The 115,343-nt window shown below is 59.6% G+C and carries 106 protein-coding genes, 3 tRNA genes and 1 pseudogene (2 of these 110 running past the window's edge); 43 read left to right on the plus strand and 67 right to left on the minus strand.

The features are described from left to right. On the minus strand, positions 1–23 hold the start of the coding sequence (locus JOE65_RS10795) for a 2-hydroxyacid dehydrogenase (protein ID WP_205163199.1). 937 nt of this gene lie to the left of the window's left edge; 23 of the gene's 960 nt are visible here — the first part of the coding sequence; its start codon is at positions 21–23; its stop codon lies beyond the left edge, outside the window. Positions 24–117: 94 nt separating this feature from the next. On the opposite strand from JOE65_RS10795, the gene JOE65_RS10800 reads away from it, so the two are divergent. After that, positions 118–621, plus strand: coding sequence for a hypothetical protein (locus JOE65_RS10800; protein WP_205163201.1), 504 nt, complete (start codon positions 118–120; stop codon positions 619–621). 120 nt (positions 622–741) lie between these two features. After that, positions 742–817, plus strand: a tRNA-Lys gene (locus JOE65_RS10805). Between the two features lie 124 nt (positions 818–941). On the opposite strand, the gene JOE65_RS10810 is transcribed toward JOE65_RS10805, so the two are convergent. Continuing rightward, positions 942–1,460: a MarR family winged helix-turn-helix transcriptional regulator gene (locus tag JOE65_RS10810; protein ID WP_239537166.1), complete on the minus strand. Its 519-nt coding sequence runs from the start codon at positions 1,458–1,460 to the stop codon at positions 942–944. A gap of 161 nt (positions 1,461–1,621) precedes the next feature. On the opposite strand from JOE65_RS10810, the gene bcp reads away from it, so the two are divergent. The 9 genes from bcp to JOE65_RS10855 all read left to right on the plus strand — a co-directional run bounded on the left by bcp (position 1,622) and on the right by JOE65_RS10855 (position 12,357). Then, positions 1,622–2,101 carry a thioredoxin-dependent thiol peroxidase gene (gene bcp, locus JOE65_RS10815; RefSeq protein WP_420827502.1) on the plus strand — a complete coding sequence of 160 codons (480 nt, stop codon included), beginning with the start codon at positions 1,622–1,624 and terminating at the stop codon, positions 2,099–2,101. 35 nt (positions 2,102–2,136) lie between these two features. After that, positions 2,137–2,218: transfer RNA gene (locus tag JOE65_RS10820), tRNA-Leu, on the plus strand. 215 nt (positions 2,219–2,433) lie between these two features. Next, positions 2,434–3,114, plus strand: coding sequence for a fasciclin domain-containing protein (locus JOE65_RS10825; protein ID WP_205163207.1), 681 nt, complete (start codon positions 2,434–2,436; stop codon positions 3,112–3,114). 296 nt (positions 3,115–3,410) lie between these two features. Continuing rightward, complete coding sequence (locus JOE65_RS10830; RefSeq protein WP_205163209.1) at positions 3,411–5,021, plus strand: ABC transporter substrate-binding protein; 1,611 nt, start codon at positions 3,411–3,413, stop codon at positions 5,019–5,021. Between the two features lie 123 nt (positions 5,022–5,144). Continuing rightward, positions 5,145–6,641, plus strand: a complete 1,497-nt coding sequence (locus JOE65_RS10835) for a malate:quinone oxidoreductase (protein ID WP_275587555.1) — start codon at positions 5,145–5,147, stop codon at positions 6,639–6,641. A 56-nt stretch (positions 6,642–6,697) separates the two neighbouring features. Continuing rightward, complete coding sequence (locus JOE65_RS10840; protein ID WP_205163211.1) at positions 6,698–9,775, plus strand: efflux RND transporter permease subunit; 3,078 nt, start codon at positions 6,698–6,700, stop codon at positions 9,773–9,775. Positions 9,776–9,865: 90 nt separating this feature from the next. Further along, complete coding sequence (locus tag JOE65_RS10845) at positions 9,866–10,972, plus strand: LLM class flavin-dependent oxidoreductase (protein WP_205164163.1); 1,107 nt, start codon at positions 9,866–9,868, stop codon at positions 10,970–10,972. Continuing rightward, positions 10,956–11,414, plus strand: coding sequence for a MarR family winged helix-turn-helix transcriptional regulator (locus JOE65_RS10850; protein ID WP_205163212.1), 459 nt, complete (start codon positions 10,956–10,958; stop codon positions 11,412–11,414). The genes JOE65_RS10845 and JOE65_RS10850 overlap by 17 nt, the downstream gene beginning before the upstream one ends. A 4-nt stretch (positions 11,415–11,418) precedes the next feature. Continuing rightward, the gene (locus JOE65_RS10855) at positions 11,419–12,357 is read left to right on the plus strand and encodes an oxidoreductase (RefSeq protein ID WP_205163213.1); all 939 of its coding nucleotides are present in this window, start codon (positions 11,419–11,421) and stop codon (positions 12,355–12,357) included. Here JOE65_RS10855 and JOE65_RS10860 read toward each other — a convergent pair. From JOE65_RS10860 to JOE65_RS10885, 6 genes are all read right to left on the minus strand, one after another. Further along, positions 12,348–13,499 (minus strand): cysteine desulfurase family protein, encoded by a 1,152-nt coding sequence (locus JOE65_RS10860; RefSeq protein WP_205163214.1) that lies wholly within the window; start codon positions 13,497–13,499, stop codon positions 12,348–12,350. The genes JOE65_RS10855 and JOE65_RS10860 overlap by 10 nt on opposite strands. Beyond that, a complete protein-coding gene (gene nadC, locus JOE65_RS10865; protein WP_205163215.1) occupies positions 13,496–14,377 on the minus strand; it encodes a carboxylating nicotinate-nucleotide diphosphorylase in 882 nt (293 codons plus the stop codon). Before nadC ends, JOE65_RS10860 begins: the two co-directional genes overlap by 4 nt. Further along, on the minus strand, positions 14,374–15,990 hold the full coding sequence (gene nadB / locus JOE65_RS10870; protein ID WP_205163216.1) for an L-aspartate oxidase: 1,617 nt from the start codon (positions 15,988–15,990) through the stop codon (positions 14,374–14,376). Before nadB ends, nadC begins: the two co-directional genes overlap by 4 nt. Continuing rightward, the gene (gene nadA, locus JOE65_RS10875) at positions 15,987–17,282 is read right to left on the minus strand and encodes a quinolinate synthase NadA (protein WP_205163217.1); all 1,296 of its coding nucleotides are present in this window, start codon (positions 17,280–17,282) and stop codon (positions 15,987–15,989) included. The genes nadB and nadA overlap by 4 nt, the downstream gene beginning before the upstream one ends. Beyond that, entirely contained in the window at positions 17,279–18,025 is a 747-nt protein-coding gene (locus tag JOE65_RS10880) for an NUDIX hydrolase (protein ID WP_205163218.1), read from the minus strand. Before JOE65_RS10880 ends, nadA begins: the two co-directional genes overlap by 4 nt. Before the next feature lie 124 nt (positions 18,026–18,149). Continuing rightward, the gene (locus tag JOE65_RS10885) at positions 18,150–18,629 is read right to left on the minus strand and encodes an Lrp/AsnC family transcriptional regulator (protein WP_205163219.1); all 480 of its coding nucleotides are present in this window, start codon (positions 18,627–18,629) and stop codon (positions 18,150–18,152) included. A 199-nt stretch (positions 18,630–18,828) separates the two neighbouring features. On the opposite strand from JOE65_RS10885, the gene JOE65_RS10890 reads away from it, so the two are divergent. Then, complete coding sequence (locus JOE65_RS10890) at positions 18,829–20,247, plus strand: amino acid permease (RefSeq protein ID WP_420827503.1); 1,419 nt, start codon at positions 18,829–18,831, stop codon at positions 20,245–20,247. A gap of 2 nt (positions 20,248–20,249) precedes the next feature. Here JOE65_RS10890 and JOE65_RS10895 read toward each other — a convergent pair whose 3' ends face one another. Genes JOE65_RS10895 through JOE65_RS10905 form a run of 3 tightly spaced genes read right to left on the minus strand, consistent with a single transcriptional unit; the run spans position 20,250 to position 22,785 of the window. Then, positions 20,250–21,143 (minus strand): LamG domain-containing protein, encoded by an 894-nt coding sequence (locus JOE65_RS10895; protein ID WP_205163220.1) that lies wholly within the window; start codon positions 21,141–21,143, stop codon positions 20,250–20,252. Beyond that, positions 21,140–22,105: a S26 family signal peptidase gene (locus tag JOE65_RS10900; protein ID WP_205163221.1), complete on the minus strand. Its 966-nt coding sequence runs from the start codon at positions 22,103–22,105 to the stop codon at positions 21,140–21,142. The genes JOE65_RS10895 and JOE65_RS10900 overlap by 4 nt, the downstream gene beginning before the upstream one ends. A gap of 35 nt (positions 22,106–22,140) precedes the next feature. Further along, complete coding sequence (locus tag JOE65_RS10905) at positions 22,141–22,785, minus strand: hypothetical protein (protein WP_205163222.1); 645 nt, start codon at positions 22,783–22,785, stop codon at positions 22,141–22,143. 322 nt (positions 22,786–23,107) lie between these two features. Here JOE65_RS10905 and JOE65_RS10910 point away from each other — a divergent pair, with 322 nt between their 5' ends. Genes JOE65_RS10910 through JOE65_RS10925 form a run of 4 tightly spaced genes read left to right on the plus strand, consistent with a single transcriptional unit; the run spans position 23,108 to position 26,351 of the window. Then, positions 23,108–24,145: a thiamine pyrophosphate-dependent enzyme gene (locus JOE65_RS10910; protein ID WP_205163223.1), complete on the plus strand. Its 1,038-nt coding sequence runs from the start codon at positions 23,108–23,110 to the stop codon at positions 24,143–24,145. Continuing rightward, the gene (locus JOE65_RS10915) at positions 24,138–25,229 is read left to right on the plus strand and encodes an alpha-ketoacid dehydrogenase subunit beta (RefSeq protein WP_205163224.1); all 1,092 of its coding nucleotides are present in this window, start codon (positions 24,138–24,140) and stop codon (positions 25,227–25,229) included. Before JOE65_RS10910 ends, JOE65_RS10915 begins: the two co-directional genes overlap by 8 nt. Next, on the plus strand, positions 25,222–25,554 hold the full coding sequence (locus JOE65_RS10920; protein WP_205163225.1) for a biotin/lipoyl-containing protein: 333 nt from the start codon (positions 25,222–25,224) through the stop codon (positions 25,552–25,554). The genes JOE65_RS10915 and JOE65_RS10920 overlap by 8 nt, the downstream gene beginning before the upstream one ends. A 5-nt stretch (positions 25,555–25,559) precedes the next feature. Then, the gene (locus JOE65_RS10925) at positions 25,560–26,351 is read left to right on the plus strand and encodes an alpha/beta fold hydrolase (RefSeq protein ID WP_205163226.1); all 792 of its coding nucleotides are present in this window, start codon (positions 25,560–25,562) and stop codon (positions 26,349–26,351) included. A gap of 65 nt (positions 26,352–26,416) precedes the next feature. Here the strand turns inward: JOE65_RS10925 and JOE65_RS10930 are convergent, their stop codons facing one another. Then, positions 26,417–26,881: a helix-turn-helix domain-containing protein gene (locus JOE65_RS10930; protein ID WP_205163227.1), complete on the minus strand. Its 465-nt coding sequence runs from the start codon at positions 26,879–26,881 to the stop codon at positions 26,417–26,419. 364 nt (positions 26,882–27,245) lie between these two features. Between JOE65_RS10930 and JOE65_RS10935 the strand changes: the two genes are divergently transcribed. The 6 genes from JOE65_RS10935 to hpaD all read left to right on the plus strand — a co-directional run bounded on the left by JOE65_RS10935 (position 27,246) and on the right by hpaD (position 33,991). Continuing rightward, complete coding sequence (locus JOE65_RS10935) at positions 27,246–28,196, plus strand: serine/threonine-protein kinase (protein ID WP_205164165.1); 951 nt, start codon at positions 27,246–27,248, stop codon at positions 28,194–28,196. A 106-nt stretch (positions 28,197–28,302) separates the two neighbouring features. Then, a complete protein-coding gene (locus JOE65_RS10940) occupies positions 28,303–29,760 on the plus strand; it encodes a fumarylacetoacetate hydrolase family protein (protein ID WP_420827504.1) in 1,458 nt (485 codons plus the stop codon). Continuing rightward, on the plus strand, positions 29,742–30,443 hold the full coding sequence (locus JOE65_RS10945; RefSeq protein ID WP_338021618.1) for a GntR family transcriptional regulator: 702 nt from the start codon (positions 29,742–29,744) through the stop codon (positions 30,441–30,443). Before JOE65_RS10940 ends, JOE65_RS10945 begins: the two co-directional genes overlap by 19 nt. After that, positions 30,440–31,387 carry a 4-hydroxy-tetrahydrodipicolinate synthase gene (gene dapA, locus JOE65_RS10950; protein WP_205163228.1) on the plus strand — a complete coding sequence of 316 codons (948 nt, stop codon included), beginning with the start codon at positions 30,440–30,442 and terminating at the stop codon, positions 31,385–31,387. Before JOE65_RS10945 ends, dapA begins: the two co-directional genes overlap by 4 nt. Beyond that, positions 31,384–32,892 carry a 5-carboxymethyl-2-hydroxymuconate semialdehyde dehydrogenase gene (hpaE, locus tag JOE65_RS10955; protein WP_205163229.1) on the plus strand — a complete coding sequence of 503 codons (1,509 nt, stop codon included), beginning with the start codon at positions 31,384–31,386 and terminating at the stop codon, positions 32,890–32,892. Before dapA ends, hpaE begins: the two co-directional genes overlap by 4 nt. A gap of 28 nt (positions 32,893–32,920) precedes the next feature. Then, a complete protein-coding gene (gene hpaD, locus JOE65_RS10960) occupies positions 32,921–33,991 on the plus strand; it encodes a 3,4-dihydroxyphenylacetate 2,3-dioxygenase (RefSeq protein ID WP_205163230.1) in 1,071 nt (356 codons plus the stop codon). Positions 33,992–34,455: 464 nt separating this feature from the next. Here the strand turns inward: hpaD and JOE65_RS10965 are convergent, their stop codons facing one another. Beyond that, entirely contained in the window at positions 34,456–35,829 is a 1,374-nt protein-coding gene (locus JOE65_RS10965; RefSeq protein WP_205163231.1) for an MFS transporter, read from the minus strand. 239 nt (positions 35,830–36,068) lie between these two features. On the opposite strand from JOE65_RS10965, the gene JOE65_RS10970 reads away from it, so the two are divergent. Next, positions 36,069–36,788 carry an IclR family transcriptional regulator gene (locus tag JOE65_RS10970; RefSeq protein WP_205163232.1) on the plus strand — a complete coding sequence of 240 codons (720 nt, stop codon included), beginning with the start codon at positions 36,069–36,071 and terminating at the stop codon, positions 36,786–36,788. Position 36,789: 1 nt separating this feature from the next. On the opposite strand, the gene JOE65_RS10975 is transcribed toward JOE65_RS10970, so the two are convergent. The 5 genes and pseudogenes from JOE65_RS10975 to arsB all read right to left on the minus strand — a co-directional run bounded on the left by JOE65_RS10975 (position 36,790) and on the right by arsB (position 40,721). Continuing rightward, the gene (locus tag JOE65_RS10975; protein WP_205163233.1) at positions 36,790–38,022 is read right to left on the minus strand and encodes an MFS transporter; all 1,233 of its coding nucleotides are present in this window, start codon (positions 38,020–38,022) and stop codon (positions 36,790–36,792) included. Positions 38,023–38,100: 78 nt separating this feature from the next. Further along, positions 38,101–38,799 (minus strand): annotated as a pseudogene (locus JOE65_RS10980) (hypothetical protein); the annotation flags it as partial. 185 nt (positions 38,800–38,984) lie between these two features. Then, entirely contained in the window at positions 38,985–39,185 is a 201-nt protein-coding gene (locus tag JOE65_RS15515; RefSeq protein ID WP_338021620.1) for a hypothetical protein, read from the minus strand. A 31-nt stretch (positions 39,186–39,216) separates the two neighbouring features. Then, positions 39,217–39,633: an arsenate reductase ArsC gene (locus JOE65_RS10985; protein ID WP_205163234.1), complete on the minus strand. Its 417-nt coding sequence runs from the start codon at positions 39,631–39,633 to the stop codon at positions 39,217–39,219. Further along, a complete protein-coding gene (arsB, locus tag JOE65_RS10990) occupies positions 39,630–40,721 on the minus strand; it encodes an ACR3 family arsenite efflux transporter (protein ID WP_338021621.1) in 1,092 nt (363 codons plus the stop codon). The genes JOE65_RS10985 and arsB overlap by 4 nt, the downstream gene beginning before the upstream one ends. A 116-nt stretch (positions 40,722–40,837) precedes the next feature. On the opposite strand from arsB, the gene JOE65_RS10995 reads away from it, so the two are divergent. Further along, positions 40,838–41,227 (plus strand): ArsR/SmtB family transcription factor, encoded by a 390-nt coding sequence (locus JOE65_RS10995; protein WP_205163236.1) that lies wholly within the window; start codon positions 40,838–40,840, stop codon positions 41,225–41,227. A 33-nt stretch (positions 41,228–41,260) separates the two neighbouring features. Here JOE65_RS10995 and JOE65_RS11000 read toward each other — a convergent pair whose 3' ends face one another. The 3 genes from JOE65_RS11000 to JOE65_RS11010 form a co-directional block, all read right to left on the minus strand. Next, entirely contained in the window at positions 41,261–44,326 is a 3,066-nt protein-coding gene (locus JOE65_RS11000) for an AAA family ATPase (RefSeq protein WP_205163237.1), read from the minus strand. Then, positions 44,323–45,489: an exonuclease SbcCD subunit D gene (locus tag JOE65_RS11005; protein WP_205163238.1), complete on the minus strand. Its 1,167-nt coding sequence runs from the start codon at positions 45,487–45,489 to the stop codon at positions 44,323–44,325. Before JOE65_RS11005 ends, JOE65_RS11000 begins: the two co-directional genes overlap by 4 nt. Before the next feature lie 62 nt (positions 45,490–45,551). Then, on the minus strand, positions 45,552–46,499 hold the full coding sequence (locus JOE65_RS11010; RefSeq protein ID WP_205163239.1) for an MIP/aquaporin family protein: 948 nt from the start codon (positions 46,497–46,499) through the stop codon (positions 45,552–45,554). A gap of 126 nt (positions 46,500–46,625) precedes the next feature. Between JOE65_RS11010 and JOE65_RS11015 the strand changes: the two genes are divergently transcribed. Beyond that, positions 46,626–47,687 carry an ADP-ribosylglycohydrolase family protein gene (locus JOE65_RS11015; RefSeq protein ID WP_239536695.1) on the plus strand — a complete coding sequence of 354 codons (1,062 nt, stop codon included), beginning with the start codon at positions 46,626–46,628 and terminating at the stop codon, positions 47,685–47,687. A 3-nt stretch (positions 47,688–47,690) separates the two neighbouring features. Here the strand turns inward: JOE65_RS11015 and JOE65_RS11020 are convergent, their stop codons facing one another. The 8 genes from JOE65_RS11020 to clpS form a co-directional block, all read right to left on the minus strand. Then, positions 47,691–48,683, minus strand: coding sequence for a 3'-5' exonuclease (locus JOE65_RS11020; protein WP_205163240.1), 993 nt, complete (start codon positions 48,681–48,683; stop codon positions 47,691–47,693). A 12-nt stretch (positions 48,684–48,695) separates the two neighbouring features. Next, complete coding sequence (locus JOE65_RS11025) at positions 48,696–49,367, minus strand: DedA family protein (RefSeq protein WP_205163241.1); 672 nt, start codon at positions 49,365–49,367, stop codon at positions 48,696–48,698. Positions 49,368–49,423: 56 nt separating this feature from the next. Next, a complete protein-coding gene (rdgB, locus tag JOE65_RS11030) occupies positions 49,424–50,047 on the minus strand; it encodes an RdgB/HAM1 family non-canonical purine NTP pyrophosphatase (protein ID WP_205163242.1) in 624 nt (207 codons plus the stop codon). A gap of 3 nt (positions 50,048–50,050) precedes the next feature. Next, positions 50,051–50,860, minus strand: coding sequence for a ribonuclease PH (gene rph, locus JOE65_RS11035; RefSeq protein ID WP_205163243.1), 810 nt, complete (start codon positions 50,858–50,860; stop codon positions 50,051–50,053). A gap of 41 nt (positions 50,861–50,901) precedes the next feature. After that, positions 50,902–51,699: an MBL fold metallo-hydrolase gene (locus tag JOE65_RS11040; protein WP_205163244.1), complete on the minus strand. Its 798-nt coding sequence runs from the start codon at positions 51,697–51,699 to the stop codon at positions 50,902–50,904. Then, entirely contained in the window at positions 51,696–52,673 is a 978-nt protein-coding gene (murI, locus tag JOE65_RS11045) for a glutamate racemase (RefSeq protein ID WP_205163245.1), read from the minus strand. Before murI ends, JOE65_RS11040 begins: the two co-directional genes overlap by 4 nt. Before the next feature lie 83 nt (positions 52,674–52,756). Further along, a complete protein-coding gene (locus JOE65_RS11050; protein WP_205163246.1) occupies positions 52,757–53,323 on the minus strand; it encodes a DUF2017 domain-containing protein in 567 nt (188 codons plus the stop codon). A 36-nt stretch (positions 53,324–53,359) separates the two neighbouring features. Beyond that, positions 53,360–53,665: an ATP-dependent Clp protease adapter ClpS gene (clpS, locus tag JOE65_RS11055; RefSeq protein ID WP_205163247.1), complete on the minus strand. Its 306-nt coding sequence runs from the start codon at positions 53,663–53,665 to the stop codon at positions 53,360–53,362. Positions 53,666–53,753: 88 nt separating this feature from the next. On the opposite strand from clpS, the gene JOE65_RS11060 reads away from it, so the two are divergent. Continuing rightward, entirely contained in the window at positions 53,754–55,106 is a 1,353-nt protein-coding gene (locus tag JOE65_RS11060) for a nicotinate phosphoribosyltransferase (protein WP_205163248.1), read from the plus strand. Beyond that, complete coding sequence (locus JOE65_RS11065) at positions 55,103–55,711, plus strand: nicotinamidase (RefSeq protein ID WP_205163249.1); 609 nt, start codon at positions 55,103–55,105, stop codon at positions 55,709–55,711. Before JOE65_RS11060 ends, JOE65_RS11065 begins: the two co-directional genes overlap by 4 nt. Before the next feature lie 7 nt (positions 55,712–55,718). Here JOE65_RS11065 and JOE65_RS11070 read toward each other — a convergent pair whose 3' ends face one another. The 6 genes from JOE65_RS11070 to JOE65_RS11095 form a co-directional block, all read right to left on the minus strand. After that, on the minus strand, positions 55,719–57,506 hold the full coding sequence (locus tag JOE65_RS11070) for a DEAD/DEAH box helicase (protein ID WP_205163250.1): 1,788 nt from the start codon (positions 57,504–57,506) through the stop codon (positions 55,719–55,721). 90 nt (positions 57,507–57,596) lie between these two features. Then, entirely contained in the window at positions 57,597–57,905 is a 309-nt protein-coding gene (locus tag JOE65_RS11075; protein WP_205163251.1) for a DUF3039 domain-containing protein, read from the minus strand. Positions 57,906–57,937: 32 nt separating this feature from the next. Beyond that, complete coding sequence (locus JOE65_RS11080) at positions 57,938–59,509, minus strand: transporter (protein WP_205163252.1); 1,572 nt, start codon at positions 59,507–59,509, stop codon at positions 57,938–57,940. After that, positions 59,491–60,285 carry an ABC transporter ATP-binding protein gene (locus tag JOE65_RS11085; RefSeq protein WP_205163253.1) on the minus strand — a complete coding sequence of 265 codons (795 nt, stop codon included), beginning with the start codon at positions 60,283–60,285 and terminating at the stop codon, positions 59,491–59,493. The genes JOE65_RS11080 and JOE65_RS11085 overlap by 19 nt, the downstream gene beginning before the upstream one ends. 96 nt (positions 60,286–60,381) lie before the next feature. Next, positions 60,382–61,323 carry a tetratricopeptide repeat protein gene (locus JOE65_RS11090; RefSeq protein ID WP_205163254.1) on the minus strand — a complete coding sequence of 314 codons (942 nt, stop codon included), beginning with the start codon at positions 61,321–61,323 and terminating at the stop codon, positions 60,382–60,384. A 30-nt stretch (positions 61,324–61,353) separates the two neighbouring features. After that, entirely contained in the window at positions 61,354–63,048 is a 1,695-nt protein-coding gene (locus tag JOE65_RS11095) for a DUF8094 domain-containing protein (protein ID WP_205163255.1), read from the minus strand. Positions 63,049–63,337: 289 nt separating this feature from the next. Here JOE65_RS11095 and JOE65_RS11100 point away from each other — a divergent pair, with 289 nt between their 5' ends. Then, positions 63,338–64,414, plus strand: a complete 1,077-nt coding sequence (locus tag JOE65_RS11100; RefSeq protein WP_205164169.1) for an AI-2E family transporter — start codon at positions 63,338–63,340, stop codon at positions 64,412–64,414. Here JOE65_RS11100 and JOE65_RS11105 read toward each other — a convergent pair. After that, entirely contained in the window at positions 64,411–65,220 is an 810-nt protein-coding gene (locus JOE65_RS11105; protein ID WP_205163256.1) for an alpha/beta hydrolase, read from the minus strand. The two genes, JOE65_RS11100 and JOE65_RS11105, sit on opposite strands and share 4 nt — an antisense overlap. Positions 65,221–65,596: 376 nt before the next feature. Between JOE65_RS11105 and nucS the strand changes: the two genes are divergently transcribed. Together nucS and JOE65_RS11115 are read left to right on the plus strand one after the other, a co-directional pair. Continuing rightward, on the plus strand, positions 65,597–66,292 hold the full coding sequence (nucS, locus tag JOE65_RS11110) for an endonuclease NucS (RefSeq protein WP_205163257.1): 696 nt from the start codon (positions 65,597–65,599) through the stop codon (positions 66,290–66,292). 54 nt (positions 66,293–66,346) lie between these two features. Continuing rightward, positions 66,347–67,594 (plus strand): N-acetylglucosamine-6-phosphate deacetylase, encoded by a 1,248-nt coding sequence (locus JOE65_RS11115; protein WP_205163258.1) that lies wholly within the window; start codon positions 66,347–66,349, stop codon positions 67,592–67,594. A gap of 47 nt (positions 67,595–67,641) precedes the next feature. Here the strand turns inward: JOE65_RS11115 and JOE65_RS11120 are convergent, their stop codons facing one another. The 13 genes from JOE65_RS11120 to JOE65_RS11180 form a co-directional block, all read right to left on the minus strand. Further along, positions 67,642–68,073, minus strand: a complete 432-nt coding sequence (locus tag JOE65_RS11120) for a DUF2550 domain-containing protein (protein WP_205163259.1) — start codon at positions 68,071–68,073, stop codon at positions 67,642–67,644. Positions 68,074–68,080: 7 nt separating this feature from the next. After that, positions 68,081–68,377: a F0F1 ATP synthase subunit epsilon gene (locus JOE65_RS11125; protein ID WP_205163260.1), complete on the minus strand. Its 297-nt coding sequence runs from the start codon at positions 68,375–68,377 to the stop codon at positions 68,081–68,083. Between the two features lie 3 nt (positions 68,378–68,380). After that, the gene (atpD, locus tag JOE65_RS11130; RefSeq protein WP_205163261.1) at positions 68,381–69,853 is read right to left on the minus strand and encodes a F0F1 ATP synthase subunit beta; all 1,473 of its coding nucleotides are present in this window, start codon (positions 69,851–69,853) and stop codon (positions 68,381–68,383) included. A gap of 69 nt (positions 69,854–69,922) precedes the next feature. Beyond that, the gene (locus JOE65_RS11135; RefSeq protein WP_205163262.1) at positions 69,923–70,816 is read right to left on the minus strand and encodes a F0F1 ATP synthase subunit gamma; all 894 of its coding nucleotides are present in this window, start codon (positions 70,814–70,816) and stop codon (positions 69,923–69,925) included. Positions 70,817–70,885: 69 nt separating this feature from the next. Next, positions 70,886–72,523 (minus strand): F0F1 ATP synthase subunit alpha, encoded by a 1,638-nt coding sequence (gene atpA, locus JOE65_RS11140; protein WP_205163263.1) that lies wholly within the window; start codon positions 72,521–72,523, stop codon positions 70,886–70,888. Positions 72,524–72,621: 98 nt separating this feature from the next. Further along, a complete protein-coding gene (locus JOE65_RS11145; protein WP_205163264.1) occupies positions 72,622–73,437 on the minus strand; it encodes a F0F1 ATP synthase subunit delta in 816 nt (271 codons plus the stop codon). Further along, entirely contained in the window at positions 73,437–73,982 is a 546-nt protein-coding gene (locus JOE65_RS11150; RefSeq protein WP_205163265.1) for a F0F1 ATP synthase subunit B, read from the minus strand. The genes JOE65_RS11145 and JOE65_RS11150 overlap by 1 nt, the downstream gene beginning before the upstream one ends. A 47-nt stretch (positions 73,983–74,029) precedes the next feature. Beyond that, positions 74,030–74,245, minus strand: coding sequence for an ATP synthase F0 subunit C (atpE, locus tag JOE65_RS11155; RefSeq protein WP_205163266.1), 216 nt, complete (start codon positions 74,243–74,245; stop codon positions 74,030–74,032). Positions 74,246–74,316: 71 nt separating this feature from the next. Then, positions 74,317–75,111 (minus strand): F0F1 ATP synthase subunit A, encoded by a 795-nt coding sequence (atpB, locus tag JOE65_RS11160; RefSeq protein WP_205163267.1) that lies wholly within the window; start codon positions 75,109–75,111, stop codon positions 74,317–74,319. 92 nt (positions 75,112–75,203) lie between these two features. Further along, a complete protein-coding gene (locus JOE65_RS11165; RefSeq protein ID WP_239536696.1) occupies positions 75,204–75,500 on the minus strand; it encodes an AtpZ/AtpI family protein in 297 nt (98 codons plus the stop codon). Then, positions 75,497–75,985 (minus strand): Cg1360 family ATP-synthase-associated protein, encoded by a 489-nt coding sequence (locus JOE65_RS11170; RefSeq protein WP_205163268.1) that lies wholly within the window; start codon positions 75,983–75,985, stop codon positions 75,497–75,499. The genes JOE65_RS11165 and JOE65_RS11170 overlap by 4 nt, the downstream gene beginning before the upstream one ends. Positions 75,986–76,093: 108 nt before the next feature. Continuing rightward, a complete protein-coding gene (locus JOE65_RS11175; protein WP_205163269.1) occupies positions 76,094–77,116 on the minus strand; it encodes an MraY family glycosyltransferase in 1,023 nt (340 codons plus the stop codon). Continuing rightward, a complete protein-coding gene (locus JOE65_RS11180; RefSeq protein ID WP_205163270.1) occupies positions 77,116–78,957 on the minus strand; it encodes a polysaccharide biosynthesis protein in 1,842 nt (613 codons plus the stop codon). The genes JOE65_RS11175 and JOE65_RS11180 overlap by 1 nt, the downstream gene beginning before the upstream one ends. A 139-nt stretch (positions 78,958–79,096) precedes the next feature. Here JOE65_RS11180 and JOE65_RS11185 point away from each other — a divergent pair, with 139 nt between their 5' ends. The 3 genes from JOE65_RS11185 to JOE65_RS11195 are packed head-to-tail and all read left to right on the plus strand — an operon-like array spanning position 79,097 to position 81,879. Continuing rightward, positions 79,097–79,996: a glycosyltransferase gene (locus JOE65_RS11185; protein WP_205163271.1), complete on the plus strand. Its 900-nt coding sequence runs from the start codon at positions 79,097–79,099 to the stop codon at positions 79,994–79,996. After that, positions 79,997–80,956, plus strand: a complete 960-nt coding sequence (locus tag JOE65_RS11190) for a glycosyltransferase (protein WP_205163272.1) — start codon at positions 79,997–79,999, stop codon at positions 80,954–80,956. Continuing rightward, complete coding sequence (locus tag JOE65_RS11195) at positions 80,953–81,879, plus strand: NAD-dependent epimerase/dehydratase family protein (protein WP_205163273.1); 927 nt, start codon at positions 80,953–80,955, stop codon at positions 81,877–81,879. Before JOE65_RS11190 ends, JOE65_RS11195 begins: the two co-directional genes overlap by 4 nt. Here the strand turns inward: JOE65_RS11195 and JOE65_RS11200 are convergent. The 9 genes from JOE65_RS11200 to argS form a co-directional block, all read right to left on the minus strand. Continuing rightward, a complete protein-coding gene (locus JOE65_RS11200) occupies positions 81,848–82,579 on the minus strand; it encodes an L-threonylcarbamoyladenylate synthase (protein WP_205163274.1) in 732 nt (243 codons plus the stop codon). The two genes, JOE65_RS11195 and JOE65_RS11200, sit on opposite strands and share 32 nt — an antisense overlap. A 4-nt stretch (positions 82,580–82,583) precedes the next feature. After that, positions 82,584–83,444, minus strand: a complete 861-nt coding sequence (prmC, locus tag JOE65_RS11205; protein ID WP_205164171.1) for a peptide chain release factor N(5)-glutamine methyltransferase — start codon at positions 83,442–83,444, stop codon at positions 82,584–82,586. A 53-nt stretch (positions 83,445–83,497) separates the two neighbouring features. Next, on the minus strand, positions 83,498–84,580 hold the full coding sequence (prfA, locus tag JOE65_RS11210) for a peptide chain release factor 1 (RefSeq protein WP_205163275.1): 1,083 nt from the start codon (positions 84,578–84,580) through the stop codon (positions 83,498–83,500). A 142-nt stretch (positions 84,581–84,722) separates the two neighbouring features. Next, positions 84,723–86,981 carry a transcription termination factor Rho gene (rho, locus tag JOE65_RS11215; RefSeq protein WP_205163276.1) on the minus strand — a complete coding sequence of 753 codons (2,259 nt, stop codon included), beginning with the start codon at positions 86,979–86,981 and terminating at the stop codon, positions 84,723–84,725. Positions 86,982–87,294: 313 nt separating this feature from the next. Further along, entirely contained in the window at positions 87,295–88,248 is a 954-nt protein-coding gene (gene thrB / locus JOE65_RS11220) for a homoserine kinase (protein ID WP_205163277.1), read from the minus strand. After that, on the minus strand, positions 88,249–89,355 hold the full coding sequence (gene thrC / locus JOE65_RS11225; RefSeq protein WP_205163278.1) for a threonine synthase: 1,107 nt from the start codon (positions 89,353–89,355) through the stop codon (positions 88,249–88,251). Further along, positions 89,356–90,699: a homoserine dehydrogenase gene (locus JOE65_RS11230; protein WP_338021623.1), complete on the minus strand. Its 1,344-nt coding sequence runs from the start codon at positions 90,697–90,699 to the stop codon at positions 89,356–89,358. It abuts the gene before it with no gap. After that, on the minus strand, positions 90,696–92,138 hold the full coding sequence (lysA, locus tag JOE65_RS11235; protein WP_205163279.1) for a diaminopimelate decarboxylase: 1,443 nt from the start codon (positions 92,136–92,138) through the stop codon (positions 90,696–90,698). The genes JOE65_RS11230 and lysA overlap by 4 nt, the downstream gene beginning before the upstream one ends. Then, complete coding sequence (argS, locus tag JOE65_RS11240; protein WP_205163280.1) at positions 92,138–93,787, minus strand: arginine--tRNA ligase; 1,650 nt, start codon at positions 93,785–93,787, stop codon at positions 92,138–92,140. The genes lysA and argS overlap by 1 nt, the downstream gene beginning before the upstream one ends. 168 nt (positions 93,788–93,955) lie before the next feature. Here argS and JOE65_RS11245 point away from each other — a divergent pair. From JOE65_RS11245 to hrpA, 7 genes are all read left to right on the plus strand, one after another. Then, positions 93,956–94,028, plus strand: a tRNA-Arg gene (locus JOE65_RS11245). 85 nt (positions 94,029–94,113) lie between these two features. Next, entirely contained in the window at positions 94,114–94,857 is a 744-nt protein-coding gene (locus JOE65_RS15520; protein ID WP_205163281.1) for a DUF4129 domain-containing protein, read from the plus strand. After that, positions 94,844–95,341 (plus strand): hypothetical protein, encoded by a 498-nt coding sequence (locus tag JOE65_RS11255; RefSeq protein WP_205163282.1) that lies wholly within the window; start codon positions 94,844–94,846, stop codon positions 95,339–95,341. Before JOE65_RS15520 ends, JOE65_RS11255 begins: the two co-directional genes overlap by 14 nt. Then, a complete protein-coding gene (locus JOE65_RS11260) occupies positions 95,338–96,321 on the plus strand; it encodes an AAA family ATPase (RefSeq protein ID WP_205163283.1) in 984 nt (327 codons plus the stop codon). Before JOE65_RS11255 ends, JOE65_RS11260 begins: the two co-directional genes overlap by 4 nt. Next, on the plus strand, positions 96,311–97,669 hold the full coding sequence (locus tag JOE65_RS11265) for a DUF58 domain-containing protein (RefSeq protein WP_205163284.1): 1,359 nt from the start codon (positions 96,311–96,313) through the stop codon (positions 97,667–97,669). The genes JOE65_RS11260 and JOE65_RS11265 overlap by 11 nt, the downstream gene beginning before the upstream one ends. Beyond that, entirely contained in the window at positions 97,666–98,193 is a 528-nt protein-coding gene (locus JOE65_RS11270) for a hypothetical protein (RefSeq protein WP_205163285.1), read from the plus strand. The genes JOE65_RS11265 and JOE65_RS11270 overlap by 4 nt, the downstream gene beginning before the upstream one ends. A 45-nt stretch (positions 98,194–98,238) precedes the next feature. After that, positions 98,239–102,123, plus strand: a complete 3,885-nt coding sequence (hrpA, locus tag JOE65_RS11275) for an ATP-dependent RNA helicase HrpA (RefSeq protein WP_205163286.1) — start codon at positions 98,239–98,241, stop codon at positions 102,121–102,123. A gap of 7 nt (positions 102,124–102,130) precedes the next feature. Here hrpA and JOE65_RS11280 read toward each other — a convergent pair whose 3' ends face one another. Continuing rightward, entirely contained in the window at positions 102,131–102,556 is a 426-nt protein-coding gene (locus tag JOE65_RS11280; protein WP_205163287.1) for an HIT domain-containing protein, read from the minus strand. Between the two features lie 9 nt (positions 102,557–102,565). After that, positions 102,566–103,423, minus strand: a complete 858-nt coding sequence (locus JOE65_RS11285; RefSeq protein ID WP_205163288.1) for a rhodanese-like domain-containing protein — start codon at positions 103,421–103,423, stop codon at positions 102,566–102,568. Between the two features lie 146 nt (positions 103,424–103,569). On the opposite strand from JOE65_RS11285, the gene cds1 reads away from it, so the two are divergent. After that, complete coding sequence (gene cds1 / locus JOE65_RS11290; RefSeq protein ID WP_205163289.1) at positions 103,570–104,664, plus strand: L-cysteine desulfhydrase Cds1; 1,095 nt, start codon at positions 103,570–103,572, stop codon at positions 104,662–104,664. A 3-nt stretch (positions 104,665–104,667) separates the two neighbouring features. Here cds1 and JOE65_RS11295 read toward each other — a convergent pair whose 3' ends face one another. Further along, positions 104,668–105,324 carry an MBL fold metallo-hydrolase gene (locus tag JOE65_RS11295; RefSeq protein ID WP_205163290.1) on the minus strand — a complete coding sequence of 219 codons (657 nt, stop codon included), beginning with the start codon at positions 105,322–105,324 and terminating at the stop codon, positions 104,668–104,670. A 145-nt stretch (positions 105,325–105,469) separates the two neighbouring features. On the opposite strand from JOE65_RS11295, the gene JOE65_RS11300 reads away from it, so the two are divergent. Continuing rightward, complete coding sequence (locus JOE65_RS11300) at positions 105,470–105,850, plus strand: Fur family transcriptional regulator (protein ID WP_205163291.1); 381 nt, start codon at positions 105,470–105,472, stop codon at positions 105,848–105,850. Here JOE65_RS11300 and JOE65_RS11305 read toward each other — a convergent pair. The 6 genes from JOE65_RS11305 to guaB1 all read right to left on the minus strand — a co-directional run bounded on the left by JOE65_RS11305 (position 105,786) and on the right by guaB1 (position 112,630). After that, complete coding sequence (locus tag JOE65_RS11305; protein ID WP_205164173.1) at positions 105,786–106,670, minus strand: metal ABC transporter permease; 885 nt, start codon at positions 106,668–106,670, stop codon at positions 105,786–105,788. The genes JOE65_RS11300 and JOE65_RS11305 overlap by 65 nt on opposite strands. 8 nt (positions 106,671–106,678) lie before the next feature. Further along, positions 106,679–107,500, minus strand: coding sequence for a metal ABC transporter ATP-binding protein (locus tag JOE65_RS11310; RefSeq protein ID WP_205163292.1), 822 nt, complete (start codon positions 107,498–107,500; stop codon positions 106,679–106,681). Continuing rightward, a complete protein-coding gene (locus JOE65_RS11315) occupies positions 107,484–108,458 on the minus strand; it encodes a metal ABC transporter solute-binding protein, Zn/Mn family (RefSeq protein ID WP_205163293.1) in 975 nt (324 codons plus the stop codon). The genes JOE65_RS11310 and JOE65_RS11315 overlap by 17 nt, the downstream gene beginning before the upstream one ends. Before the next feature lie 88 nt (positions 108,459–108,546). Then, complete coding sequence (locus JOE65_RS11320) at positions 108,547–109,605, minus strand: hemolysin family protein (RefSeq protein WP_205163294.1); 1,059 nt, start codon at positions 109,603–109,605, stop codon at positions 108,547–108,549. Beyond that, on the minus strand, positions 109,598–110,956 hold the full coding sequence (locus tag JOE65_RS11325; protein ID WP_205163295.1) for a hemolysin family protein: 1,359 nt from the start codon (positions 110,954–110,956) through the stop codon (positions 109,598–109,600). Before JOE65_RS11325 ends, JOE65_RS11320 begins: the two co-directional genes overlap by 8 nt. 219 nt (positions 110,957–111,175) lie before the next feature. After that, a complete protein-coding gene (guaB1, locus tag JOE65_RS11330; protein WP_205163296.1) occupies positions 111,176–112,630 on the minus strand; it encodes a GMP reductase in 1,455 nt (484 codons plus the stop codon). 254 nt (positions 112,631–112,884) lie between these two features. Here guaB1 and JOE65_RS11335 point away from each other — a divergent pair, with 254 nt between their 5' ends. Then, positions 112,885–115,343, plus strand: partial view of a multifunctional oxoglutarate decarboxylase/oxoglutarate dehydrogenase thiamine pyrophosphate-binding subunit/dihydrolipoyllysine-residue succinyltransferase subunit gene (locus tag JOE65_RS11335; protein ID WP_205163297.1) — the 5' portion only. The gene runs 1,405 nt beyond the window's last position; the window shows 2,459 of its 3,864 coding nt (coding positions 1–2,459); its start codon is at positions 112,885–112,887; the stop codon falls past the right edge of the window.

Consider the following 115,343-nt stretch of genomic DNA (forward strand, 5'->3'; position numbering starts at 1 on the left):
TGCACAATGCGCTCACGGGCCATACCCCACAGGCTACAGTCTATGGACACTGCACGTGCCACGTCGTAACGTCAGAAGCAACGCGGGAACCAGACCGCGCGAATGAAGGAGATTGTCATGGAATGGGTCATCGGATTCATCGTTATCGTTGCCATAGTCGCCGTCGTGTGGTGGCTCTTGAACCGGGACTCCAACCGTGCCGACAGCCCGGATTCACTGGACCATGCCCCTGGGACACTCCAGCACGGATTTTCCGACGTCGGCCAGCAGGTCCCCGTAACGTTCAGTAACCACGACGCGTCAACGCCCAGCGCAGGGCCAGGCCTTGGTGGCAAGGCGGCCATGGCACGCGACGAGGCTGCTGCCAGGCGCAGGACCGATGACACGGAACGGCCACATGCGTCAGGATCCAGCCGTGTGGACCATGAACCGGTCAACCCCAATGAGCCGTTCATCGAGGAAAACCCGACCGCAGACACCCCGGCGGGCCATCAGGACTCCGGCGTCGAGCCCGTGGCCGACAATGGGTCCGGAGACTGGGACATTGACGAATCCGAAACCGTCGTATCAAGACCCGGCGACGAGCACACAGCCGGATCTACCCACCGGCAGGACACCTAATCAGAATGTCACAGGACTCGTAGCTCGATTTTTCGTTTCACGAATCTTGCTGGTAATGTTTCATGTCGTTGCCAGTGACTGATTCGGCCGGAAACGACAGCTTCTAGCGCAACGCGGAACGCACCCCTAGCTCAACTGGCAGAGCAATTGACTCTTAATCAATGGGTTTCGGGTTCGAGTCCCGAGGGGTGCACCAAAGAAAAGCTCCGGTTGACCAACGGTCAATCGGAGCTTTTTCTGTCTCTGCTATTGCTACCTCGGTTTTCGTTTCCTGCGTGCAGCATGTGCCTGCACGCAGGAGGCCACTTCAAGGGTGCAAATTACTCCCCAACGGCAACCGGAAGCAAATCTGGTTCTGTCTCGCTGGGCCTCACCGCAATGATGTCTGCGACTGCCGGTTCCCCCGTAGTCTCCACGACATCCTTGACGCTCTGCTGAACGGCGAGTCCGCGGATGACGCTGAAGAGATGAGCTCGCAGCTCCTCCGATAATAGTTCATCACCCTCGACGATCGTTGTCTCGACGTCGTGTGCGCAGGTCAACGCCTCAGTGCCTGCAGCGGTGATCGACACCATGTGGCTTCGGCGATCCAGGTCATTCCGAACGCGCGATACGTGACCGTGATTTTCCAACCGTGCCAGAGTCTTGCCCATCGTTTGAGCCTGAACATGCACGTTCTGTGCGAGGCGTGCCTGGGTCATGGGGCCCTCGTCGGCAAGAACTCCAAGGCCAATGACACCCGCATGTGTGACGCCAATGGAGGACAAGCGTTCATTCCACGCATGTTCTACCAGACGCGCCGCTGTGGACAGTAGACGCCCTGTGGGCCATTGATCCATATTAGGCACTAAAAATCCCCTTACACATAACTGCCAGTCCGGCTCATCCGGGCCGACTCCCGAACCCTGCCATATATCATAACGCTGATAGCGTTGGAGGACTTCCGATTCATCGAAAAAGTTACATTCTTTGCCGAATAGCAACAGAAATGAGGACCACCGTGGACGCAGTCGACCATCGATTGTCCGTTGGAGATCCAGCGCCAAACTTCACTCTCAAAGATGCCAACGGCAAGGACGTGAGCCTCTCCGACTACAGGGGACGCCGCGTCGTCGTGTACTTCTACCCGGCCGCCGGCACACCCGGCTGCACCAAACAGGCCTGCGATTTCCAGGACAATCTCGAATCCTTATCAAGCCACGGATATCAGGTCTTGGGCATCTCCCCCGATGCACAGACCAAGCTGGCCCGCTTCGCTAAAAAGGAAGGTCTCGGCTTTCCGCTTCTGGCTGACCCGGAGCATACGGTCGCAGAATCTTTTGGCGCTTGGGGTGAGAAAAAGAACTACGGACGCGTTTACGAAGGACTGATCCGGTCGACGATTGTCATTGACAAAGATGGCGCAGTTGTCCTTGCGCAGTACAATGTCAAGGCCACCGGACATGTGGCGAAGCTGCGTCGGGACCTGAGTCTGGACTGACGTCCGGTACTCTTATATAGGTCCTTCTGGACTGCGCGCGAGTGGCGGAATTGGCAGACGCGCTGGATTTAGGTTCCAGTGTCTTCGGACGTGTGGGTTCAAGTCCCATCTCGCGTACAACATGTGCGTCAAGCAACACCCTGAGCCGCCCTGGTTTTGAACCGGGGCGGCTTTTTGCTGCCCGCCCCTTTCCGGCCTCGGCAGAAAGTTTTTAGATCCCACCCATCCATCTGATCACCCCGTCCGAATAGTCCATGAAACCTCGACACGGAAGGTTGAAATATCAAGGCAGGCACCGCCCGGTGCTGCAGACTAATCACCAGGAGAACCTCATGAATACCAAGCGCAAAAGTCTCAGCATCCTCGGCGTCGCAGCAGTCGCCATGCTCGGTCTCTCCGCATGCAGCAGTGGCACGGAATCAGAAGACACGTCATCTGAATCACCCGTGAGCAGCGAGATGGCCAGCGAGTCACCGAGCTCGGAGTCATCGGAGATGGCTGATCCCGCAGCTAACCTGGTTGGACCGGGCTGCGCGGATTACGCAGCACAGGTTCCCGAGGGCGACGGATCCGTATCCGGTATGGCCATGGATCCCGTAGCCACAGCAGCTTCGAACAACCCGATCCTGACCACCCTGACGGCGGCCGTTTCCGGTGAGGTCAACCCGGATGTGGATCTGGTTGACACCCTCAACAGTGGCGAGTTCACCGTCTTCGCTCCCACCGACGACGCCTTCAAGAAGATCGACGCCGCCACGATGGAGAAGCTCGGCACAGACGCTGACCTGCTCTCCGGCATCCTGACCTACCACGTCATCGAAGGTCAGCTCTCCCCCGATGAGATCGCCGGAACCCACACCACGGTCAACGGCGAAGAAGTAACTGTCAAGGGTGAAGGCGACATGATCACCGTCGGTTCCTCCGACGCCGCCCTCGTTTGTGGTGGCGTTCAGACTGCCAACGCAACGGTCTACATGATCGATTCGGTCCTGATGCCGCCGGCAGCAAAGTAAACCACCTGACTCCTCCCTCTACTGGGGATCAGGCACGGCAGGAGCGGGTACCCGGATGACGGGTACCCGCTCTTTGCCTGTCCGGATCGTTTCCACGCACAGATCGTTTCCACGCACAGGGAACGCGAATGTTTCTCCATTAGACTGGCCTCTTCCATCAACCAGTTCTGCTGCGGCCATGCCCGAGGAGTCACGTGCGAGCTCACCCAACAGGTCCCGGCCGGATACCTTCTGAACACAGACCCCATGCATGGTCTCTGGGCCTGAGGATCGCAGCCGCGGCCTCCGCACTTCTCATGACCGCATGCACCGGAACCGCCCCTCCTGAGCAACCGACTACAGATCCTGGCACGACGACGTCGTCCGCTGCCTCCGCTGAAGGCACCTTCATCTTCGGTACTGGCGCCGCCCCTGCTGGGCTTGATCCCGCTCTTGTGGCGGACGCCGAAACCTACCGCGTAACGCTGCAGGTCATGGAGGGCCTGGTGGGCGTCGACCCCATGACGTCCGCGCCCGCTCCGCTACTTGCCAAGAGCTGGACCGAGCTCAACGAAGGACGCTCGTACTCTTTCAAATTACGGGAAGACGTCACTTTTCATGACGGCACAGCGTTCAACGCCGCAGCGGTCTGCGCGAACTTTGACCGCTGGTACACCCTTCCACCAGAGGCTCGCAAAGCATCCTCGGCAACGCCGTTCAAGACGGTCTTCGGCGGCTTTGCGGACACCCCTGAAATCAGCAACTACGAGAAGTGCACCGCCAGTTCTGAATTCACGGTGCGGATAGACCTCAGTCACCGGTTCACAGGGTTCATTCCGGCAATGTCAATGCCCGGATTCGCCATTGCCTCACCCAAGGCGCTCAAGGAACTCTCAGCCGACAAGCCCGTATTTAAGCTTCAAGGCAGCAAGATCTCCCGGTACGCGCAGCAGCCCGTGGGCACGGGTCCGTACACCTTCACTAGCTGGAAGGATGACAAAGTCGTCCTCGATGCATACCCGGACTATTGGGGTCAGCAAGGTGATGTGCAGCACGTAGTCTTCCGCGCCATCCGCGATTCGAATGCCAGACTTCGGGCCCTGCAGGAAGGTGCGATCGACGGCTATGACATGATCAGCGTTTCGACCGTCGCCGAGCTCGCCCGCAGCGGCAAACAAATCCTGCAACGCGATCCCTACTCAGTGCTGTATCTGGGGATGAACCAGAAATTTCCGGGCCTGGAAGACAAAAAGATGCGTCAGGCCATCGCCCACGCCATTGACAAGGACGCTGTCCGCAATGGAGCTTTTCTGAACGGAACGAAGACCGCTGCCACCTTCATTCCACCAAAGCTCGCCATAGATGATGAGGGCCTCCCAACGTACAATCACGATCCGGAAAAAGCGCGAAGGCTCCTTGAAGAAGCCGGCTACAAGGGTGAGCCGCTGCCGTTCTACTACCCACGCAACGTGGCCAGACCGTACCTTCCCGCCCCGGAAAAGATTTACGCTGAGCTGAGCCGCCAGCTAACCGCCGTCGGGCTCAATATCCAGCCCGTCCCCATTGACTGGTCCGACGGCTATCTGGCCAGGGTGCAAGAGTCAGGTGACCGCGCTATTCATCTACTGGGGTGGAACGGCAGCTACCAGGATCCGGACAATTTTGTGGGCCCACTCTTCGGTTCCTACAGCGAGGAGTTCGGATTCAGCGACAGCCAGTTATTCAGCAAGATCGACCGGGCCCGGACGCTCCAGGACGGAGACGAACGGCAAACTGCCTACCAGGACATCAATGATCAGATTGCCAATGTCATCCCGGCAGTTCCGCTTGTCTTCCCCATTTCAGCCCTAGCGGTGTCGGAGCAGGTGCAGTCCTATCCGGTCAGCCCTGTCCTCCATGAAGTCTTCAACAAAATCGAACTTCGGTGACGTGGCCCACACGCCCCTTGCTTCCGCAGCGAAAACCCAGCTGAACCCGATACTGAGATTACCCATGCGATCGAGGGCGCGATAAGCTTTCGAAGCCAGCACCCTTGCGAGTGGAGATAGAAGTTGACTGCGAATATTGCGACGGACCACGCCGCTGAGAACGTTGATGTAGTACTAATTGGCGGCGGCATCATGAGTGCCACGCTGGGGACCTTCCTGAAGCAGTTGCAGCCCGATTGGAGCATCTCGCTTTTTGAGCGCCTGGATCAGGCTGGTCTGGAAAGCTCGGATCCGTGGAATAACGCAGGCACCGGCCATTCGGCTCTGTGTGAACTCAATTACACGCCCGCGGCCAAGGACGGTAGCGTCGATCCGGCCAAAGCGGTCAAGATCAACGAGCAGTTCCATGTATCCCGCCAGTTCTGGTCCCATCTCATCTCCAAAGGCCATATTGGGCCAGCACGTAACTTCATCAATCCTTTGCCACACATGAGTTTTGTCTGGGGCGATTGGCAAGCTGAGTACCTGCAACGCAGGTTTGAGGCGCTTCGCTCTCAGCCCCTGTTCAAGACCATTGAGCACTCGGAAGACCATGCGACCCTGGCCGACTGGACACCGTTGGTCATGAAGGACCGCGACCCATCCCAGCGCGTGGCCGGCTCACGAGTCGTCGGAGGAACCGACGTCGATTTTGGCGCACTGTCGCGGGAGCTCACCTCCTATCTCGGTACATCAGGCGTAGATCTGAACTTCGGTCATGACGTTGATGATCTGGAGCGCTCCTCCTCGGGCGGGTGGAACGTAAAAGTCAAGAATCGGGCCAGCGGTGAAAAGCGCACTGTCCATGCCAAGTTCGTCTTTGTCGGCGCTGGTGGTGGAGCGCTGCATCTGCTCCAGCGTTCGGGAATTCCCGAGGGCCGCGGCTTCGGCGGCTTCCCTGTCTCCGGCCAGTTTCTTCGGTGCACCAACCCGGACGTGGTTGACCAGCACAACGCCAAGGTCTATGGGCTGGCCGGCGTCGGTGCGCCGCCCATGTCAGTGCCTCACCTGGACACCCGTTTCGTCAATGGCGAGCGTTCTCTGCTGTTCGGTCCCTATGGCGGGTTCTCCACGAAGTTCCTCCGGAACGGATCCTTCCTCGACCTGCCGACGTCGGTTCGGCCATCGAACCTCGTTCCCATGCTGGCGGTAGCCAAGGATAATCTTGGCCTGGTCAAATATCTGGTGACGGAAGTCCTGAAGACCCGCAACGCAAAGAACGATGCGCTTCGGGCGTTCTTCCCGTCAGCCAACGCCGATCGCTGGGATCTGATCACTGCCGGTCAGCGTGTCCAGGTCATCAAGAAGGATGCCAAGAAGGGCGGAATTCTTCAGTTCGGCACGGAAGTCATCACCTCCGCTGATGGTTCCATAGGCGCACTGCTCGGTGCCTCTCCCGGAGCTTCAACGGCAGCACCAATCATGGTGGACCTCCTGAAGCGGTGTTTCCCGAAGCACATGGATGCTTGGGAGCCCAAGCTCCGGGAAATGATCCCTGGCTACGACGTCAAGCTCAATGAAAATGAGTCGCTGGCGGACGAGATTATTGCTCACACGGGTAAAGTGCTCAACCTTTCGTAGTTTTCCTGCGGGCCACACCAGTGTCCGGAGTCAGTCTTTTCCTGTGAGGCGGTCCGATGTTCAGACTGGCAAAGCTTTCGCTGGCCAACAGGGCACTTATTGCCTTGATCACCGTGTTTGCTGCTGTCTTTGGTGTGATCACCATGGGTTCGCTCAAACAGGAGCTCATCCCGTCTCTTGAGTTCCCGCAGATCACGGTCATTTCGGCTATGCCGGGGGCATCGCCTGAGGTGGTTGACAAGCAAGTCAGTGAGCCGCTCGAAAGTGCCCTCAACGCCGTCGAGGGACTCGAATCCTCGTCCAGTACGTCGCGGACAGGAATTTCCACTGTCAGCCTGACTTTTGCCTACGGTACTGATTTGGACCGCGCACGCGGCCAGGTGGATCGCGCCATTTCGACTGCTGAGCAGGCACTACCGGAAGATGTAGCCCCCAATGCTCTGGCTGGCAGCATCAGTGACCTTCCGATTGTCTTCATGGCGGTGTCCTCGGATCAGTCGCTGAGTGAGCTCAAAAGTGACCTCGAGCGGCTGACGATCCCCCGTCTTCAGAAGATCGACGGCGTCCGCAGCGCAGAGGTCACCGGTGGCACAACCCGTCATATCGCGGTGCTCCCAGATCAGGCTAAATTGACGGCTGCGGGCTTGACGACCCCGGACGTCCTTGATGCCCTGGAGAAGAATGGGTCCCTGATTCCGGTCGGCGTCCTGGACACTGGCGAGAAGGCGTTGACAATCCAGATCGGCAGCCCGATTGAGTCCCTCGATGATGTGCGTGCCCTTCCGCTGCCCGGTGAGAATGGACCGGTGCCGCTGGGCGAGCTGGCATCAGTCTCTCTTGAAAATGATGACCCAGCCTCCATCACCCGGACAAACGGCGAGGAGACCCTCGCGCTTTCGGTCACCAAAACCCCGGACGGCGACACCGTCACGATTTCGCATGAAGTGACGGACTTGCTGAACCAGCTCGAAGAAGAGTTGGGCAGCGGGGCCAACATCACTGTGGTCTTCGATCAGGCTCCCTTCATCGAGAAGTCCATCGAAGACCTGACCACGGAGGGTCTCTTGGGACTCGGGTTCGCCGTGTTGGTGATTTTGGTCTTCTTGATGTCAGTGCGCTCCACGATCGTGACTGCGATCTCCATTCCCCTGTCATTGCTCATAACGTTCATAGGCCTCTACACCGTTGGGTTCTCACTGAACATTCTCACGCTGGGCGCTCTGACGATTGCTATCGGCCGAGTGGTGGATGACTCCATTGTGGTGATCGAGAACATCAAGCGGCATTTGTCCTATGGAGAAGAAAAGGGCGCCGCTATTCTGACTGCTGTCAGAGAAGTCTCTGGCGCCATCACAGCCTCCACCCTGACTACTGTGGCCGTGTTCGCCCCCATTGCTTTCGTTGGGGACCTGGCCGGAGAACTTTTCCGCCCGTTCGCCCTCACAGTGACCATCGCGCTGCTGGCTTCACTCGCGGTTGCGTTGACCATCGTGCCCGTTCTTGCGTATTGGTTCCTACGCAGTAAGGGGCATGCCCATGCGGCTCCCTTATCGCGCGATGAGGCCGAGGAGCGGGAACAGCGTTCGCTGCTGCAGCGTGGGTATCTGCCCATTCTCCGCCGCACGCAGAAGCATCCGGTCTGGACACTGGTGGCTGGTGCTCTGGTGCTGATCGCTACAGTCGCGATGACCCCGCTCATGCAGACCAACCTGTTGGGCAATACCGGCCAGAACAGCATGAGTATCACTCAGACACTGGAGCCTGGTTCCAGCCTTGAGTACACCCTCGACGAGGCAAAAGCGACGGAGAAACTTCTCGGCTCAATAGAGGGCATCGAGGACGTGCAGCTGACTATCGGCAACTCCACGGACCTCATTGGCTCCTCGCTGGCGGCAGGTGCTTCAACGGCGTCGTTCACCGTCATCACCAATGCCGACTCTGATCAAGAGGCGCTGCAGAACAGAGTCCGGGAAAAGATTAAGGACAGCGGCGCCGCCGGAGACGTGCTCGTTTCAGCCAGTGGCGGCGGTTTTGGCATGAGCAGCACCATCGATGTCAACGTCAGCGCTCCCTCTTCGGACATTCTGCGCAAGGCTTCGGATCAGATGCTGAACCAGATGGAAGGTCTCCCTGGTGCCAGTGAAGTCTCGAGCAACCTTGCTGAGGGTCAACCGCTGGTCCAAATCCGGGTGGACCGCAAGAAGGCCGTTGCGGCCGGGCTCAATGAAGAGCAGATCTCGTCCTTGACTGCTAGTACTCTCAGCCCCATTCCCGCAGGTACGCTGCGACTCGAGGTCACCGACTACCCCGTGCTCGTGGGCAAGGGCGTGGAGCCGGACAGCCTGGAGCAGTTGAAGGCATTGACCCTACCGACCCCGGCCGGACCGGTGCCGCTGACGGACGTTGCTGAAGTGGAGCAGGTCTCTGTTCCGTTGTCGATCACCAGTGCCAACGGAGAGCGCACGGCTAGAATTTCGATCACCCCGGCAGAAGATGATCTAGGCAGTCTCAGTTCCGCGGTTGCGGAGCGGGTCGAGACGTTGGATCTTCCGCCTGGAGCAACAGCTGAGGTTGGCGGTGCAGCGGAGCAGCAGGCTGATTCGTTCGGGCAGCTTTACCTAGCGTTACTGGCCGCCGTCGCCATTGTCTACGTCATCATGGTCGCAACATTCAAGTCCCTGCTGCAACCGTTGATTCTGTTGGTTTCTGTTCCATTTGCGGCGACTGGGGCTATCGCGCTGTTGGTCATCACGCAGGTTCCGCTGGGACTGCCATCGCTGATTGGCATGCTGATGCTGGTGGGCATTGTGGTGACGAATGCAATTGTTCTGATCGACTTGATCAACCAGTACAGACAGCCTCACGATGGCGTGGGGGCCATGACCGTCGCGGAAGCCGTGGAACGAGGTGCACGTCAAAGATTGCGTCCCATCCTCATGACGGCGCTGGCCACCGTTTTCGCCCTGGTCCCGATGGCTCTGGGCTTGACCGGTGAGGGCGGCTTTATTTCCCAGCCACTGGCCATTGTGGTCATTGGCGGCTTGGTCTCCTCGACTGCTCTTACCCTGGTTCTGGTTCCCGTGTTGTACCGGTTACTGGAGGGTCGTCGTGAGCGCAGGCAGAACGCTGCCTGAGTCGATGCCCGGTTCAGGGAACAATCCCGGCGATCCTACTGTTTCTCCAGAGGTATAGATGCAAATGCATGTAAATCAGGAGGCATGGCCATGCAGATAGGTATTTTCAGCGTAGGAGATGTCACAACAGATCCCACGACGAACCAGACACCGACAGAACATGAGCGCATCAAGGCAATGGTCACCATTGCACGGCACGCCGAAGCGGTTGGTCTCGATGTCTTTGCAACCGGCGAACATCACAATCCCCCGTTCGTTCCCAGCTCCCCGACCACCATGCTCGGGTACATAGCGGCGCAGACAGAGCGGATCATTCTGTCCACATCGACGACGCTGATCACCACCAACGACCCCGTGAAGATCGCCGAAGACTTCGCGATGCTCCAGCACCTCTCGGATGGACGCACCGACATCATTCTTGGACGGGGCAATACCGCTCCCGTCTACCCATGGTTCGGCCGCAAAATGCAGGACAGCGTTGACCTGACGATTGAAAACTACAACCTGCTCCGACGCCTCTGGGATGAGGACACCGTGGACTGGCAGGGACAATTCAGAACACCGTTGCAGAACTTTACCTCCACTCCCCGCCCCCTGGACGGGATTGCACCGTTTGTCTGGCACGGCTCCATCCGGACGCCGCAGGTTGCAGAAATCGCTGCCTACTACGGCGATGGATTCTTCGCCAACAACATTTTTTGGCCAAAAGAGCATTACCAACAGCTCATTGAGCTATACCGCAGCCGCTACGCCCACTACGGACACGGAACTGCCGAACAGGCCATCGTTGGTCTGGGAGGGCAATTCTTCATGCGACGCAACTCTCAGGACGCCGTCCGCGAGTTCCGTCCGTACTTCGACAACGCGCCGGTGTACGGACACGGTCCGTCCATGGAAGAATTCACTTCGCAGACGCCGTTGACCGTTGGCAGCCCTCAGGAAATCATTGAAAAGACGCTGACCTTCCGCGAGTACTTCGGCGACTACCAGCGGCAACTCTTCCTGGTGGACCATGCGGGCTTGCCGCTGAAGACCGTCCTTGAGCAATTGGACCTATTCGGCGAAGAAGTCCTCCCCGTCCTGCGCAAGGAGTTCGCCAACAGAACGCCTGCTCATGTGCCGGCAAGCCCCACCCATGACAACCGCAAGGCCGCGCGGGCAGCGGCAGAAAGCAGCAACGATGCCAGCACACACTGAACACGATGCCCACTTGAGCACCGACACGTGGGAGTCGCTGTTCCGGACTCAGGTGTCCGTCATGCGTCAACTACAAAGTGACCCAGACTTCAAGCAACTCACCATGCGCGAGTACGACGTGATGTTCAACCTGACCCGATGCCCTACCGGCTGGACGCGGCTGAAAGACCTGAACGAGCACCTACTCCTGAGTCAACCCAGTCTCAGCCGGATGCTGGACCGGCTCGAAGCTCGTGGGCTTGTTATGCGTCGGGCGGCGGCCTCTGACCATCGCGGCGTTGAGCTCTCCCTGACGGATGCGGGCCGGGCGCTTCAGCGCTCCATGGGCCGAGTGCACGTCAAGCGGATCCGAAGCCTACTCGAACCCGCGCTGACATCGGAAGAGCTCCGGGAGCTGCAGCGACTCACGGACAAGTTGCGACGCAGCGTCGATGGAGCCTGAGCATATGCGTCCCAGCCAGACGAATAGACCCCACCTTGATCTTCCCCCGATCACATGGACTCCGATCCCCAGTATTTCCGGCCGTCGTGTCATCGTCACCGGTGCAAATAGTGGAATCGGTCTCCAGACCTCCTTGGCGTTGGCTGGTTCTGGTGCAGTGGTCACGATGGCCTGCAGGAACCCGGATAAGGCAGAGACCGCACTGCGCATGGTTCAGGAACGAACCGGAAACCAGACCTGCAACACGGTCGCGTTGGACCTCTCCAGCCTGGAGAGTATCCGTAACTTCGCCGGGCGTGTGAAACAACCGGTGGACGTCTTGATCAACAACGCTGGAGTGATGGCGCCGCCACTTAGCCGAACACACGACGGCTTCGAGATGCAGTTTGGGGTGAACCATCTGGGCCACTTCGCGCTGACCGGGCTTTTGATGGACCAGCTCCGTGCCGGTTCGGTGCCGCGAGTGGTCACCCTGTCCAGCATTGCGCACCGCCGCGGGAAGATCCGCTTCGAGGACCTCAACTCTGAGAAAGGCTATCGTCGGTGGCGGGCGTATTCCCAGAGCAAGCTGGCAAACCTGTATTTCGCTACAGAGCTTGAGCGCTGGCTGCGCACAAAGGGTACGGACGTCATCTCGATCGCGGCTCACCCGGGAGTCTCGGGAACGAACCTCACCAAACGTGGCGGTCACCGAGGAGCCTTGGACCTGCTCGGAGGAGTATTCGCGGCCATGGGTCAGCCCGCCGCAGCAGCGTGCTTGCCCACGCTCTACGCCGCTACAGGCGCAGATGTTCAGGGAGGCGACTACTACGGCCCCAGCGGACCCGGCGAACTTCGCGGCACAGCAACTCTGGTTGCACCCTCACCGGCTGTGCTGGATGAAGAAATTGCTCACCGGTTGTGGAAGCGGAGCGAAGAGCTGACCGGCGTCAACTACTGCTGAGGCAACCCCAACCGTTTGACGGCGGCCACTGCCTGTCCCACGGCCCGTGCGGCCCGCGACATCTCCTTTTCCCGCATCCCAGAGTCGAACGTCAGTCTGACCGCAGTCTGGGCAACGTCACGGCTGAACCCCATGGCCGTGAGTACTGTGGATGGCTCATCAGAGCCAGCCGCGCAGGCGGATCCACTGGAGCAGACGACGCCGGCTCGGTCCAGCTCGAGCAGGACCGATTCCCCGCTGGTACCGGGGAAACAGAACGATGCGTGCGCGGGCAGGCGCAACGAACGATGCCCCGTGAGGATCGCCTCGGGTACATCACGCTGCACGGTTTCGATGAGATGGTCGCGAAGTACCACCGCGGTCTCCACTGCGGATGCACGGTCAGCCTCCGCCAGTTTCAGAACAGTGCCGACGGCAACGGCACCCGCCACATTCTCCGTTCCTGAACGTTTCCCCCGCTGCTGTCCGCCGCCGTGGATCTGCGGTTGCAACCGACGTCGGCCCTTGACATACAGCAAACCGCAGCCTTTCGGGGCCCCGAGTTTGTGCCCGGAAATCGAGAGCGAATCGATTCCGAGGGCAGCGACATCAAGTGGCAGCCAGCCAGCAGCCTGGACAGCGTCCGTGTGAAACGGCACATCGTACTCGGCACAGATCCGCGCGAGCTCGGCGACTGGTTGGATGGTGCCTACCTCATTATTGGCGTACATGATGCTGCACAGTGTTGTCTGTGGGGTCAGCGCTGCCTCAAGGTCCGCAGGAGCCACCAGTCCATCCTCATCAACGGGCAGGACCGAGATGTGGAACCCGTGGTGCTCCCGCAGGTAATCGATGCTCTCCAGCACCGACGGATGCTCAACAGCCGACGTCACCAAGTGCTTTCCGGCGGGTCGGGCCAGCGCCATTCCCTTAATGGCCAGATTGTTTGCCTCGGTACCGCCGGAGGTGAACACCAGCTCTCCCGGACGGCACCCCAGGACCTGGGCCGCCGTCGTCCGCGCGTACTCAGCTGCACGTGCTGCGGATTCCCCCAGCGAATGTGAACTCGCGGGATTGCCGAAGTCGCCCGTCATCAGCGGCCAAATGGCCTCAAGGACTGCCTTGCGGGGCGGGGATGTTGCCGCGGCATCGAGATAGATCATGGGATGGCCGGGGTGCGGATTTCGATATCGAGGCCAAGGTCCAGCGCTGGAGCACTATGCGTCAGCGCGCCCGAGGAGATGACGTCGACGCCGGTTCGCGCAATCGCGCCAACGGTCTCCAGGCGGACGTTGCCACTGGCTTCGACGATCGCGCGGCCATCGATGAGGTCCACGCCCTTGACCAGGTCATCGAGGGAGAAGTTATCCAACATGATCGTGTCTACGCCTGCTGCCAGGACAGGTTCCACCTGATCGAGCCGGTCCACCTCTACCTCAAAGTGGACGGTGTGTGGCAGGCGCCCTCTGGCCGCTATAAGCTCCTGCGTCAGATCCCCTCCACCGGCGGTCAGGATCGCCAAGTGGTTGTCCTTGGCCATCACGGCATCGGAAAGACTGAACCTGTGATTGTGACCGCCACCGCAGCGCACAGCGAAACGTTCCAGGACGCGCAAACCGGGGGTCGTCTTGCGCGTATCAACAATCCTGGCTGCGGTGCCTTCTATAGCAGCGACGAACTCAGCGGTGAGCGTGGCGATACCGCTGAGCCGCTGGGCCAGATTGAGCGCAATGCGCTCGGCCCGCAGGATGGCGCGTGCGTCTCCGCTGATCACCGCCAGCTCGGCGCCCGAGGCGAACCTGTCGCCGTCGTTCACCAGAAACTCCACCTGTACCTCTGGGTGAACCAACGCCAGGGAGGTGCGGATCACGGCTTCACCACAGAAGATGCCCGCCTCCCGCGCCCTCAATCTGGCCGTAGCCTGTGCGCCGATCGGGATGAGCGTCTCGGAGGTGATGTCACCCCATGGTGAGTCCTCCGCGAGCGCCGATTCGACGATGCGCCGGACGGTCACGGAGTCGGGTTGCTGGAGGTGGTTCATGCAGAGGTCCTCGCGTAGAGTCGGCTGGTTTCGGTTTCGGTGGTGTCCGTAGTCGGTGCTAGGGGGAAGTCGGTTCGGTAGTGGGCTCCGAGGGATTCTCTACGGTTTGCGGCCGCGGCAACCAGGAGGCGGGCAGTTATCAGCAGGTTTTCGTCCTCGTAGTCGGTGACGTGTCTGGTGCCGTGGTGGAGGCTGGACCAGGTGGCAAGCTGTTTGGATGCTGTTCTGAGGCCGGCGCTGTCCCGGATCACGCCTGCCTTCTCCCACATCAGACGCTGTAGTTCTGCACGGGTGAACGGCTCGGTTGCGGCCGTGGGGAGTTCGCGGAGGCCGACGTCGGCTAGCGGCCAGACGCCTGTCATGGGGGCGCCAGCAGCACTGCCAAGACCACCCGAAGTGCCCGCGGCCATGGCCGTGATGGCGCGCTCGGCGAAGACTAGGCCCTCCAGTAGCGAGTTTGAGGCAAGACGATTCGCGCCGTGAACTCCGGTGCAGGCAGTCTCCCCCACGGCGTAGAGCCCTTCCAGCGAGGTGCGCCCAAACAGGTCGGTGCGTACGCCGCCCATCCAGTAGTGCGCGGCAGGCACTACTGGAATTGGCTCCGACGTCCAGTCAAAGCCATGATCCGAGGTGAGCCTGGCCAGCGTGGGGAATCTTTCCGCGAGGTACTCGGGGCGGCCTCGGTCAAGTGCGCGTGCGTCGAGGAAGACGTTGCGTTCTCCGGTCCGTTGGAGGTGACGCATGATGGATCGTGAGACGACGTCGCGTGGTGCAAGCTCCGCGTCAGGGTGGTAGCCGGTCATGAACCGTTCGCCGGCCGCGTCAAGGAGAACAGCTCCCTCCCCGCGCAGTGCTTCAGAGATCAGGGGGTTGCCGGGCACATCGAGCGACGTCGGGTGGAACTGGAAGAATTCCAGGTCCGTCAGGGCGGCGCCCGCCCGCCAGGCGATAGCAACGCCGTCGGCTGTGGCTACGTCCGGATTCGTGTTGTGTTCATACAGTTGGCCGGCCCCGCCCGTCGCGAGCACAACGGCGTCGGCCGCGAGATGCTGTTCCGATCCCCCCATCAGAACGGTTGCACCAGTAACTTTTCCTTGCCTCACGACGACGTCGATAAGGAACGCATCATCGAGAACGGTGATGCGGGGTTCAGCGAGGACGGCGTCAATCAATGCAGAAGCTATGCCTTTTCCGGTGGCGTCGCCACCGCAATGCAGGATCCGCGGCGCTGAATGGGCTGCTTCCCTGGTGAGGCAGAGGCGGCCGTCGGCTTCCCGGTCCAGCCGAACACCTTCAGTGAGCAGCGACTGGATACGCGCCGCGGCGTCGCTGCAGAGTGCATCTACTGCCTCGGTGTTCGCCGTTGATGCCCCGGCCCGAACGGTGTCATCGCTGTGCGCCTGCCAGCTATCCCCCGTGGCGCATTGCCCCTGGGGAAGGACTGCTGCTATTCCGCCCTGGGCGTGCCAGGTGTTGCTCTGCTGCAACGACGATTTGGTGACCAGCGTGATCGCCGTGCTCGGAAGCATGCGGACAGCACACAGGGCAGCGTGGAGACCCGCAATCCCGGTACCGGCGATCAGAAGGTCCTCCGGGTGACCCGCTGGGTTCATGGCTTCGCCGCCAACATCCGTTCCAGTGCCGTTCGTGCAGGACCGGCTACGGCATCCGGGACCTTGATCTGGTTGAGGACTTCTCCACGAACCAGTCCTTCCAGAACCCACGCGAGGTAGCCAGGGTGGATGCGGTACATAGTGGAGCACGGGCAGATGACTGGATCTAGACAGAAGATGGTGTGTTCGGGATGTTCGGCAGCAAGACGGTTGACCATGTTGATTTCGGTGCCCACCGCAAAGGTGGTTCCGGGCGCTGCTGCTGCAATAGCTTTGCGGATGTAGTCGGTACTACCGGATTCATCGGCGGCATCCACCACGGGCATGGGGCACTCGGGGTGCACAATGACACGGACATCCGGGAAGTCCTTGCGCGCCTTCTCGATCTGGGCCACTGTGAAGCGCTTGTGAACGGAGCAGAAGCCATGCCAGAGAATGACGCGGGAATCCTGCAGGCCCTCTTCTGAGTTGCCACCCAGCGCCTTCCGCGGATTCCACATGGGCATCTGTTCCAGCGGCACGCCCATGGCCTTGGCTGTGTTGCGGCCCAGATGCTGATCAGGGAAGAACAGGACGCGCTGTCCGCGCTCGAAGGCCCATTCAAGGACCGTTGAGGCGTTGGACGAGGTACATACTATTCCGCCGTGTTCGCCGCAGAAACCCTTGAGCGCGGCGGAGGAGTTCATGTATGTCACGGGTATGACCGGCACACGGCCATCCGCATCGGGCTCAGTGCCAAAGACGTCTTCGAGTTGCTCCCAGCATTCGGTTACAGAATCTATGTCCGCCATGTCCGCCATGGAGCAACCCGCAGCCAGATTGGGCAGGATGACCGCCTGGTCTTCCTGTGATAGCAGGTCCGCGGTCTCAGCCATGAAGTGCACCCCGCAGAAGACGATTGCCTCGGCCTCGGTGCGCTCGGTCGCGGCACGGGCGAGCTGGAAGGAGTCCCCCACGAAATCTGCGTAACGGACCACTTCATCACGCTGGTAGAAGTGGCCGAGCATGACCACCCTGTCCCCGAGCGCTTCCTTCGCCGCCATGATGCGGTGGTGGAGTTCGTCGTCGTGCGCGTCCCGGTACTCCTGAGGGAGGCTCCCCTGTCTGGGGGTGGTCGAGGGAATGGCATCCGCCACCGACGCCCCCGGACCATAGGACGGCGCACCGTCGTCGAAGTTCCAGGGAGCCGAGGCTAGCTCGGGGCTACAGGTTCCGGCTGATGCCCGGCTCTCAAGGTTTTGTTCTGCTTCTTGACGTGTGATCAGCTGCACGGCGGTGTTGACGCTGCTCATGAGTTGCTCCGATGTTCGCTTTCGGTGGTGGATGGAACGGAATTCGTGTCAGAGGGTGTTTCTGCGGGGTCACTGCCGGTATAGCGGTACAGGCGCGGCGGTCGGTGTCGACCGCCTTGAAGGAACTCGTCCGTGGGTTCGATATCTACTGTGGCGCGGAGCTGCCGGCGAAAGTTTGCCGGATCCAGCGGCCGGTTCAGGACTGCCTCATACACTTCCCGCACCTGTGCCAGCGTGAACGTGGGGCCAAGGAAGTTATACGCTATTGAGCCGTACTCCATTTTGTTGCGTAGCCGCCACAATGCATAGCGGACAATCTCGTTGTGATCGAACGCCAGCTCGTCCAGATCATCTGCTCTAAACCACCGCACGTTCTCGGATTCTTGCGCCAGAGCGGCGATGTCCTGCTGAAGCAGCGCCCAGTAGACGATGGAGACCAGCCGCTGCCCCGGTGAGCGGTCAAGACCCCCAAAGGCGTAGAGCTGTTCGAGATACCGTGGAGAGAGACCTGTGGTGTCCGCGAGATTCCGCGCCGCTGCATCTGAGAGCGACTCGTCGTGGCCCAGGGGCCCGCCCGGCAACGCCCACATCTTCAGGTGCGGCTGGCGTACACGGCGGACCAGCGGGAGCCACAAAGTGGGCCTTCCTGAACCGGTGCTGGGACGCAGCGCGAAGATCACCGTGGAGATCGCCAGGCCAGGAGTAGCCTGGCGGCGCTCCGAGACGTTGGCGCTGGTGAACACGGGAACCCTGTCGAAGGAGGGACGGCGCTTTCACGCCGCTAGTAACGGTCAGTATGACCATAACTCACTTTTGGGACTATTCGTTAATCTAAAAACATAGCGGCTTGTTCACCGCACCCCGTCTCTACCGAGGGTCCAGACCCGCCGCCGCCTGAGTCAGTGGAAGAGTGCGTCCATCAAAATGGGTATTGAGAACAATGACAGTAGAGGACCGCACAATGGTGTCGGTGGCAATAATGGAGTCAATGACCCGCTGAAGGTCTGAATTGGACCGCGCTGCCACCCGCGCCATCAGGTCACTTTCTCCGGACACCGTATGGATTTCTTGAATCTCAGGGATCTTCTCCAGCGCCTCGGCGACGGCGTCGTGCCCCTTGTCTTGGCGGATGGCCAGAGCGCAGTAGGCCACCACGTTGTATCCAAGCGCCACCGGATCCACGCGAGGCCCCCACCCGGAAATGACGCCAGACCTCTGCATGCGGTCAAGGCGCGACTGCACCGTGGCCCGGGCAACTTTCAATAAGCGTGAGGCTTCAAGAACGCTCATCCGGGGGTCATCGGTGAAAAGCGTGATGATGCGTGCATCGAGCTGGTCGATCTCCATGGTCCTCCTCGAGGGAACAGACACCTAGCCGGTTCCACGTAAGTCAAAGTGTACAGAGTGACCTCACATGGACTACTTCTTTTGTACAGAGTGGTTATGACCTCCGTCACGATTTGCACGAAGACCGGAGCAGTGTTTAGGGTCACTGGGGCCGCCCACTATGGATGACCAACACAATCCTTTGTCGAAAGTGCGGCACATGACCACGAGCTCCCTGAACAATCCGGAAACGACCGGCGTCGTGGAGTCGTCGCCGCAATCCACCAACAGTGGATCCATGAAGCCCCGACAGCTCATCATGATGGGGCTCGGCAGCGCCATTGGCGCAGGCCTGTTTCTGGGAGCAGGTGTCGGCGTTCAGGCAGCAGGGCCAGCCGTCCTGATCGCGTACCTCATCGCTGGAACGCTGATCATCATTGTGATGCAGGCGCTCGGTGAAATGGCTGCTGCCAATCCCAACAGCGGTGCGTTCTCCGTTTACTGCGCCAAAGCCATGGGCACTACCGCCGGAGCTACCATCGGCTGGCTCTGGTGGGTCCAGCTGGTCATTGTCATCGCTGCGGAAGCCGTCGGGGCCGCCGGTCTGCTGGCGGGGATCTGGCCGGTGATGCCCGCAGGCATCATGGCGTTGATCTTCATGATTCTCTTCACCGCCGTCAACCTTTTGGGGGTGAAGAACTTCGGCGAATTTGAGTTCTGGTTCGCCATCCTGAAAGTGGCCGCCATTGTCATTTTCCTGGGCATCGGCGCGGCGCTTATCCTCGGACTGTTGCCGGACGTTCCCTCTCCGGGATTCTCCAACCTGTTCGGCGGCGACGGCTTTGCCCCCGCAGGAATAGGCGGTATCGCCGCAGGCCTGCTCGTGGTGGTCTTCGCGTTCGGCGGCACAGAAATCGTCAGTGTGGCGGCTGCAGAAACTGAAGACCCCTCACGCAGCGTCCGCAGTGCCGTCCGCACAGTCGTCTGGCGGATCATGGTGTTCTACATCGGTTCCGTATTCGTCATTGTCATGGTGGTGCCCTGGACCTCAGATGCGCTCAGTTCACCGTTCGCGGCTGTACTGTCTATCGCATCGATTCCAGGCGCAGACACAGCGATCACCCTCGTGGCCGTCGTCGCGCTCCTCTCAGCGCTGAACGCCAATCTCTATGGCGCATCCCGGATGATCTTCTCGCTGTCAGAACGCACCGAAGCGCCTGTCTTCCTCAGCCGACGCAACCGTCTGAACGTGCCCGTCGCAGCGGTCCTTGCATCAGTGGTCTTTGGGTTCATGGCCACCGGGCTTGAGCTTCTCTTCCCTGAAATGGTGCTTCCACTTCTGCTCAACATCGTGGGCTCCACCTGCCTGGTGGTCTGGGGGTCGGCACTGATCTCTCAGATCATCCTCCGTCGGCGCGCTGACCGCGACGGAACCGAGCTCCCCATGCGAATGGCAGCATTCCCCGCATTGTCCTATCTCGGCGTCGCCCTGCTGGTGGGGATCCTAACCATCGGTTTCCTTGCGGAAACCACTCGAATCCAGCTGTTGTCCACGTTTGTCCTCGTGGCGGTCATTGCCGTCTTGAGCAGGGCTAATGCACGACGCCGGGCCGGAGTATCCGGTAGGGTCACGCAGTAGACTCAGCGGCCGGCGATATAGTGTGCTTGGATCTGCGCCGCGGTCAGCGCCGATAAGTAGACGGCAGCTTCATCAACGTTGCCGCCGAATGCGTCGCTGGAGGGAAATCCAGGCCAGTCCCTTACCGAATCGCTACCTACGCGCCAGTATCCGGTGCTAAAAGTATTATCTGCCTGCGTGACGTTTGGAATGCAGGTCATCCGCACTGCATCAACGTATAAGCACATGCCTGCGCTGGAGAGCGTGCCCGTGGCCATATGCCATGTGTTGTCATTGAAGCTGGCGAAACTGTAGATAGTTTTGTAGGAACCGGGATAGACGCCAAAGTACACGCGCCCCTGGTTATCCAGATAGATGTGGCGGTCTACATAGGAGACGCCGGTGAGTGAACGGCTCAGGCCGAAAATCCTGCCGCCCCTGGTTGTGGTGGTCTTGAACCAGATCTCGATGGTGAACGTATTGGGCGGGGTGACTGCCCCCGAGGAAATCAGACCGTAGTTCTGATCGTTCTGCGTTTTGGAACCGTAATCATAGAGCTGAATCCACTTCCCCAGACCATCACGCGAGCATGCGTCGTCGCTGGTGGTGGTGCCCGCAGTGATGCTACCGGATCCGCCCCTGTAGTACTGTCCGTTACGGCCAGTTCCCGAACTGTCGAGACCGATATTTTGGGTGTTATCGAACTTGTAATAGAGGTACGGACTCTTTGCCAGGACCGCCGCATTGCACGTGAAGTACGGATTACTGGCCGCAGTGTTTGCGCTATTCGTGACCTTGGCGGTGAACCCCGCCGAGCTCGACGGCATCAGCTGGGCAGTCAGGCACAGCACCAGAGCGAGCGCGAGAGTGACCATTCCCAGAGCACGGCTTCTTTTCTCGACTCCGATAAGAATCATGCCGCAGTCCCTTCGGTAGCTCCGTGGGTGTCGGCATCTTCTTCAGCGACCGGTGGAAGACCAACAACGAGACACCACAAGAGGGGAACCACGCAGACCACGGCAAGCACCGCCCAACCAGCAGGGCCCAAATCCAAGGACGACGCCAGATGGTACTCACCGCTCTCCGTCAATGAGGGTACTAAGACGGTGCCCACTTCCCCGCTGACCAGCTGTGTACTGGTTCCGCCGTTCGCCTCCACAGAGATGGGCAACATGCCAGTGGAAACGGCGGTCACCTCTACACCGCCCTCTTGCGCCCTCGTGGTCAGGACGTCCAGTCCAACAAACGGCCGGAGCACCACTGCCGGGATCGACACAACCAAGGACAGTCCGAGAATGCGCCACGCTGTCCGTTGACCGGCATCAGAAACCAGCCGCGTCAGAAACCACAGGAGACAGGAACCAACGAGCACCATAGGCAGAGCACGGATCAGCCAACCGACCCCCGGAAGCACGCTCTGAGCTTCGCCCACAATATCGTTTTCATGGAGTATCCACGGATCGGCGGCGCCGTTGATGTCGCCTCGCGTGTGCAGGCCGCCGCCCTCCGCCGCGGCCTCAACCCGGTGCGTGTACACCTGGCTCGGTGCGGGCGGCGGGCGGAACGTGACAATGTCCCCCACCTCGAGGTCAGCCAGATCCACAGGCGCTGTAACAATGAGAGTCCCCACCGGTGCTGCCTCCCCCATGGATGGAGTACTAATGATGAACCACCTCATCCCGCCGAGGTAGCCGAGCGCAGCCACCAACACCAAGAGCCCGACGACGAGGGCCAGAAATATGGGGAGGAGCACCTTTGCACTGGGCCGTGAGGGTTTACCGGTGCGTCGCCGGGCGCTCGTCCCGCGCTCAAGCATGGCAACAGTGTTGGAGCCCGTCATTTCCGGCTCCAACAACATCTGACGCTCGAGGATCCCCACAATTGCTCTCTAGTGGTTATGGAATTCAGGACTTCCTACGTGCTGAAGGTCCAGACCAACGGCATCGATGCTTGAAGCCCCTGGTACGTGTCACCCGCGGCCGCATCCAGGGTGACATCGAAAGTGAACGGAACACTGACTCCGGCTGCGGGGGCAGGAGGCATGGTGATTGCGGGCGTGGACGCGGCAAGTCCAGCCAGCGTCCCGGTGAACACCGTGGCCGCTCCTGACTTGATGACAATATTCATCTTTGCGCACAGATCAGTAGCAGTCCCGCTATAGGTGCCTACCTTCGCTTGAGTGCAGGCCGCCGGGGTCAGCGTGAACGTGCTCGCTGGTGCGGTTCCTACGTTCTGAATGTTGATCTGTGTGGTGACCTTCGTTCCGGGCAGCATGGCGTTACTCCCACCGAACTTATTGATGGTGGAGCAAGTGGCCGCGTTATTCGTGACAGTGGTCCCGATCCCGGTGCTCAGACACTCTTTGACTCCATCCGAGCTGGTCTCCTTCATGATGAGGGATCCGGACGCGGCGGTGTTGGTGTTATTGGTAATCTGTGCTGTGAAGGCAGACAGTGTTCCCGTCATGGACAGGGACAGCAAAAGAGTGCCGAGAACGCCGGCAGCCAGAACTGCGGGAGTAAAACGGCGGCGTTTTAGGCGCGAGTGTGAAGCCGACATGGTGAAAGACCCTTCAAAAAAGTGAAAAACGGTGGACGCATGTTCCGCTGCTGTCAGCGGTACCGTTTAGAGATGTTCCCCAACTCTGCTGAAAGAGTAACAGGAGAGTAGCCGGATTGGTCGAAGAGTTTCATAACAATTGTCCTGTTGGCCAACTAAATGTGCTAAACGTCCATATTTATAACAGTTTGTACAAGCCTGACCGGTTTCGGGTGACTAGATTGTGCAGCCTGTTGATATATCGTTAGTACTATTGCGTACCCCGCGAACTACGAGATACTGTCCTGGGAAGTATAAATACAACGCCTACAGAAAGCTGGACATGGTTTTCAACGCGCCAACTCAGCACCCATCGCTGACGGAGGATGAGCTGAGGGAGCTTTACCGCCTTCTCGTCACCGTTCGCCATCTGGACACGTCCGCCATCGCCTGGCAGCGCCAGGGGCTGATCCCCGGTTACGCACCCGAGTTCGGACAAGAAGCGGCCCAGGTAGGCAGCGGTTACGCCGTCGACCCCACCCTTGACTTCGTTTTCCCCACCTACCGGGAAATGGGCGTCGCGCGAGCCATGGGCGTCGACATGGTTGAATACATGTCCACTCATAAAGCCACCTGGCACGGTGGGCTCTACAATCCAGCTGAAACTCACCTGGCACCAATCCAGGCAGTAGTGGCGGGTTCAGTACTGCACGCTGTTGGCTGGGCACACGGACAAACACTCTCGGGGCTGCCACTGGAACAGCGCGGGGTTGCCCTCACGTACTTTGGCGACGGAGCGAGCTCACAGGGCGATGTCCACGAGGCCATGAATTTTGCCGCCGTCATGAAGGCCCCCGTGGTCTTTTTCTCCCAGAACAACGGCTGGGCCATTTCCGTACCCACCGAGTCCCAGGTGGCCGGTGGCTCCGTAGCAGCCCGCGCTGCAGGCTATGGGATGGAGTCGGTCCGGATCGACGGCAACGACGTCGAAGCCGTTGTCCGTGCCACCCGGCAGGCCATTGACCATGCACGTGCAGGCCACGGACCGGTGGTTATCGAAGCCATGACGTACCGTCGCGGCCCGCACTCCACCTCGGATGATCCTGGCCGCTACCGAACCCTCGAAGATGAGCGGTCCGATGGCGGCGAAGACCCAGTGACCAGGCTCCGTACGCGCCTGCTCGACGCCGGCATCATCGACGAAGCGTTCATCGCCGAATCCCTCGAAGCTGCCAAGGCGGAAGAGGAGAGCATCCGAAACGGCGTGGTGGCACTGGAGCCCCGCCCGGGAAACGAAATGTTCGACTTCGTTTTCCAAGAACCCACTCAAGCACTCAAGGCACAGGCCGCAGCCTGGCGGGAGGAATCAGAACATGTCTGAGCACACGACGGCCAGCGACCTCGACGCAGCCCAGGACAACACCGTGGAAACCGATACCCAACAGCAATCTCGCGAGAACGTTTTCCCTTCGGAAACCGCCAAGACCACCACCATGTCCATGCAGGCTGCGCTCAACCTTGCGCTCTCAGAAACACTGGAAGATAACCCCAAAACGGTGATCTTCGGTGAAGATGTCGGCAAACTGGGCGGCGTCTTTCGGATCACTGATGGCCTGCAGACGAAGTTCGGCGCAGACCGGGTATTTGATACTCCCCTGGCGGAGTCCGGCATTCTCGGGATGTCCGTGGGCCTGGCCATGGCGGGCTTTCACCCCATCCCCGAAGTTCAGTTTGACGGCTTCGCCTACCCGGCCATCAATCAGATCGTCTGCCAGATCGGCCGCATGAACTACCGCAGCCGCGGAACAATGCCCATGCCGATCACCCTCCGTGTTCCCAGCTTCGGTGGAATCCGGGCGCCGGAACACCACGGGGAATCCCTGGAAGCACTCTTTGCCCATGTACCGGGGCTGAAAGTTGTGTCGCCGTCGAGTCCGCATGAGGCGTATCACCTCCTCAAGCATTCAGCCACGCGTCCGGACCCCGTGATTTTCATGGAGCCGAAGTCCCGTTACTGGCAAAAGGGTGAAGTGGACCTCAAGAATGCTGGCAGCGTCGAGGGCTCAAAGGTCGTCAGGCCCGGCAAGCACCTCACGCTCGTCGCCTGGGGTGCCATGGTGGCCCGCTGCCTCCAGGTTGCCGAGCTCGCTGCCGAGGATGGCATTGAGATCGAAGTGCTGGACCTGCGTTGGTTGAAGCCGATTGACGCCGGGGGTCTGGCAGCTTCCGTCGCGAAGACGCGCCGCGCCGTCGTCGTTCATGAAGCGCCGCGCACCTCGGGTCTGGGCGCCGAGGTAGCAGCCCTGATCAGCGAACAGTGTTTTGGTACCCTCAAGGCACCCGTTGAACGAATTACCGGTTTCGATGTTCCCTATCCTTCCGGTGATCTCGAGGACGAGTACATTCCCAATATCGACCGCATCCTGTTCGGGATCCAAAGAGTACTGGAGTATCGTCGTGGCTGAAATTTCCTTTCCGCTTCCGGATCTTGGCGAAGGCCTGATCGAAGCAACCATCCTCGAATGGATCGTCGCTGTCGGAGACCAGGTAGAGCGCAACCAGCCGCTGGTCGAGGTAGAAACAACCAAATCCGCCGTCGAATTGCCCTCGCCGCAATCCGGCAAGGTACTGCGCATCCATGGTGAAGCCGGAGAAAAGATCAACGTTGGCGAACCGCTGATCGTTTTCGAGGTCCCCGATGACACCGCCGGTATCGTCGGAACGGTGCCCGAGGAAAAGGCCCCCAAGCGTCGGGTGCGCCTCAGCGCGGCACTGGACGACGAGGACTAGACCGCGTGGCAACGACCATCTCCTCTTTACCCGACGTCGGCCTCTCGACGGAAGTCTATGAACCAGAGGAGGACGCCGGGCTACGGCCGCTACTGCTCCTTCACGGTTTTGCGTCTTCCTCGAAGCTGAACTGGGTGGACTCAGGCTGGGTCGGGGCGCTGACAGCCGCTGGTCGATGTGTCATCACCGTGGATCTGCCAGGTCACGGGGAGTCCCCCGCGCCGGCAGCCACAGCGGATTATGCGCCGTCTGCCATCCTCGAACGTCTTCAGCAGTTGCTACAGTCCGCGGGCATCACAGCTATGTATTCGGCAGACCGTGCGTCCGGCGTGGACATCATTGGTTATTCACTGGGTTCACGGCTGGCATGGGAACTGGGCGCCGCGCGCCCAGACCTCGTGAATCGGATGGTCCTCGGTGGGCCTGGTAGCGGCGACCCACTCTCAGTATTTGATCTACCAGCGGCGCGCGCCTGGCTGGACAATGAGACTCCCATTGGGGATCCGCTAACGGCCGAGTTGCTGCGGATGGCCCAGCTGGTGCCCTCCAATAATGTCGATGCGCTAATGCTCCTCATTGGGGAAATCAAACGTCAGCCGTTCGTCCCTGCGAAAAGCATTCCCACCATGCCGCTACTGCTGGTTGCCGGGGACCGCGACGATCTGGCCACAACAATGCCCGAGCTCGCAAAGCTCAGCGGCACTGCCGAGACCCTTTGGCTCCCTGCGCGCACGCACGCCAATGCGGTGTCATCACGGGCCTTCAAAAAAGCGGCGGTAGAGTTCCTGGCTGGTTGAGCTGCCCTTCGCGGTAGTTCAACCAGCGCAGGAAACCCTCCCGACCTGTGACTTTGTCGTGAAACTCAGGACGCCTTGAGCGCGTCCAGAGGCGACGTTGAGTCTTTGAGTTCCAGGTACTCTTCCGCGCCGCGGGCAAGTTTCTTGAGCAGTGAGACAGTTAAAAAGTATTCGTCCGCAGATAGTCCGGCGCAGAGGTCGTGCCGCATCAGGTCAATGCCTTCCAGCTCCTGCTGATTGATGCTGCGTCCGAGTTCTGTCAACGCAAGTTTCCCGTCGTGGAAATCGACGAGTCCGCGGACCATCATCTCCCCGACGGCCGTCTCCCACTGAACGACGTCGAGGCGCCAGAATTGGCTGAGCTTGCCTTCAACCTGGGAGTGCTCAAGCGGACCCTCCTGATCTAGGACCGAGAGCACCAGCGCCTGATCATCCGAAATTCCGAGGCTGTCCTGGTTCTCTTTGCAGGCCTTCTGGAAGCTGGCCATGACGCGTGAAGCCCAGTAACCGACTCTATCTTTCTCTATCATTACTCTCCCCGGCTGTGTTGGTTGTGTGGCCGCTCGGGCCTCCTGCGCGGAAAACCTGTCCGCTACCGTCCCGATGCCGTGGTTCCCGCTACTCGCGGGTAACTGTAATCAATGTTACCGGCTGCTCCGACATTTACAGCCGGTGGGGCATGATAAATTACTCAAGATTCGCTGAACTTTCTTGATTTCGGCTTGACGCTCAGTGTTGCCACTCCACCGCAATTGTTACTTAACGGTCACGATCATCGTTATTCGCGTCCTTCTGGGCTAGAGAACAGACACTCATCACGTAGTCTTCTAGGAGCAGCCAGTAATCAGCAGGCTTTGTTATCTGGCACCAGTAGCAGGAGGACCGCACGTGGGGATGCTTTTGGGCACTCGCTACAGAACCGCCGAACTCGTCGGCACAGGCGGCGCGTCGTCCGTCTACCGGGCCCTGGATGAAAACCTCGGACGCGATGTAGCTATAAAACTCTTTCGCCCCGCCACAAGCGACGACGATGGCTACCGTCGCCAACACACGGAGATGTCCATTCTCTCCGCCCTCAACCATCCGTGCTTGGTTACACTGCACGACGCCGGCCTGGAAGAAAGTTCCGACGGCGAGATCTCCAATTATCTGGTCATGGAACTTGTCGAGGGCAAAGACCTCCGTCGCTCTCTGCAGGAACGATCGCTGACGTCGGCGCAGGTGGCCCAGCTGGGCGCTGACCTCGCGGACGCGCTGGCGTACATTCATGAGAACGGCGTTATTCACCGGGACGTCAAGCCAGCTAACATCCTGCTTTCGCACAGTACAGACCAAGACACCAAGATCTATCCAAAGCTCACCGACTTTGGCATTGCCCGCATGGTGGACGCCGCCACGGCCACGGCTCACGGCGCCGCGATCGGTACCGCCAATTATTTGAGCCCGGAGCAGGCACAGGGTACAGGTGTCGAACCTCGAACCGATGTCTACTCCCTTGGACTGGTACTACTTGAGTGCCTGACCGGTGAAAAAGCCTTTCCTGGACCGGTCGTTGAATCCGCTGTCGCCAGGCTGCTGCGGGATCCCGAGGTCCCCGAGACCCTGGGTTCTCTCTGGCGGGACATTCTGACCCGCATGACTGCCCGAACCCCCGAGGCCCGTCCCCTTGCGCACGAAGTGGCCGTCGTCTTGCGCAACATGACGGGCAGCTACGTGCAATCCCTGCCTATCCCCCAGACCGATTCCGAGGATGCGATCAACGGTGGTCTGATCACCGGCGGAATCACCACCGGAAACGTGCGTATTCCCGCCCCGCCGTCGCACGCACCAACGATCGGCAGCTGAGACGCGCAGGCTGCGCTAGACAATGTCACTACCCCTTGACGGGAACGCTGACACGGATCACACTGGATCGTATACGATTTTGTACTCGATAAGGTGAGGAGCCCCCGTGGGCGAGGCAGTGACAGAGATAACGCAGGATCAATTGGGACAGGCCGGCAAGGTGATAGCCGTCCACCTCAACTATCCGAGCAGGGCGGCCCAGCGCGGCCGTACTCCTTCGCTCCCCTCCTACTTCCTCAAGGCGGGCACTTCCCTTAGCCTCAGTGGGAGGACCGTGGAAAGACCACACGGCTGCGAACTGCTGGGGTATGAGGGCGAAGTGGCGATCATCATGGGCAAGAGCGCGCGCCGAGTGAGCCCAGATGAAGCTTGGCAGCATGTCGAGTTCGTCACCGCTAGCAACGACCTCGGCGTCTACGACCTCCGCTACGCGGACAAAGGATCGAATCTGCGCTCCAAAGGCGGCGACGGCTACACCCCCGTTGGGCCGGGCCTTATGCCAGCAGCCGACGTCGACCCCCGGGGTCTGCGCGTACGCACCTGGGTTAACGGAGAACTCAAGCAGGACGACACAACGGAGACTCTTCTGTTTCCATTTGGACAACTCATCGCTGACCTTTCGCAGTTACTGACTCTTGAGCCCGGAGACATTATCCTCACTGGAACTCCGGCTGGGGCGTCCGTGGCAGTTCCCGGCGACGTCATCGAAGTAGAGGTCGATTCCCCCTCCAACGGTCTGACCAGCGGACGGCTCACCACAACCGCCACCGAGGGAACAACTCCGCTGGCGGCCTATGGCGCCCAGCCCCGGCGGGACGAAACACAGCGGGCCGAGGCATGGGGGACCCCTACACCGAAGGCCGATCCCGTCCTGACACCCGAGATAAAAGCCAAGCTGATGTCCGTGGGCAACGCAACGCTGAGCTCGCAGCTGCGTAAACGCGGTCTGAACAACGTCAGCATGGACGGACTCATGTCCACACGCCCTGAGGCTCGAGTGGTGGGCACCGCACGAACTCTGCGCTACGTCCCCAACCGTGAGGATCTTTTCAAGACCCACGGTGGAGGGTTCAACGCCCAGAAACAGGTCATCGATTCACTCACTAGCGGCGAGATCTTGGTCATGGAAGCTCGCGGCGACAAAACCTGTGGCACCGTTGGGGACATCCTGGCTCTCCGGGCTCAGGTCAACGGGGCCGCGGCGATCATTACTGACGGTGGCATCCGCGACGTGAGAGCCGTGTCTGAACTCGACATGCCCACCTACTTCGCCAACGCACATCCTGCCGTACTCGGCCGCAAGCACATCCCGTGGGACATCGACGCGACCATCGGTTGTGGAGGCACAACCGTCCAGCCCGGCGACATCATCGTCGCCGATGCCGACGGTGTGCTGGTCATCCCACCCGCCCTTGTTGCCGAACTCGCAGACGACGCCGTCCAGCAGGAACTCGAGGAAACGTTCATCGCAGAAATGGTGGCCCAGGGACACGGCGTGGACGGTCTTTACCCGATGAACGCCGACTGGAAGTCACAGTTCACCCAGTGGGCAACCGCACAGTGAGCGCGGCCGCGCCGGTGGCCAGCAAATCCGAGCTCGCCTACACCAGTATTCTGGAGCGGATCCTGGACGGTACCTACGGCGCCGGCTATCGGCTAGTGCTCGGAAGGATCGCTGCCGATCTCAGCATCAGCGTGGTTCCCGTCAGGGAGGCGATCCGACGTCTAGAAGCCGAGAAACTGGTGACGTTCGAACGAAACGTTGGAGCGACCGTCGCTGGCATTGACCCCACAGAGTACCTGCACACCATGCAGACACTGAGCATCGTGGAAGGCGCCGCGACCGCTCTTTCCGCGCCGCTATTGACCGCAGCAGAGCTGAATACGGCGGAACTGATCAACGAGGACATGCGCCGCTGCCTGGAGGATTTCGATCCAGTCCGATTCACCACGCTGAACCGCCAGTTCCACACCATCTTGTACTCGCAATGCCCCAACCCGCACATTCTGGACCTTGTACATCGCGGCTGGGGAAGGCTGCATGCGCTGCGGTCCTCGACCTTCGCCTATGTTCCAGGACGCGCCAAAGAATCAGTCGCTGAGCACGCCCACCTACTGGTGCTCATTCGGCAGAGTGCTGACTCCAGCATTGTGGAACACGCTGCCCGAGAACACCGAGAAGCAACTCTTACCGCCTACCTGAACCACACCCTGACCAGCTCACCCCCCGAGAAAGGACAACCATGAAGTTTCGTTCCGACCCCCGTTCCCTGAGCGGTGCCCTTGCCGCTCTCTTCACGCCATTCACTGCAGAAGGTGACGTGGACAACGTGAGCCTGCGCAACATGATCAACTGGCAGATTGCCAACGGTTCCACAGGAATCACGCTGGGCGGCTCAACCGGTGAACCCAGTTCACTCAGCGTCGCCGAGCGTATCGATTCCATCAAGGTAGCTGCCGTCGAGATCAACGACCGAGTCCCCTTCATGCCCGGTACCGGCACGGCGAAAATGTCCGAAACACTCGAGCTAACTCAGGCAGCCATCGACGCTGGCGCAGACGCCTCGATGATTATCACGCCCTACTACTCACGGCCCACCCAGGAAGCTCTGTACCGCTGGTACGCCGAAGTGGCCCAGACGTTCCCGGACATGCCGTTCGTCATCTACAACGTTCCGTCCAGGACCGCCGTCGACATGGCACCAGAGACAGTTGCCAGGTTGTTCCGCGACTTTGAGAACATTGTCGGAATCAAGGAGACCACGAAAGACTTTGAGCATTTCTCCCGCGTCATGCACGCCTGCGGACGTGACCTGCTGGTGTGGTCCGGCATCGAGCTCCTCTGCCTGCCGCTGATGGCACTTGGCGGCGTCGGCTTCATCTCCGCGCTGGCGAACCTCGCTCCCCGCGCCATCTCAGACATGTACCACGCATGGGAAGAAGGCGACCTTGAGAAGGCCCGCGATATTCACTACGGCCTGCACCCTCTTGCAGACCTCCTGTTTGTTGAGACCAACCCAGCACCGTCGAAGTGGGTCATGGCACGCCGCGGACTGATTTCCTCAGACCACGTACGCTCACCCCTGATCACGCCGACGGACGCAGGTATCACCAAGATTGAAGAGCTGCTGGCACAGGGCGAAGACTTCCTCACCCCCATTACCGGATTCGAGATCGGAGCACAGTCATGAGCACTCCCCAGAACCTCCCCACCCACCTGCAGCACTACATCGGCGGCGAATTCGTGGAGTCCGTCGGCGGCGAGACGTTCGACGTCCTGGAACCTACCAACAACCGGAACTACTGCACCGCGGCCGCAGGCCAGTCAGCCGACATCGACGCAGCCGTCGCTGCTGCAACGGAGGCTTTTCGCACCGGACCGTGGCCGCGGATGAAGCCCCGCGAACGCGCCACAGTACTGAACCGGGTTGCCGACGCCGTGGTCGCGCAGAAAGACCGACTCGCTGAGATGGAAACCTTCGACACAGGCCTTCCCATCACACAGGCAAAAGGCCAAGCCGAACGCGCAGCGGAAAACTTCCGCTTCTTCGCGGACCTCATCGTTGCCCAAAGCGACGACACTTACAAGGTCCCAGGCTCGCAACTGAACTACGTCAACCGCAAGCCGATCGGCGTCGCCGGTCTCATCACCCCGTGGAACACGCCGTTCATGCTGGAGTCTTGGAAGCTCGCACCGGCGTTGGCCTCAGGTTGTACCGTCGTGCTGAAACCTGCGGAGTTCACACCGCTGTCCGCCAGTCTCTGGGCACAGATCTTCGAAGATGCGGGTCTACCCAAGGGTGTCTTCAACCTGGTCAACGGCATAGGCGAACAAGCCGGCGACGCGCTGGTCAAGCACCCGGGCGTCCCGCTGATCTCCTTCACCGGTGAATCAAGCACCGGCCAGACCATCTTCCGCAACTGCGCCGAAGGCCTCAAGGGCATGTCGATGGAGCTCGGCGGCAAGTCTCCGGCCATCATCTTTGAGGACGCGGATCTGGACGCAGCCATCGACTCCACGCTATTCGGAGTCTTCTCACTCAACGGCGAGCGCTGCACCGCTGGATCCAGAATTCTGGTCCAGCGCGGTATCTATGAAGAATTCTGCACCCGTTACGCCGCCCGTGCGAAGACGATCGTGGTGGGAGATCCTCAGGACCCGGAGACCCAGGTGGGTGCGCTGGTGCACCCCGAGCACTTCGACAAGGTGGCCTCTTATGTGGAGATCGGCAAGCAGGAAGGACGGCTGTTGGCCGGTGGCGGACGCCCCGAGGAACTTCCGGAGGGCAACTATATTGCGCCCACGGTCTTCGCCGATGTCGCTCCGGACGCCAGGATCTTCCAGGAAGAGATCTTCGGTCCCGTTGTTGCCATCACCCCCTTTGACACCTGGGATGAAGCCCTTGAGCTTGCCAACAACACCCGGTACGGACTGGCCGCCTACCTCTGGACGAACAATCTGGCCGGTGCACATAATTTCGCGCAGAACATCGACGCCGGAATGGTCTGGCTCAATAGTCATAACGTCCGCGACCTCCGCACTCCGTTCGGCGGGGTCAAGGCCTCGGGGCTTGGCCATGAAGGCGGCTATCGGTCCATCGATTTCTACACGGACCAGCAGGCAGTACACATCAGCCTGGGCCCGGTACACACTCCCAAATTCGGTTCCGATGACGCCGCCCTGGTTGACGGCTAGCCTTCCCTGAGCAAAGGACATACCTGAGATGAATACTTCATTGCCCACTCCCCCGGATGTTCTGCGGTGCGCCTACGCGGAGCTGATCGTCACAGACCTCGTGAAATCTCGCGAGTTCTACGTGGATGTTCTGGGATTGGTCGTCACCCATGAGGACGACGACGCCATCTACCTCCGCGCCTTCGAGGAGTACCTGCACCACTCGCTGATATTGCGTAAGGGGCCCGAGGCCGCCATGTCGGTCATGGCCTATCGTGTTCGTTCTGAGGCCGAGCTGGACGTTGCCGAGGAGTACTACCGTGCTCTCGGCGTGCGGGTAGAGCGCATGGCCGCCGGTCACACCCGCGGTATCGGCCAAGCGGTCCGGATCGAGGATCCGCTGGGCTTCCCCGTCGAGTTCTTCTACGAAGCTGAGCATGTGGAGCGGTTCACCCGGCGCTACGATGTTCATGGCGCAGGCGCAATCTCCCGGCTAGATCACTTCAACGTGGTCACCCCTGATGTCGGCGCGGCGCGCGAATATTACGAAGGGCTGGCGTTCAAGGTCTCCGAGGATATCCGCGGCGGCGACGACGATAACAACACTGTCTACGCCGCGTGGATGTACCGTAAGCCAACGGTCCATGACGTAGCGCTCACCGGCGGAGACGGACCCCGCATGCATCATATTGCGTTCGCTACCCATGAACGGACGCAGATTCTGCACCTGTGCGATCATCTGGGGGCGCTACGGCAGTCCGACAAGATTGAGCGCGGTCCCGGACGCCACGGGGTATCCAACGCGTTCTACCTCTATCTGCTGGATCCGGATGGCCACAGGATCGAAATCTACACGCACGACTACTACACGGGGGATCCGGATAATCCAACCCTGACGTGGGACGTGCATGACAATCAGCGACGCGACTGGTGGGGCAGCCCCGTGGTGCCAAGCTGGTACTCCGAGGCATCTAACGTGCTGGACCTCGACGGCAACGTGCGCGAACTGGTCCACCGTGAGGAGTCTCGCGAAGCTGACGTGACCATAGGCGCTGACGGATTCTCTTACACCCGCGAACCCGGTGAAGAAAAGGGTTTCAAGGTGGGCTCGCAGGTTTAACAGGGCTAACAGTGCACGAACACGAAAAAGCCGAAACACCGGAGGCTGGGGAAGCTCGGGTGTTTCGGCTTTTCGTTTGCCGTGGGCCGTAGCCCAGGCTGTGTGGTGAGCTTGTCTCGGTAAGCTCTACAAAAAGAACAATACGGGTGTTATGGATGCCACGCTATGGGTACTTCTACCCATCCACGCATTTGCTTTGTAAGCATAACGAGTGCTATGCACCATGCTGATTCGGCGTGAGATTAGTGTTAAAAGAGATAGCCGGAACATCAGAGGCTGGGGAAACTCTGGCGTTCCGGCTATCTATCGTCCCTGACAAAGTCTGGGATGGTGGTTGGGGCTTGTCGGTAGCCCCTTCCTCACTGACAACTATAAATAACTAGGCTCCAGTCCGCGATGGGGAGAACTACCCATGTGGCTAGTTTGCACCCACCCCGGATCAGGAGTATGTCTCACAATCGGACTTAGTCAGCAGCTTTTTCAGCGGTTGCTTTCCTGTTCCTGGCTTCAAGTGAGCCGATCCGCAGATCCGCCCCCCTGGTTTCCTTGGCGAGAATGACTCCCACTGAAGAGATCACACACAGGACCATGATGTAGATCCCTACCGAGCCAGACCAACCCGTGGTGATGAGCAGCCACTGGGCAATCGTAGCTGCGAAGGCTCCACCGAAGATGGCACCGAGCGCATACCCAATGGAGATGCCGGAGTAGCGGATGTTTGCCGGGAACATTTCGGCATACATCGCAGACATGGGGCCGTAGGAGAAGCCAAGCCCAATCGTCAGGACAAAGAGGCCCACACCATAAAGGACAATGTTTCCGGTGTCGACCAGCATGAACATCGGAATCATCCACACGAACATGATGGCGTACCCGAACAGGAAGGTCTTGACACGACCAATGTGATCGGAAATCCAACCTCCCAGCAGTGTGAAGATCAGCCACCCGAAGGACGCCAGAGTTGTGGCAAGCAATACCTCCGGCAACGGAAGCTCTAGCGTCTTGGTTGCGTAGGAGATGAAGAAGGCGATCACCAGATAGCCCGCGGCGTTGTTACCGATGAAAATCATGCAGGAATAGAGCACCTCGCGCCAGTGATGGCGGAATAGGCTTCGCAGCGGGGTGTTACTTTCGGCCTTGCGTTCAGAGAGCTCTTTGAACACCGGGCTCTCCTCAACCGTGCGGCGGATCAGGTACCCCACCAGAATCAGCACAATGGAGAGCAGGAACGGCAGGCGCCAGCCCCATTCTTTGAAGTCCTCCTCGGACATCCCTACCCGCAGGAAGAACAGCAACCCGGTGGCCAGTATCATTCCTATCGGCACACCGATCTGCGGAAAGGCGCCAAAGAGCCCACGCTTCTTCAGTGGTGCATGCTCAACGGCCATCAGGGCGGCGCCACCCCACTCGCCACCGGCGGAGAAGCCCTGAATAACCCGCAGGAGAACAAGCAGGATAGGAGCCCAGATGCCGATGCTGGCGTACGTTGGCAGTAAGCCGATCAGGGCGGTCGCGGCCCCCATGGTGACGAGGGTAAAGACCAGCATGGGCTTGCGTCCGATCCGGTCCCCCAAACGGCCAGCAACAATGGCCCCGAGTGGACGGAAGAAGAAGCTGATGCCGATCAGGGCGAAAGACAGAATCTGTGCCAGGCCCGGACTTTCCTCGTTGAGTGGCGTGAGGAATAGCGGCGCGAGCAGTGTAGCCGTGAGCTGCGCAAATATGAAGAAGTCATACCACTCGATGGTGGTGCCAACCAAGGTACCTGCGAGTACTTTGCGCTCCTCCTTCCGCTGGCGTGCTGCCGGCAGTGGAACCGCGTGCGACGGTGCAGTCATTCGAACTCCAGAATTGTGTGAACGGTTACTGACCGACAGTTCGGTCAGTATTTAATAACGTGATTGAGATCATACCGCCGAAAGCCCCCGAATATGCTCCCGACGGCGTAGTAAGTGCATTTTCTCCGCAATAATTCGCGCGATGCACCTTTCGCGTGAGTGTTCGATATTTGAACACCAAGTTCTCATATCGAGTACTGTGATGATCAGGACCACAGTCCCCGCGACCAGGAGAGCAGATGAATCCCTCAGCCACAGTCCAAGAAAAACCCCTGCACAGCCAGACTCTGTCAAGGGGAATCCGAGCCCTTGAAATTCTCACCGAAGCGGACGCTCCCATGACAATCGCAGGGCTGTCGGAAGCCCTCGGAGTTCACCGGTCCATTGCGTACCGCATACTCCGCACGTTGGAGGACCATTCGCTCGTGGTGAGGGACGACGCCGGCCGGGTCCAGGCCGGCGTCGGCTTGGCAGCTCTGGCACGGGGTGTGTCCCGTGACCTTCAAAGTGCTGCGCTGCCTGAACTCACCCGCTTGGCAGAGTCTGTGGGAACGACGGCGTTCATTGCAGTATGGGATCAACACGGCTGCGTAACGCTCCTGACAGTGGAGCCAAGGCACCCCGCTGCCACACTGGTGCAACGCCCCGGAACACGGCATCCCTTCAGCTCCGGAGCTCCTGGAATTGCCATTCAGTCAGGCCTGTCTGATGAAGAGTGGCAGCGTCTCGCACCAGGAGAGCCGTACCGCCAAGAAGCTATCGAGGCACGTGAACGCGGCTACGCCCTCAGTCATGACGAGGTAATTCCCGGTGTTTCCTCGATCGCAGCCCCGATTCGTATTCCCGGGCAGTTGCCGGCGTCCATCGCCGTTGTCTACCTGAACCAACGCGACGACGTCAACGAACTGGGAGCAGCCCTGTCCAAGGCTGCATCGGCGATCGAGACGCAGCTGCGATAGCTCAGGCTTTACGCCGACGCAGGACCACAAACATGATGCTGCTCAGCACCAGCAGTGCGAGTGCCGCACCAACGGACACCGTGAAGCCCGCGGTATAACCCGACTTCTCAGAGATGCTTCCGGATAGAGAAGCCCCCAGTGCCGTACCTGCAACGATGCCGCTTGCCAGCATGGTCATAACGGTGCCCATGAGTTTTCTTGGCGCGACCACTGAACCAATACTGAAAATGGTCACCATCGTGGGGCCTACCGGGATACCCAGAATAAAGAGAACAACTAGCATCGGGACAAGATCGTTCGCCAACAGCAGCATCGCGGACAAAGCAGCCATGGTTGCAGATGCCGCGATCCACCGGAGCTGATAGGAAATGCTCCGACGCCAGAACGCTACCGAGAGGGCAGCGGCAGCCGAGCTCAGACCCATGACTGCATAGAGCAAACCGGCCGTGGTCGCCGCACCGAAAGTGCCACCGAAGGCAAAAAGGGTCGTTTGCGTGGCGCCAAAGAACGTACCCATAGACACCATGCCCAGGACCGGTATCGCCACCAGGAGCCAGTTGGTCCTCGGAGCAGACGCATCGCGCTTCCGTGCGGATGCACCTAGTTTTCGCAGGGGCACAACGTTGTTGACCGTGGGATGGATTGCAAATGCCGGGACCATGGTGAGCGTGATGACAGCAGCGAGCACCAACGGTAACCACGGCGTGATCAAGCTCGCCAAGAGTCCTACCACTGCCGGTCCAAGCACAAAAGTCAGTTCATCCGCGGTGCTCTCATACGACAATGCAGTGTCCAGGTCTCGTGCTGAGTCTTCAGTGCTGCCAGATGCCATAGCCATCCAACGGACTCTTGCCAGCGGACCCACCTGCGGGCACGTTCCACCCATCAGGAACGCTGCGGACAGGAAAATCAAAGCCCCCGAACCGCTGTAATCAGAGACCAGATAACTGCTGACCACGAGCCAGGCAATGAACAGCGTATTGATAAACGCGGAAAGCAGTAGAACGGGGCGTTGCCCGAAGTGATCGGCCAGGTAACCGAGAATGGGGGCCCCCAGGGCCGAGCCGATTCCGACGGCCCCGGCGGCAAAACCACCGACAGCATAGGAGCCACTGACCGCGATCAACAGGGTGCCGGCACCAATGGTGAGCATGGCCAGCGGAACGCGCGCCACGAATCCAATGGGAAGGAAAGATTTACCGGCAAGCTCCGGCAGGCGGGAAAACAGGTTCATGATCTCTCAGGTACGGCTGATCGCGCATCGTCCCCCCTCCCGATGCGCACTACCCGGTGACCTGTCAATCCTACCGCCTTACGCGCTCCCGCAGCTCTTCTGCGCGGAGACCAACTCAGCGTGACCATGCAGGGTCCCGGTGGCGAAACCAATGTTTCCTGGATTCGACGTTCCGCAGCAGGAATCGGCCAGGTCGGTGGAGCACACACCAGATTCAGGTAGTTGCAGTTCCACCAGATCCGCTGCCGCGCGGTCCCCTGCCAGGTAAGCTGCGATCGAGCGGACCTGCTCGTACCCGGTGGCCAGGAGAAAGGTCGGTGCCCTACCGCAGCTTTTCATGCCCACCACGTAGAAGTTAGGTTCCGGATGCGCCAAGACACGCTCACCGTGCGCGGTGACCGTGCCGCAACTATGGAATTCGGAGTCGATGAGCGGGCCGAGCGCTCGTGGGGCTTCCACTATCTGATCCAGATCCAATCGAAGCTCGGTTAGGGGTTTCAGATCGGGGCGGAAACCGGTGGCGGGAACCACTAGGTCTAGCCTGAGCAGACGCCCGTCGGCGAGGTGGACCGTCAGTTGCTCCCCGACAACCACGGACGAGACGGAAACATTCTCGAGGAGTGTGATGTCTTCGTTCTCGACAAAGCGGTCCTGATCGGCACCCATGGGGTCGGGCAGCGGTGACGTGATGAATCCTGCGACTTTGGCTTCGATTTCGCCGATAGCCTCGATGCCCGAACGCCCCACCGGATTGGGGGTATTCCAAGTGCCGGATGCGTCAATAACGGCACGGCCCAGAACGTCCTCGGTTCCCGTCGCAGTTTCGATACGGACCAGGAAGAGAGAGTCCTCACGGCCCTGCGATCGAGTCCTGCCTACGCCCTTACCTTGAGGTTGAACACGGGTAACCTTCGTAACACGGTGCCCGTAATTCACGATGGGCGCGAGTGCGGGGTGAGCCGCTAGAGGCTCCAAATACTCGCTGACCATGTCCGCCCCAGTGGGGAGAAGAGTTTGATATGGCCCCACTGTTGGATGGTAGCGCCAGCAGCAGGCCCTGCTTCAAGCACGCGAACTCCCTGTTGGCCTTCGATGAGGTGCGCGGCGGCGGCCAGTCCGATGGGGCCGTCACCGATGACAATCACAGGGTATGTCTGGTTCATGTTCTTCTCCTGTTGGTGAAGTGAGGTGCTTCTATTGGGTGGCCGGTAGTAGCTCGGAGATAAGAATTTCAACACGGGCGCGAATTTCGTCCCGAATTGGGCGCACCGCTTCAATGCCTTGACCCGCGGGGTCATCGAGCTTCCAGTCCTCGTAGCGCTTGCCGGGAAAAATGGGGCAGGTATCCCCGCATCCCATGGTGATGACCACGTCCGATTCCTTGACGGCCGCCGTGGTCAAGATCTTGGGAACCTCAGTGGACATATCCAGGCCTGCTTCGTTCATGGCGGCGACGACGGCGGAGTTCACAGTGTCGGCGGGGGCCGTGCCAGCGGAGCGGACCTCTATTTGCCCTGCCGAGAGGTTCATCAGGAAGGCTGCGGCCATCTGTGAACGTCCGGCATTGTGGACGCACACGAAGAGGACGGAAGGCTTGGTGTTGGTGTTCATGCGGTGACCTTCTGCGGGGTGGTAGTGGTGAAGAACTTCCGGGACCAGAGCGCGACGTAGACCAGAGCCACGAGGACGGGGACCTCGATGAGAGGGCCGACGACGCCGGCCAGGGCTTGCCCGCTGGTAACACCGAAGGTGGCGATGGTCACCGCGATGGCCAGTTCGAAATTGTTGCCCGCAGCCGTGAAGGCGAGGGTGGTGGTGCGCTCGTATCCCATGCGCAGGCCACGGCCGATGAGCATGCTCGCACCGAAGACCACCGCGAAGTAAATCAGCAGAGGCAAGGCGATGCGTGCGACATCCAGGGGTTTGGCGATGATGGTGTCTCCCTTCAGGGCAAAAAGAATCACGATGGTGAACAGCAGGCCGTAGAGTGCCCAGGGGCCAAGTTTCGGCAAAAACTTGTTCTCGTACCAGTGCCGTCCTTTGGCTTTTTCGCCGAGGGTTCGGGTGAGGAAGCCGGCGACCAGCGGGATTCCTAAAAAGACCAAGACGGAGGCCGTGATGGCCCCGATGGAGAATTCGGCGCTGGTCGTGGGTAGTCCGAGCCACCCGGGCAGCACCTGCAGGTAAAACCAGCCCAGAACACCGAAAGCGAAGACCTGGAAGACAGAATTGATGGCAACCAGGACGGCTGCTGCTTCTCGGTCGCCGCAGGCCAGGTCGTTCCAGATCAAGACCATAGCGATGCAGCGGGCGAGCCCAACGATGATCAACCCCGTTCGATACTCTGGCAGGTCGGCCAGAAACAGCCAGGCGAGGACGAACATGAACGCCGGAGCCAACAGCCAGTTGATCACCAGGGACGTGATCATCAGCTTCTTATCACTGATGACCCGATGGGTTTCGTTGTAGCGAACCTTCGCTAGTACCGGATACATCATCACCAGCAGACCCAGCGCTATGGGCAACGACACTCCAGCGACTTGGATGGAATCCAGCACATTGCCCAGTCCCGGGATGAGCCGCCCCAGCCCAAGTCCGAATGCCATAGCCGCCAAGATCCATACGGCAAGGTAGCGGTCAAGGGTGGACAGCTTGGCAGTTAAGTGCCCCGTTTCAGCGGACGTCGCGGTGGTTGTCACAGTAAATTCTCTCCAGTCGTTAGACATCGACTAATCTCGATGTCTTGAGTATGATGACGTATATCGACGATTGTCAATCTCTCGACGACGAGTAAAACGAAAGCGAGGTAAGGTACATGCTTCCACCAGTGGTCGCTGCAGCAACAAGCACAAGGGCTCCCGTGGATACCTCAAGCGCACCGGCAGCTTCGTGCTGCGTTTCCTCCCACGGACACGAATCCTTGCTTGGCGCGGAGGCTGAGGTCCTCGCCCTTCGATTCAAGGCGCTGGCCGATCCCAACCGCTTGCGCATCCTCTCGATCATCTCCTCCAGTCCGGAAGCGGAGACGTGCGTCTGCGACCTGTCCGAACCGCTTGATCTGGGGCAGCCCACGGTGTCGCATCACCTGAAAATTCTGGTGGAGGCGGGCCTGCTCAACCGCGAAAAGCGCGGAGTCTGGGCATACTACTCACTGGTCCCGGGGGCACTGGCTGCCCTAGCTGCCACTTTGACTCCGAGGACCTGACCGTGCGCTCCATCAACAGAACAATCCACACCCTCAGACGCTGAGCTCCCGAAACCGGATGCTCGATCCCGTCCGTTCTTTGACGACCTCCAGCTGGGCCGTGATTCGCTGCTTCATCTCGGCGACGTGGCTGACCAGCCCGACGATGCGCCCACCGTCACGCAGACCTTCCAGAGCGTCCATGACCTGCTCCAGAGATTGTTCATCCAAGCTTCCAAAGCCTTCATCGACGAACAGCGTCTCCATTTCCACACCGCCGCTTTCCTGCTGGACGACGTCTGCCAGGCCCAGGGCTAGAGCCAACGAGGCCATGAATGACTCGCCTCCTGAGAGCGTGGAGGTATCACGGCTCGCTCCGGTCCACTCATCCGTGACATGCAACGACAGGCCGGATTTTCGGTTGCCCGATCTGGCATCACTGTGCACCAGTGCGTATCTGCCATCTGTCATGGCTGCCAGACGCTCGGTGGCTGCGATGGCAACCTGTTCCAGCCGTGCAGCGAGAACATAGGTCCCCAACGTCATCCGGTACGTGTTGTCTCCGCCTCCACGTGCTGTTTCTGCCAACTCTCCCAGCAGCTCCCACTGCTGGCGAAGAGGCTCTGCATCACGTTCCAGCTCCTCGTACTTCATCACATGCCCGGTGGCCTGCGTCACCGACTCTGCGAGGATCCCTGCCTGCACCCGCGACTGGGTGTAGTGCTCCTCTGTACTCTGGGCCACTTCACGCAACTCCACGAGACCAGCCTGGTCCAGGATTGGGACCGCCTTCTCTTCGTCAGCACGAGCAGCCTGGACTACGATCGAGTCCCCGAGCGCATCTACCTCAATGTGCTCGCGCAGACGGGCCGCGTCCTGTTCTTCGAATGACCGAACGGTAGGTGGGTCTAGACGTGCCATCCGCGCATCACTCACCGATGCGAATCCTGCATGGGCAAGTTCGGACATCAGATGTGCCTCGGCATCCGTTGCTGCCTCCCGGCCGGCCCGAGCACGCCCTGCAGCCTCCCGGGCCTCGTCGAGCTGATCACGGTACTGGGCAACTGCACGTTTTCTTTCCGCAAGAGTGTTGTGTCCTGCCCTGAGGTCAAGCAAACGGCCTTCGAGGGTGGTGATGTCTTTCTCCAGGTGTCCCAGTCGCTGCCTGGACTCCGCCAGAGAGTCCTTCAAAGTGCTACTCAGTTCTTCATCTTCCCGGATTTGCTGATCGATCCCAGATACGCGGAGCTGAACGTCCGCTAGGTCAATGGCCGCAGTTCGTGCGGTCTGAACCGCGTTCTGTGCGGAGGCGACGGCACCTGCGACGGTTTCAGAGGATTGGTCTCCCCCACGCGCAACCAGAGCCGATATTTCCTCCCTGACCAGCGACAATTTGGCAGCGACAGACTCCAGTTCGGATTCCGCAGTGTCCTGGTCTTGTCTGGCACGATCTTCATCCTCCTTTGACACCAGAGAGCCATCGCCGACGACCGCCGGGGCGGGGTGGATCTGACTTCCACATACTGGACAAGGGCGATCATCGAGCAAACGGCTCGCTAGCTCCGCAGAGGCCTGTTCCAGCCGTGTTCGCATGAGAGCTAGACAGAACGCCTTCTTATCCAGCGCTGTCTCCTTGGCCTGCACATGACGACCGCGGATATCTTCGGCCAGAGCGATGCGCGCAACGTTCTCCGCAACGGCTTTCTCTTGCAAAAAGGCGCTTTCCAGGGCCTGTTCGGCTACCTTCAGGCTGTTGGCCGCAGGGACCAGTTCAGCCGATTTTTCTTCCAGGTCCTTCTTCGTTTGACGCCTTTGGTCGAGCCCTGTCAGCAGTTCCGCATGCCGGCGTCCATCCTTCTGCACAGATTCCTGCAGCGACCGCCGCTCCTGGATGAATCCGTGGAGCCGGTGCTCATCGGGAAGGCCCGCTTCGATGGCACCGAGTGTACGGCCAGCAGCCCGAGACTCCGCGGTGAGTACATCCTCGAGAACTCGCTGACCATGGTGTGGCCCGGCGATCCATAACGAATTCTGGTTCAGGCTCTGGCGTCGAGCGGCTGTGTCCTGCTCGCGGGCCGTCGCAACCTTCAGCGCCTCCTCGACCCGGTGGAAAGAAGATGCAAGGGCCTCTGCTTTTCGGTGCAGTTGGAGGGCCGTAGAAATATCTGCTGCCTGGTCCTGCGCAGAGTTCCACGCGTGACGCCGCCGACGGTACTCGTTCAGAGCCTCGCGCCGCTCACATCGGGACTGCGCCTCCGATGAGGCGCTCCGCGCGGACTCCATCTGAACTCGATGTTCTTGCGCGCTCGCTAACATTGCGGCAGCAACCGACTTCAACTGCTCCAACATGGCGGACACCGTTAGCGATGTTGTTTCTCCAGTTGATGCATCCTCCGGGCCGGTTATTGCAGAACCCTCTATCTCGTGGTTCCCGGCCCAGGACCCGGCATGAGCACTCCACGCTTCCACAGCTCTCTGGCGGGTACGTTCGAGCTCGGATTGACGATCCTCCCAGACCGACCGTGCACGGGCAGCTTCTGCTCCGAGCTGTAGCTCTATTTTTTCAAACCGGTCCGTGTTGAATAATTGTTGCAAAAGATCACGCCGGGACCGCGCGTCAGATCGCAAAAAAGCTGCAAAATCTCCTTGTGGCAACATGACTACTCTTGTGAACTGCTCGCGGTTCATGCCGAGAATCGCTGTGATCTCGGCAGCCGCCTCGTCGTTTCGAGCAGATTTTTCCACCCAGGCGCCATCAACCCATTCGCTGAGTAGCGTATGCGCCTGTTCAGTGGTGGTGCCACCTCCGCGCCTCGATGGCCGCGACCACTGCGGGTTGCGCACCACGTTGAAGCGACGTCCCCGAGCCGAGAACTCGCAGACCACTTCCGGCGCAGTCTCTGCATCGGCATGGTCGCTCCTCAGGCGTCGACCCTCCTGGCGTGCACCCGGAACAGATCCATAGAGCGCATAGCAAATAGCGTCCAGGATGCTCGTCTTGCCAGCGCCGGTAGGGCCATTGAGCAAGAACAAACCATGTGCACCGAGAGCATCAAAATCGACGACTTCTCTGCCCGCAAAAGGACCGAAGGCCTGAATCTCCAGCGAATGAATCCTCATGCTCCAACCTCCGAGGAACGGACGGTCTCCAGAACACGCGTCAACGTCTCAGCCTCCTCTGTTGACGCCTCCCGGCTCCGGACATGCTCTAGGAATCCGCAGCAGACATCGAGGTCATTCTCCGCCTCCGCCAGCTTCTGGCTGTAGGTAGCCTGCTGGGCAGGAGCACCGCCCTCCGGGGCGAACGCCAGGACAAGTGTGTCAGGGAACCTGGTCCGCACAGTCTCCATAGCCTTGGCGGGACGCTGCCGGTCTGTCAGCGTCACCTGGCAGTACGCTTCCTGTTCTGGGACGTAGTCCGGGTTGGAGAGAATGTCCTCCAACGTTCCCTTCAAAACGGCCAGCGGCTTCAATGCCGACCACGAGACAGGCTCCACCGACGTCACACCAGAGTGATCCACGTCGACCACATAGCCGCCCTTGATCTGCCGCGCCTCAGAAAATGAATAGGGCAGCGGCGATCCCGAGTATCGAACCGAATCGCTGAGCCGTTGTTGCCCGTGCAAGTGGCCCAGCGCCGAATAGCTGAAGTCATCAAACAGGTCCAGCGGCACGGCCCCAACACCGCCTACGCTCAGATCCCGCTCGCTCTCCGAGGTGATGCCCCCGCTGGCGAACGTATGCGCCATGACGATGGAGTGGATGACCGTATCTGGACATTGCTGCCGGCGCGCGGCAAGGTCTTCACGCACCCGGGAAAGGGCACTCCCAGTCACCGCGGCGTGGTGCGGTTCAGCAACAAGTTCCTGCGCGCACAGCCGCGGCTCCAGATAGGGGACGCCGTAAACCGCAACCTCGAACGCAGCTCCTCGAAAGATAACGGGCCGGGCAAGCTCGCTCACGGTGGTTCGCAGGTGAACGCCGCCACGTTCCATGATGCCTGAGCCGAATCCCAACCGGACCGCTGAATCGTGATTCCCGCTACTGATAACCACCGACGCCCCGACCGCCCGAAGGCGCACCAATGCTTCATTGAGCAGCCGCACGACGTCGACACCGGGCAGGGCTCGGTCATAGACATCCCCGGAGACGAGGACAACGTCCACCGCAGAGTTCCTAACAGTTTCTACCAGTTGGTCGATGAATGACCGCTGGGCTTCCAGCATGCCGACACCGTGAAATGAACGGCCCAGATGCCAGTCCGAGGTATGAAGAAAGCGCATGTGAAGAAACTACCGCGTCAGACTGACGTTTTACTTAGCACCTGCGACACTGCTTCTTACCGCTACTGTTTTCCGGAGTCGGCTCTGGTGTTGTCCTGATCAAAAAAGGAGCGGGCATCCTGATCAGAAGTCGTACCCGAAGCCGCTGGGACGTCGTCGGCTTCCGCCTCCGCTTCCGCCTCCGCCTCCGCCTCCGCTTCCGAGGATGGCTCATCCGTCGTCACCGTACCTGCGGCCATGGGCATCTTGAAGACGTCTATGCTGCGATAGATCAGACCCGCGATGGCCGCACCCAACACGGGCGCAGCCCAGAACATCCACAGCTGGCCCAGCGCCCAGTCCTCAGAGAACAGGGCGGCCGCAGTGGAACGTGCAGGGTTGAGCGATCCGTTGCTCAAGGGGATCAGGAACGTCAGCAGAGCGATATAGGCAAACCCGATGGCGAACGGTGCCAACGCTCGGCTCCTCCCGGGCGTAGTTGAGGCCAGGAAAACGGCGACAAACACGGCCGTCGCCAGGACTTCAGCAAGAAGAACCGATGCCAGGGGGAACAAGTTTGGTGAATGTTCCCCGAAGCCATTCGCGGCAACTGAGAAGAGCGCAGACGTCTCAGGGATCTGAGGATGGCCCACCAGCATTGCCCACAACATGACGGACGCCACTACCGCGCCAACGAGCTGGGCAACGACCAACGGCAGCACCTGTACCCAACGCGTACGTCCTGCGATGGCACTGCCGAGCGTTACGGCCGGGTTGAAATGGGCGCCCAAGTAACCGAAGGCAAGATAGGCAACGATGAGGGCGAAACCAAAGGCCATCGCCGGACCAAAACCTGCCTGGGCGTTGAACATGGCCACACCCAAGCCGGCCAGCACCAGCAGGAATGAACCCGCTGCTTCCGCGGCCAGCCGGTGAAGCAGCGGCCTCGCCCGTGAGTCATGAGGCTCGACGGCACGTTCCCTGGCTACTTCTGATTCGGCGGTGGAGGTTGGGTCAGTTTCAACTGGCATGGTTGGCAGGTGTCCTTTTCTCGGTTCTACGGCGGCAAACTCACCCATCGTGCCATGCGACTCTGCGCGTCCGCTGGGAGGGTCCGCACAGCAACGTAGTACAGATCAAGAGAATAAACTTATTTCATGCACACCCATGAGATGTCCTTGGCCGACCGAGTACGCGGCTGTCTGACCGGCGGCGCCCTGGGTGATGCCCTGGGCCACCTGGTGGAAGATGCCCGCTGGAACCATATCCGTCAAGATGACCGGGAGCAGCGGCTGAACAGTCCGGAAAACGTATCAGGACAGTTGCTGGTCACAAACGTCACTCAGATGACTTTGTACACCGTGGACGGGCTGCTGGAGGCACTCGAATGGGCCAACGATGGGGTTCAATCCGACGAAACTGCAGGTCTGTGGCTAGCCTATCTCCGCTGGCTCGCAACGCAGTCCGAACAGCCGCCGTCGTCCGCGCCATCCCAACCAGCCCGGTGGATTGACTTTCACGACGTACTGCACCATCGGCGCTCACCGGACAACGTGTGCATCTCCGGACTCATGAGCGGAGACATGGGGACTATAGCCCGCCCGGTCAACGTCGAATCCACAGGCAACGGGTCGCTTATGCGCTCTGCCCCTATCGGGCTGATTCCTCACATGCCCCAAAAAGCACTGTCCCGTCTGGCCATCAACGCCTCCGCCCTCACCCACGGACACCCCGGCGCACACCACAGCGCAGCAGTCTTTGCACTGGTGATCAATGACGTGGTTCATGGCGGACATGACATCCCGGCCGCACTGGAACGTGCAGTGGAACGCGCAGCGGAGGGCCCTGTCCCGGAGCTGGAGCAGCGGCTGAGAGCCGCCGTCGAACTGCCCGCCGATTCAGGATCCCCGGATCCCACGTCACTGACAGGAGCACTCGGCGGAGGATGGGTGGCAGAGGAAGCACTGGCCATTTCGTTCCACGCCGCGCTGGCGGCGGAACGCCTCGGTGGAAGCCCTACAGACAAATTCCGAATGGCGCTGCGCATTGCTGTCAACCACGACGGCGACAGCGGCTCCACCGCCTCCATGGCGGGAAGCATTATGGGCGCCGCCTACGGAACGGCAGCGCTGCCAGATGACGGGGCACCGTTACTGGATGTCGCCGCAGTCCTGAGCGAGGCCGCCGAGCGCTTCATCAAACTGACAGGCCTGAGGTAAGCGTCAGCTCCTTCGCGACCCGTCGAGCAGGTTCAAAAACGCGGACTCGGTCAGCACGTCAATCCGCTGACCTCGCTCCTGAAGATCAAGAACGCGTCTGGCCTTACCCGTCAGGCGGCCGTTGCGAAGGTCTTCGGCAGAAAAGCCATCGCCCACTACGAGGACAGTTGTTGCCCGGGTAACGTTGCTGGCAGCTTGGGCGCCGACGTCGGCTGCCCGCTGTTTGGCCACCGGACGGCTGATTCCGAGGTTCCCCGTGAAAACAATCGTCTGACCATACAGAGGATGCTGACGCGGCGCTCTCACGTTGGCGCGCGGGTTCTCGCCCTCTTCCGGCCAGCCTGTCCAGAAATCAACCGCACCGCCAGTAGCCAGCTTTTCCCGTGCCGTCCGCGTTGCTTTGGAGAGCAAGGACTCCCCCGGCCGATAGGCCTCCATGGTCGAGGCCTGCAACTGCTGCGAGGCAAACAGCTCGGCCAGACTCGAGGACTGGTTACGGGCTGCGATATCAATCAGAATGCCCGCGCAAGCCCTGGCGTCCTCCACGGCGTCGTGATGGTTGATCAGCGGAACGCCTGCCGCCGCAGCCACAAAAGGAAGAGAGTACGAATCCAGTGTGTAATTACGGCGCGAAAGCGTCACCGTGCAGGTGTAATCGTAGGCAGGACCGGCAAGTTCGGAAACCTCCAGCGCAGAACGAATAACTCCCATATCAAAGGCCGCGTTGTGAGCCACCACCAGATCTGCACCGATGAAAGCGCCGATTTCCGGAAAAACTTCACCGAAACGGGGAGCTGCAGCAACAGCGTCAGGACGAATTCCGTGAATCCTGACATTCCGCGGATCGAAATGATCAAACCCCTCCGGCGGTCGCATGAGCCAGGACGTTTCCTCAACGATCTGACCGTCTCTGACCTTGCTCAAGCCGATAGAGCATGGCGAACCCCGGAAACCGTTGGCGGTTTCAAAGTCTATGGCTGTGAATTCTATGGACATCTGCTCAGGCCGTCACTGTGGTCCCGGCCGGTTCTTACGGATTTTTGACACCACGTAAGCCACAAGAGCCAGAACGACGACGACGATCACGATCTTCTGGAAAATTCCGGCATACCCCTCGACAAGATGCCAGTTCTCCCCCAGATAGAAACCGGCAAGAACAAAAATCACGTTCCAGATCAGGCTTCCCGCTGTTGTCAGAGCCAGAAACTTCCAGATATGCATCCGTTCGATACCTGCCGGAATTGAAATCAGACTCCGGAAAATGGGAATCATCCGGCCAAAAAAAACGGCCTTGTACCCGTGTCTGATAAACCACGCCTCGACTTTCTCGACGTCGGCTACGTCCACGAGCGGAACAGCCCTGACAACTTTCCACATGCGATCGCGTCCAAGCCAGGCACCGATCCCGTAGAGCGCCCACGCACCGAAGACGGACCCCATTGTTGTCCAGAAAATTGCCTCGAACAGGGTGAAGTCGCCGCGACTGGCGGTGAAACCAGCCAGCGGGAGGATGATCTCGCTGGGCAGCGGCGGAAAGAGGTTCTCCAACCCCACCAGCAAACCAGCTCCCGGCGCGCCGATGGTCTCCATGACATCCACAGCCCAACCTGCAACACCGCCAAGCGAGGGATCCTGCGAGGCCGTGTTCACCTGCCGTGGAACGGACTGGAGTACGGACATGGTCATGATCATAAAAGCTGCCTTATCGACGATGGGAAACGTGTGAAAACGCCGGTTCAGCGCAAAGCATTGACAATATGGGGTAGCAACGCGCGAAAGGCCTGCCCCCGATGGCTGATCTCGTTCTTCTCGGTGGCGCTTAGTTCAGCGCAACTACGAGTTGTGCCAGTGGGCATAAGGATGGGATCGTAGCCGAAGCCGCCGTCCCCTCTGGGCGCGCGGAGGAGGCTGCCGCGCAGTTCCCCGCGCGTCACATTCTCGGAACCGACGGACACCACGCTCGCAGCACAAACAAAAGCCGCGCCCCTGTGCACCTCGTCGATGTCGGCGAGCTGATCCAGCACCAACCTCAGATTCGCTTCGTCATCGCCATGGCGCCCGGACCAACGGGCGGAGAAGATCCCGGGGGCACCGCCAAGAACATCAACGGTGAGCCCAGAGTCATCAGCAACAGCAACCAGGCCGGTGGCCGCTGCAACTGAGCGCGCTTTCAGTAGCGAGTTCTCCTCGAACGTCACACCTGTTTCGGGAACGTCCGGCGCCCCTGCCGCCGCTGCATCGATCACCTGAGTGTCGACGTCGAGCCCGGGTACCTGGCCCCGCAGGAGCTCCCTGAACTCCCTGAGTTTTCCAGCGTTTCGGGTGGCTAGAACAAGCCGCGGTTCCGCAGTCTCTGGCACCGGCTACTCTCCCAGCGTTCTACGCTGGATCTGGGCCAACTGGGCAGTTCCCAGCAGAGCAAGGTCCAGCAGCTCATTCAATTCATCCCGGTCGAAGGGTGCTCCCTCCGCCGTTCCCTGAACTTCCACGAACTTACCGCTTCCGGTGACGACCACGTTCATATCCGTTTCGGCCCGCACATCCTCAACGTACGGCAGGTCCAGCATGGGAACGCCGTCAATAATGCCAACGCTGACCGCCGCGACAGTGTCCGTCAGCGGCTCGGCCTTGCGGGAAATGAGCTTGTTCTCCCGCGCCCAGTGCAGGGCATCGGCGAGCGCCACATAGGCGCCGGTGATCGCAGCGGTACGTGTTCCGCCGTCGGCCTGTAGCACGTCGCAGTCCAGGACAATGGTGTTCTCCCCCAGAGCCTTGGTATCGATGACGGCTCGCAGGGAACGCCCGATGAGGCGGGAGATTTCATGGGTCCGCCCACCGATTTTCCCTTTGACGGATTCGCGAGCGGAGCGCGTGTTCGTGGCTCGTGGGAGCATGGCGTACTCGGCCGTGACCCACCCGGTACCCTCACCTTTGAGCCAGCGCGGAACCCCCGCGGTAACTGAGGCCGTGCACAGCACCCGGGTGTTGCCAAACTCGATCAAGGCGGATCCTTCTGCCTGATTGGACCATCCACGCGTGATGCTGATATTACGCAGCTGGTCTGGGCCACGGCCGTCTGCCCGGAGACTGTTCCGGGCGGTGGAATCAGCGCCGGGGGCCGGTGGCTGGTTCTTGGTGGAAGCGGACGATGAGTCTGAACCGTGTGCAGTCATGGGTCAAGTCTACTGGGATGGCGACGGTAGCTGACCGACCGTTACACCTCATAGGAGACGCCGGCGACGGCGACGGCCAGATCGCCGGTGTAGCTTTCCCTTGCCTCGGCAACGGTAACCACGGCGTCGTTCCATACTGGAATGTGCGTCAGCAACAGTCTCTTGGCGTTGGCGACAGTTGCTACTGCACCGGCGCGCTTACCGGTCAGGTGAACTCCGGTGACGGCGTCGTCGCGCCCTTCATGGAAAGCAGCTTCACACACAAAAACGTCGACGTCCCGAGCCGCATCCTCAAGACCTGGACAGGCATCAGTATCGCCAGAATATGCCAGCACACTGGTGGAAACGTTTCCCGCTGGGTCAGTTTCGCGGGCTTCCACCCGCAGTGCATACGCCTCATCAACTGGATGCAACGCCGGGAAGGGTGTGATGGTGAAGGGCCCAAACTCAACGGGCTTTTCCAGCTCCCAGACGTGGAAATCGAAGTCCTCTGTCATGCCCGGGTCTGGATCGAGGCCGTATGCGGTGGCCATTCTGTGAGCGGTAGCTGCCGGTCCCCACACTGGTACGCGCGGACGGCCCCAACCGTTCGGGTCCCAATGGATCGCCACGTGAAGGCCGCAAAGGTCCATGCAGTGATCGGGATGAAGGTGGCTGAGAAACACCGCGTCGATGTCCCGCAGGTCCATATAACGCTGGACGGCGCCCAGTGCACCATTGCCCAGATCCAGAAGAATTTTCCAGTCACGTTCGCCGTCGTTGGCGGTCAGGAGATAGCACGACGCCGGCGACTGGGGACCGGGGAATGAACCGCTGCACCCTACGATGGTCAGTTTCACCGGAGTGTGTCCTGTTCCACCAGATGCGCAAGGCTCTCCCCTGCCTCAGCACCTGGATCTGCTGTGGTCCTATGCATTAGCTTCATGCTTCCTGCCGGGTACTGTGTGGAAACCTTGGCAACCTGTTCCACCCGCAATACTTCTGGGCCCAGGAAGCGGCGGGCCAGAACCTCGAAGGAGGCTGCGTCGCCGGTCGCCAAAAAGTGATGGCCCGGACTTGTGTGGTTCTGCCGCATGAGCGAATTTCGGGCGAGCGACCGGTAAACGTCCTTGGCCGTCTCCTCAGCGCTTGAGACGAGGGTGACTTCCTCTCCCATGACGTAGGAGATGACCCCTGTCATCAGCGGATAGTGCGTGCAACCCAGAATCAGGGTGTCGATGCCAGCAGTCTTCAGTGGTTCCAAATACTCCTCTGCCGTCGCGAGAAGTTCCGGTCCTGCTGTAATTCCAGCTTCGACGAAATCGACAAACCGTGGACAGGCCGCGGTGGTGATGTGTAGTTGGGGTGCCGCTGCGAACGTGTCTTCGTAGGCCCTCGAACCGACAGTCGCGTTGGTTCCAATAACACCGATCCGACCAGACCGTGTGGCCGTGACAGCACTGCGGACCGCCGGTTGGATGACCTCGACAACGGGAATGCCGTAGCGGACGGTGTATCGCTCACGGGCATCCCTGAGCACGGCTGAGGACGCAGAGTTGCAGGCAATGACCAGTAGCTTCACGCCGGCGTCGACCAGCTCATCCATGACGCCCAGGGCATTCGCCCGCACCTGGGCTATCGGCAAAGGACCATATGGAGCATTGACGGTATCTCCGACATACAGGATCGATTCACCGGGTAACTGATCAATCACAGCCCGAGCAACTGTGAGTCCCCCGACTCCTGAATCGAAGATGCCGATTGGCGCCTCTGTGCTGGCAGCACCTTTGCCCTCGTGGTGGCTGGTCTGGAACTGGTTCTCATTGGTGGACATGATCCTCCGAGGATATGCGTCCGCGTCCGGACTTGGGAATTTCAGGCAGCGTTCCGTTCGTCACACTACGGTGTCACTGCCCTTCAGCTGACGTCGTCGAGCCCCTCCAACATGGCCTGCATGAGGGTTTCCTGCAGCCATGTCACGAAGTTATAGACGAGCGCCAGATAAGTGTCTACGTCGTCGGCCTTGGACCAGTCATCAATCCCGTGGAGGCGTTCGGCGTCTTCATCCGATTCGATCCCCAACCGGTCCGCCAACACGAGCCGGACGTCATTGAGCGCCTTCGCCACCACGTGCGCCTGCTCATCCGAGAAAGCCGCTTCTCGTTTTTCAATCAGGAGCGCAGCTCCCCGTAGGGCGCCGATTTTGCTCTCTCGTAGCGACCGTTCGGTCAAGCGCCTGAATTCAAGAGCTTCATCGTCGTCGTTGCCCACGGCATGAGGAAGGAGTCTCAACAGCGCCGAATCCTCAGGAACCCGGGCCTGCCCATCTACCCCGACCATTGCCGCCAGTGGATCTTCGTTGGCTGGCTCGTCTGGTTCCAGCATCGCTATGACATCTTCGAACAGCCTCCGCAGCAGCTGCCGCTCTCCGGGTTCCAGATATCCGGAGATTCCCCGCCGGTTTCGCTTGAACGCTTTGGCCATTCTACTTCCTCGTTTCCGCTGAATTCATGAGAGGCACTACGGCTGATCTGCGCGCTGGTACGTTGCCCACAACCCGTGGGAATGCATGGCCAGCGTGTCCTTCTCCACCTTCTCCCGGCTGCCAGTCGCAACAACAGACCGACCCGCTTCGTGGACCTCCAGCATCAACGTATTGGCCTTCGACTCCGAATAGCCAAAGTAGCTCCTGAACACATAACTGACGTAGCTCATGAGGTTTACCGGATCATTCCAGACGATAACCACCCAGGGCACGTCACTGAACGTCAGCTCTTCGCTGCGGGTTTCAACCTCGGACTCCCTCACAGGGGTACTCACGGACATGCTTGCCAGTGTAATAGCCCGGGACTGAACCCGCCGAACCTCGCCTCGAGGCTGTAGGAAAAACTCTCTCGGGGCTACAGTTCTGGGTGTGAGTATTTCAAGTGCCTGGACCCCGCCGAATTCCGCCCTCTACACGGATCACTATGAGCTCACCATGCTCCAAGCCTCGCTCCACTCGGGGACTGCGCACCGACGTTCCGTTTTCGAGGCGTTCGCCAGACGGCTCCCAGAGGGACGACGATACGGTGTTGTCGGCGGTACAGGGCGTCTGCTCGAGGCCCTAGAGACTTTCAGCTTCGACGATGCCCAGCTGGCACACCTATCCAATACAGGCGTGGTCAATGACGAGACGCTGAAATGGCTCTCTGATTACCGTTTCAGCGGTAGCATCCAAGGCTACGCGGAAGGTGAGGCATACTTTCCGAACTCGCCAATCCTGACGGTGGAGTCAACATTCGCCGAGGCCTGCATCCTGGAGACACTTGTCCTGTCCATCCTCAACCATGACAGTGCTATCGCATCAGCGGCCTCACGGATGACCGGTGTTGCCGGCGACCGTCCCTGCTTCGAAATGGGATCACGGCGAACCCATGAAGAATCCGCCGTCGCCGCCGCCCGGGCTGCTATCATCGCTGGCTTTGCCGGCTCATCCAACCTTGAGGCCGGCCGCCGATACGGCATACGTACCATCGGGACGGCGGCGCATTCCTTCACGCTCCTCCACGATTCGGAACGGGAAGCCTTCGCCGCCCAGCTCGCTTCGCTGGGTAACGAAACGTCGTTGCTCGTGGACACCTACGACGTCGAGCAGGGTGTCCGGACCGCCGTGGAACTCGCCGGATCTGCCCTCGGGGCAGTCCGGCTGGACTCCGGTGATCTGGTGGCCCAGGCGCAGTGGGTCCGGGGGCTCCTCGACGATCTGGGTAACCACAACACCCGGATCATGGTCACTTCGGATCTGGACGAATTCGCCATAGCGGCGCTGGGTTCTGCCCCCGTAGATTCCTACGGCGTGGGGACATCGCTCGTCACCGGTTCTGGACACCCCACAGCTGGCATGGTCTACAAGCTTGTCGCGCGGGAGAACGACGACGGCACTTTCGTCTCCGTCGCCAAGGCCTCCAAGGGCAAAGTCAGCGTAGGCGGACGCAAAGACGCCATGCGCCGTCGAAACTCCACTGGCCGCGCCACTGCGGAAGTGATCAGCATCGACACAGACCATATGAACGACGGCGATGACCGGCAGCTTCTGCATGAGTTCGTCATCAGGGGTGAGCTGCTGCCCGGTTGGACGGGTCCGGCGGGCGTCAACCGAGCAACCGAACGTCATCGGGATTCCACCGCTGAACTCCCTGACAGCATTCACCGCCTTCAGCGTGGAGAGCCGGTCATTCCCACCGAATACGAGTTCGCACAACACCACAAAGAGGAGCACCAATGAGTACTGCACTGCTGATTGTCGACGTCCAGAATGACTTCTGCGAAGGAGGGTCGCTGGCTGTGCCTGGCGGAGCGGCCCTCGCGCAACTCATTAGCGATCACATCGAGAACAACCAAGACCGCTACGACGTCATTGCTGCCACACAGGACTGGCACATCGAACCGGGCAGCCACTTCTCAGATACACCGGATTTTGTAGATTCTTGGCCGCGGCACTGCGTAGCTGGAAGCAGCGGAGCTGAACTTCATCCGGAACTGGATACAGAGCATATTGACGCCTGGTTTCGAAAGGGCGCCTATGAGGCGGCCTATTCGGGGTTCGAGGGCCTGCTGGCCCCAGAGGATGAAGTTCCAACGGGCGAACGCCAGATAGGCGAACCAGAACGCGAAACCATCAGTCTTGACGACTGGCTGCGCAGTAACGATGTTGACACTGTGGAAGTCGTCGGTCTAGCTCTGGACTATTGCGTCCGTGCCACTGCTCTGGATGCCCAACGCGCCGGGTACAACACCGTGGTGTTGAGGGACCTCACCCGCGGTATGGCCGAGGCCAGCATCACCAAGACTCTGGAAGAGCTGGAGGATGACGGCGTCGACGTTCAGTGACGCAGGACTATTTGCGTCCGATGAACCAGTCCTGAAGTTTACCCAGACGCCGTGTGAGTTGGTCCTCATCCGCCTGAGCCACGGCTGGGCCACCGCAGATTCGGCGTAACTCCGAGTGCACCACACCATGAGGCGTTCCGGTGCGGGCGGACCACGCAGAAACATTTTTTGCTAGTTTTGCCCGCAGCTCCGTCAGGCGGCGGTGATCGGCAACGGACGGATTGACTGGTGGAACCTCAGCAGGGCGCTTGCCTCCCCGCCGAGCCAGCTGTTCGCGCTGACGCTCCCTGAGCAATACAGCAACCTGATCGGCGTCCAGCAGCCCAGGGATTCCCAGATAATCCTGCTCGTCCTCGCTGCCTGCGGCTCCGCCAGCTCCGAACTCACCGCCGTCGAATAGTACGCGGTCAAACGATGCCTGTGATTCGAGCGCCTCAAACTTCTGTTTCGTGAGGGAATCAGAAGCCTTCTCCTCCCGGTTCGCTGCCTCCATCAACGAGTCCTCGAGAGCGAACCCTTCCTCGGCAAGGTGATTCTCCGGCCGGTCCAGTGCGTGGTCGCGTTCCAACTCCAATTGGTTGGCCAATTCCATCAGGTTCGGCACTGACGGCAGGAACACAGAAGCCGTCTCTCCCCGCTTGCGGGCACGAACAAACCGGCCCACCGCCTGAGCAAAAAACAGTGGAGTTGCGGTCGACGTGGCATAGACGCCAACAGATAACCGGGGAACGTCCACGCCCTCGGACACCATTCTGACAGCGACCATCCAGCGTTGCTCCCCAGCGGAGAAGTCTTCAATCTTCTGTGAGGCGCCAGCGTCGTCGGAAAGAATCACGGTGGGTGACTGCCCTGTTATTCGCTGCAGCTCTCCCGCGTAGGCTCGGGCATCCTCATGGTCTGTGGCAATAACCATCGCTCCTGCATCGGGAACTGTACGGCGCACTTCTGTCAGCCGTTTATCCGCGGCCGCCAGCACAGAGGGGATCCATTCACCCGTAGGGTTCAGGGCTGTCCGCCACGCCTGCGCTGTGATGTCCTTGGTGACGGCGGCTTCGCCCAGAGATGCCGCCATTTCTTCACCGCTACTTGTGCGCCACCTCATGTGGCCGGAATATGCCATGAACATGACCGGTCTGACCACATTGTCTTTCAGCGCGTCCCCGTAACCGTAAATGAAGTCTGCCTTGGACCGACGGATCCCGTCCTTGTCCTGCGCATACTCCACGAACGGGATGGCGGCCGTGTCCGAACGAAAAGGAGTTCCGGTCAGGGCCAGACGACGGGCGGCCGGCTCAAACGCTTCCCTGATGCCGTCGCCCCACGACAGGGCGTCGCCTCCGTGATGGATCTCGTCCAAGATCACCAGAGTGCGTGCGGCTTCGGTCTTGGCTCGGTGCAGCATCGGTTTGGACGCTACCTGCGCATAAGTTACGGCTACACCGATGAAGCCGCTGCCGTGACGACCGTCGGCATTCTTGAAATTCGGGTCGATGGCCAGGCCCACCTTGGCTGCGGCATCAGCCCACTGCCGTTTCAGGTGGTCGGTAGGGGCGACCACCGTGATTCTGTTGACGACGCCGCGCTCGACCAGCTCCGTGGCAACCCTCAGAGCAAAGGTCGTTTTACCGGCGCCGGGCGTTGCGACCGCGAGAAAGTCTTGCGGCGTGGTCCCAAAATATTTGCCCAGCGCTTCTTCTTGCCACTGACGCAGCTTCGGAGCTGTCCCCCACGCAGCGCGCTCCGGGTATGCCGGTGGAAGTGTTGGCCCCGTGCCGAACAAGGTGTCATTGTTCATGCCTTAGCAGACCCTCCCTGTGCCCGGCTCATCTGGGCACGCCAAAATACTGTGAATCCCCCGGCTGCCCGACGGTTCACAACACGGCATTTACTGATTGGAGTCCTTGTCGTCGCCCCCAGGGCGCAGGCCTTCGAAGATGGCCTTGCAATCGGGGCAGACCGGAAACTTCTGTGGATCCCTCCCCGGGGTCCACACCTTTCCACACAGCGCAATCACTGGGTCACCGGAGAACGCCGACTCCATGATCTTCTCTTTGCGCACATAATGCGCAAAGCGTTCGCTGTCTCCAGGTTCCACCTCCTGACGCAACTCTTCCCTCTCCAGGGTGGCTGTGGAAGTGCCGGGGTTGTCCGACCTGAAGGGGTCAGTTTCTGTGGGGTCCGCAGGCGTACTCATAAGGATATTCTACCTACCCAATGTGCCTGGTCTCACCGGTTCTTCGAGACAGCGGACAACAGTTCCGGTGTCCGGTTGTCAAACCAGCGTCCACCCAACCGGATTCCTGCAATCAGGAACACAGAGCCCAAAATCACACCCACCGCCAACGTAAGCCAAGCAAAAATTCCCTGTCCGGTGGTGAACGCCAGAATGGCCAGAACCAGCTCCGGGGAGATAAGGACACCCAGGACCAGCCAGCCGCCCATCTGCACCACGAACATTTGCATTCCGGACCCCGGAGGAGTTTTAAACGGACTATCCCCGGGCACGGGAACGTTGTAGGTGAAGCGCGCCGATATGACGGAAGACAGACCGAGCCCCGACAACAGTGTTCCAAGGGTCAGCCCTGCCAGCGCAGGCAACTGAGCCCACCCATTGTTGACCCAGGCCGTGCCCACAACGAACAACACGCAGATCGGGAGAGCGACGAGGCCACAGGCTACGGCACGGCCGATCCGGTCTGCCACTCCGCTGACACCGGTGGATACATGTTGAGAAAAAGCTGTGTTGTCATAGGAAATGTCCGCCGAAATGGACCAGGCCAGAAGAAACGCGGTCACGGGGCCAAGAATGTTCAACAGGGCCAGGCTGCCGCTCTGGCTAGCCGAAAACCAGAGAATCACCGGAAGAAGGGGAATAACAATCAAAGATGCCCCATATCGCGGGTCCCGGAACCAGTACGTCAGGGATCGTGCCGCCACTGCCCCTGCCGGGGTACCGGGAAAGAAACCGAAAAAACCAAGCTTGCCCGCTGCCCGTCGGTTAACCGATTGGTGTACAGGAGTCACAAGTGCCTTGGCGAGCAGTATCTTCCATAGCCACAGCGCAAGAGCCAGCGTCATGACCGCGATGAGGAATTTGAGCGCTGCTTGACCGCCATGCCCCAGCGCCACGTCGCCAGGAACTGACCAGACCGCGCCCAGTGGCGTCCATGACATGGTTTCAGCCAGTGCCGGAAGGAGATCCTGAACGTTACGGATGCCAGCCATAGACGCGGTAATGATGGGTCCGAGCAGAATCAGCGGGATGAAGGCAACAATCCCGCTCACGTCCTTGAATCTGCGCGAAGCGGACAGCGATGTGGTCGCGGTGGTGACCAGGCGCGAGAACACAACGCACGTCAACACCGCCACCACCGCACAAACCAGAGCCGTAGCCAACGATGCCGGATTGCGCCACCAGACAGCGGAAGTTCCGAGCGAGGCAATGAGCGTTACAACACCGGGAATACCGACCAGTCCGGCTGCTGTCAGCCCTGCTATCAACGTATTCATGGGTACCGCGAACGTGACAAAACGAGCCGGATCCAGAGTCATATCCACACCCGATGCGACCAGTGGGATGATCATCCATCCCAGAATGACCAGTGATCCCGTCAAGACGAGAATGGTGTGCGCCAGTTCGGGATCTGCAAATCCCAGAGTGATCAGCCCAAAGAGAATCAGCCCAAGAATCCCCAACCCGTAAACTCCGCCAAGGATCAATCCGATCATCTGCCAGACATTGCGCTTCAGTGAATTTCTGAGGAGCGCAAGTTTCAGCCTTACGAGTTCCGCAACCATTCGAGCCCTTCCGAAGCGCTGCGCCCACCAACAAGCTCGACGAAGCGGTCTTCCAGACTCGAAGTGCCGCGCACCTCGCCCACGGTCCCGGCAGCGAGCACGGCGCCGCTCGAGATAACCGCCACATGATCACACATACGCTGGACCAGGTCCATCACGTGGCTGGAAACGATGACCGTTCCGCCCGAGCGGACGTAGCCGTTCAGAATGTCACGGATATTTGCCGCCGAGATCGGGTCCACGGATTCAAACGGTTCATCAAGCACCAGCAGCCTGGGGGCATGAATCAACGCTGCGGCAAGAGCAATTTTCTTTGTCATCCCCGCTGAATAATCCACAACAAGGGTGCCGGCGTCTTCCAAGAGATCAAGGGCGCGCAAAAGGTCGGCTACTCGCTCCTTGACAGTTTCCCTGTCCATACCACGGAGCAGACCGGAGTACGTCACAAGTTGCTCCCCGCTCAGGCGGTCGAACAGACGCACCCCGTCGGGCAAGATCCCCATCAGCTTCTTGGCTTTCAGCGGATGTACCCAGACATCCACTCCGTGAACGCAAGCCTGGCCTGAATCTGGGCGCAGTAGGCCGGTAGCCATGGACAGCGTGGTGGTTTTACCTGCCCCGTTGGGACCAACGAGCCCATAGAAGGACCCCGACGGCACATCAAGGCTGATGTTGTTCACGGCCTGCTTATCCCCAAACCGTTTGACCAGTCCACGCAACGACAGCGCAGGCGTGCCATGTGGCGCGGGTGGATGTATATACGTAAAATCGCTCATGATCCAACGTTAACAAGACACCTCGCTCCACGCTGTCATCCGAGCGGATGACAGTTCGGTCACCCGCAGGATGACGGCTACGTCACTGCAAGCGCGTCAGAACAATACGCGAGTCAATCGGCCACGTGCCGCCGTAACACGTTCCTCGGCAGCACCAACGATATCGAAGAGCTCCACAAGCCTGGCGCGCGCAGTCTCCCGTTCCTCACCCGTGCTGCGAGCAATGAATGTCAGAAGTCGATTAAACGCGTCCTCCACATGTCCGCCAGAGATGTCGAGGTCGGCTACATCGAGTTGAGCCTGGAGGCCCTGTGGATCGTCAGCCGCCGCGGTCCTGATGTCCTCTGCGCCCCTGCCCTGCAGCCGGAGCAGTAACTCAACCTGGGTAAGGCCTGTTCTAGCTTCAGCATCAGCGGGGTTCTCTGCCAAGGCCTTGCGGTAGGCTTCGGCTGCTGCAGAGTAGTCTCCCGCCTCGATCGCGTCGAAAGCTGCCTGGTGGAGGGGTGGAAGCGGTTCTGGGGAGTCCTCTACCGCGTCCGTTCCGGTGCCTTCGCCTGCGGTTCCCGTCACGCCGTTCTCGCCGGCAACTTTAAGCAGCTCGTCAAGGAACTGACGGATCTGCTGCTCTGGAACAGCGCCCTGGAACAGCGGAACGGGCTGGCCCTTGAGTACTGCGACAACTGTGGGAACCCCTTGAGCCTGAAACGCCTGCGCGATCTGCGGATTCGCCTCCACATCCACGCGGGCCAGCACAAGTCTTCCTTGATAGGACTGCACAACCTTATTCAAGACGGGTGCCAATTGGACCGAGTCAGGGCTGAAATCCGCATGAAGTTCAACGACCACCGGGACCTCGGCGGAGAGCTGAACAAGTTGAGGGAATCCCTGCTCATCGACATCCATGACGAATCCGGCGTCCTGATTCGGATCGGAAGCCGAGGCAGACTGCGCCGGCTTCTTCAGCGACGCTAGGTCAACAGCACCGCGCAGATGCATCGTGGATGGTTCGGGGATGGGCTGTGATTGCTGTGGAGTCATTACTTCACCTTATGACGTACTGGGTATGTGCTATTTGAGCTTGGCCGACAATAACGCCTGCGCCGCGCCAATGACCTGAATCGCCGAGCCACTGTCCTTGGGCGGTATATACATCATGACCGCTTGACCGTACTGGACATCAATCCTCTTTTCCGTTTCTTTCTTTCCCAGCAGCTGTTCGACGACGCCCTTGGGCTTCAACGTATCTCCAGGACCTTTCGGAGAGCTTGCGTAGGTGTTGTTCAGATATCCAAAAACGATGGCGCCGCCGTCGCCCGTGCGCAGCGCGTGAGTCCGTTCCGGCACAACCGTGTGGGTGAACTTGATGTCAGCAAATTTACTCTCAGCACTCTTGACCGTCGCAGTCTGTGATTCGATGACGTCGTCGACGAAGGTATTCTCGGCGATTCCGTCGTCCGTCTTCAGCTTGGACGCCGTGAGCGTATCGGCAAGGGTCTCCAGTGCCGCCACCGGCGATGCCTTGAGACCTTCACCGGATTCCTTGGCTTGAGGTGCCACACCTGTTCCGCCAGCCGGCACCTTTGGGAAGGTGGTTCCGGGGAGCATTTGCATGGCCGAGACGAGCTGGTAATTGCTGCGAGCTTCAGCCTGGGTCAGCACCAGCGCCTGTGGCACCTCATTGGCCTCGCCTTGAGTCACAGCGACTACGGTCCGGGGCCAATCTTGTTCGGTGGTGATCATCTGCGTCAACAACGGTTCCGCCGCAACAGCGACCGGTGGCTCCTCATCGGGAGCCTTTGCTCTGACCTGGTAGTTTGCGCTCCGGAGCTGTTGCGCAGCGCCATCTACACGGGCCTCGAGCATTTCGGGATCGCGGGCGGCATCGGCCTGCTCTACTGCTGTTGCCACAGATTCGAGGATCCGCACCAACTGGCTTTCCAGTAGCGCCGGGGTGGTCTCGATCTTCGCCGGCGCACCCTCCTCGGAACCTGCAGTGGAAGCGGTCGCTGCCGGGGTACCGGTCGCAACAAGACCCAGCAGGACTGCCGCGGTAAGCGATGTGCGCAGGGCCGGCACGACCATGGCATTCTGCCCGCCACTTCGATACGCAGTGGCACCGGAGCGGCCAGCGCGCCGAGCTGACCGGGGAGCCGAGGCGGTCGCGCGTCGGCCTCCGCCTCGTTTGGATGTGAACGCAAGCGCAATGCCCAGAACCGACAAAAGCGCCCCGACAACTATAAGAGGAACAGCGAATGGGGTGGTTTCGTCGTTTGGCCAGGAAATCGACACGCTCGTTGGCGCAGGGGCCTTGCCGTCTGCGGCAATCAGCAATGACCACTCACCCGGTGCCGGATCCACCCACGATAAGACTGTCTCTCCCGATGCAGTGTCCTCGCTCACCCAGAGGTCCGAACCACGCGGGTCGGGCACTGATTTCTCGCCCTCGGAATAGGAGGATTCTATCTTGTCCTCGGTGACACCAGTCAGCCGCACGTGAGCCGCTTTGCCAACCCACGCCTCGACGTCGTCGGCGCGGCCAATGGCCACCACAAAGTCACCCTCGCCTTGGACGGTCACGTCGATCTTTTCCAGGTCATCGGGACGGATATCCGCGTCAACGACCACCACCGGTGCTTTCTGTACATCCGTTGCCGTGGAGGCTGCCATCGTCTGAGCTGGAGCCCAGAACGTCGTCTGGGCAACACCCCAGGCCGCGAGAAGTAACCCAGCAAGTACCAGTGGTACCGCAATTTTCAAACGCACAAAACTACCTAACTTCAGTCACGTCTACGCGTATCGGTGAACCCGGGCGCTCAGCCAAGGCACGAACGGACCCGATGCTTGATAACCCTATGGTAACGAAGACCACGCCCAACGTGTTCCCCCGCCGCCACTTTGCAATCCACTCAGCTGGCGTGCAGGTCCGCGGATAGTGCACTTCGGCGATCCGCCCACACCAAGAAGCACGCTGCTGATAATGTGACGGACATTGGAGCCAATTCGACGACACCGAAAGGCGGAACAGGCGGGCGTGACCATCAACAACAACGGGATGGATCCAGGTAGGATCCCATCCTCACCGGAGATGAAAAACCCGGTCCGTCACCCAATCCACTTCGGTTTCATGGCCAGCGTAGGCGTAGGACTGGCACTGCTGCTGTTTTTCATCTTGACGAACGTGGGACAACTGCTGGTCTGGATCAGCGCTGCGCTGTTCATCGCCCTCGGGCTGGACCCGGTAGTTCGGTGGCTCGAAAAAAAGGGCGTTCCGCGACCCGGTGGTATCGCCGCATCGCTGCTCATACTGGTCGGTATCATCACGGCATTTTTTGCGACGTTGATTCCTACGATCGTCAACCAGACCACCCAACTGATAGAAAACGGTCCCGGGTATGTCCAGGACTTCTTGAACTCGGAGTTCTTCCGGAGCGTTGATGAACAGTTTCAGGTCCGGGACCGAGTCGCAGAAGAAGCCAACAAAGTATTCGCTGACTCCGGGGTGATCGGCGGAATATTCGGTGGAGTTCTGGGCGTGGGGAGCGTCATCGTCAACAGCCTGTTCGGCACACTGATCGTTCTGGTGTTGACGCTATATTTTCTAGCATCGCTTCCTGCCATGAAAAAATGGGCGTACAAGTTGGCGCCGCGAAGCAAACGGCGGCGGGTCGAGATACTATCCGAAACCATCACAAGCAGCGTGGGCAACTACGTCATCGGCCAGGCATGCGTTGCCCTCCTCAACGCCACGGCAGCCTTCATCTTCATGAGCATTGCCCATGTGCCATTTTCGATACTGCTGACATTCGTCGTCGCGTTGCTGGCCTTCATCCCACTCATTGGGGCCGTCATCGCGGCGATAGTCGTGACTCTCGTGGCCCTGACCGCCGGATGGCAAACCACCTTGTTGTTCGTCATCCCCTATCTGGCATACCTGCAATTTGAGGCATATTTCGTATCCCCACGGATCATGCACAAAGCGGTATCCGTGCCGGGAGCCGTTGCGGTCATTGCAGTTATTGCAGGGGGCAGTCTGCTGGGTGTGCTCGGTGCCCTGATAGCTATTCCAGCAGCCGCGGCAGTGATGCTGCTACTGGAAGAAATCTTCATCGCCAGGCAAAACAGGCTCTAGACCTTCGGGGCAGGTGCCTCCGCCAATTGACCATTCCAAGACTCCGGAAGCGGAGTGGAGGCACCACCGTTGTCCAGCACGGCGTCCGTGATCTCATTCAGCGCACGCCGAGCATATTTTTCGCCCACCCACAGGTGCTTTGCCGAATCGACTCCTATAACGCGAGCCTGCGGTACTGCGGAGAAGCGTTGGACTGCCTCCTCCGGCTGCAGATAGTCATCGAATTCCGGGACAAGGACCGTCAGCGGCTTACCGGAGGCAGCCCACGCTACCAGATCCTTCTCCCCCGCCCGATGCAACGGCGGCGATAGCAGAACCGCACCCTGAGCAGCGGACGCCGCCGGTTCAACCGCACCATATTTCAGACAGAGTTCAGTTCCGAAGGACCATCCGACAAGCCAGATGTTGTCCAGTCCGCGCTCAACGCACCACGCGAGAGCAGCCTCGAGATCATGCTGCTCAGTGACACCGTCCCCGAACTTTCCCTCGCTGCAGCCACGGGGTGAGCACGTACCGCGGGTGTTGAATCGCAGCACTGCGATGTTCGCCAGAGCCGGCAACCGATACGAAGCCTTGCGGAAGACATGTGAGTCCATGAATCCACCGTGGGTCGGCAACGGGTGGAGCGTGAGAAGTACGGCATCCGGGGAACCGGTCAACGGTTCAGCGTACTCACCCACAAGCGTCAGCCCATCCGCGGTGCGCAATTCCACGTTCTCGCGGTTGGCCGGTAGCACGGAGGAGGCGCGGATGGGCTGGGAGCCGTCTGTTGCGGAAAACTCCAGGTCGTGGGGTGAAGTCGTCATAGAAAACAGTCTAAGGTCAGCGGAAACTGCGCGTGGACCAACACCTGTCATGCCAGTGCCTGCGATCTTCCAAGGCGGTCTGCGCACCCAGCAAGGAATCTTCTTGCCACACCACCACGTGCGCCGTACCGGGACGGATAATCGTATGACATCCGGGACAGCGGTACTCTTTCGCAGCGTTTCCGGGAGTGATTCGACGCACAGCCCAGACGCCGTCGCGCGCGGACTCGCGCTGTGGAAGCCCAGCCCGAGTCCATTCCAGACTAGGTTCCCCGTGCTCCCGAGGCAGAGGTGTCCCACGTCTGCGTCTGGGTCTATTCGAACGCGGCATGGTCCCAATTCTGCCCTACTCCGCCATCGCGGTAGAGTAGCAGCCGTGCGAATCGTCATTGCCCGCTGTTCCGTCGACTACATCGGACGGTTGAAGGCTCATCTGCCTCTTGCCACCAGGCTTCTCATCGTCAAGGCTGACGGCTCGGTCCTGGTGCACTCGGACGGCGGATCGTATAAGCCGCTCAATTGGATGAGTCCTCCGGCCCGCCTATCCGCAGCTCCACCGGATGATACTGATGCAAAAGCGGGCATTATCGATGTCTGGACAGTGCAGAGCGCAAAGAGCGACGATCGTCTGGTGATCCGCATTCATGAACATATCCACGAGACATCCCATGACCTTGGTGTTGACCCCGGCCTCGTGAAAGATGGCGTGGAAGCAGACCTCCAGCGGTTGCTAGCCGAACAGATCCACACTCTGGGCGACGGTTACACTCTGGTCCGGAGGGAGTACATGACTGCTATCGGCCCCGTGGACATACTGGCCCGGGACGCGGACGGTTCCACCGTCGCCATCGAACTCAAACGCCGCGGCGATATTGACGGTGTTGAACAGCTCACGCGTTATCTTGAACTGCTTAACCGCAACCCACTCCTGGCACCGGTCAGGGGCGTCTTCGCCGCGCAACAGATCAAGCCCCAGGCCCGTGTGCTCGCCGCAGACCGCGGCATCGACTGCCTGACCCTTGACTATGACGCCATGCGCGGCGTGGACAATTCAGAATCCCGACTTTTCTGACCCCGCTGCCACCCAGATGATGCGACCTCTAGCATCCCCGCCTAGACTCGGTCCATGACCACTGAGCGAGCGGACCACGAATACCTCGTCGGGCGGATCGTCTCCGGCGCAGAGATCATCAACGACGGCCTAGTGGCGTTTGTGGAGGACCGCATTCACTATGCCGGGACTCGCGAGGGATTTCTCCATGAAGTTGGCACGAATCCGGTGGCAAGCGGTTGGAGGCAATCCGATCAGAGCGCCACGGACTCTCTACTGCTTCCGGGCATGGTGGATCTTCATTGTCACGGGGCAGCTGGTTTTGATTTTAGTGACGGCAATGAGGTGGGCAATCGCACGGCCGCGGGCCACCAACACGAATGCGGAACCACCACTCTTCTCGCCAGCACCATGGCACTGCCTCACGGACGTTTACTTAGGGCGTTCGAAGCCCTGAATACGCTCGTCGACGAGGAACTGGTTTCAGGAATTCACTCCGAGGGGCCGTATCTGTCGCCACAACGGTGCGGTGCCCAGAACCCGGACTTCGTCCGAGAGCCCAACGAACGTGAACTTATAGAACTTCTGCACGCAGCGGCAGGAAACCTATTGACCATGACTTGTGCACCTGAGCTTAATAATTCGGCCATGCTCGTCGACATCTTGACAACCCATGGTGTTACGCCGTCGTTGGGTCACACCAACGCCGATGCCAGCACTACCGAGGCTTCCCTGCAGCTGATCAGCGAGGAAATGGCATCCGCAGGATTCGATGGGCACTTCGGAAAACCAACAGTCACGCACCTATTCAATGCCATGCCTCCCATGCATCACCGCGACCCCGGCCCAATCCCAGTTTTCTTGCGCACTGCGGCGGAGGGAAACGCCGTCGTTGAACTCATCGCTGACGGCGTCCACGTGGATCCGGAGGTCATCCGAACCGTTTTCGCCTTACTGGGACCGAACGCGATTGCACTGGTGAGCGACTCCACGGCGGTAACCGGTTTGCCCGACGGCGAGTACCTGCTCGGCGGGGCCCCCGTCACGATCCGTGGTTCCACCATCGAGCTTAAGCGGTCGCATACTTTGGCTGGTGGGGCAGGCTTTCTACTGGACGTCGTTCGGGCTGCCGTTGCTGCCGGCGTCGAGCTGGCAGACGCAGTCTCGAGTGCGACGGCGACGCCCGCCGAAGTCATGGGGCTGGCTGATGAGGTTGGTGCACTGCGTAACGGCCTGCGGGCAGATTGCCTCGTCGTGAATTCCGATCTGGACCTTGTAGCTGTTGTTCGCCGAGGAGAATGGCTGAGAACGAAACGCTGCTGAACAACTGCCGTCCGAACGCCGTTAAAATGTTCTCCACGTGTCCTCGGTCAGCGCCAGGTGCCAATCCCGATTACTGGACCTGCCTCGAGCCACGAAGATAGGCCTGTATAGGCTTCGTACTTCATCACGAGCAGCAGTTCCTTCCCCTCATAGTGAAGGCAAACTACCACCGCACCAGGTTGAATTCTCGGCTTCTCTGCCTCTGTGGGCTGCCGCCACCCCTGCAGCTCCAGTGAACTACGCAGAAACTTGTACTTCGGTCGGGGACTCAGAGACATCAAGCGCAGCCACTGGAGATGATTGTCCCCATAACGACAAACCCCCATCTGCCAACCGTCAGGCGGAAGGTAAATGGAGGCGTCGAAAGTACCCAGAGCGCGTCGCAGTTGAATGCGACGCACTCCAAAGGCTATGAGAACCAGAACAAGCAGAACAAAGACTACTGCCAGAACGAGGAACGTATAGCCGATTTCATTCAATGTTTGATCAGCGAGTTCCTGCGCTCGATGCGGCAGGTGCGCCTTCGGTTACCTTCGCGTTGTCGGCGACAATAACTACACGATCGCCATCAACAGAGAAGAAACCCCCATCGACGGAAACCGTCATTCGTGCACCTTCAACAGGCACAATCCCCAGATCTCCCGCAGCCAAGACTGCCAGAATCGGCGAATGCCCAGGCATAACGCCTATTTCACCATCGCTGGTCCGAGCGCGAACCAGCGTGGCTGGACCAGACCAGACAAAATGGTCAGCGGCAACAATTTCAACATCAAGTTCAGCCATGAGTTACCTGGTCTGCTCTTGGATCTTGGCCCATGCACGCTCAACGTCATCCATGCCACCAACGTTGAAGAATGCCTGCTCCGCGATGTGGTCCACATCGCCGTTACAGATCATCTTGAAACTCTCGACGGTGTCCTTGATCGGCACCGTTGAACCTTCAACACCCGTGAACTGAATTGCAGTGTAGGTGTTCTGAGACAGGAACTGCTGAATACGGCGAGCACGGGATACAACGATCTTGTCTTCTTCCGACAGTTCGTCCACACCAAGGATCGCTATGATGTCCTGTAGTTCCTTGTTCTTCTGAAGGATCTGCTTGACCCGAACTGCTGTGTCGTAGTGATCCTTGCCAATGTACTGAGGATCGAGAATACGTGACGTCGAGGTCAAGGGATCAATCGCTGGATACAGGCCTCGGGAAGCGATTTCGCGTGATAGTTCCGTTGTGGCGTCCAAGTGCGCGAATGTTGCTGCTGGCGCGGGGTCCGTGTAATCATCCGCAGGAACATAAACAGCCTGCATGGACGTGATGGAGTGACCTCGGGTTGACGTAATGCGCTCCTGAAGCAGTCCCATTTCATCCGCCAGGTTTGGCTGATAACCCACGGCTGACGGCATGCGGCCAAGCAGCGTGGACACCTCGGAACCAGCCTGTGTAAACCGGAAAATGTTGTCGATGAAGAGCAACACGTCCTGGTTCTGTACATCACGGAAGTACTCCGCCATGGTCAGCGCCGACAGTGCAACGCGCAGTCGCGTTCCCGGCGGCTCATCCATCTGGCCGAATACTAAGGCTGTGTCCTTGAGGACGTTTGCCTCTTCCATCTCGACCCAGAGGTCGTTTCCTTCACGTGTACGCTCGCCTACGCCGGCAAATACCGAAGTACCACCAAAGTTACGCGCTACACGGGTTATCATTTCCTGGATCAAGACGGTCTTGCCAACACCAGCTCCGCCGAAGAGCCCAATTTTCCCACCCTTGATGTATGGGGTGAGCAAGTCTATGCTCTTGATTCCGGTTTCGAGCATCTCTGTGGAACCTTCGAGACGATCGAACGCCGGTGCCTTGCGGTGAATGGGCCAACGCTCGGTGATTTCAAGTGCGGACTCTTCAACATCGAGAGGCTGTCCCAGAACGTTGAAGATGTGGCCCTTGACGACGTCGCCAACAGGTACAGAAATTGGTGCGCCGGTGTCCTGCACGACCGCACCTCTCACCAGACCGTCGGTGGCCTGCAGGGAGATCGCCCGGACAAGGTTGTCACCAAGGTGCTGTGAGGTTTCGAACGTCACCGTGTGCGTTTCACCGTCGAGGGTGATCTCGGACGTCAGCGCGTGGTACATGCCTGGGATGGCGTCCGCCGGGAATTCGACGTCAACAACCGGGCCGATAACACGGGCAATACGGCCCGTTGCGCCGGGCGCGGCGGGCGCAGGCCCGCTGGTGGCTCCAGCTTCGTTTGCTGTGGCAGTCATCTCTCTCACTTCACTTCTTGGATGGCGTGGGTTTAAGTTCATGCGATGTGCGGGCTAGCGAGGCGGCCGTCAAGACGCGCTCAGGGAGTCCGCACCCGCAACGATTTCCGAAAGTTCCTGGGTGATTTCAGCCTGCCGAGCCGTATTGGCCAAACGGGTGAACTTCTTGACCAGGTCGTCTGCGTTGTCACTGGCGGACTTCATTGCCCTCTGACGGGCGGCCAGTTCACTTGCGGCCGCCTGAAGGAGAGCCGCGAAGATTCTGGACTCGATATACCGCGGCAACAGTGCGTCGAGCACCTGCTCAGTCTCCGGCTCAAACTCGTACAGTGGCAGCAGATCCGATGCAGCGGCGGCCTCTTCCTCCACTACCTCCAGAGGAAGCAAACGAATGACCGTTGGCACCTGGACCACCATGGTCTGGAAGCTCATATAGACAACGTGGATCTCGTCCACGCCACCATCTTCGTAGTCCTTGGTGAAGTCCGCGAGCAGGGTGCGACCTATTTCCTGTGCCGTCTCAAACTCGGGAGAGTCAGTATTCCCGAGCCATGAACGTTCGAACTCTCTCTTCCTAAACTGAAAATACTGTTGGGCCTTGTTGCCTACGAGGTAGGAGCGAACTTCCTTACCTTCCTCGCGTAGCAACTCGTTGAGCTGCTCGGCCTTCTTGATGACACTGGTTGAATAGGCACCGGCAAGACCGCGGTCTGACGTCATAATGAGAACCGCGGCCCGACGAATCTGTTCCGGCTCCGTGGTCAGTGGGTGATCGAGTTCAGTCTGTGACGCCACAGCCGAAACCGCGCGGGTAATCGCGTTCGCATGAGGCAGCGACGCCTTAACGCGCGCACGAGCCTTACTGATCCGCGAAGTAGCGATCAGTTCCATCGCCTTGAAAAGTTTCCCCATGGACTGGGTGGACTTTATTTTTTGGCGGTAGACCCGAAGCTGGGCTCCCATACTTGTCCTTTCATCAATTCAAAGCCCCAGAGTGCCCGCCGTGACGGCGGGCACCTTAGTGCAGGGCTGCTAGCGCTTCTGTCTGACGATCTTTTCCTGGTCCACAGACCCACCATCAAGAGCATCGTGCTCTTCGTGGCCGGAGCTGACGAGACCATCATGGCCTTCGCCGAAGAAGCCCCTTTTGAACTCGCTGATTTCGGTCGTGAGTTGTTCAACCGTAGAGTCCTCTAGCTTGGACGTCTCGCGCAGAGTCGTCAGCACGCTGGTAGAACGCTTGAGGTGATCAAGGAACTCGGACTCAAACCGTGAGATGTCCTCGATAGGCACATCATCCAAGTGGCCCTTGGTACCGGCCCAAATCGACACAACCTGATCCTCGACCGGGAAGGGGCTGTACTGCCCCTGCTTGAGCAGCTCCATCAAACGCTCACCACGGGTGAGTTGCTGACGGGAGGCAGCGTCGAGATCCGATGCGAACATGGCAAATGCCTGCATATCGCGGTACTGAGCGAGATCCAGCTTCAAGGTACCCGAGACCTTCTTCATCGACTTCACCTGCGCGGCACCGCCAACTCGGGAAACAGAGACGCCCACGTCAACTGCCGGACGCTGATTGGCGTTGAAGAGATCGGACTGAAGGAAAATCTGCCCGTCGGTGATGGAAATGACGTTGGTCGGGATGAACGCGCCGACGTCATTAGCCTTCGTCTCGATGATCGGAAGACCCGTCATGGAACCCGCGCCCAACTCATCCGACAGCTTGGCACAGCGCTCGAGAAGACGTGAATGCAAGTAGAAGACGTCTCCCGGGTAAGCTTCACGTCCCGGCGGACGGCGAAGCAACAGCGATACCGCACGGTACGCCTCGGCCTGCTTTGAGAGGTCATCAAAAATGATCAGAACGTGCTTGCCGCCGTACATCCAGTGCTGTCCGATGGCCGAGCCCGCATAAGGTGCGAGGTACTTGAAGCCGGCCGGGTCAGAAGCAGGTGAAGCAACGATGGTCGTATACTCCAGTGCCCCTCTGTCCTCTAACGTCTGGCGCACCTCGGCGATCGTGGATGCCTTTTGCCCGATGGCTACATAGATGCAGCGGACCTGCTTCTGGACATCTCCGGACTCCCAGTTAGCTTTCTGGTTCAGGATGGTATCCACGCAGATGGCGGTCTTGCCGGTCTTGCGGTCGCCGATGATGAGCTGACGCTGTCCACGACCGATAGGGATCATCGCGTCGATAGCCTTCAGACCAGTCTGCAGCGGTTCGTGCACTGATTTACGCTGCGTTACACCGGGCGCCTGCAATTCCAGTGCACGGGTAGTTTCGGCCTTGATCTCCCCACGGCCGTCGATGGGCATGCCCAGCGGGTCAACGACCCGTCCCAGAAATTCATCGCCGACAGGCACGGACAGGATCTCACCGGTTCGGTGCACTTCCTGTCCTTCTTCGATGCCGGTGAAGTCTCCGAGGACAATGACGCCGATTTCGCGAACATCCAGGTTCTGGGCAAGGCCCAGAGTTCCGTCTTCGAAGCGCAGCAACTCGTTGGCCATGACCGAGGGAAGACCCTCGACACGGGCAATACCGTCACTGGCTGTGGTCACACGGCCAACTTCTACGCGCTCGGCGTTCCCGGGCTCGTAGGACGCCGCGAACTCGTTCAACGCGTCGCGGACGTCGTCGGCGTTGATGGTCAATTCGGCCATCTGCAGTCCCTGCTCTCCTGTGTTGTGATCTCCGCCTGAGCGGTGACCGGTGTTTGGTTCAGTCTCGATGTTCCGCGCCGAGGACGGCCCCGGAACGGTTATCCGGCCATTCTCCGGCCGAGTTCATTCAGTCGCGTAATCACGGAGGAGTCAACGACTTCATCTGCAACCTTGACTCGGATGCCTCCAACGAGTGCAGGATCGACCGCAACGTGAACAGTCAGGTCACGGTTATATAGACCGTTGAGCGCGGATTCAAGCCGGCTCAACTGTATCTGCGACATCGGGCGGCTCACTGAAACCTCAGCGATCCAACGTTGCTGACGTTCGCCTACAAGTTCAATGAAACGTTCGACGACGCCGCTCGGTTTCAGACCGCGTGGAGCAACAACTGCCTGACGGATGAGAAGACGGGCTTCCTCCGATGCTCCAGGCACCAACTTCTTGGCGAGATTGGCCTTGGCCGAGTCATCGGCACGACCATCGGCAAGCGCCCTCTGCAGCTCGTGATTTGATGCCACTACGCGTTTGAAGGCGTAGAGGTCTGCCTCCAGCGAATCGAGTCCTTCCGATCCGTTTCCCCGACGCTCAGCAACGGAGATGGCCGTTAGCCCAGCTAACGTCTCCAGCGCGTCGCCGATGTCCCTGGCAGCTGCCCACCGGGCAGAGGCAAGTCCAGCGGTGACTGCAATTGCGTCCGTGGACACCTGTTGAGCAAAGAGATTCGATACGAGATTCACCTTGCTCTCGCGGTCCCGTGCCGGGTCCGTCAGCGCTCGACGCAGGCCAGCATTGCTGTCCAGAACGGAAAGAATCGAAAAGAGCTCTTCCGCCAGAGACAACGGAGCGCTTGGCAGACGCGTCTCCAGATCTTCTCTGGCTACTGACAACGCTGTAGCCGATATGCCTGCCATTATTTCGCAGCACCTGAGCTCTGATTTTCCAGATCCGCGAGGAACCGGTCCACAACACGTCCTGCACGTTCGTCGTCGTTGAGTGACTCGCCCACGATCTTGCCCGCAAGTTCTGTGGCCAGGGCTCCAACTTCGCCGCGAAGCGATACTACGGCTGCCTCTCGTTCCGCCTGAATCTGTGTCTGTGCCTGCGCGGTGATACGCGCCGATTCAGAAGCAGCCTTTTCCTTCAGTTCCGCAAGGATCTGGGCACCTTCAGTACGCGCTTCTTCACGGATGCGGTTGGCTTCCGTACGGGCTTCCGTCAACTGCTGCTTGTATTCCTCGAGAGCAGCGGTTGCCTCAGCCTGAGCGGCTTCAGCTTTCGCAATGCCACCCTCAATGGCTTCCGCACGTTCGGCGTAGACCTTTTCAAAAGCGGGCACCACAAATTTGACGGCAATGAACCAGAGCGCCGCGAAGCCGATCGCGACAACCACGATCTCCCATACGTCGGGCACGATGGGGTTGGCTCCCTCTGCGGCGAGAATTACTGCCTCATGCATTTTCGATCCGTCCTAAGTGTTAAGAGGTCTGCGTTCGGGTGATGCTATTAGATAGGCAGAACGAACGCGAAGACCAGACCCAGGATGGCGAGGGCTTCAGTCAGTGCCAAGCCCAAGAACGCGATCGGCTGGAGAACGCGCTGCGCCTCAGGCTGACGAGCAACACCATTGATGTATGCCGCGAAGACAAGTCCCACGCCGATGCCACCACCGATTGCCGAGAGACCGTATCCGATGAGGTTGAGGCTACCCTGTACTTCCATTGTGTTCCTTTCAAGATGCCGCTATGCGCGGCAGGTTGCTTGGGATCATCCCCGGCGGGGAAGTCTTTACGCTAGTGCGAGTCGGCGTTCATTGCGCCTTCAATGTAGATCGCGGTCAGCAGGACGAAGATGTACGCCTGCAAGACCATGATCAGAGCTTCCAGGAAGTACATTGCAACCGCTCCGGCAAGAACCAGAACGGATGTACCCTGCAGCAGAATGTTCTCCTGGGCAATCAGGAATTCGATACCCGAGCCAGCTACCCCAACGATCAGGTGCCCGGCAAGCATGGTCGCGAAGAGTCGGAGGCTGTGCGTGACCGGCCTGACGAGGAAATTTGAAATGATCTCGATGGGAATAATCATCGGCAGCAGGTACCAAGGGACGCCCGAGGGCACCGTGGCAAGTTTCAGGTACCGTATTCCGTACTTCTTGAAACCGAGCCCGATCCAGATGAACCAGACGAGCGCAGCGAGTACGTAGGCTCCCCCGACGTGCGAGAACGTTGGGAGTTGAAGAATCGGGATGGCACCGTAAATGTTGTTCACCAGGATGAAGAAGAACAGGGAGAACAGCAACGGCACGTACTTGATGAAGTCCTGACCGCCAAGAACGTCTTTGGCGACGGAATTACGCACGAAGCCATAAGCTGTCTCGCCCAGAAACTGTAGTTTCCCTGGTACCATCGAGCCTTTTCGAATGGCGAACATGAAGAAGAAGGCGATGATCACCACCGAAAGCAGAACAAGCAACGAGTGCTTGGTGAAGTCGAATGAGCCGATCGAAAAGATGGCTGGCAGGTGTTCACCAACACCGGGCGGAGCAAACCCACCCTCTTCAGCGGCGGGGAGCGCAAGCGCGATCAACGCGTTTCCTCTCTGCAGTGTCCGTCATTGGGCATTAGGTGATCAAGCACAGCAGTGAAGTGCTTGATCAATGGAATTCTCTGGCATTAGTCCTACTCCGTGGCCTTGGGATGTTTCGGCCCGTCGTCCTGATCTCTAGCGCGAAAGAGGTTATGCATGGCTGAAAGATAGAACCCTCCAGCTACTCCCACAAGCGCGCCGGCCAGAACGATCCAACCTGTTCCGAGCAGACTATCCAATCCCCAGCCTATCAAACTCCAGACCAGGATCCCGCCAACCACATAGCTGAAAACAGCGAGCCCAGCGTTGTATCCCCCGCTGCTTGTGTCGTTGCTCAACGGGGCATCGATTTCTCCGTTGCGAGGGCGCTGACGTGAAGACTTGCTCATCTTTTCTCCTCCCCCGCCACTGGGCCGGTCACGGGACCGTAGAGAAGGTTACGTGTCTTGGAGAAGGCGAAGACTTCCGCTGTTTGCCACACGATCACGACTACCACTGCGGCAACGAAGAACCATGTTCGATCCAGCCAGTCTGGTGTTCCCAGTAGGAACAGAACGACGGCAAAACCAACGACTTTGAGCACATACGCAGCCATGAAGAGCCCAATGGCGCCAGAAGGGTTATTTCTGCCCGCATAATGACCGATCAGAAGACTGATTCCGAAGAACAACACAACAATTCCGGCACCGTAGAGTGCACTGACCGCTCCGGCAACTCCTCCGCTGACCATCGCAATTGCTGTCATCGTCACCAGAGCCGCTGCGGTGAACTGCAGACAGGTGCCCAAAATCCGCAGCCACGGTGATTGCGTGGGTCCTGAAACGCCATCGACGTACCCGGCGGCACGAAAACCATCGGTGGCTGGTGGTGTCATGGAATACCAATCATGGAGGGCTCAACCGGATTGACCGGCCGTGTCGGTCAAAATTCTACAACAGATAGAAGTCAGGGGAAGAACCGTGCCTTGACTGAAACCAACGCGTCACGATTCAGCAGCCCCTACCCGACGCCGCGCGAGAATGGACGGGGACTTGAGGTAGAAGGCAAGGATCAGCGCCATAAGGAAAAACAGCGGCACGCTGACGGGGGGCGGCGCAGTCGCGGCCACAAAACCGCAACCGCTGACGACCACCGTGCATGCGGTGACCAACAGCGCGGCGCCAACATGGTTCAGCCCCGAATCAATCAGGCGTTGATACACGTGCTGACGGTGCGAGGTGTACCACGTCTCGCCCGCCCGGATCCTTCGAACAAGCGTCGAGAATGTGTCCACAAGGTAGATCAGGACCGGGAAGAACAGGTATTCAACGTAAGTGCCGGAGAGGAACGCCGCAGTCGCCGTGGCCGCAATGATCCCTCCGAGGAGGTAACTGCCAACGTCGCCCAGAAAGACGAATCCGCGACCAACGTTCCAGGGTAGAAAGCCGGCGAACGAGGCCGCGATAACGGCACCCATGATGGTGAGCCACATCTGATCGTCAAGGTATCCCGCAAGAGCGTAGAACACGCCAACAACGACACCATGGAGCCCGGATATGCCGTTGATACCGTCCATGAAGTTAGCCACGTTAATATAGCCGGCAATGGCCAATGCACCGACGGCGACCCAAAGTAGGTTCTGGTCCATAGTCCAGGCGAGGGCAAGCGCCCCTAGTACTCCGATGAGCAGTTGAAACGCCGCGCGCCTCTTGATGGAAAGACCCCGGAAGTCCTCTATCCACCCGAGTAGCGCTGCGGAGAGACCGGTGAGGGCGACAATGAGCAGTACCGACCTGTCTACTTCTACGAGACCTGTCAGGAACGCAATCCCCAACCCCAGAAGAATAGCTGCAGTTACGGTGAGCCCGACCCCCCTGATGACGTGAGTCTGGTGTGAGGACCGTTCGTTCGGAATATCGATGACGCCCAACCGCAGCAGTACCGGTTTAAGGGCAAAAGGCAGCAACAAACTCGCCACCAGGGTCACGCCCAGCACCAGAATGAACAACGGTACTTGTCCGATCATCAGCCAGCCTCCCCATGCTGGTCCTGTCCAACCTTGGATTCACACTGAGCCATCCACGCCTCGATCTGCATCTCATGCGGGTCCAGCGGTTTCACCGCAGTGTGCGAAATCTTGGGATGGATTGGGCGGGCATCGTCCTCTCCCTCACCCATCAGTACCTCATGCAGTTTCTCGCCCCGCCGCAGGCCTGTATAGACAATTTCTATGTCCTTACCAGACAGGCTGATCATACGTTCGGCAATATCGAGTATGCGCACGGGCTCACCCATATCCAGGATCAGCAATTCGCCTGCAGCACCGACGCTTCCGGCCTGTATAACCAGCTGGCAAGCCTCCGGGATGGTCATGAAAAAGCGGGTGGCATCTGGGTCGGTAACAGTCACAGGTCCACCCTGCCGAATCTGTTCGCTGAACAGCGGGAGCATGGAGCCGCGACTACCGATGACATTGCCAAAACGTACCGACACATACGGTCTTTCAGTCTGATTTGCCGCCCACGCCGTCAATTTCTCCGCCACACGCTTGGAGTGACCCAAGACCGTTGATGGGTCCGCCGCCTTGTCGGTTGAGACATTGATCAGGGAGGGAACTTCGGCCGCCATGGCGGCATTTAGGACATTGAGCGTTCCCAGGACATTGGTCTTCCACGCTTCTGCCGGGTACTGCTCCAGAAGAGAAACATGCTTGAGTGCAGCGGCGTGGAAAACGACGTCGGGCTTTCGTTCCTCGAAGATCTTCCGGATCGCTGCAGCATCTCTTATATCTGCCAGGACGGTGTCTGGGCCGTCCAACAGCCCCCTGCCTGTCAACGAAATCTGTGTTTGCTGGAGTCCCGTCTCGTCGCGGTCCAGCATGATGAGCTCTTCAGGGGCAAACGGCTTTATCTGACGGCAGAGTTCCGATCCGATGGAGCCCCCAGCTCCGGTGACTAAGACACGCTTCCCCCGCAGGTAGCCAGCAACCTCGCTGACATGGATATCCACCGGGCTCCGACCAATCAGGTCCTCCACGGCTAGATCGCGAAAATCAGGAATGGCACCCTTATCCCCGCTGGCAAGCATCTCGCGCAGCGGCGGCAGCACAAGCACTCGGATGTCGAAGCCCTCGACAAGGTCGGAAATGCGCCGCACCTGGGCTGCCTCAACGTTGGCGTAGGCGATGATGAGGACCTTTGCCTCCATGCGCCGGATGACATCTGGCAGGTCCTCGGTGCGGCCTAGGACGGGTACCGAGGAAAGCCGCAAGTGCTTTTTAGCCGGATCGTCGTCGATGAGGCCGACTGGGCGATAGGGAGACTCTGCATCCTGAACCATCCGCGTCACGAGCGAACTTCCCAAGAAACCAGCACCGTAGATCAGCGTTGCTTGTGCTTCCTCACCGGGGCGGGCTTTGCTCTCGACATACATGCGCTTCAGGTAGCGGATGGCCGCCATGAAGAGGCAGGCAAAGGGGAAAGCGATGATTCCGGTACTGCGTGGAACGTCTATCAGCAGGCCAAAGGCTACGGACACGAGCACCAGAATCGCCGTGACGACAACGGTCACCAACACGAGCAACTTCACCTCATGGAAGCTGCCGAAACTGTAGCGTCCTTTATACAGGGCGAACCCGAATCCGACGATTCCCTGCGTGACGATGGCCGCCAAGCAATACACCAGCAGGCCCTCAATGTTCATCACGTCATCGGTGAGCTCGTACCGGAGTATCAGCGCAAGAATGATGGAGACGATCCACGCCAGCGAGTCAAGCAGATATTGAGACCAGAGCCACAGCGCGGGCTTGCTGGTGCGTTGAGGGTTATCGGGGCTAGTGATTAAAGAGTTCGTGCTCACGGCAGGCATGGTCCGGATTCGTTGAGAGAATGGTTCCGCGGTCCTGTACTAAACTTGGACCTACTGAGAATACTAACCGCACCATGTCCGGCCGCCTCGAACGCACAACGAACCCACCGGCGCGCGGACGGTTCTGGAAAGGACTGATTTGCTGGATTCCGTTGCCGTCGCGGCAGTAACGTTCGATCGCCCGGACGACGCCCGGACCTTGCTCGAATCTCTGCACACCCAGTCCCACCGGATCTTCTCCGTTTCCCTCGTGGACTCTGGCACTAAGGCTGTACGGGCAATCGCGGAGAATGCAGCCGCGCCGGTGCAGTACATCCGCTCGGAAACCAACTTGGGTGGAGCAGGCGGTTTTTGCCTTGCCATTCTTTCCGCCATGGCATCAGGTGCGCAGTGGATCTGGATCATGGACGACGACGCGCATCCCGAAGATCCGGAGTGCCTCGGCGACCTGCTGGAGGCTGCAAAATCACGGCAGCTCGACGTCGTGCTGCCACTGGTCGTCGCACCGGAGGACCACACCCGGTTGTCCTTTCCTTTCCGGCTCAACGGGCACCTAACGCATGACCGCGCGACGGTGGAGAAACAAGCCTTCCTTCCGGACATCGGTCAGTTCTTCAACGGTGCGCTGATCCGCCGAGATGTCTTCTTCCGTGTCGGCCTGCCAGATTTGAGACTGTTCATCCGCGGGGACGAAACTGACTTCATGCTGCGGCTACGCAAGTCCGGCATACCATTTGGTACCTATACTGGCACGGCCCTGAGCCACCCTCCGGGGTGGGGCGAAGTCCAGGAGCTACTCGGTGACCGGATGCACGTCCTGGTACCCGAAACCGCGTTCAAACGATTCTTTTACTTTCGCAACCGGGGGTACCTGTTGCGACGCTACCGCAGACCACGCTCGTTGATCGCGGATCTGACCGGCTATCCGCTGTACTACCTGAAGAAACGAGACTTGAGCGGTCTGCGCCAATGGTTTGCAGCCTACAGTGCAGGTGTGCGTGGAATCAGATTTGGTCCGCCGACAGACCAGGGCTTCTAAATGGAACTGCAATTGGTCATCACCACCTTCAACAGGTCCGCCTATTTAAAGAACTTGCTGGCTTCGGTCGCCAAGCTTGATCCGGCACCAACCGGCGTCGTCGTTGTGGATAACGCCAGTTCAGACGACACGACAACGGTTATCCAAGTGGCCGCCAAACAGTTCCCGATCCCCTTGGTGCACCACCGCCTCGAAGAAAATGTTGGTGGCGCCGGAGGCTTCTCGGCAGGCATCGCGAAGGCTCTTGACCTCGGCGCGGAGTGGATCTGGTTGATGGACGACGACGTCGTGGCTCACCCCGACGCGTTGGAGGCCTTCAGCGTGTGGATGGATCGTTACCGGTGCATCCATGGACGCCGGTACGACGAACAGGGCAAACCTTTCTTCTGGCAGCACCGCTTCTGTAGCTACTTGGGCATTCATCTACCCGTCCGTGGAAATGTATTCGCATCGTCCGAGGTCTTCCACACAAATGTTGGCTGTTTTGAGGGGATGCTCGTTCACTCGGACGTTGTTCGCGCTATCGGGCTTCCTGATCCGCGATTTTTCATCAACGGTGACGACACCACCTACGGGTGGCTGATTTCGCGTAAGTTTCCCGTGGCGTACATCAACCATTACGTCTTGTCCAAGGCGCGCCCGCAGAAGCAGATCGACCTCGTGATTCGGCATCTCAACGATTCCAATGATCTGGGGCGGTACTGCGCCATGCGAAACCGGGGGCATATTGGTCAGTATCTCCGTCACGAGAACGCTTACAACGGATGGGGATTTGCGCTGGGAACAGTGCTGACTGCTGTCAAAGAGATCTTCCGGCTCATCGCCGTCGAACATACCTTGCGGGGTATCCCCACTCTGTGGCGGGGTTGGCGGGAAGCCCGCCGAATTCTGGGCGACACCTCCTGGCAACCTATGAAGCCGCTGAACCACCCTGCGGACTATTCCCAGGACTGCCCGTGATCGCCGCAGTATTGGGAGCTACAGGTTTCGTCGGCAGTGCCGTCACGAATGAGTTGACCAAGCAGGGTCACACCGTGATGAGAGTGAAGGCACCCCGGCTTGTTTCCACGGCGGTCAGCGTAGGGAAGCTGCTAGCACAGTCCCATTCAATGCATGCGGAAATACAGGCTCTCGCGGAATCGATAGCCGCCGCCGACGTCGTCATCAATGCCGCTGGCCTGGCTACCTCTGGCGGTCAGAGCTCACCTGAGCTCACAGGAGCCAACGCGCTCCTGGCCGTTCTGGTTGCTCGAGCAGTCACTGTGGCAGATGTTCAGCGATTCATCCACGTGAGTAGTGCGGCCGTTCAGGGGCCAAGCACGGTTCTCGATGAGTCCACTGACACGACGCCATTTTCGGCATACTCCCGATCGAAGGCCCTCGGCGAGCAGGGGCTGACGGCGCTGGCCAGTAATACGGTCATCCTCCGCGCAACATCGGTGCAGGGTCAAAACCGCCCGACGACGGCGGCGCTGGTTCGCATCGCGTCTTCGCCATTGTCATCAGTGGCGACCCCCGGAACGGCGCCGACGCCGGTGTCGTCGATCAGTTCCCTAGCAGCGTTCGTGGTCCATGCCGCCACAGTTCAACAGCAACCTGTCGGCATCGTCCTTCAACCGTGGGAAGGGGTCACCGTCACATCCGTCCTTCGAGCTGCCGGTGGCCGCGACCCGCTAAGGCTGCCCGCCGGACTGTGTCGGCTGGCTCTGCGAACGGGTTACGCTGTGTCCACTTTGTTCGGGGAACGTTTGCACGGGCCCATCCGACGCGTTGAACTAATGTGGTTCGGCCAGCGTCAAGAAGCCCTTTGGGCCGCTCGCTCAGGATTTGTTGTCCGTCCATGCGTTGAACTCACGCTGGAGCGTGCCCGCTCTCATCGGTAGGGCTCGGCTCATCGGCAGGGCTCGGCTCATCATCGGCTGACCCTGCGTGTTCAAGTTCGGGCACAACCTCCCGCAATTGCTCGATACTGATCGATCCTTCCCGTACCACGCGCAGGGTACTGGAGGTAGCGTCAACGATCGTGGACGGTTGGCGGTCAGCACCCTCCGCTAGAGGCCTTGAACCGCCTTCAAGGTACACCGCGACTGACTCCCCCAATTGTTCCTCCGCCTCGGCTACCGTGAGCGCTGCCGCGTGGCCGCTGCGGTTGGCGCTGGACACCGCCAGAGGTCCGGTCATGGATAGAAGGTCAAGAGCCACTGGGTCGTTGGGAACCCGCAGCGCAACGGTGCCTCTGGTATCTCCCAGGTCCCAGGTCAGTGACGGCTGCGCATGGAAAATCAGTGTCAGTCCACCGGGCCAGAAGGCCTCGGCCAACTTTCTGGCGTCCACACTGACATCCACTGCCAACCCGTCCATCGTCACGGCACGCGGAATCAGCACAGGTGGAGGCATATTACGCCCCCGACCCTTAGCGGCCAGCAGCGTCGCGACCGCCTGTGGTGAGAATGCATCCGCTGCAATTCCGTAAACGGTGTCCGTTGGCATGACGACGCACTGCTTGTGTGCGATGGCCTGCTGGGCAGAGGCAAGCCCCTCGCTCCGGGAGGCCTCATCAGCGCAGTTAAAGGTGGTACTCACGACATCAGTCTTTCATCTCGATGGTTTGCGCAACCCTGCGCACTGCCGACGTAGCCCGCGCTCGGTCGTTGAGGTCAGAGTGTGACCGGATGTCCTCCCACAACGACGTCGATTCCAACTCCGCGACCATGTCGTGTGCCTGTACTTCGGCGTGCTCCATGACAAAGTAGCCGCCGGACCGTAGCAGACGAGCCGCCGTCGCCATGGTCGCTCGAGGCAGTTCCATGCCGTCCTCCCCGCCGCCATACAGCGCCATGCGCGGATCGTGGTTGGCTACCTCCGGATCCTGGGGAACGGCGGTTGAGGGAATATAGGGGGGATTACTCACGACGACGTCGAAGGTGGCGTTCCGTTCGCCCAGTGCGTCACGTAGATCCCCATGGATCAATTCCACGCTGAGACCGGCAAGGTTACGTTGAGCCCAGGCATGCGCCAACTCATCGAGTTCAACAGCAACCACCGTAGCCCCGGGAACTTCATGTGCAACCGATGCAGCGATCGCACCGGACCCGGTTCCAAGATCCACCACTGTGGCATCGCCCGCTTCACGGGCAGCGTCAATCGCTAACTGGGCAACAGTTTCTGTTTCTGGTCTGGGAACGAAGACGCCGGGCCCGACGAGCAGATTTAGATAGCGGAAATGGGCTACGCCGGTCAGGTGCTGCAGCGGCACGCGATCCACTCTTTGCGCCACGAGCTCACCGAACCGGGGCGGGAGAAGCGTCTCATTGTCGTTCATGGCCAAAAGGGCGCGTATACGTCCGCGCTCCGTACCGAGCACATGGGCTGCTAGCGTTTCTGCGTCAACTCTAGGACTTGGAACAGCGGCTGCACTCAGGCACGCCACGGCTTCGGCTATTGCCATGACCAGTGGTAAAGCAGATACGGATTCGAAAATCGATGGCGTCGTGTTCACGACTATGGGGTATCGGCGCCAATGGCATCAAGCCGCGCCTGTTCGTCCATCTCAATGGCGGACTGGACTACCGGTTCCAAATCACCGTTCATGACAGTGTCCAGGTTGTAGGCCTTGTAGCCCGTGCGGTGGTCAGCGATCCGGTTCTCCGGGTAGTTATAGGTACGGATTCGTTCGGACCGGTCCATGGTGCGGATCTGTGACTTGCGGATGTCAGAGTTGGCGGCGTCGATCTCCGCCTGCTGATGCGCGAGCAACCGCGAACGCAGCACGCGCATGGCTGCCTCGCGGTTCTGCAGCTGTGACTTCTCGTTCTGCATGGCTACAACAATCCCTGTGGGGAGGTGCGTGATCCGAACCGCGGAGTCGGTGGTGTTCACAGACTGCCCACCGGGACCCGATGATCGGTAGACATCAATCTTCAAGTCGTTCTGGTTAAGGTCAACTTCTTCGGGTTCGTCAACTTCGGGCAGGACCAGCACACCGGCTGCAGAGGTGTGAATTCTGCCCTGTGATTCTGTGACAGGCACCCGTTGGACCCTGTGAACGCCGCCCTCGAACTTGAGGCGGGCGTAGACGCCCTCAGCCGGATCGCGTGAGGATCCTTTGACCGCCATCTGAACGTCTTTGTAACCGCCGAGATCAGATTCCGTGGCAGAAATAATCTCTGTCTTCCAGCCGCGACTGTCGGCATAACGCATGTACATCCGCAGGAGATCGCCAGCGAAGAGAGCCGCCTCATCGCCGCCCTCACCGCCTTTGACTTCCAGGATGACATCGCGGCTGTCATTGGGATCGCGAGGGATCAGCAGACGCCGCAAACGCTCTTGGGCAATCTCTAGTTGGGCTTCCAGCTCCGGAACCTCGGCCGCGAACTCAGGATCCTCGGTGGCCATTTCGCGCGCAGCCGCGAGGTCCCCCTCCAGACCGTGCCAGGTGTTGTACGAGTCCACGATCCCGTTCAACTGAGCGGACCGGCGTCCCAGTTTGCGAGCCAGTGACTGGTCTGCATACACAGCGGGATCGCTGAGCTCCTTCTGCAACGCGGCGTGCTCATCCAGCATGCCCTGCACTGACTCGAACATCTATAACCTCTCTCGACCTAAACTTCCGCCACCCCTTCCGCGAGATCACCCTTTATCTGCGAGATCACCCTTTGCAAGCGGTGATCTCGCAGTTTGGGGGTGATGTCGCGGTAAGGGCGACGAAGAGTAGCGGTCGGAACTGCTACTTCTTGTCGTCGTCGGACCTATTACCCAGCGTGGTCTTCTGCACCTGCATGAGAAATTCGACGTTGGACTCTGTGGTCCGGATCTTGTTAGTGAGCAGCTCAAGTGCCTGCTGCTGTTCAAGACCGGAGAGAACCCTGCGAAGCTTCCACATGATCTTGATCTCGTCCGGAGACAACAGATTCTCCTCGCGGCGGGTACCGGAAGCATTGACATCCACGGCCGGGAAGATGCGCTTGTCCGCCAGATGACGCGACAACCGCAGTTCCATGTTGCCCGTGCCCTTGAACTCCTCGAAAATTACCTCGTCCATCTTGGACCCGGTTTCCACTAGAGCAGTCGCGAGGATGGTCAGAGATCCACCGTTCTCGATGTTGCGGGCGGCACCGAAGAACCGCTTGGGCGGGTACAGCGCAGCCGAATCCACACCACCGGAGAGGATACGCCCCGACGCTGGAGCGGCCAGGTTGTAGGCCCGGCCAAGACGTGTCATGGAGTCCAGGAGGACAACAACGTCCATACCCATTTCAACCAGACGCTTGGCACGCTCGATGGAAAGTTCCGCCACCGTGGTGTGGTCATCTGCCGGTCGGTCGAACGTGGACGCAATGACCTCGCCCTTGACCGTGCGCTGCATGTCTGTTACTTCTTCAGGGCGTTCGTCTACCAGAACCATCATGAGATGGACCTCCGGGTTGTTGACGGTGATCGCATTGGCAATAGCCTGCAGAATCAGCGTCTTACCCGCCTTGGGAGGCGAAACGATCAGACCACGCTGGCCTTTGCCGATGGGCGCCACCAAGTCAATGACACGCGGGCCGATCTTCTTGGGATCAGTTTCCAGGCGCAGGCGCTCCGATGGGTAGAGCGGCACGAGCTTGGCGAACTCGATACGATCTTTGTTCTCCTCCACCGGCTTTCCGTTGACCGTCGTCAGCTGGACCAGCGCGTTGTACTTCTGACGTGCGCTTTGCCCGCCGCCAGAATTTTCTCCGTCACGCGGTGCACGGATGGCGCCAGCCACCGCGTCGCCTTTGCGCAGGTTGTTCTTCTTGACCTGGTTCAGCGAAACATAGACGTCGTTGGGACCAGGCAGGTAACCCGAGGTCCGGACGAACGCGTAGTTCTCCAGGACGTCGAGTATGCCTGCCACCGGCAGCAGAACGTCGTCCTCGGTCAGCTCGGTATCATCTACGTCAGGGTTACGGTCATTGCGCCCGCGCCGGCGGTCATTGCGGTCGTTACGGTCACGGAACCTGTCATTGCGGTTGCGACCGCGCCTATTACGGCCTCCGCGGTCGTCGTCACGGTCACCGCTGTCGTTGCGGTTATCATTGCGGCCACCGTCACTACGGTTATCATTGCGGCCACCGTCACTACGGTTATCGTTACGGCCACCGTCACTACGGTTATCGTTACGGCCACCGTCACTACGGTTATCGTTACGGCCACCGTCACTACGGTTATCGTTACGGCCACCGTCATTCCGATTGCTCTCTTCGCGGCCCTCGTTGCGGTTCCTATTCCGGTTCCGGCGCTCACTGCGGTCGTTGTTGTCGCGGTTGCCCTTGTCTTCACGTGCGTCGGCGTCATCGGACCGCTGCTTCTGCTGCTGCTTATCGTTGGATGAGCTCTCGTCAGAAGATTTGACCTGGTCGTTGCTCTGGTTGCCCTGACTATCCGGGGCACCTTCGGAACGACGGTTGCGTCCGCGACCGCGGCCACGTTCCCGGGTACCTTCGGCGCGCCCTTCCGCCGGCGCAGCCTGGACCGAGTCCTTGCTTTCCTGGGCGGGGGCAGCAGAGTCTCGAGGAGCTTCCGCCTCTTGCGAAGCGTCCGTCGACGGTGCGACGACGCCGTCGCTTCCGGCTCGACGGCTGCGTCCACGTCCTCGTGAGGGACGCTCAGCCGCTGGCTCAGCATTTCCGCCGCCAGCGGTAGCGTCAGTGCCTGTGTCGGCGGCTGGTTTTTCTTCCGCTGAGTCCTGGCCCTTGGACGAGGCCGATGACTTCTTTGACTGTCCGTTGGACGAGCCGCTTCTGTCAGCGACGGTAGACCCACGCTGGTGATCGGAGATGGCAGAAACGAGATCACTCTTTCTCATCCGCGATCCACCTGTGATTCCCAACTGCCCTGCAAGTGCCTGCAACTGAGCAAGCTTTAGACCTGCGAGACCTGCACCCTTGGAGTTAGCGGCGCCGTTGGTATCGGCAGATTTTGTGTCCACACCTGCAGTCAGGTTGGTGGTTTCAGTCACGAAGGATCCTTCCCCCTCGTCGGGCGGTCCGACTTTGAGCGAACCGCGTTACTTGGCCCTGCCGTACGCCAGATGTATGGTCAGGGATCGATTTCGTCCGATACGTGAACCGGTCGAAGCCGTGTCTGTCGGGAGTCATTCAACAAAAACCGTATCTGATACGTCGATTGGATAGTGATCCGGTCCCAGAACGATACTGGGAATCAACGTGGATTTGTGAAGACAAAGCACCACTAAGCGCCGTGAATCGACGCTCTATTAGTTGGTAGGCACGGCGCAACTGGTCAAATTTCACCAGTTCTGCACGGGCTGATTACCTTCGGTGCACTTCCACTCTAGCACCTTCTAAATCAACTTTTAGACGAAGAACACGCCAGAATTCAGGCGGCACGCCATCAGAGATACCGGCGTGGATTTCGGCTTCAACCCGGTTGGCCTCCAGGGAGTCGCGAAGGATAACGGCGACGGTGGGGCCAGCTCCTGAGATGACTGCAGCGAAGCCAGCCGAGCGGAGCCTTTTCACCAGCGCGGAACTATCCGGCATAACCTCTGCTCGATAGGACTGATGTAAGAAATCTTCCGTTGCCGGCACCAGGAGTCCAGGATCCGTCACGAGTGCATGAACCAACAGGGCCGCCCTGCCCGCATTAGCGGCAGCTGCCCCATGAGGAACGACGTCGGGAAGCAGACCACGAGCCGACGCTGTAGAGAGCTGCCCGGGAGGAATAGCGACGACGACGCAAATGTCCGGATGAATCGAGACTCGTGCCGCGGCAAATGAAGCCTGGTGGGGCCAGGAGATAGCAAGGGAACCGAGAATGGCCGGGGCCACATTATCCGGATGTCCCTCAACCCCGGCACAGAATTGCAGCAACGCTTCATTGCTCAGCCGAGCACTCTCGGGCAGCAACGCATTTGCAGCCACCGCCGCTGAAACAACGGCCGCCGCTGAAGAACCGAGACCCCGGCCGTGTGGGATACGGTTCTCTGCTGTGAGCCGGAGCGCTGGCGTTGCGAACCCAATGGTCTCAAAGAAGGTGGACATGACCTCGACACACAGATGAGTGGAGTCCCGAGGCAGATCGTTCTGCCCTTCCCCTTGTACAACGACGGTCGTGTGACCTTCCGCTGACGTGCTGACGCGAAGAACGTCATAAAGATTTAACGCCAGTCCCAGTGCGTCATAGCCTGGTCCGAGGTTGGCGCTTGTCGCTGGGACCGTCACCGAAACGTCCTGCCCGGGTTCCACCCGGTATGGCAGTCTCATCTAGAGCCCTGTCAGGCCGAGCGCGTTGGCAACGCTTACGACGTCGAACTCCACCTTAGTGGGCTCGATATCCGACCCATCTGCAGTTCGAAGCGCCCACTGTGGGTCCTTTAATCCATGACCGGTCACAGTGATAACCATCGTCTTCTCGGTTGGCACGTTGCCCGCCGCATGATGTTTCAACAAACCGGCAACGCCAGCAGCAGAAGCCGGCTCGACAAAAACTCCCTCTTTGGAGGACAACCAGCGGTGGGCGGCGAGGATCTCCTCGTCCGTCACAGAATCGATGAGGCCACCGGACTCATCCCGGGCGGTCTCGGCCTGTTGCCACGAGGCAGGGTTCCCGATGCGAATGGCGCTCGCGATGGTGTCAGGCTCCGTGATCGGATGACCTGCCACAATCGGAGCTGAACCGGCCGCCTGGAAACCCCACATGATCGGTGTCTTGGTTGACACGGCGGGTAACTCCCCCGCCGTCGCCGATATGTAGGATTCCGCGTACTCGCGGTAGCCCTTCCAATAGGCAGTGATGTTGCCAGCGTTACCCACGGGAAGCAGATGGTAGTCGGGGGCGTCTCCGAGGAAGTCCACGACTTCGAACGCTGCAGTTTTCTGGCCCTCGATCCGTGCAGGGTTAACCGAATTAACGAGGAAGACAGGGTAATTTTCACTGAGCTTCCGAGCTACATCGAGACAGTTGTCGAAGTTTCCGTTGACCTGCAGCAGCTCAGCTCCATGGGCAATGGCCTGAGAGAGCTTGCCCATGGATATTTTTCCGTCCGGTACCAACACAGCGCATTTGATGCCGGCCTGGGTAGCGTAGGCGGCCGCCGACGCAGACGTATTTCCCGTCGAAGCGCAGACCACGGCTTCTGCCCCGGATTCCACAGCGGCTGTGATGGCCATGGTCATGCCCCGGTCCTTGAAGGATCCAGTGGGGTTCATTCCCTCGACCTTCAAATACACTTTTGAACCGGTCAGCTCCGATAATGCCGGAGCGAAAACCAGAGGGGTTCCGCCCTCACCGAGCGAGATGATGCGGGTAGCCGGGCCAACTGGCAAGCGCTGCGCATATTCGCGAATGACCCCGCGCCACTGATGTGCCATTTATTCCCCCTCAACTCGCAGAACAGAGATCACTGTCTTCACTACATCCATATCAGCCAGATCCCGCACCGTCGCCGCCAGAGCAGATTCTCGCGCACGGTGCGTGACGAAGCGCAATTCAGCCGATCCCTGAGCACTTTGGCCGGTGCTCTGGTGCATGGACTCGATCGAGACACCTCGTCCGGCAAAGAGGCTTGCAATGCTGGCCAGAACGCCCGATTCGTCCACCACCTCAACGCCGATCGCGTAGCTCGTCATGACGGTGTCGATAGGCAGCGGGCGGATCTCCGCAGAGGCGATTTCAGTACGTCCCGGACCTCCAAGGACCAAACGCCTCGCGGCGCTCACCACGTCACCCAGCACGGCTGAGGCCGTTGGCACCCCACCGGCACCCTGACCGTAGAACATTAGTTCCCCTGCACCTTCTGCCTCGACAAAGACAGCGTTGAACGCGCCGTGGACCGCGGCCAAGGGGTGAGTGCGGCGCAGCAATGAGGGATGGACCCGCACACTCACACCCTCGTCGCCGTCGCCCGTGGTTGTCCGTTCCGCTATGGCCAACAACTTGATGACATATCCGGCGTCCTTCGCTGCCGCAATGTCCTCCGCTGTGATGTGGCGGATACCCTCGCAGAAGACCCGATCGAGCCGGAAACGCGTGTGAAAGGACAGCGTGGCCAGGATTGCCGCTTTTGAAGCGGCATCGTGGCCATCAACATCCGCCGTCGGATCCGCTTCCGCGTATCCCAGCTGCTGTGCGTCCGCGAGCGCATCGTAGAACTTTACTCCTGTGCTGTCCATCTGGTCAAGAATGTAGTTGGTGGTTCCGTTGACGATGCCAAGGACGCGTGTGATCTTATCTCCCGACAGGCTGTCGCGGATCGGCCGAACAATAGGGACCGCTCCAGCAACAGCGGCTTCGTAGGAGAGCTGCACACCGGCAGCGTCCGCCTTCTCGTAGAGGGCCGGACCATGCTGTGCAAGGAGCGCCTTGTTTCCCGTCACCACGCTCGCGCCGTTCTCGATGGCCGCAAGAATGAGTGTCTTCGCGGGTTCAATTCCTCCCATCAGCTCGATGACGATATCCGCATCTTTGACCAGCGCCGTCGCATTGGTGGTAAACAACTCCGGGGGCAGCTCAACATCTCTGATGGCGTTGGTGTCTCTCACGGCGATCCCGGTCAGTTCCAGCCGGGCACCGATGCGTTCCTCCAGGGAGTCCGCCTCTTCAAGCAAGATGCGGGCTACTTGGGATCCGACGCTGCCGCATCCCAAGAGAGCTGTCCTGAGTACCACTGTGTGCCGTCCCTTCTCGTCGTTACTGTCCTCAAGTTTCCGGTTCACCGCGGTGCTCCCATGTCCCGGGCCAGCAAGTCTTCTTCGGTTTCGCCGCGGATGATCAACCGGGCGCACGTTTCCGTCACGGCAATGACCGGCGGCCGTCCAATGTAGTTGTAATTGCTGGCGAGTGCCCAGCAGTAGGCTCCGGTTCCGGGCACTGCCAACAGGTCACCGGTGCATATGTCAGCGGGAAGGTACACGTCCCTGACCACGATGTCGCCGCTCTCGCAGTGCTTTCCCACTACTCGGCTTAGCTCCGGTTCAGCTTTCGAGGCCCGGTTGGCCAGTACGGCAGAGTAATCCGCGTCGTAGAGCACTGGCCTGGCGTTATCGCTCATTCCCCCGTCAACGGAAATATACCGGCGAGGCGCAGTGCCTCCCTCCCCCAGTTCCGTGCTCACGTCCACCTGGACAGTCTTCAGGGTGCCCACCTCATACAGAGTGAACGTTGTGGGTCCTGCTATAGCGCGGCCCGGCTCAATGGAGATCCGCGGGACCGCCATTGAGAGTTTCCGGCAGGTTGACCCGACGACGGCGGCCATTGCGTTCGCGATCTCCGCCGGAGGTCTTGGCTCATCCTGTTCGGTATAGGCAATGCCGTAACCGCCACCGAGATCGAGTTCTGGCAGCTCGACACCGTGAGTGTCCCTGACGTAGCCGAGGAAGTCCAGCAGACGGGTGGCGGCTAGTTCAAAGCCATCCGGTTCAAAAATCTGTGACCCAATATGGCAGTGAAGTCCCAACAGCTTGATGTGTGGACTTCTCAGTGCCATGACTACAGCAGTCTCTGCCGGCGAACGGGGGTCATCGCCTCCGGGTGAGAGGGAGAGACCGAACTTCTGGTCCTCGTGTGCTGTGGCGATGAATTCGTGCGTATGCGCGTGCACGCCGGGCGTCAGCCGCAGCATGACGTTGGCCACCGCCCGCCGCCCGCCGGCGATTGTGTGGATCCGCTGGAGCTCATGGATGCTGTCCACAATGATCCGACCCACTCCAAGGTCCAGCGCCCGGTTGATTTCTGCGTCCGACTTATTATTGCCGTGGAGTCCCAGTTGCGGCCCGGTGAGCCCTGCCCGCTCCGCAACAGCCAGCTCTCCACCGGAGCAGGTGTCCAGCCGAAGTCCCTCTTCCACGACCCAGCGCGCCACTTCGGTGCACAAGAACGATTTCCCCGCGTAGTAGACGTCCGCGCCACCGCACAGGGGCGCGAAGGCATCGTTGAACGCGTCCAGGAATGATCGTGCTCTGAGGCGAAAGTCGGTTTCCGATACGACAAAGACAGGCGTGCCGAAGTCTGCGGCTATTTTTTCCACGCCAACACCCCCAACGCTCAGTTGACCGTTATCGAGCCTTTCGACGTCGTGCGCCCACTGCTGGACCCACAGGCTATTGCGCTCCGATGGGTACGAAAGCCAGCCTGGCGCCAGAGGTGAGGCACCCATCACATGCGCTCCGGCGCCGAGACTCCGAGCAGCCCAAGTCCGTTTCCCAAGACCTGTGTTGTGGCGTTATTCAGCCAGAGCCTGGTGTGATTCACGGCCGCAGCCTGCTGCTCGCCGATGGGTGTGATGCGGCAAGATGCGTACCACCGGTGATAAGAACCGGCAATGACCTCGAGATGTCGTGCAACCCGGTGGGGTTCGCGGAACTGTGCGGACTGCGCCACGACCGATGGATACGTGCCCAGATGTGCGAGCAATTCCGTCTCGCTTTCATGTGCGAGTGTTCCGGCATCGAACTCCGAGCCATCCACCCCTGCGGCAGCCGCGTTGCGCGCTGCGGCACAGGACCGAGCGTGTGCGTACTGGACGTAGAACACAGGATTGTCGTTGGACTTCTTGACCAGCAGATCCAGATCAATGTCGATGTTGGAGTCTGCGGAGTAGCGCGCCAATGCGTAGCGGGCAGCGTCCACGCCGACTGCGTCGACCAGGTCCTCCAGGGTAACGACCGTTCCGGCTCGTTTGGACATTCTGACTGCCTTGCCCTCACGCACCAGATTCACCATCTGTCCGATGAGCACCTCCACGGAGTCTGCGCTGTGGCCCAGAGCAGCCGCCGCGGCCTTCAACCGGGCAACATAGCCGTGGTGATCAGCGCCGAGCAGATAGAGGTTGAGGGTGAATCCGCGGTCCAACTTGTTCTGAATGTAGGCGATGTCACCGGCAATGTAGGCCGGATCACCGTCCGATTTGATAACTACACGGTCTTTGTCGTCACCGAATTCGGTGGAGCGTAGCCACCACGCACCGTCGGCGGAGTAGAGACTGCCAGAACCCTTGAGCTGTTCCAACAGCTTACCGACCGCGCCGTCCTTGTGCAGCGAATCCTCGTGGAAGTAGACGTCGAAATCCACTCCGAAAGCGTGCAGGGATGCCTTGATATCCCCGAACATGAGGTCCACACCGATGGCACGGAACTGTTCCTGGGATGCGTCATCATCCTGGTCAAGGACGGCCGGTGCGATGCTGAGCACCCGGGCTGCGATGTCAGTGATGTACTGACCCGCATAGCCGTCCTCCGGCGCCGGCTGCTCTTTGGCACTGGCCAGGAGCGAACGGGCGAACTTGTCGATCTGGGAACCGTGATCGTTGAAGTAGTATTCACGGGTCACTGCAGCTCCCGCAGCTTCAAAGATCCGCGCTAGTGCGTCACCGACGGCTGCCCACCGGGTGCCGCCGAGATGAATGGGACCCGTGGGATTCGCGGAAACGAATTCCAAGTTAATCCGCTGATCGGACATAACCTGTGAGGTCCCGTAGCTGGAACCTGTATCTACGATGTTTCTGGCCAGTTCGCCCGCCGCAGACGCGTCCAGAACAATGTTGAGAAAGCCTGGACCGGCAATGTCCACCGATGCTACGCCGTCGACTTCTTCCAGCCTGCCCTTCAGCAACGAGGCAAAATCGCGAGGGTTCATCCCTGCACGCTTGGCCACCTGCAAAGCGATGTTAGTGGCCCAATCTCCGTGATCGCGGTTCTTTGGCCGTTCCACCCGCACCTCGGCAGGCGGATCAACGTTGATATCGCCGGCGGAAACGGCATCGCGGAGGCAGGAAAGAATGGCGGAACTGAGTTCTTCTGGAGTCACCGGTCAAGCATACCGGCGGCGGGTCTACAGCAACGGATCCGGGTAGCCGTGTGACGGCCGCCAAGGGCAGCGGGAACCGTTCGTTTCGGTCTACCCGACCTGCTAAACTTCTTGAGTCCCCGGACGGGTTTGGCCAATGAAGTAGATATAGGGGCCGACGTGCGGAATGCCTTCGTAGCTCAGGGGATAGAGCGTCTGCCTCCGGAGCAGAAGGTCGTAGGTTCGAATCCTATCGAGGGCACCGAAGTAAACACAGTCTCCCTGTGCTGTTCATCACGACTGTTGGTATGTTGTTTAGACCAATCGGCTGACGGAGAGGCAGATTTGTGGGCACCAGCAACGCCGGAAGCCTGCTCCAGCGCCCGTCAATCTGGTGGACTGCCGCTCTTCTCCTACTCGTCATCCTTGGCGCGGGCTCGTTGGGTCCGCTGAGCGCGGACCCGCGCATGGACCTTGTCCTCCCCGAACGCTTAATTCCGGACCCTGTGATTGCAGCGACTCCACCGCCAGAACCCGTCGCGGAACCAGAGCAGGCACCAGATCCCGGACCGGAACTTGTCTACGCAACCATCGCCGCCGTCATCGTTCTGATTACGGTCGCGACCTACATGCTCATCACCATCCTCAAGCGCCTTCGCCGGCCGGAACAAGAACCGGGGAACGAGAGCGATGCCGTCGTGGAACTGGACCCCATCCCCGGTGAAACAGAATCGGTGATTCGAGCGCACCTGTCCAGGGCCACTGAAGTCCTTAGCGGACCCACCGATTCCGCGGACGCAGTCATCGCGTGCTGGCTACAGCTGGAAGCCGCGACAAGTCACGCCGGCAGATCCCGCAAACCCCACGAAACGCCGTCGGAATATACGGCCGGCATTCTCGAGAGATTCGACGCCGCACCAACAGACACGGCCACGTTGATGACCACCTATGAACGCGTACGGTTTGCGGCCTCAGCCCGCGGTCGTGAGGTCTCCGCTGCCGAGCTCAACGCCGTACGGGAGGCCCTGAACGGGGTCACCGCGGCCGTCCGCACGTTCATGGACAGACAGAGCAGACATGAAAACGCGTAACTGGGTTGCCTGTACGCTTCTCGCCGCGGCCGCCTACGGCTCGTCACACTACCTGGGCCTTGACGTGCGTCACGCCATCGCGATCACGCTCGCGGCGTTCATGGCGGGGGTCGCGTACGTCCTGCTGGATTCTCTGTCCGGCGACCCCGGTAGGCTCGAACCGGAAAGAGTCAGGACACCCCGCGGTCTGGATGAGGTGCAGGCGCTTGCGTTCTCACTCTCAGCCAACGGCGGACGGACAGGCAACCGTGCGCGGCTACTGCTTGTCAAACTCGCAGACCGCACCCTCAGACAGGACGGCTTCCACCCGGCCGACGACGACATTCCGGATGGTCTGGGTAGCTCACTGACCGCCCTGCTGGACCGGCGTATCCAGGAGACGGATCTGCCCAGAGGCACCGTGCCGGCAGCCGTGAGAGAACTCGAGGCATACCTTTCAGCGGAACATCCGCTACAGCCAGCCACAGAACCGGAGCTCACATGAGAGACCACGAAAACACAAGCATCGACGTCGTTGCGCAGCAAAGTGACGCCGTCCTCACCGAGCTCGCGAACGTTGTGGTGGATATGCGCCAGCCGCTCAGGTTGGCACTCGCGGCTGTCCTGGCCGGCGGGCACGTCTTGTTCGAGGACATGCCCGGCCTCGGCAAGACGCTAGCCGCAAAGTCGATGGCGCAGACGCTAGGACTACACTTCGACAGGCTGCAATGCACCCCAGACCTTCTGCCCTCTGATATCACTGGGTCCTCCATCTTTGACCCCTCCACGCGAACATTCGATTTCCGTCCCGGCCCCGTCTTCACCGGCCTGTTCCTCGCTGACGAAATCAACCGCACCTCCCCCAAGACACAATCGGCCCTACTCGAGGCGATGGCCGAACGCCAGGTGTCGGTGGAAGGCCGAACCCTCGCCCTCGAAGCACCATTTCACGTATTCGCTACAGCGAACCCCATCGAGTTTGAAGGCACCTATCCCCTGCCCGAAGCCCAGCTGGACCGGTTCCTGATCCGGCTGGCCATCGGCTATCCGGACACCGCGGCAGAAACGGAAATCATCTCGCGCCGACTTTTCCGCGGCGAAGAAGCGAGCCACGTACGCAGAATCATCGAGCCCGGACAGTTGCTTGCCATGCAGCAATCCGTCGAGGCGACCGGCGTCAACCGGGACATCATCGACTATGCCGTCCGCCTGACCGCAGCAACCAGAGAGCATACTGGCCTCGACGCCGGAGCGTCTCCCCGAGGATCGCAGGCACTCGTCCTGATGGGACGCGCGCTGGCCGCCATTGATGGACGGGATTATGTCCTTCCGGAGGACATCAAGGCAGTGGCAGTCCCCGTTCTCGCACACCGGCTGACCCTGACCCCCACATCGTGGGCACGCGGCGTACGGTCTGAAAATGTGGTCCGGGATATTCTGACGACGGTCCAGACCCCGACAACGGCAGCGGCGGATGGCAGCTGAACCGGGACCAAGACGGCTGAATGGCTCGTGGGGAACCGCCGTCATCACCGGGCTTGTCTGCCTGCTGGTGGGTACCGTTTCCGGCCGGCCCGACGTGGCCGTGCTCGCGGCACCCTTTATCCTGCTGGCCGTGGCCGGGCTCCAAAACCTTTCGCTGTCCACACGCATTGAACCCGAGATCAACAACGCCTCACCTGAGGGTCAGCAGGCACACGTCCACTTTCATTCACCCTGGTCCGGGACCATCGGCGTCGTGACTGTCGCCGTTCCCGGAACGCGTCCCACTGGACTCCTGATCCCAGATTCGGCAAAGCCTCCCGTGGTCGTGGCAGACAGGCCGCTGTCCGGACGATCAACCATCCTGACGTACACCTACTCCGACCTCTGTCCCCTGGGGCTCACCACGCAGCAGCCACAGGCCGGAGTCCCCCTCACTCAGACTGTCCTGCCGCGCGTGTCACTGCTCGGATCCCTTCCGTTGCCCCCACGGCTTACGGGACGGACCGGCGCGCACACCTCGCGACTCCCCGGCACCGGCACCGAATTCAGGGGCCTGTACCCGTTCGCGCCGGGTGATGACCTGCGCCGAATTGACTGGCGCGCCACGGCGAGACAAGCCGATGATCGTCATCAACTCATTGTTCGCGGCGCCCACGCCGAGTCCGAGGCCATCCTCACTCTAGTGGTGGACACCGCTGCCGAGTACCCCATGGAAACCGACCACTGGTTCGGGGGAACGAGCGGTCCGCTGACAGAACCGTCGTCCCTCCACCTGGCACGGTCCGGGGCGACTGCCGTGGCCGCCTCCTACCTCGCTCACGGTGACCGCGTAGGGCTCTCAGAGCTCTCCGGCCTGACGAAACCGCTGCGGGCGCTCGCCGGACGGCGTCAACTGGACCTCCTGAGGGCACGCCTGGCGCAGTACACAGCACGCCCCCGCAGCGAAAGAACAAAGCGCGAACAACAGATACCCTCCGCATCCCTGGTCATCGTCTTCTCGCCCTTCATGGATGACGATCCGGCTGACCAGATGCTGCGGTGGCACCGCCTCGGCCATCGCGTTATCGGGATCGACACGCTGCCCCATTTGAGACACACCACCGCGGACCGGCACGAACAGACAGCCGTCAGACTGAGTCTGCTCCAACGCACCATCTCTATCCGGGAACTTCACCTCGCGGGCATAACTGTTCTCGGGAACAGGGGCGAAAACAGTTCTACCGGCGCCGTATCAGCTGACCCCGGCCCGGATTCGATACCCGGACAACTTGACCTGGTCACCGGCCTGGCCATGCTGCGAAAGAACATCGCGAAGGCCCACGGCTCAACAACGTGGAGGACCAGATGAACACCCGCACAAGCCGAGAACCTCTCCCCCGGGCGCGGACCGAGACAAGCAGTGCCGTCAGCGATGTGACGCTCCGTATCAGCGCTTTCCTCCTCGCACTGATACTGGGGCTTCCCCTATGGCTTTCCACACCATGGGCGCTGGTCCCCGCTGCGGTTTTTGCGCTCGCCGTCTACTTCGCCGGCGCAGCGGCAACCTTGACGATGCTCCTGACCCTTGCTGTCAGTTACATGGTGGTAGTACCGCCAGGATCGCCGGCGCTGTTCCTCTATGTGGCCGGTCTGCACACGCTTTTCCTTGCTATGGCCTTGCTGAGCGCCGTTCCGCACGGAACCGTGATACCCGTCGAAGCGCTGAAGATCATGGCTGTCAAGAACATCCCCATACAAGCGCTGCCTCAGGCCCTCGCCGCCGTCGCGCTCCTGGCAGGACGTACGCAGGGTCCGGTCATCGTCGTCGCCCTCGGTGGTCTGGCACTGTGCGTCCTGGCGCTCTGGCTTGCCAGAGCATATGCGCGAAGGTAGCCAAGCAACAACCGGACCAGAGCGGGCATTAGAATGGGAAGAATTATGGCTGTGAAGATTACCTATCCGCCGGACCTGCCCGTGTCCGCGCGCAGGACCGACATCATGACGACGATTGCCTCGAACCAGGTCACCATCATCGCCGGAGAAACGGGCTCCGGAAAGACCACTCAGATTCCCAAAATGTGCCTGGAACTGGGGCTAGCGGATCACGGACTGATCGGTCACACGCAACCGCGACGGTTGGCTGCCCGCTCCGTTGCCGAACGTATTGCCTCCGAACTCGACGTCGAGCTCGGGCAAGAAGTTGGTTTCCAGGTCCGATTCACCGGCGAAACGGGGCCACAGACCAAGATCAAACTCATGACGGACGGCATACTACTGGCCGAAATTCGTCGCGACCCGCTCCTGAAGAAATACAGCACCCTCATCATCGATGAGGCCCACGAACGCAGTCTGAACATCGACTTCATCCTGGGCTACCTAAAACGCATCCTTCCCCGCCGGCCTGACCTAAAGGTCATCATCACGTCGGCGACCATCGATACCGAACGCTTCGCAGGCCATTTCGCTGCAGATGAGGCGTTGGCCCAGCCGGAACGTGCACCTGTCATCGAAGTCTCCGGACGCACCTACCCTGTGGACATCCGTTATCGCCCACTGAATCAGCTTCCAGGGCAGTCCGACGACGCGGACCAGGACGAACTCGAGGAGGACAGAGACCCGCTCGACGCCGTATGCGACGCCGTCCTCGAACTCGTGAAGGAGCCACCGGGCGACATATTGGTGTTCTTCTCCGGCGAGCGCGAAATCCGCGACGCGGCTGATGCCCTTCGCCATCTGGTCCAGCACAACCGCCGTTTGGCCGGCACCGAAATTCTGCCACTTTTTGCCCGCCTTTCACTGGCTGAGCAGCACAAGGTGTTCAGCCGCGGATCCACTCGCCGAATCGTGTTGGCAACGAACGTCGCGGAGACATCCCTGACAGTACCCGGGATCAAATATGTGATTGATACCGGAACCGCACGTATTTCGCGGTATTCGCACCGCACGAAGGTTCAGCGGTTGCCGATCGAGCGGGTTTCGCAGGCCTCAGCCAACCAGCGCTCCGGCCGATGCGGACGCGTCAGTGACGGCATCGCCATTCGTCTCTACTCCGAGGAGGACTTCGGAGCTCGCCGGGATTTCACGGACCCTGAAATCCTGCGAACCAACCTTGCTTCGGTCATCCTACAGATGACTGCCATGGGCGTTGCACAGGGCCCAAAGGATGTAGCGAACTTTCCGTTTGTGGAGCCGCCGGAGTCAAAGGCCATCAACGACGGTGTGTCCCTGCTTCGTGAACTCGGTGCGCTGCAGAGCGACGGCAGCATCTCGACGGTGGGACGCCAGTTGTCCCAGCTGCCTGTGGACCCCCGGCTTGGGCGAATGATCGTGGAAGCGGACAAGCGCGGCTGCGTGCGTGAAGTCATGGTGCTCGCTGCTGCTCTGACCATTCAGGATCCCCGTGAGCGCCCGCAGAAGGACGACGGTTCCAGGCTTCAGCAGGCGACGGAAAAGCATAAACGCTTCGTCGATGAGAATTCTGACTTCACCGGTTTCCTCAATCTATGGAATTACCTTCAGCAACAACAGAAAGACCTTTCGTCCACACAGTTCCGGAAAATGTGCCGCACTGACTTCCTGAACTACCTCCGTATCCGGGAGTGGCAGGACCTCTTCGCCCAGTTGAGACAGATCGCGAAACCTATGGGGATCACGCTGGAGCCAGGCCCAGTAGACCCCGTGGGTCGTGACCAGGCAGTTCACACGAGTCTGCTGGCGGGGCTGCTGAGCCATATTGGACTCTATGACCAGCGAAAACGCGAATACGCTGGGGCCCGTGGCACCCGGTTCGCCATTTTTCCCGGATCCTCTCTTTTCAAGAAGAGTCCCGACTGGGTCATGGCCGCTGAGCTCGTGGAGACCTCGCGGCTCTGGGCACGCGTTGCAGCAAAGTTTGACCCGTTGTGGGCAGAGGATATCGCGCCGCACCTGGTCAAGAGGAGTTATAGCGAGCCGCACTGGTCGCGTGCAACGGGCTCGGTGATGGCTTACGAAAAGGTGCTGCTGTACGGCGTACCCATTGTTGCCCAGCGCAGGATCAATTATGGGCGGATCGATCCGGAACTGAGCCGGGAAATGTTCATCCGCCATGCACTGGTGGAGGGAGATTGGAAGACACACCACAAGTTCTTTTCCCGCAACCGTTCTCTTCTAGAGGAAGTGGATGAGCTCGAAAGTCGGATGCGTCGCCGCGATCTGCGCGTGGATGACGAGGCGCTTTTCGACTTCTATGATCAGCGAATCGGGCAGAAAGTTGTTTCCGAACGCCACTTTGACCAATGGTGGAAGCAAGCCCGTCGCGATGATCCGAATCTGCTTGACCTCACAACGGAGGCACTACTCAGCGAGCAGGCTGTCGGTCTCGACGAGGAGTCATTCCCGCGGACCTGGGAACAGACCGGGTTCAGCCTCCCCTTGAGTTACGAGTTCTCGCCGGCCGGCAACAGCCCTTCTGATGGCGTCACCGTCAGCGTCCCGGTCCTGTTCCTCAATCAGCTCGACGCCGAACCGTTTCGATGGCAGATCCCTGGGCTTCGCGCGGAGCTCATCACCGCTCTGATCAAGTCATTGCCGAAGCAGGTCCGAAAGAACTTTATTCCGGCCCCCGATGTGGCACGGACGGCGACGGCGATGCTCGAAACCGATTTCTCCCCCGGTGTGGACCCGCTGGAACCATCGTTGGAGCTGGTCCTACGCCGGCTGAAGGGCCACATCATTCCTCCAGCGTCGTGGAACTGGGACTCCGTGCCGGTGCACTTGCGCATGTCTTTCCAGGTTGTCGATGACGAGGGTGGCGTTCTGGGCGAGAGCATGGACCTAGCGGCCCTTCAGGATGAACTCGCACCGGCAACGCGCCGTGCGATAGCCGAGTCACTGGGCGCCACTCCTTCCACGGTCAGGAAAAGCTCGAGACCGGGGCGGTCCTCTGGTAAGACGAAGGAACTCACACATACTCCCGGTGTTGCAGAGCAGACCGGTCTGACTTCCTGGCCGGGCCATACCATTGAAACGCAGGTGGAACGGCTCGTGGGCGGACACACCGTGACCGGCTACCCTGCGCTCGTGGACGAGGGGCAAGATGTTGCACTGCGGGTGTTTCAGACTGCGCAGGAGCAACAGACCGCCATGCGCGGAGGCGTCATCCGTTTACTGTCCCTGAAGGTGCCCTCGCCCGCCCGGTACGTCATGGATCATCTGAGCAACAAAGAGAAACTGACGTTCAGCCAAAACCCCCACGGAAGCATTTCCTCACTCATCGACGACTGTACGCTGGCTGCCATCGACAAGATTGTCCCCCCATCACTGCCGTGGACGGATGCCGATTTCGAGAAGTTGTACGAGCACGTACGTGCGGAACTCATTGATACTGTTTTCGTGATCACCAAGCTGGTGGAAGAATCTCTGTCCGTGGCCCGCGATGTGTCGCGAAGCATCAAGAGCTCCTCGAGCTTGTCCCTGATCACTGCCCTCAACGACGTGCAGAGCCAACTTGAGCAGCTGGTCTACCCCGGATTCGTGGCCAGGACAGGCTACGCCCAGTTGAGTCAGCTGCCCCGATACCTTCGCGGCATGGAGAGGCGGCTTGAAAAGCTTCCCACCATGGTCGCTAGAGACGCTCAGTCCATGGTCATCGTGCAGAAGCTCGAAGACGAGTACGACGACGCCGTGTCCGCCCTCAAGCCAGGTGGACGGACGCCCGTGTCACTCCTCAGCGTTCGGTGGATGATCGAAGAACTGCGTATCAGCTTCTTTGCCCAGGACCTGGGAACCGCCTACTCAGTGTCCGAAAAACGAATCCGGAATGCTCTGACCAGCGCACTGTGACAGCGGGTTATTCGGGTACTGACTGCTCGTGACCGGCCTCCCGAAGACCTTTCCGAAGTGTCTCGGCTGCCTCGTCCATAGATTGTGGATCGGGGTTCTGATCCACCCTCGTGAAGTCGAAGTCCACCATCGAATTGGCCGGAAAAACATGGAGATGGAGATGATCCACTTCAAAACCGGCAATGACGAGTCCCGCACGTTTAACGCCAAAGGAGCCCACCTGAACATTGCCGATGGCTTTCGCGACCTCCATCAGATGTTCCATGACCCCCGGGCCTGCGTCTGTCCACGCGCTGATCTCATCGCGTGGAACCACCAGAGTGTGACCTGGTGCCAGTGGCGCGATGGTCAGAAACGCGACGACGTCGTCGTCTTTCCAGACAAAGCGGCCGGGGATCTCTCCATTAATGATCTGGGTGAAAAGAGTACTCACTCTTGCTCCTTAAGCGCTTCGCGAATAGGTCGTCGTCCCTGGAGAGGTTTCCACGGGTAGGTCCACTCTGGCGGACCACTGCGACCAAGATCCTGGGTATAGGGCGGCCTTGAATCCGGCGATTTCCAGAGCAGCAACCTCATGCGCAGCGGTGACGCCTGAGCCGCAGTACACCGCAATGTCAGCACTCTCCGTCACGCCCAGTGCTTCAAAACGTCGTCGGAGCTCAGTGGCGGACCGGAACGTCTGGTTCGGTGCAAGATTCTCCGACGTCGGGGCAGAAACAGCGCCGGGTATGTGCCCCGCTCTGGCATCCACCGGCTCAACTTCACCCCGGTACCGTTCTGCAGCCCGAGCATCAAGGAGCACCCCGTCGCAGGCAAAATTCGGGACAGCGTCGATATCAGTTACGGACATAGCGCCGGCGCTGAGTGTCACTGTGCCCAGGCAATGCTGCTCTTCGCCACCCTCGGCAACCAGACCAGCATTCTGCCAAGCGGTCAGGCCGCCGTCGAGCAGGTAGACTTCAGTCAGGCCCGCATGACGCAGCAGCCACCACAGGCGTGCGGCTGAAAGGCCCCCGCAATCGTCGTAGGCAACGACGACGTCGCCGTTGCTGATTCCCCACTGCCGTGCGGACTCTTCCAGCTCATCCAGGTTCGGCAATGGATGTCGCCCCTCAGTAGATGAGGGAGTCGAGGAAAGCTCGCCCGCCAGATCCACATAAACTGCACCGGGAATATGGGCTTCAACGTAGTGTTCGCGGCCGTGGGGGTCACCCAGGCTCCAGCGGACATCAAGTACAACGGTGTGCACGCCGGAGTTCATCCGGTCCTGCAGCGTCTGTACATCCATGAGGGTCTTCACAGAATCTCCTTGTTGACTGTGACCGAATACACATTCGGTCTTTACCACGCAAGTCCACCACATCGCAACGCTGTGCGCCAACGCGCGTTCAGGAGTCCTCTAGGGTGCAGACGCAGTCTTGGCTGGAGCACTTGTAGGCTGAGTAAGTGAACAGCCTTAAAGACCTCACTGGCCGCCGCTGGGCCGCAGAGGCCATTCGACGGATTGAAACCGAAAACAACCGCTCCGCAGACACCCATCTGCATGCCGTTCCGTTGCCCGAGCACTGGGGCATCGAGTTGTTCCTCAAAGACGAATCAACGCATCGAACGGGCAGCCTGAAGCATCGACTGGCACGCTCGCTGTTCCTTTTTGGCCTGGTCAACGGTTGGATCTCTGCAGGCACCACCATTGTTGAAGCATCCAGTGGCTCCACAGCTGTTTCTGAGGCCTACTTTGCTCAGCTTCTGGACCTGCCATTCGTCGCCGTCATGACCCGTACCACCAGCCCGGAGAAGATAGCCCTCATTGAGCAATTCGGCGGCTCGTGCCACTTCGTTGACCATGCCTCAGAGGTCTACGCCACAGCTGAGGAACTGGCGAAGAACAGCGGCGGACACTACATGGACCAATTCACCTACGCCGAACGGGCCACTGACTGGCGAGGCAACAACAACATTGCAGAATCCATTTTTGAGCAGTTGGCGTTGGAAGCGCATCCCATACCCGAGTGGGTCGTGGTCGGGGCAGGTACGGGCGGAACCAGCGCCACCATCGGCCGCTACCTGCGCTATCACCGCCACCACACGGCTCTCGCCGTCGTCGACCCTGAAAATTCCGCGTTCTACCCGGGGTGGGCTGACCGCTCCGCCACACCAATTGGGAAACCATCCCGGATTGAGGGAATTGGACGGCCGCGTCTGGAACCCAGTTTTGTGCCGGACGTCATCGACCACATGATCCAGGTACCCGATGCAGGATCCGTTGCCGCGATGCAGCACTTGCTGACACTGACCGGGTTTCGTGCCGGACCATCAACCGGGACCAACCTCTGGGGTGTGTGGCAACTCATTGCAGAAATGATCGCCGAGGGACGCCAGGGCAGCGTCGTATCCCTGATGTGCGACGACGGGGATCGCTACGCCTGCACGTACTACAACGACGAATGGCTCGCGTCTCAGAACCTGACGCCAGGGCCTTGCGCACGCGTCATCGAACAGTTCTTTGCAACGGGAACGTGGGACGACTCCGCGATTGCGTGAACATCACACGTTAACGTTTTCTCCGGCCGTCAGGCTTTCAAACGTTGTCCCATGGGCAGCGCTGATTGACCGCAAAAGGTTCTCCACGAGAGCTCTGCCCGCATCATTGAGCAATGCATCATGAATGGGATATGCCCTCTCCGGTCCAACGGCAATGACAAAGTCGATGACTTCGGCGGTCTTGGACCACGGAGCGTGCAGTGGTACCAGCAGCGTCTGGATGGCCGCGTTCTCGGGCACGATGAAGGAATCTCCGGGATGATACAGAGTTTCATCGATCACATAGCCCAGATTGGCCACCACCGGTATCCGCGGGTGGATCAATGCGTGCTGTCCGCCAACAGCACGAACCTGAAAACCAACCAGTTCCGCAGACTGACCAGCGTCCAGATGGTGGATCCGAGATTCTATTCCGGGGGCTGCATCCGCAAGCCGAGCAGCGACGCCGCCTGGTGCGTAGAGCTCAAGAGCCGGGTTGCTGGCCATGAATGCCAGGACGGTCTCCTGATCAATATGATCTGGATGCTCATGAGTGACAAGTATTGCGTTTGCACCCTCGAGCGCCTCGGGGACCCGAGAGAGTGTGCCTGGATCAAGGACCAAAACGATTCCGTCCTTCTCCAGACGGACGCAGGAATGACCATGCTTTGTCATCAACATGTTGCAAGCGTACTCCTGCCCGGGAAACGGCAAGTTCCGGCTGATAATCTGAGGTAACCCCCGATTCCCGCCCCAGGAGGCTCCCATCCAGAACGATCCGGCTGCCAAGGACCCACCCCAGCCAGCAAAGACACCCGAACCCCGGATGACAAAGCAGCGGCTCGCCGTCAGCAGAACACTGGACAGTCTGAAGGACTTCGTGAGCGCCCAAGAGTTGTACCGGCTCATGCATGAGCGCGGAGAGTCAGTATCCCTAGCCACCGTGTATCGCATTCTGCAGTCAATGTCAGATGATCAGCTCGTAGACGTGCTACGCAGCGGTGATGGTGAGGCCGTGTACCGCCGGTGCGCCATTGAACACCATCATCATCACCTGTTGTGCCGGAACTGTGGCAAGGCAGTGGAGATTGAGGCTCCAGCGTTCGAACAGTGGGCTTTAGGTATTGCCGATGAACATGGGTTTACGCAGGTTGCGCATACTGTAGAGATTTTCGGGTGGTGCCGTGAATGCTCCGCCGCCAGCTGATCAAGCGACAGATTACATAGATTAAAAATGACACAGTGGTCACGTAGGGACTGATCGGTATCCGTCCCCCGAGCGCTAGAAGCGTCCCGCCCACCACGGACGTCGTGGCAAAGGCGACGCTCAGTATGACCACCACCAATGGCGAGGACGTGACCCGCAGGGCCGCGGCAGCTGGCGTGATGAGCAGTGCCAGCACAAGAAGCGCTCCAACAACCTGAATGGACAGGGCAACAGACAGTCCCAGCACAAACATGAAGAGTAACGACAGCCCGCGGACGGGAACACCGCGGGCTTCGGCCTGGTCAGGATCCACGCTGGCAAAAGTCAGCGGTCGCCATATTACGGCCAGCGCAACGACGACGACGGCGGCGCAACTTGCGAGCAGATTGAGTTGGACGGTGTCGACCGCCACTATCTGTCCTGTCAGCAACCCAAATTTGTTAGCCGACCGCCCCTCGTAGAGCGCCAGGAATAAGATGCCGAGGCCAAGGCCAAACGGCATGACGACCCCGATGATCGAGTTGCGGTCCCGCGCCCGCAGTCCCATGAAGGCCAGGATCAGAGCCGCTATCACGGATCCGATCAAGGATCCCATGACTACATTCACGCCTATGAGCAGGGCGAACGCGGCCCCGGCGAAAGACAATTCAGCAATGCCATGAACCGCGAATGCTAAGTCCCGCATCATCACGAAGGTGCCAACGAGGCCGCCGACGAGACCGAGGATGAGGCCTGCCCAGAGCGAATTCTGCACCAGTGGCAGCAATTGTGCGTAGTCATCGAAATTAAAAATAGAATGCAGTATGTCTCCGGAGTCCAACAACGACCTCACAGGGTCTCGCCTTCATGGTGATCATGGGTAGTGACGTCCGGGAGCCCAACCACAATGATTCGACCGTTACTATGAATGACTTCGACATGGCTCTGGTAGAGGTCGGAGAGAACTTCAGTGGTCATGACTTCCTGCGGAGTACCTATGCAGAACTGGCCGCCCGCAAAGTACAACACCCGATCCACGTAGTCGATGATGGGGTTGATCTCATGGGTCACGAAGACTACAGCGGCACCGCGTTCGAGCCGCTGCCGGTTGATCAGCGCGCTCACGGCCTGCTGATGATGGAGATCCAGAGAAAGTAACGGTTCATCGCACAAGAGCACGTCGGGGTCCATTGCCAGCGCCTGCGCTGCCCGTAACCGCTGCTGTTCGCCACCGGATAGCTCCCCCACGGGAGCGTTCGCGTATTCACCCGCGCCGACGGTGTTGAGCAGCTCATCCACCCTGCGCCTGTGCTCGCGCCCTCCCAAGCGGAAACCCCAGCGGTGACCGTCCAGCCCCAGCCCCACGAGGTCTCTCGCCCGCAGTGGCGTATCTGTGGGAAACGACTTCTGTTGGGGTATATAACCGATATGACGGTTGCCCCGGCTCACGGCACGTCCGCTGACAGCAGCCGTACCGGAGGAGAGTTGCTGGAGACCGAGCAATACTTTCAGGAAAGTTGTTTTGCCAGAACCGTTTGGACCCAGAACCGCCAAGAACTCACCAGGGCGGACACGGACGCTGAGATCCGACCAGAGTTTCCTCATACCGAAATTGAGTCCGGCGTCAGTCAGTTCAACAGCTGCCGTCCGAATATCACTTTCCAACGGCATGCGTCACCGCTTCCACGTTCTGCTCCATCCATTCCACGTATTCCTGGTCCTCCGGAAGCGTTTCGGTAAAGTTCACTACAGGAACTCCGGCTTTTTCAGCGACATCCCGGACAGCTTCGGTCTGCTGACTCTCCGTCTGCTGGTTATAGGCGAGGAATGAAATGTCCTTCTCTGAGACTAGCTGTTCCATGTTTCTCATCGCGACGATGGACACATCCGTTCCCTCCTCCAAGGCCTCGGTATAGTCCGCGGGCGTGAGGTTTTCAAAGCCAGCGTCCTCCAACAGGTAGAGCGGAACGGGTTCAGTTACCGCAATGGAGGCCCCGTCCGTTTTCTGAGCAAGCGCGACCAGATCTTCCTCGAGTGCGTTCAGGGAAGACGTGACGTTCTCAGCATTTCGATCAAACTCAACGGCTCCACCGGGGTCGGCTTCACCCAAGACTCGCGCGATTTCGGCGACCAACAGCGTCATGGAGTGCAAGTCATACCAGACGTGTTCATTGACGGTTCCATGGTCATGGTGATCCTCCTCCTGCTGCGGCTCCTCACCGCCATGAGCATCTTCACCGGCTTCATGGTTCAACCCCGAAACGTCAACGGCCGAGATGACGCGATCCGCCGGCATCTCGACGCTATCGGTCAGTTTCTCCATAAAACCGTCATACCCGCCGCCATTGAGCACGACAACGTCCGCCTCGGAGACCGCAAGTTTGTCCCGTACTGTCGCCTCATAGGAGTGCGGGTCTTGAGTGGGCCCGGAAATGATGGAGGAGACCCTTACCCGGTCTCCTCCGATCTGACGTGCAATGCTCCCGTAAACATCGGTGGAGGCGACGACGGCGAGTGAGTCCTCCGATTCTGAATTTCCTGCCTCCCCGGAAGGAGCGCCGCAAGCGCTGAGTGCAAGACCCGCTCCAGCAAGGCAGGTGAGGAAACGGAATCCAGATGAAATACGCATCGGCCTTCAATCATTCGACAGCAGGTGGGGACTACCTCACCAGCTTAGCGCTAATGCGAACCATTCGCATAACGCTTAGTCTCTAGAGTCATCCGTCTATACGTCGTAGTCCCTGAGACTGCGTAACATCATGAATTTCACCGATCAGCTGCTCGATGACGTCTTCCAGGAATAGCACGCCCTGAGTAGCGCCATCGGCTCCCAGTACACGCGCAAGGTGAGACCCTGTGCGCTGCATCACTGCCATCCCATCCTCTATCTCGTCATCCAGCGCCAAGTTCGCCAGGGAGCGGACCGTTGTTTCCGTGAAGGGCTGATAAAACTGCTCCTGTGGGATGGACATGATGTCCTTCAGATGCATATATCCTGTGAGGCGTCCTTCTCCATCAACGAGCACGAATCGCGAGAATCCGGTGCGGCTCACGGCACGCTCAAAGTCCGCCGGGGTTGAATCGGTGCCCAGTGTGACCAGCTCATCGAGCGGGACCATAGTGCTTCGCGCCGTCTGCCCCGAGAACTCGAGCGCTCCGTGGATGATCCCAGACTCATCGGCCACAAGACCATGCCTCGTTGATTCCTGAACGATAGATTGCATTTCCTCGAGGGTAAATGTTGAGGAAACCTCGTCCTTGGGTTGGATGCCCATGGCGCGCAACGCGTGGTTTGCAACCCAGTTCAGGCTCACAATGACTGGTTTCACGGCCCTGGAAATCAGCACCAGAGGAGTAGCAAGAAACAGCGCTGCTTTGTCTGCCACGGATACAGAAATGTTTTTCGGTACCATCTCCCCGAACGTGACGTGCAAAAACGTCACCAGAAGCAGTGCCACCGCAAATGCAGCGGTTCCGGCGATGGGTTCGGGAATACCGATGGCGGTGAAGGGCACCAGAAGCAGGTGATGAATCGCGGGCTCGGCAACGATGAGGATCAACAGGGAGCAGACGGTGATTCCCAATTGGGCACAGGCCAGCATCAACGAAACATGTTCCATCGCCCACAGGGCAGTTTTTGCTCGCTTTGACCCTGCTTCTGCCAGCGGCTCGATCTGGCTTCTTCTGGCCGACATGACAGCAAACTCGGCACCGACGAAAAACGCATTGCCCAGCAGGAGGACGAACAGCCAGAGGATACCTGTCCAATCACTCATGATTCGCTCCCCTGTCGGAATCCACGTGCCCGGGACCATCCCCAATTGCTGCCGACTCTGTTGTGGCCACGAACCGGATCCGATCGATGCGACGTCCGTCCATCCGCTCCACCTCGAGATTCCCGTCAGGAATGGCTACAATGTCCCCCGCCTCGGCGATACGACCCAACTCGCACATCATGAACCCGCCTACGGTCTCGTAGCCAGCCTCATCGGGTACGGTCAGCTGCGGGACAAGCTCGCTGACCTCATCGGGTCGCATGATGCCCGGGAAATACCAATCCCCGGAGGCACTTTGTAGTACCCCAGGTTTGACGCGGTCGTGTTCGTCCGAAACCTCGCCCACGATCTCCTCGACCAGGTCCTCCAGCGTCGCAACACCCGCAGTGCCACCGTACTCGTCCAGCACGACGGCCAATTGGAGATTCCCCTCCCTGAGCTCGGAAAGCAGGGAGTCCAGATGAACCGTTTCGGGCACACGCAGCACTTCGGTCATAATCGCTCCAGCCGCAACCCCTGCCCGCTTCTCCCGCGGAACCGACACCGCCTTCTTGACGTGAACCACTCCCCGAATGTCATCGGGTGAGTCTCCGATGATAGGGAACCTCGAATACCCCGTACGTCGCGCGGCTTCGACGACGTCCGCCACGCTCTGATCCGCATCGATGGTTTCAAGCCTGATTCGCGGCGTCATGACGTCGGCTGCGATGCGCTCGGAAAAGTTTAGGGTCCGTGAAACAAAATTCGCTGTGCCCACATCCAGCGTGCCCATTTTGGCTGAACGGCGAACCATTGACGAGAGTTCGGCAGGTGTCCGCGCACCAGATATCTCTTCTTTGGCCTCGAGACCAAAGATATTCAGCACCTTATTGGAAAAACCATTGAGTAGCGTAACAGCGGGACGGAACACAGCTGTGAAGATCAATTGTGGCCGGGCCAGCGCCCTCCCGATGCGAAACGGAAGCGCAATGGACATGTTCTTAGGTATCAGTTCGCCAATCAGCATGGACAAAAGGGTTGCCAGAACAATAGAAACGGAAAAGGCTATGATGCCCTGCCAGTTTTCCGCCAACCCAGACCTGTCAAGAACCGGAGCGAGCAACCGCGAAATGGCTGGATCCATGACGTAGCCGGTCAGCAGAGTGGTCAGCGTGATTCCGACCTGACAACTGGAGAGCTGGGTGGATAAAGATTTGAGGCATCTCAGGAGTGGCTCGGCCTTGCGATCACCATTGTCTACTGCTCTCTGCACGGTGGTTTGGTCAAGAGCGACGAGCGAGAACTCGACGGCCACAAAAAAACCGGTCCCGAGGATCAGCAGCAACCCGCCGCCGAGGAGTAACCATTCCATCTACAGGGCCACCGACCTTGGTGCCGCGGCCCAGACTTCATCTGGGACTTGAGGCAAGCCGGGTCTAGAAGGCTCCGATGGCTCAGAGGGTGAACGAAGGGCGCGGTGGCTGGGGCTGCCGACGCTGGGTGACGCTGGTATACAGGTCACTGGCCGGCCCCTAGAAAAGCTGTCCATGGTCCGCTTAGTTTACAGCAAGTACTGTGTTGGCATAGTGCCTTACCAACTCTGCGGTACGGGGCGGCCTTCCTCGTAGCCGGCTGCCGACTGAATACCGACAATTGACCGTTCTCGAAATTCTGCCAAAGTCGCTGCACCTGCGTAGGTCATCGAGCTCCGGATTCCTGCCGTGATCAGGTCAAGAAGGTCCTCCACCCCGGGGCGCGCGGGGTCTAGGTACATCCGAGACGTCGAAATGCCCTCTTCAAACAATCCCTTGCGGGCACGTTCGAAAGCCCCTTCCGACTGCGTCCGATGCTGCACCGCCCGTGCCGATGCCATGCCAAAACTCTCCTTGTACTGCCTACCTGCACTATCTACCTGCAGGTCACCCGGGCTTTCGTACGTCCCAGCAAACCAAGACCCGATCATCACCTGGCTTGCACCCGCAGCCAGTGCCAGCGCCACATCGCGCGGATGGCGGACCCCGCCGTCGGCCCAGATGCTGGCTCCAAGCTCCTTGGCCATGTGTGCGCAATCCTTAACTGCGGTGAACTGCGGACGTCCAACCGCCGTCATCATCCGGGTGGTACACATGGCACCGGGGCCCACGCCCACCTTCACGATGTCAGCCCCCGCCGCTACCAGATCGCGGACACCTGCAGGGCTCACCACGTTGCCCGCCACCACCGGCACGGCGGGATTCAGCGACTTGACCGCAGCAAGTGCATCGAGCATCTTCCGCTGATGACCATGCGCAGTATCAACGACAAGCACATCGACGCCCGCGTTGAGAAGACTCTGTGCCTTGCCGGTAACGTCTCCATTGATCCCCACCGCAGCTGCAACTTTAAGCTGGCCGCCAGTGTCCGTGACCGGGGTGTAGATCGTGGATCTCAGCGCACCTTTGCGGGTCAGCGCACCAACGAGTAGACCGTTCTCTCCCACAACGGGGGCATAGGACACGCCGGCATTCTCGAACTGATCAAAAGCCGAACGCAACGCGTTCTCCCGTGCGGTAGCGAAATCCGACCGTTGGAATGTCAGCGGATTACGGCGCATGACTGTTTCGAGGGACGCAAAACGGTCCACACCTTCGCAATCGGCAGCACGAACCACGCCCTGTAGCTTCCGCTCACTGTCGACCACGGCAATAGCACCGTGGGAACGCTTGTGCATCAGGTGCAGCGCGTCGATAACCGTATTGAACGGTGTCAGATGCAAAGGTGTTTCGAACACAGAGTCGCAATTCTTGATCCACGAAGTGACCTCGGACAGGACCTCTGATGGCACGTCCTGAGGCAGAACGGCAAGGCCACCGCGCCGGGCAATAGTTTCGGCCATCCGACGTCCAGAGACTGCCGTCATGTTCGCGACGACGAGAGGGATTGTAGTCCCCGTACCATCATCGCTCGCCAGGTCGACGTCGAACCGAGAGGAAATCTCGGAGGCAGAGGGGATCAAAAAGACGTCAGCGTAGGTCAGATCAGTGGTGGGCTCATTGATAAAGCGCAAAGTCGTGCTCCTGAGTCGGTAAAAGCAAGATTCTACCGGCAGGAACCGCGGAATACGATGTTGGACAGGTCCTGAGACAAGTGCCGCCAACACGGTCCCCAGAATTGGCTACTTTGTAGCAAGTGTCACTAGACTGATGGAAGATCCCGAACAGCGGCACTGCTGGATCCTGACCGGTTGGATCCGCCCTGCCGCTTCAGGCCGAGCCCGTGGCGCTACGGGCGAAGGCAACTCATGGAAGAGGCGTATAACCAGTGCCAGAACAAGCCGACCACCGTCTACCCGAGGAATTTGGCGGAAACGAGTGGCTCGTCGACGAGCTCTATCAAAAGTTTCTGAAGGACAAGAACTCGGTCGACAAAAAGTGGTGGGGTATCTTCGACGCCTACGGCGAAGACAGTCAACCGCAGTCAAACGCACAGACTGCGCGCCCCCTTGATGAGGGCTCCAACCCACATCCCGCGACGCGTCAGCTTCCTGTAGTTAATTCCGAAAAAAACGCGCCGAAGTCCTCCGGTGAGTCCCCCGCTATGACACAAGCGTCCGGGAAGCCACCGGTGAAAAAAGAAACACCGGCAGGTCAAAGCAGCGATGCAAACGAAAATGCTCCTGCTACAAGCCCCTCAAAAGTGCAGAGCAAATCTGGCGAGAAGAGCCAGGACAAACAGCCAGCCGAAAAAAAGCCAACTCCCATCCCGGCACAGTTGCCTGAGTCCTCGGCTGCCACCGTGACCGAAGAAGACAAGGTCACCCCGCTCAGAGGCCCCGCAAAAGCAATCGCCACGAACATGGACGCAAGCCTCAGCGTTCCCACCGCCACAAGCGTCCGCGCTGTTCCTGCCAAGCTGTTGATTGATAATCGTGTGGTTATCAACAACCATCTCCAGCGGTCTCGTGGCGGCAAAGTCTCCTTCACGCATTTGATCGGATACGCCATCATTCGCGCGTTGGCCCAATTCCCGTCTCAGAACGTCATCTACGATGTCGTCGACGGAAAACCGGTCTCGGTACAACCAGCGCACGTCAACTTCGGTCTCGCCATCGACATGCCTAAACCGGATGGATCACGCATTCTTGTGGTGCCGAACATCAAGAAGGCAGAGACCATGAACTTTTCGGAGTTCTGGCAGGCCTATGAGGACTTGGTCAAGCGCGCGCGAGGTGGCAAACTCGGAGCAGACGACTACTCCGGCACCACTATTTCGCTGACGAACCCCGGTGGAATCGGAACCGTACATTCGGTTCCACGCCTTTCCAAGGGGCAGGCCTGCATCATTGGTGCGGGGGCTCTTGAATATCCCGCTGAATACCAGGGCGCATCTCCCAAGACGCTCGCCCGGCTGGGAATAAGCAAAACAATCACGCTGACATCCACCTACGATCATCGTGTCATTCAGGGTGCGGGCAGCGGCGAATTTCTTCGAATCGTTCATCAGCTTCTCCTCGGAGAGCAGGATTTCTACGACGACATTTTCGAAGCACTGCGCATTCCTTACGAGCCGGTCCGCTGGAGTGCAGACATTCAGGTGGATCCGCAAGACCAGATCAACAAGGTTGCCCGCATCCAGCAGCTGATCCATGCATATCGTGTCCGCGGTCACCTGATGGCGGACACCAACCCCCTCGAGTACGTTCAGCGTAAGCACGCCGACCTGGACATTCGCAGTCACGGACTGACGTTGTGGGACCTGGACCGGGAATGGCCAACGGGTGGCTTCGGTGGCAAATCTAACCTCGCATTCCGTACCATGCTTGGCGTACTACGGGACGCGTACTGCCGCACCACTGGCATTGAGTACATGCACATTCAGGATCCTGAGGAGCGCAGGTGGTTCCAGGGTGAACTGGAGCATCCCTATTCCAAGCCAAGCCGTGAAGAACAGCTTCGGATTCTGCAAAAACTTAATTCTGCCGAGGCGTTCGAGACGTTCCTGCAGACCAAATTCGTGGGTCAGAAACGGTTCTCTCTGGAGGGCGGAGAATCACTGATCCCTCTTCTTGATTCGGTCATCTCGGACGCTGCCGACGACGGCATGGATGAAGTCACGATCGGTATGGCCCACCGCGGTCGACTCAACGTGCTGACCAACATTGCCGGCAAGACGTATGCCCAGGTCTTCCGCGAGTTCGAAGGCACACAAGACCCCCGAAGCGTTCAGGGGTCCGGTGACGTCAAGTATCACCTCGGTACCGAAGGCCGGTTCACGTCGGACAAGGGTAACGAAACCAAGGTCTATCTGGCGGCAAACCCTTCCCACCTAGAGGCGGGCGACTCAGTACTTGAGGGCATTGCGCGAGCCAAGCAGGACCGGCTCAATCAGGGCGAGGGCGCCTATCCCGTCCTACCGATACTGATCCATGGCGATGCGGCATTTGCGGGTCAGGGCGTCGTCGCGGAGACACTGAACCTTTCCCAGCTCCGTGGCTACCGCACTGGCGGTACTGTTCACATCATTGTGAACAATCAGGTGGGTTTCACCACGGCACCGACCTCGTATCGTTCAACGGTCTACTCGACTGACGTGGCAAAGATGGTACAGGCACCCATTTTCCATGTAAATGGCGATGACCCCGAAGCTGTGGTGCGGGTTGCTCAGCTCGCCTACCAGTTCCGGCAGAAGTTCAACAAAGACGTTGTCATCGACATGATCTGCTACCGCCGTCGCGGCCACAATGAGGGAGACGATCCCTCGATGACGCAACCGCTGATGTA

It is taken from the genome of Arthrobacter roseus (genome assembly GCF_016907875.1).
In the GTDB taxonomy this organism is placed as follows: domain Bacteria; phylum Actinomycetota; class Actinomycetes; order Actinomycetales; family Micrococcaceae; genus Arthrobacter_J; species Arthrobacter_J roseus.

Bases quoted from the DNA above. Each gene is read 5' to 3' on its own strand.
- atpA (WP_205163263.1), bottom strand. From the start codon at position 72,523: ATGGCCGAATTGACCATCAACGCCGACGACGTCCGCGACGCGTTGAAC.
- JOE65_RS11000 (WP_205163237.1), bottom strand. From the start codon at position 44,326: ATGAGGATTCATTCGCTGGAGATTCAGGCCTTCGGTCCTTTTGCGGGC.
- JOE65_RS11170 (WP_205163268.1), bottom strand. From the start codon at position 75,985: ATGACACCACCAGCCACCGATGGTTTTCGTGCCGCCGGGTACGTCGAT.
- JOE65_RS10855 (WP_205163213.1), top strand. From the start codon at position 11,419: ATGCGTCCCAGCCAGACGAATAGACCCCACCTTGATCTTCCCCCGATC.
- JOE65_RS11310 (WP_205163292.1), bottom strand. From the start codon at position 107,500: ATGCCGTTGGAAAGTGATATTCGGACGGCAGCTGTTGAACTGACTGAC.
- JOE65_RS10965 (WP_205163231.1), bottom strand. From the start codon at position 35,829: ATGACTGCACCGTCGCACGCGGTTCCACTGCCGGCAGCACGCCAGCGG.
- JOE65_RS11315 (WP_205163293.1), bottom strand. From the start codon at position 108,458: ATGCGTATTTCATCTGGATTCCGTTTCCTCACCTGCCTTGCTGGAGCG.
- JOE65_RS11320 (WP_205163294.1), bottom strand. From the start codon at position 109,605: ATGAGTGATTGGACAGGTATCCTCTGGCTGTTCGTCCTCCTGCTGGGC.
- JOE65_RS11075 (WP_205163251.1), bottom strand. From the start codon at position 57,905: ATGAGTACGCCTGCGGACCCCACAGAAACTGACCCCTTCAGGTCGGAC.
- JOE65_RS11145 (WP_205163264.1), bottom strand. From the start codon at position 73,437: ATGGCAGGCATATCGGCTACAGCGTTGTCAGTAGCCAGAGAAGATCTG.
- JOE65_RS11180 (WP_205163270.1), bottom strand. From the start codon at position 78,957: ATGCCTGCCGTGAGCACGAACTCTTTAATCACTAGCCCCGATAACCCT.
- clpS (WP_205163247.1), bottom strand. From the start codon at position 53,665: ATGTCCGTGAGTACCCCTGTGAGGGAGTCCGAGGTTGAAACCCGCAGC.
- JOE65_RS11135 (WP_205163262.1), bottom strand. From the start codon at position 70,816: ATGGGAGCCCAGCTTCGGGTCTACCGCCAAAAAATAAAGTCCACCCAG.
- JOE65_RS10810 (WP_239537166.1), bottom strand. From the start codon at position 1,460: ATGGATCAATGGCCCACAGGGCGTCTACTGTCCACAGCGGCGCGTCTG.
- murI (WP_205163245.1), bottom strand. From the start codon at position 52,673: ATGTCCACCAATGAGAACCAGTTCCAGACCAGCCACCACGAGGGCAAA.
- rph (WP_205163243.1), bottom strand. From the start codon at position 50,860: ATGACTGCACACGGTTCAGACTCATCGTCCGCTTCCACCAAGAACCAG.
- nadA (WP_205163217.1), bottom strand. From the start codon at position 17,282: ATGAGCAGCGTCAACACCGCCGTGCAGCTGATCACACGTCAAGAAGCA.
- JOE65_RS10985 (WP_205163234.1), bottom strand. From the start codon at position 39,633: ATGAACACCAACACCAAGCCTTCCGTCCTCTTCGTGTGCGTCCACAAT.
- JOE65_RS11105 (WP_205163256.1), bottom strand. From the start codon at position 65,220: ATGACGACTTCACCCCACGACCTGGAGTTTTCCGCAACAGACGGCTCC.
- JOE65_RS10845 (WP_205164163.1), top strand. From the start codon at position 9,866: ATGCAGATAGGTATTTTCAGCGTAGGAGATGTCACAACAGATCCCACG.
- JOE65_RS11255 (WP_205163282.1), top strand. From the start codon at position 94,844: ATGAAAACGCGTAACTGGGTTGCCTGTACGCTTCTCGCCGCGGCCGCC.
- JOE65_RS10840 (WP_205163211.1), top strand. From the start codon at position 6,698: ATGTTCAGACTGGCAAAGCTTTCGCTGGCCAACAGGGCACTTATTGCC.
- JOE65_RS11165 (WP_239536696.1), bottom strand. From the start codon at position 75,500: ATGAGCAAGTCTTCACGTCAGCGCCCTCGCAACGGAGAAATCGATGCC.
- nadC (WP_205163215.1), bottom strand. From the start codon at position 14,377: ATGAACCACCTCCAGCAACCCGACTCCGTGACCGTCCGGCGCATCGTC.
- JOE65_RS11070 (WP_205163250.1), bottom strand. From the start codon at position 57,506: ATGAACAATGACACCTTGTTCGGCACGGGGCCAACACTTCCACCGGCA.
- dapA (WP_205163228.1), top strand. From the start codon at position 30,440: ATGAAGTTTCGTTCCGACCCCCGTTCCCTGAGCGGTGCCCTTGCCGCT.
- JOE65_RS11090 (WP_205163254.1), bottom strand. From the start codon at position 61,323: ATGACTCCACAGCAATCACAGCCCATCCCCGAACCATCCACGATGCAT.
- JOE65_RS10895 (WP_205163220.1), bottom strand. From the start codon at position 21,143: ATGATTCTTATCGGAGTCGAGAAAAGAAGCCGTGCTCTGGGAATGGTC.
- hrpA (WP_205163286.1), top strand. From the start codon at position 98,239: ATGGCTGTGAAGATTACCTATCCGCCGGACCTGCCCGTGTCCGCGCGC.
- JOE65_RS11005 (WP_205163238.1), bottom strand. From the start codon at position 45,489: ATGCGCTTTCTTCATACCTCGGACTGGCATCTGGGCCGTTCATTTCAC.
- thrB (WP_205163277.1), bottom strand. From the start codon at position 88,248: ATGAGACTGCCATACCGGGTGGAACCCGGGCAGGACGTTTCGGTGACG.
- JOE65_RS11085 (WP_205163253.1), bottom strand. From the start codon at position 60,285: ATGAGCGATTTTACGTATATACATCCACCCGCGCCACATGGCACGCCT.
- JOE65_RS10890 (WP_420827503.1), top strand. From the start codon at position 18,829: ATGACCACGAGCTCCCTGAACAATCCGGAAACGACCGGCGTCGTGGAG.
- atpE (WP_205163266.1), bottom strand. From the start codon at position 74,245: ATGGAAGTACAGGGTAGCCTCAACCTCATCGGATACGGTCTCTCGGCA.
- JOE65_RS11325 (WP_205163295.1), bottom strand. From the start codon at position 110,956: ATGGAATGGTTACTCCTCGGCGGCGGGTTGCTGCTGATCCTCGGGACC.
- JOE65_RS11270 (WP_205163285.1), top strand. From the start codon at position 97,666: ATGAACACCCGCACAAGCCGAGAACCTCTCCCCCGGGCGCGGACCGAG.
- lysA (WP_205163279.1), bottom strand. From the start codon at position 92,138: ATGGGTGCCTCACCTCTGGCGCCAGGCTGGCTTTCGTACCCATCGGAG.
- JOE65_RS11065 (WP_205163249.1), top strand. From the start codon at position 55,103: ATGAGTACTGCACTGCTGATTGTCGACGTCCAGAATGACTTCTGCGAA.
- JOE65_RS10905 (WP_205163222.1), bottom strand. From the start codon at position 22,785: ATGTCGGCTTCACACTCGCGCCTAAAACGCCGCCGTTTTACTCCCGCA.
- JOE65_RS11300 (WP_205163291.1), top strand. From the start codon at position 105,470: ATGACAAAGCAGCGGCTCGCCGTCAGCAGAACACTGGACAGTCTGAAG.
- JOE65_RS10800 (WP_205163201.1), top strand. From the start codon at position 118: ATGGAATGGGTCATCGGATTCATCGTTATCGTTGCCATAGTCGCCGTC.
- JOE65_RS15515 (WP_338021620.1), bottom strand. From the start codon at position 39,185: ATGAACCAGACATACCCTGTGATTGTCATCGGTGACGGCCCCATCGGA.
- JOE65_RS10885 (WP_205163219.1), bottom strand. From the start codon at position 18,629: ATGGAGATCGACCAGCTCGATGCACGCATCATCACGCTTTTCACCGAT.
- JOE65_RS10910 (WP_205163223.1), top strand. From the start codon at position 23,108: ATGGTTTTCAACGCGCCAACTCAGCACCCATCGCTGACGGAGGATGAG.
- JOE65_RS11010 (WP_205163239.1), bottom strand. From the start codon at position 46,499: ATGCCAGTTGAAACTGACCCAACCTCCACCGCCGAATCAGAAGTAGCC.
- hpaD (WP_205163230.1), top strand. From the start codon at position 32,921: ATGAATACTTCATTGCCCACTCCCCCGGATGTTCTGCGGTGCGCCTAC.
- prmC (WP_205164171.1), bottom strand. From the start codon at position 83,444: ATGGCAATAGCCGAAGCCGTGGCGTGCCTGAGTGCAGCCGCTGTTCCA.
- prfA (WP_205163275.1), bottom strand. From the start codon at position 84,580: ATGTTCGAGTCAGTGCAGGGCATGCTGGATGAGCACGCCGCGTTGCAG.
- JOE65_RS10830 (WP_205163209.1), top strand. From the start codon at position 3,411: ATGACCGCATGCACCGGAACCGCCCCTCCTGAGCAACCGACTACAGAT.
- JOE65_RS11100 (WP_205164169.1), top strand. From the start codon at position 63,338: ATGGATCCAGGTAGGATCCCATCCTCACCGGAGATGAAAAACCCGGTC.
- JOE65_RS11125 (WP_205163260.1), bottom strand. From the start codon at position 68,377: ATGGCTGAACTTGATGTTGAAATTGTTGCCGCTGACCATTTTGTCTGG.
- JOE65_RS10850 (WP_205163212.1), top strand. From the start codon at position 10,956: ATGCCAGCACACACTGAACACGATGCCCACTTGAGCACCGACACGTGG.
- JOE65_RS11020 (WP_205163240.1), bottom strand. From the start codon at position 48,683: ATGTCCATAGAATTCACAGCCATAGACTTTGAAACCGCCAACGGTTTC.
- JOE65_RS10915 (WP_205163224.1), top strand. From the start codon at position 24,138: ATGTCTGAGCACACGACGGCCAGCGACCTCGACGCAGCCCAGGACAAC.
- JOE65_RS11190 (WP_205163272.1), top strand. From the start codon at position 79,997: ATGGAACTGCAATTGGTCATCACCACCTTCAACAGGTCCGCCTATTTA.
- thrC (WP_205163278.1), bottom strand. From the start codon at position 89,355: ATGGCACATCAGTGGCGCGGGGTCATTCGCGAATATGCGCAGCGCTTG.
- JOE65_RS10935 (WP_205164165.1), top strand. From the start codon at position 27,246: ATGCTTTTGGGCACTCGCTACAGAACCGCCGAACTCGTCGGCACAGGC.
- JOE65_RS10975 (WP_205163233.1), bottom strand. From the start codon at position 38,022: ATGAACCTGTTTTCCCGCCTGCCGGAGCTTGCCGGTAAATCTTTCCTT.
- JOE65_RS10970 (WP_205163232.1), top strand. From the start codon at position 36,069: ATGAATCCCTCAGCCACAGTCCAAGAAAAACCCCTGCACAGCCAGACT.
- JOE65_RS10930 (WP_205163227.1), bottom strand. From the start codon at position 26,881: ATGATAGAGAAAGATAGAGTCGGTTACTGGGCTTCACGCGTCATGGCC.
- nadB (WP_205163216.1), bottom strand. From the start codon at position 15,990: ATGAACCCAGCGGGTCACCCGGAGGACCTTCTGATCGCCGGTACCGGG.
- JOE65_RS11150 (WP_205163265.1), bottom strand. From the start codon at position 73,982: ATGCATGAGGCAGTAATTCTCGCCGCAGAGGGAGCCAACCCCATCGTG.
- JOE65_RS11115 (WP_205163258.1), top strand. From the start codon at position 66,347: ATGACCACTGAGCGAGCGGACCACGAATACCTCGTCGGGCGGATCGTC.
- JOE65_RS11025 (WP_205163241.1), bottom strand. From the start codon at position 49,367: ATGTCCGTACTCCAGTCCGTTCCACGGCAGGTGAACACGGCCTCGCAG.
- JOE65_RS10825 (WP_205163207.1), top strand. From the start codon at position 2,434: ATGAATACCAAGCGCAAAAGTCTCAGCATCCTCGGCGTCGCAGCAGTC.
- JOE65_RS11175 (WP_205163269.1), bottom strand. From the start codon at position 77,116: ATGATCGGACAAGTACCGTTGTTCATTCTGGTGCTGGGCGTGACCCTG.
- atpD (WP_205163261.1), bottom strand. From the start codon at position 69,853: ATGACTGCCACAGCAAACGAAGCTGGAGCCACCAGCGGGCCTGCGCCC.
- JOE65_RS11080 (WP_205163252.1), bottom strand. From the start codon at position 59,509: ATGGTTGCGGAACTCGTAAGGCTGAAACTTGCGCTCCTCAGAAATTCA.
- JOE65_RS11050 (WP_205163246.1), bottom strand. From the start codon at position 53,323: ATGGCCAAAGCGTTCAAGCGAAACCGGCGGGGAATCTCCGGATATCTG.
- JOE65_RS11260 (WP_205163283.1), top strand. From the start codon at position 95,338: ATGAGAGACCACGAAAACACAAGCATCGACGTCGTTGCGCAGCAAAGT.
- JOE65_RS11015 (WP_239536695.1), top strand. From the start codon at position 46,626: ATGCACACCCATGAGATGTCCTTGGCCGACCGAGTACGCGGCTGTCTG.
- JOE65_RS10860 (WP_205163214.1), bottom strand. From the start codon at position 13,499: ATGATCTATCTCGATGCCGCGGCAACATCCCCGCCCCGCAAGGCAGTC.
- JOE65_RS11265 (WP_205163284.1), top strand. From the start codon at position 96,311: ATGGCAGCTGAACCGGGACCAAGACGGCTGAATGGCTCGTGGGGAACC.
- hpaE (WP_205163229.1), top strand. From the start codon at position 31,384: ATGAGCACTCCCCAGAACCTCCCCACCCACCTGCAGCACTACATCGGC.
- JOE65_RS10995 (WP_205163236.1), top strand. From the start codon at position 40,838: ATGCTTCCACCAGTGGTCGCTGCAGCAACAAGCACAAGGGCTCCCGTG.
- JOE65_RS11295 (WP_205163290.1), bottom strand. From the start codon at position 105,324: ATGTTGATGACAAAGCATGGTCATTCCTGCGTCCGTCTGGAGAAGGAC.